Origin of the sequence: Actinomadura xylanilytica (assembly GCF_030283145.1) — a bacterium.
GTDB classification, from domain to species: Bacteria; Actinomycetota; Actinomycetes; order Streptosporangiales; family Streptosporangiaceae; genus Spirillospora; species Spirillospora xylanilytica.
In genome coordinates, this window is sequence record NZ_JASNWE010000004.1 from 857375 (window position 1) to 972717 (window position 115343).

General features: G+C 73.7%; 92 protein-coding genes and 1 pseudogene (2 of these 93 running past the window's edge). 36 read left to right on the forward strand and 57 right to left on the reverse strand.

Going from position 1 to position 115343, the window contains the following annotated elements; all coding sequences use genetic code 11:
* On the reverse strand, positions 1-287 hold the beginning of the coding sequence (locus tag QP090_RS27830; RefSeq protein ID WP_285942375.1) for a serine/threonine-protein kinase. Its footprint begins 1312 nt before the window's first position; 287 of the gene's 1599 nt are visible here — the first part of the coding sequence; it begins with the start codon at positions 285-287; its stop codon lies beyond the left edge, outside the window.
* A 292-nt stretch (positions 288-579) separates the two neighbouring features.
* On the opposite strand from QP090_RS27830, the gene QP090_RS27835 reads away from it, so the two are divergent.
* Entirely contained in the window at positions 580-1194 is a 615-nt protein-coding gene (locus QP090_RS27835; RefSeq protein ID WP_285942376.1) for a hypothetical protein, read from the forward strand.
* A 6-nt stretch (positions 1195-1200) separates the two neighbouring features.
* Here the strand turns inward: QP090_RS27835 and QP090_RS27840 are convergent, their stop codons facing one another.
* The 5 genes from QP090_RS27840 to QP090_RS27860 all read right to left on the reverse strand — a co-directional run bounded on the left by QP090_RS27840 (position 1201) and on the right by QP090_RS27860 (position 7054).
* Positions 1201-3159: an acetoacetate--CoA ligase gene (locus QP090_RS27840; protein ID WP_285942377.1), complete on the reverse strand. Its 1959-nt coding sequence runs from the start codon at positions 3157-3159 to the stop codon at positions 1201-1203.
* Between the two features lie 169 nt (positions 3160-3328).
* Complete coding sequence (locus tag QP090_RS27845; RefSeq protein ID WP_285942378.1) at positions 3329-4039, reverse strand: HAD family hydrolase; 711 nt, start codon at positions 4037-4039, stop codon at positions 3329-3331.
* A gap of 116 nt (positions 4040-4155) precedes the next feature.
* Entirely contained in the window at positions 4156-5793 is a 1638-nt protein-coding gene (gene pruA, locus QP090_RS27850; protein ID WP_285942380.1) for an L-glutamate gamma-semialdehyde dehydrogenase, read from the reverse strand.
* Between the two features lie 115 nt (positions 5794-5908).
* On the reverse strand, positions 5909-6406 hold the full coding sequence (locus QP090_RS27855; RefSeq protein ID WP_285942381.1) for a DUF6912 family protein: 498 nt from the start codon (positions 6404-6406) through the stop codon (positions 5909-5911).
* 12 nt (positions 6407-6418) lie between these two features.
* On the reverse strand, positions 6419-7054 hold the full coding sequence (locus QP090_RS27860; protein ID WP_285942383.1) for an HAD family hydrolase: 636 nt from the start codon (positions 7052-7054) through the stop codon (positions 6419-6421).
* A gap of 61 nt (positions 7055-7115) precedes the next feature.
* Between QP090_RS27860 and QP090_RS27865 the strand changes: the two genes are divergently transcribed.
* Positions 7116-8309 (forward strand): acyl-CoA dehydrogenase family protein, encoded by a 1194-nt coding sequence (locus QP090_RS27865; RefSeq protein ID WP_285942385.1) that lies wholly within the window; start codon positions 7116-7118, stop codon positions 8307-8309.
* 180 nt (positions 8310-8489) lie between these two features.
* Here the strand turns inward: QP090_RS27865 and QP090_RS27870 are convergent, their stop codons facing one another.
* Together QP090_RS27870 and QP090_RS27875 are read right to left on the reverse strand one after the other, a co-directional pair.
* The gene (locus QP090_RS27870) at positions 8490-9386 is read right to left on the reverse strand and encodes an N-acetylmuramic acid 6-phosphate etherase (protein WP_285942386.1); all 897 of its coding nucleotides are present in this window, start codon (positions 9384-9386) and stop codon (positions 8490-8492) included.
* The gene (locus tag QP090_RS27875) at positions 9383-10345 is read right to left on the reverse strand and encodes a MurR/RpiR family transcriptional regulator (protein ID WP_285942388.1); all 963 of its coding nucleotides are present in this window, start codon (positions 10343-10345) and stop codon (positions 9383-9385) included. Before QP090_RS27875 ends, QP090_RS27870 begins: the two co-directional genes overlap by 4 nt.
* 61 nt (positions 10346-10406) lie before the next feature.
* Between QP090_RS27875 and QP090_RS27880 the strand changes: the two genes are divergently transcribed.
* The 4 genes from QP090_RS27880 (at position 10407) to QP090_RS27895 (ending at position 16458) form a co-directional block, all read left to right on the forward strand.
* Positions 10407-11576 (forward strand): N-acetylglucosamine kinase, encoded by a 1170-nt coding sequence (locus tag QP090_RS27880; RefSeq protein ID WP_285942389.1) that lies wholly within the window; start codon positions 10407-10409, stop codon positions 11574-11576.
* A gap of 501 nt (positions 11577-12077) precedes the next feature.
* Complete coding sequence (locus tag QP090_RS27885; protein WP_285942391.1) at positions 12078-14156, forward strand: transglycosylase domain-containing protein; 2079 nt, start codon at positions 12078-12080, stop codon at positions 14154-14156.
* 153 nt (positions 14157-14309) lie between these two features.
* A complete protein-coding gene (locus QP090_RS27890) occupies positions 14310-15920 on the forward strand; it encodes a glycoside hydrolase family 3 protein (RefSeq protein ID WP_285942393.1) in 1611 nt (536 codons plus the stop codon).
* A 61-nt stretch (positions 15921-15981) separates the two neighbouring features.
* The gene (locus QP090_RS27895; protein WP_285942394.1) at positions 15982-16458 is read left to right on the forward strand and encodes a hypothetical protein; all 477 of its coding nucleotides are present in this window, start codon (positions 15982-15984) and stop codon (positions 16456-16458) included.
* A 21-nt stretch (positions 16459-16479) separates the two neighbouring features.
* Here the strand turns inward: QP090_RS27895 and ptsP are convergent, their stop codons facing one another.
* From ptsP to nagA, 6 genes and pseudogenes are all read right to left on the reverse strand, one after another.
* Positions 16480-18162: a phosphoenolpyruvate--protein phosphotransferase gene (gene ptsP, locus QP090_RS27900; protein ID WP_285942396.1), complete on the reverse strand. Its 1683-nt coding sequence runs from the start codon at positions 18160-18162 to the stop codon at positions 16480-16482.
* Positions 18155-18421 (reverse strand): HPr family phosphocarrier protein, encoded by a 267-nt coding sequence (locus tag QP090_RS27905; RefSeq protein ID WP_285942397.1) that lies wholly within the window; start codon positions 18419-18421, stop codon positions 18155-18157. The genes ptsP and QP090_RS27905 overlap by 8 nt, the downstream gene beginning before the upstream one ends.
* 137 nt (positions 18422-18558) lie before the next feature.
* Positions 18559-19008: a PTS sugar transporter subunit IIA gene (locus QP090_RS27910; RefSeq protein ID WP_285942807.1), complete on the reverse strand. Its 450-nt coding sequence runs from the start codon at positions 19006-19008 to the stop codon at positions 18559-18561.
* Between the two features lie 25 nt (positions 19009-19033).
* A pseudogene (locus QP090_RS27915) lies at positions 19034-19273 on the reverse strand (PTS sugar transporter subunit IIB); the annotation flags it as partial.
* Positions 19274-19301: 28 nt separating this feature from the next.
* Positions 19302-20330, reverse strand: coding sequence for an SIS domain-containing protein (locus QP090_RS27920; protein ID WP_285942808.1), 1029 nt, complete (start codon positions 20328-20330; stop codon positions 19302-19304).
* Between the two features lie 71 nt (positions 20331-20401).
* A complete protein-coding gene (gene nagA, locus QP090_RS27925; protein ID WP_285942399.1) occupies positions 20402-21562 on the reverse strand; it encodes an N-acetylglucosamine-6-phosphate deacetylase in 1161 nt (386 codons plus the stop codon).
* Between the two features lie 333 nt (positions 21563-21895).
* Between nagA and QP090_RS27930 the strand changes: the two genes are divergently transcribed.
* The 3 genes from QP090_RS27930 (at position 21896) to QP090_RS27940 (ending at position 25042) form a co-directional block, all read left to right on the forward strand.
* Positions 21896-22636, forward strand: coding sequence for a GntR family transcriptional regulator (locus tag QP090_RS27930; protein WP_285942401.1), 741 nt, complete (start codon positions 21896-21898; stop codon positions 22634-22636).
* 87 nt (positions 22637-22723) lie between these two features.
* Complete coding sequence (locus tag QP090_RS27935) at positions 22724-24226, forward strand: PTS transporter subunit EIIC (protein WP_285942403.1); 1503 nt, start codon at positions 22724-22726, stop codon at positions 24224-24226.
* A 237-nt stretch (positions 24227-24463) separates the two neighbouring features.
* Positions 24464-25042: an Rv3235 family protein gene (locus QP090_RS27940; protein WP_285942405.1), complete on the forward strand. Its 579-nt coding sequence runs from the start codon at positions 24464-24466 to the stop codon at positions 25040-25042.
* A 115-nt stretch (positions 25043-25157) separates the two neighbouring features.
* Here the strand turns inward: QP090_RS27940 and secA are convergent, their stop codons facing one another.
* Positions 25158-28067, reverse strand: coding sequence for a preprotein translocase subunit SecA (gene secA / locus QP090_RS27945; protein ID WP_285942406.1), 2910 nt, complete (start codon positions 28065-28067; stop codon positions 25158-25160).
* A 182-nt stretch (positions 28068-28249) separates the two neighbouring features.
* Between secA and QP090_RS27950 the strand changes: the two genes are divergently transcribed.
* Complete coding sequence (locus QP090_RS27950; RefSeq protein WP_285942408.1) at positions 28250-28588, forward strand: HGxxPAAW family protein; 339 nt, start codon at positions 28250-28252, stop codon at positions 28586-28588.
* A gap of 4 nt (positions 28589-28592) precedes the next feature.
* Here the strand turns inward: QP090_RS27950 and QP090_RS27955 are convergent, their stop codons facing one another.
* The 7 genes from QP090_RS27955 to mtrA all read right to left on the reverse strand — a co-directional run bounded on the left by QP090_RS27955 (position 28593) and on the right by mtrA (position 37391).
* Positions 28593-29771, reverse strand: coding sequence for a winged helix-turn-helix domain-containing protein (locus QP090_RS27955; RefSeq protein ID WP_285942409.1), 1179 nt, complete (start codon positions 29769-29771; stop codon positions 28593-28595).
* A gap of 245 nt (positions 29772-30016) precedes the next feature.
* Entirely contained in the window at positions 30017-30754 is a 738-nt protein-coding gene (locus QP090_RS27960) for a response regulator (protein WP_285942411.1), read from the reverse strand.
* 197 nt (positions 30755-30951) lie between these two features.
* Positions 30952-31608, reverse strand: a complete 657-nt coding sequence (hpf, locus tag QP090_RS27965) for a ribosome hibernation-promoting factor, HPF/YfiA family (protein ID WP_285942413.1) — start codon at positions 31606-31608, stop codon at positions 30952-30954.
* A gap of 771 nt (positions 31609-32379) precedes the next feature.
* Complete coding sequence (locus QP090_RS27970) at positions 32380-33105, reverse strand: ComF family protein (RefSeq protein ID WP_285942414.1); 726 nt, start codon at positions 33103-33105, stop codon at positions 32380-32382.
* Between the two features lie 69 nt (positions 33106-33174).
* Positions 33175-35031 (reverse strand): LpqB family beta-propeller domain-containing protein, encoded by a 1857-nt coding sequence (locus tag QP090_RS27975; RefSeq protein WP_285942415.1) that lies wholly within the window; start codon positions 35029-35031, stop codon positions 33175-33177.
* Entirely contained in the window at positions 35028-36659 is a 1632-nt protein-coding gene (gene mtrB / locus QP090_RS27980; protein ID WP_285942416.1) for an MtrAB system histidine kinase MtrB, read from the reverse strand. Before mtrB ends, QP090_RS27975 begins: the two co-directional genes overlap by 4 nt.
* A gap of 54 nt (positions 36660-36713) precedes the next feature.
* Positions 36714-37391: an MtrAB system response regulator MtrA gene (gene mtrA, locus QP090_RS27985; protein ID WP_285942417.1), complete on the reverse strand. Its 678-nt coding sequence runs from the start codon at positions 37389-37391 to the stop codon at positions 36714-36716.
* 453 nt (positions 37392-37844) lie between these two features.
* On the opposite strand from mtrA, the gene QP090_RS27990 reads away from it, so the two are divergent.
* The 5 genes from QP090_RS27990 to QP090_RS28010 all read left to right on the forward strand — a co-directional run bounded on the left by QP090_RS27990 (position 37845) and on the right by QP090_RS28010 (position 43305).
* Positions 37845-39005, forward strand: coding sequence for a hypothetical protein (locus tag QP090_RS27990; RefSeq protein WP_285942418.1), 1161 nt, complete (start codon positions 37845-37847; stop codon positions 39003-39005).
* Positions 39002-39703 (forward strand): DUF4129 domain-containing protein, encoded by a 702-nt coding sequence (locus tag QP090_RS27995; RefSeq protein ID WP_285942419.1) that lies wholly within the window; start codon positions 39002-39004, stop codon positions 39701-39703. Before QP090_RS27990 ends, QP090_RS27995 begins: the two co-directional genes overlap by 4 nt.
* Positions 39700-40914 (forward strand): DUF4350 domain-containing protein, encoded by a 1215-nt coding sequence (locus QP090_RS28000; RefSeq protein ID WP_285942421.1) that lies wholly within the window; start codon positions 39700-39702, stop codon positions 40912-40914. The genes QP090_RS27995 and QP090_RS28000 overlap by 4 nt, the downstream gene beginning before the upstream one ends.
* Positions 40915-41027: 113 nt before the next feature.
* Entirely contained in the window at positions 41028-41951 is a 924-nt protein-coding gene (locus tag QP090_RS28005) for an AAA family ATPase (RefSeq protein ID WP_285942809.1), read from the forward strand.
* A 61-nt stretch (positions 41952-42012) separates the two neighbouring features.
* On the forward strand, positions 42013-43305 hold the full coding sequence (locus QP090_RS28010) for a DUF58 domain-containing protein (protein ID WP_285942423.1): 1293 nt from the start codon (positions 42013-42015) through the stop codon (positions 43303-43305).
* 17 nt (positions 43306-43322) lie between these two features.
* Here QP090_RS28010 and QP090_RS28015 read toward each other — a convergent pair whose 3' ends face one another.
* Positions 43323-44318 carry a stage II sporulation protein M gene (locus QP090_RS28015; RefSeq protein WP_285942424.1) on the reverse strand — a complete coding sequence of 332 codons (996 nt, stop codon included), beginning with the start codon at positions 44316-44318 and terminating at the stop codon, positions 43323-43325.
* Between the two features lie 206 nt (positions 44319-44524).
* Here QP090_RS28015 and QP090_RS28020 point away from each other — a divergent pair, with 206 nt between their 5' ends.
* Both QP090_RS28020 and QP090_RS28025 read left to right on the forward strand, forming a co-directional pair.
* Complete coding sequence (locus QP090_RS28020) at positions 44525-45568, forward strand: RDD family protein (RefSeq protein WP_285942426.1); 1044 nt, start codon at positions 44525-44527, stop codon at positions 45566-45568.
* A gap of 126 nt (positions 45569-45694) precedes the next feature.
* Positions 45695-47146: a cellulase family glycosylhydrolase gene (locus QP090_RS28025; RefSeq protein WP_285942427.1), complete on the forward strand. Its 1452-nt coding sequence runs from the start codon at positions 45695-45697 to the stop codon at positions 47144-47146.
* A 7-nt stretch (positions 47147-47153) separates the two neighbouring features.
* Here the strand turns inward: QP090_RS28025 and QP090_RS28030 are convergent, their stop codons facing one another.
* From QP090_RS28030 to ahcY (QP090_RS28040), 3 genes are all read right to left on the reverse strand, one after another.
* Positions 47154-47732, reverse strand: a complete 579-nt coding sequence (locus QP090_RS28030) for a hypothetical protein (RefSeq protein WP_285942429.1) — start codon at positions 47730-47732, stop codon at positions 47154-47156.
* 25 nt (positions 47733-47757) lie between these two features.
* Complete coding sequence (ahcY, locus tag QP090_RS28035; protein ID WP_285942431.1) at positions 47758-49014, reverse strand: adenosylhomocysteinase; 1257 nt, start codon at positions 49012-49014, stop codon at positions 47758-47760.
* 75 nt (positions 49015-49089) lie between these two features.
* Positions 49090-50520, reverse strand: a complete 1431-nt coding sequence (gene ahcY, locus QP090_RS28040; RefSeq protein WP_285942432.1) for an adenosylhomocysteinase — start codon at positions 50518-50520, stop codon at positions 49090-49092.
* A gap of 188 nt (positions 50521-50708) precedes the next feature.
* Here ahcY (QP090_RS28040) and QP090_RS28045 point away from each other — a divergent pair, with 188 nt between their 5' ends.
* Together QP090_RS28045 and QP090_RS28050 are read left to right on the forward strand one after the other, a co-directional pair.
* Positions 50709-51047 (forward strand): MerR family DNA-binding transcriptional regulator, encoded by a 339-nt coding sequence (locus QP090_RS28045; RefSeq protein WP_285942435.1) that lies wholly within the window; start codon positions 50709-50711, stop codon positions 51045-51047.
* 114 nt (positions 51048-51161) lie between these two features.
* Entirely contained in the window at positions 51162-51545 is a 384-nt protein-coding gene (locus tag QP090_RS28050; protein WP_285942437.1) for a hypothetical protein, read from the forward strand.
* A gap of 75 nt (positions 51546-51620) precedes the next feature.
* Here the strand turns inward: QP090_RS28050 and QP090_RS28055 are convergent, their stop codons facing one another.
* The 7 genes from QP090_RS28055 to QP090_RS28085 all read right to left on the reverse strand — a co-directional run bounded on the left by QP090_RS28055 (position 51621) and on the right by QP090_RS28085 (position 58477).
* Positions 51621-52292, reverse strand: coding sequence for a response regulator (locus QP090_RS28055; protein WP_285942439.1), 672 nt, complete (start codon positions 52290-52292; stop codon positions 51621-51623).
* Positions 52293-52373: 81 nt separating this feature from the next.
* Entirely contained in the window at positions 52374-53987 is a 1614-nt protein-coding gene (locus QP090_RS28060; RefSeq protein ID WP_285942441.1) for a sensor histidine kinase, read from the reverse strand.
* A gap of 369 nt (positions 53988-54356) precedes the next feature.
* Complete coding sequence (locus tag QP090_RS28065) at positions 54357-55319, reverse strand: cation diffusion facilitator family transporter (protein ID WP_285942443.1); 963 nt, start codon at positions 55317-55319, stop codon at positions 54357-54359.
* The gene (locus QP090_RS28070; protein ID WP_285942445.1) at positions 55316-56470 is read right to left on the reverse strand and encodes an SIS domain-containing protein; all 1155 of its coding nucleotides are present in this window, start codon (positions 56468-56470) and stop codon (positions 55316-55318) included. Before QP090_RS28070 ends, QP090_RS28065 begins: the two co-directional genes overlap by 4 nt.
* 11 nt (positions 56471-56481) lie before the next feature.
* Positions 56482-56658, reverse strand: coding sequence for a Trm112 family protein (locus QP090_RS28075; protein WP_349666514.1), 177 nt, complete (start codon positions 56656-56658; stop codon positions 56482-56484).
* Positions 56659-56660: 2 nt separating this feature from the next.
* Positions 56661-58010 carry a phosphomannomutase/phosphoglucomutase gene (locus QP090_RS28080; protein ID WP_285942448.1) on the reverse strand — a complete coding sequence of 450 codons (1350 nt, stop codon included), beginning with the start codon at positions 58008-58010 and terminating at the stop codon, positions 56661-56663.
* Between the two features lie 86 nt (positions 58011-58096).
* Positions 58097-58477, reverse strand: coding sequence for a DUF3499 domain-containing protein (locus QP090_RS28085; protein ID WP_285942450.1), 381 nt, complete (start codon positions 58475-58477; stop codon positions 58097-58099).
* Positions 58478-58666: 189 nt separating this feature from the next.
* Between QP090_RS28085 and QP090_RS28090 the strand changes: the two genes are divergently transcribed.
* A complete protein-coding gene (locus QP090_RS28090) occupies positions 58667-59083 on the forward strand; it encodes a metallopeptidase family protein (protein WP_285942451.1) in 417 nt (138 codons plus the stop codon).
* A gap of 226 nt (positions 59084-59309) precedes the next feature.
* On the opposite strand, the gene QP090_RS28095 is transcribed toward QP090_RS28090, so the two are convergent.
* The 4 genes from QP090_RS28095 to QP090_RS28110 all read right to left on the reverse strand — a co-directional run bounded on the left by QP090_RS28095 (position 59310) and on the right by QP090_RS28110 (position 65775).
* A complete protein-coding gene (locus QP090_RS28095) occupies positions 59310-60767 on the reverse strand; it encodes a DUF5719 family protein (RefSeq protein ID WP_285942452.1) in 1458 nt (485 codons plus the stop codon).
* A 2-nt stretch (positions 60768-60769) separates the two neighbouring features.
* A complete protein-coding gene (locus QP090_RS28100; RefSeq protein WP_285942454.1) occupies positions 60770-64117 on the reverse strand; it encodes a glycosyltransferase family 2 protein in 3348 nt (1115 codons plus the stop codon).
* Positions 64118-64296: 179 nt separating this feature from the next.
* Positions 64297-64560 (reverse strand): WhiB family transcriptional regulator, encoded by a 264-nt coding sequence (locus QP090_RS28105; RefSeq protein WP_026403640.1) that lies wholly within the window; start codon positions 64558-64560, stop codon positions 64297-64299.
* Positions 64561-64773: 213 nt separating this feature from the next.
* Entirely contained in the window at positions 64774-65775 is a 1002-nt protein-coding gene (locus QP090_RS28110) for a hypothetical protein (RefSeq protein ID WP_285942461.1), read from the reverse strand.
* A 257-nt stretch (positions 65776-66032) separates the two neighbouring features.
* On the opposite strand from QP090_RS28110, the gene cofD reads away from it, so the two are divergent.
* Both cofD and QP090_RS28120 read left to right on the forward strand, forming a co-directional pair.
* Entirely contained in the window at positions 66033-67052 is a 1020-nt protein-coding gene (cofD, locus tag QP090_RS28115) for a 2-phospho-L-lactate transferase (RefSeq protein WP_285942463.1), read from the forward strand.
* Positions 67049-68335 carry a coenzyme F420-0:L-glutamate ligase gene (locus QP090_RS28120; RefSeq protein WP_285942464.1) on the forward strand — a complete coding sequence of 429 codons (1287 nt, stop codon included), beginning with the start codon at positions 67049-67051 and terminating at the stop codon, positions 68333-68335. The genes cofD and QP090_RS28120 overlap by 4 nt, the downstream gene beginning before the upstream one ends.
* A 70-nt stretch (positions 68336-68405) precedes the next feature.
* Here the strand turns inward: QP090_RS28120 and QP090_RS28125 are convergent, their stop codons facing one another.
* The 5 genes from QP090_RS28125 to QP090_RS28145 form a co-directional block, all read right to left on the reverse strand.
* A complete protein-coding gene (locus QP090_RS28125) occupies positions 68406-71000 on the reverse strand; it encodes a bifunctional FO biosynthesis protein CofGH (protein WP_285942466.1) in 2595 nt (864 codons plus the stop codon).
* A 140-nt stretch (positions 71001-71140) separates the two neighbouring features.
* A complete protein-coding gene (locus QP090_RS28130) occupies positions 71141-72115 on the reverse strand; it encodes a DNA-3-methyladenine glycosylase family protein (RefSeq protein WP_285942467.1) in 975 nt (324 codons plus the stop codon).
* 112 nt (positions 72116-72227) lie between these two features.
* On the reverse strand, positions 72228-73295 hold the full coding sequence (gene manB, locus QP090_RS28135; protein ID WP_285942468.1) for a mannose-1-phosphate guanylyltransferase: 1068 nt from the start codon (positions 73293-73295) through the stop codon (positions 72228-72230).
* A gap of 261 nt (positions 73296-73556) precedes the next feature.
* Positions 73557-74726, reverse strand: a complete 1170-nt coding sequence (locus tag QP090_RS28140) for a glycosyltransferase family 4 protein (protein ID WP_285942470.1) — start codon at positions 74724-74726, stop codon at positions 73557-73559.
* Between the two features lie 205 nt (positions 74727-74931).
* On the reverse strand, positions 74932-75639 hold the full coding sequence (locus tag QP090_RS28145; RefSeq protein ID WP_285942472.1) for a class I SAM-dependent methyltransferase: 708 nt from the start codon (positions 75637-75639) through the stop codon (positions 74932-74934).
* A 79-nt stretch (positions 75640-75718) separates the two neighbouring features.
* Between QP090_RS28145 and QP090_RS28150 the strand changes: the two genes are divergently transcribed.
* Both QP090_RS28150 and QP090_RS28155 read left to right on the forward strand, forming a co-directional pair.
* A complete protein-coding gene (locus QP090_RS28150) occupies positions 75719-76705 on the forward strand; it encodes a lysylphosphatidylglycerol synthase domain-containing protein (protein WP_285942473.1) in 987 nt (328 codons plus the stop codon).
* Positions 76706-77705: 1000 nt separating this feature from the next.
* Positions 77706-77981: a MerR family transcriptional regulator gene (locus QP090_RS28155; RefSeq protein ID WP_285942810.1), complete on the forward strand. Its 276-nt coding sequence runs from the start codon at positions 77706-77708 to the stop codon at positions 77979-77981.
* Between the two features lie 214 nt (positions 77982-78195).
* Here the strand turns inward: QP090_RS28155 and QP090_RS28160 are convergent, their stop codons facing one another.
* From QP090_RS28160 to QP090_RS28170, 3 genes are all read right to left on the reverse strand, one after another.
* Complete coding sequence (locus QP090_RS28160) at positions 78196-79362, reverse strand: glycosyltransferase family 4 protein (RefSeq protein WP_285942475.1); 1167 nt, start codon at positions 79360-79362, stop codon at positions 78196-78198.
* A complete protein-coding gene (locus QP090_RS28165) occupies positions 79359-80270 on the reverse strand; it encodes a glycosyltransferase family 2 protein (protein WP_285942476.1) in 912 nt (303 codons plus the stop codon). Before QP090_RS28165 ends, QP090_RS28160 begins: the two co-directional genes overlap by 4 nt.
* A 118-nt stretch (positions 80271-80388) precedes the next feature.
* Positions 80389-82533 (reverse strand): hypothetical protein, encoded by a 2145-nt coding sequence (locus tag QP090_RS28170; protein WP_285942477.1) that lies wholly within the window; start codon positions 82531-82533, stop codon positions 80389-80391.
* Positions 82534-82603: 70 nt separating this feature from the next.
* Between QP090_RS28170 and QP090_RS28175 the strand changes: the two genes are divergently transcribed.
* From QP090_RS28175 to QP090_RS28195, 5 genes are all read left to right on the forward strand, one after another.
* On the forward strand, positions 82604-83476 hold the full coding sequence (locus tag QP090_RS28175) for a TIGR03089 family protein (protein WP_285942478.1): 873 nt from the start codon (positions 82604-82606) through the stop codon (positions 83474-83476).
* 71 nt (positions 83477-83547) lie between these two features.
* Positions 83548-84966 carry an LCP family protein gene (locus QP090_RS28180; RefSeq protein ID WP_285942480.1) on the forward strand — a complete coding sequence of 473 codons (1419 nt, stop codon included), beginning with the start codon at positions 83548-83550 and terminating at the stop codon, positions 84964-84966.
* A 12-nt stretch (positions 84967-84978) separates the two neighbouring features.
* Entirely contained in the window at positions 84979-86412 is a 1434-nt protein-coding gene (locus QP090_RS28185; protein WP_285942482.1) for an acyltransferase family protein, read from the forward strand.
* Between the two features lie 113 nt (positions 86413-86525).
* Entirely contained in the window at positions 86526-90071 is a 3546-nt protein-coding gene (locus QP090_RS28190; RefSeq protein ID WP_285942484.1) for a bifunctional glycosyltransferase/CDP-glycerol:glycerophosphate glycerophosphotransferase, read from the forward strand.
* A gap of 201 nt (positions 90072-90272) precedes the next feature.
* Entirely contained in the window at positions 90273-91286 is a 1014-nt protein-coding gene (locus QP090_RS28195; RefSeq protein ID WP_285942485.1) for a CDP-alcohol phosphatidyltransferase family protein, read from the forward strand.
* A 69-nt stretch (positions 91287-91355) separates the two neighbouring features.
* Here the strand turns inward: QP090_RS28195 and QP090_RS28200 are convergent, their stop codons facing one another.
* From QP090_RS28200 to wecB, 5 genes are all read right to left on the reverse strand, one after another.
* The gene (locus QP090_RS28200; protein WP_349666519.1) at positions 91356-93455 is read right to left on the reverse strand and encodes a glycosyltransferase family 2 protein; all 2100 of its coding nucleotides are present in this window, start codon (positions 93453-93455) and stop codon (positions 91356-91358) included.
* Between the two features lie 38 nt (positions 93456-93493).
* Positions 93494-95059 (reverse strand): glycosyltransferase family 87 protein, encoded by a 1566-nt coding sequence (locus tag QP090_RS28205; protein WP_285942489.1) that lies wholly within the window; start codon positions 95057-95059, stop codon positions 93494-93496.
* 286 nt (positions 95060-95345) lie between these two features.
* Positions 95346-97607, reverse strand: coding sequence for a glycosyltransferase family protein (locus QP090_RS28210; protein ID WP_285942811.1), 2262 nt, complete (start codon positions 97605-97607; stop codon positions 95346-95348).
* Between the two features lie 50 nt (positions 97608-97657).
* Positions 97658-98341 carry a hypothetical protein gene (locus tag QP090_RS28215; protein WP_285942491.1) on the reverse strand — a complete coding sequence of 228 codons (684 nt, stop codon included), beginning with the start codon at positions 98339-98341 and terminating at the stop codon, positions 97658-97660.
* Positions 98331-99404, reverse strand: coding sequence for a non-hydrolyzing UDP-N-acetylglucosamine 2-epimerase (gene wecB / locus QP090_RS28220; RefSeq protein ID WP_285942812.1), 1074 nt, complete (start codon positions 99402-99404; stop codon positions 98331-98333). The genes QP090_RS28215 and wecB overlap by 11 nt, the downstream gene beginning before the upstream one ends.
* 54 nt (positions 99405-99458) lie before the next feature.
* Between wecB and QP090_RS28225 the strand changes: the two genes are divergently transcribed.
* From QP090_RS28225 to QP090_RS28235, 3 genes are all read left to right on the forward strand, one after another.
* On the forward strand, positions 99459-100898 hold the full coding sequence (locus QP090_RS28225; RefSeq protein WP_285942492.1) for a glycosyltransferase family 4 protein: 1440 nt from the start codon (positions 99459-99461) through the stop codon (positions 100896-100898).
* A gap of 26 nt (positions 100899-100924) precedes the next feature.
* Positions 100925-102187, forward strand: coding sequence for a nucleotide sugar dehydrogenase (locus QP090_RS28230; RefSeq protein ID WP_285942813.1), 1263 nt, complete (start codon positions 100925-100927; stop codon positions 102185-102187).
* A gap of 97 nt (positions 102188-102284) precedes the next feature.
* On the forward strand, positions 102285-103409 hold the full coding sequence (locus tag QP090_RS28235; protein ID WP_285942814.1) for a glycosyltransferase family 4 protein: 1125 nt from the start codon (positions 102285-102287) through the stop codon (positions 103407-103409).
* A gap of 25 nt (positions 103410-103434) precedes the next feature.
* On the opposite strand, the gene QP090_RS28240 is transcribed toward QP090_RS28235, so the two are convergent.
* A complete protein-coding gene (locus QP090_RS28240) occupies positions 103435-105354 on the reverse strand; it encodes an outer membrane protein assembly factor BamB family protein (protein WP_285942493.1) in 1920 nt (639 codons plus the stop codon).
* Between the two features lie 109 nt (positions 105355-105463).
* Between QP090_RS28240 and QP090_RS28245 the strand changes: the two genes are divergently transcribed.
* The 4 genes from QP090_RS28245 to QP090_RS28260 all read left to right on the forward strand — a co-directional run bounded on the left by QP090_RS28245 (position 105464) and on the right by QP090_RS28260 (position 110216).
* Complete coding sequence (locus QP090_RS28245; RefSeq protein ID WP_285942495.1) at positions 105464-106054, forward strand: HD domain-containing protein; 591 nt, start codon at positions 105464-105466, stop codon at positions 106052-106054.
* A 61-nt stretch (positions 106055-106115) separates the two neighbouring features.
* Positions 106116-106604, forward strand: coding sequence for an SRPBCC family protein (locus QP090_RS28250; protein ID WP_285942496.1), 489 nt, complete (start codon positions 106116-106118; stop codon positions 106602-106604).
* A 25-nt stretch (positions 106605-106629) separates the two neighbouring features.
* On the forward strand, positions 106630-107376 hold the full coding sequence (locus QP090_RS28255) for an acetoacetate decarboxylase family protein (protein WP_285942498.1): 747 nt from the start codon (positions 106630-106632) through the stop codon (positions 107374-107376).
* A gap of 152 nt (positions 107377-107528) precedes the next feature.
* Complete coding sequence (locus QP090_RS28260) at positions 107529-110216, forward strand: HelD family protein (RefSeq protein ID WP_285942499.1); 2688 nt, start codon at positions 107529-107531, stop codon at positions 110214-110216.
* Between the two features lie 55 nt (positions 110217-110271).
* Here the strand turns inward: QP090_RS28260 and QP090_RS28265 are convergent, their stop codons facing one another.
* The 6 genes from QP090_RS28265 to QP090_RS28290 all read right to left on the reverse strand — a co-directional run.
* Complete coding sequence (locus tag QP090_RS28265; RefSeq protein ID WP_329522332.1) at positions 110272-111153, reverse strand: glycosyltransferase family 2 protein; 882 nt, start codon at positions 111151-111153, stop codon at positions 110272-110274.
* On the reverse strand, positions 111150-112034 hold the full coding sequence (locus tag QP090_RS28270; RefSeq protein WP_285942501.1) for a CDP-alcohol phosphatidyltransferase family protein: 885 nt from the start codon (positions 112032-112034) through the stop codon (positions 111150-111152). Before QP090_RS28270 ends, QP090_RS28265 begins: the two co-directional genes overlap by 4 nt.
* Complete coding sequence (locus QP090_RS28275; RefSeq protein WP_285942816.1) at positions 112024-113079, reverse strand: iron-containing alcohol dehydrogenase family protein; 1056 nt, start codon at positions 113077-113079, stop codon at positions 112024-112026. Before QP090_RS28275 ends, QP090_RS28270 begins: the two co-directional genes overlap by 11 nt.
* A gap of 114 nt (positions 113080-113193) precedes the next feature.
* Positions 113194-113925: a phosphocholine cytidylyltransferase family protein gene (locus tag QP090_RS28280; RefSeq protein WP_285942502.1), complete on the reverse strand. Its 732-nt coding sequence runs from the start codon at positions 113923-113925 to the stop codon at positions 113194-113196.
* Positions 113922-114602 (reverse strand): DUF5941 domain-containing protein, encoded by a 681-nt coding sequence (locus QP090_RS28285; protein WP_285942503.1) that lies wholly within the window; start codon positions 114600-114602, stop codon positions 113922-113924. Before QP090_RS28285 ends, QP090_RS28280 begins: the two co-directional genes overlap by 4 nt.
* Positions 114599-115343 carry the 3' portion of a CDP-alcohol phosphatidyltransferase family protein gene (locus tag QP090_RS28290; protein WP_285942505.1) on the reverse strand. The gene runs 560 nt beyond the window's last position, so the window shows 745 of its 1305 coding nt (coding positions 561-1305); its start codon lies off the right edge, out of view — the gene reads right to left on this strand; it ends in the stop codon at positions 114599-114601. The genes QP090_RS28285 and QP090_RS28290 overlap by 4 nt, the downstream gene beginning before the upstream one ends.

Below are 115343 nucleotides of genomic sequence, written 5' to 3' on the forward strand. Positions count from 1 at the left end.
ACATACTCGCTGACGATGTAGGGCCGGTCGCCGGTCGCGTCGGCGTCGATCACCTGGGCGGTGCAGAACGGCGCGACCCGCTTGGCGACCTCCAGCTCGCGCAGGAACCGGGCGCGGGCCCGGTCGTCGGAGGTCAGCTCGGAGTGCAGGAGCTTGAGCGCGACCCGGCGGCCGTCCTCGGCCTCGCCGAGGAACACCGCGCCCTGGCCGCCCTCACCCACCCGTCCGATCAGGGCGTACGGCCCCAGCTGCTCCGGGTCACCGGGCCGCAGTGCCGCAACCTCCATGTGGGGAACCGTCCCTCTCTCGAATCGAACGGGCCGAACGGACCGCGGTCCGGGTCGGCACGGGCCGAAGCTCCGCTTGTGTGACGCCCGAGCCCCGGGGGAGGTTCACCCGTCCCTCCGACCGCACAGCGCGATCCGACCTGGGGCTTCCGCACGGTCACGGCTGGTTCGGATACACCTTAGTGGCGGGCGCCTCCGGTCTCGGCCGCGGTTTTCACCATGAACGACATCTCACCAGGTCGGCCGCCGTTCCGCCGAAGATTTCAGAACGTGCCCCTGCGAGAATGCCGGGATGACCGCGCTCGACGGACGCCGCGCCTACACCCGGGCCGACCTGATGGCCGCGCACGGCCTCGGCCGCAGCACGCTGGAGAAGTGGTACCGGGAACGGGACGCCAACGGGCACCCGGACGCGGCCGGCACGGTCGGGTCGCAGCTCGTCTGGGACGCTGAGGCATGGGACCGCTGGTACGCGTCCCGCGGTGCGGCGCCGGGGGTTCCGCCGGGGCTGGCGACCCGCGACGAGCTGGCCGCCCGGCACGGCCTGAGCCGGCACCGGCTCAAGCAACTCTGGGCCGGACGCGCCGCCAACGGCCACCCCGAGGTCGCCCACCGGTCGGGCAAGGCCCTCTACTGGGACGCGTCCGAATGGGACGCCTGGTACGCCGCCCTCGAAGAGGACGGCGACCGGGACGGCGACGACGGCGGCGATCCCGACGACCTGGTCACGCTCGCCGAGGTGGCCCGCATCCTCGGGCTGGCGCAGACGAGCGTCACCGTCTACCCCCGGCGGCCCCCCGCGGGCTGGCCCGAGCCGGCGCGCGAGGAGCCCCTCGGCGGCGGACGCGTCCGCCGCCTCTACCGGCGCCGCGACATCCTCGCCTACGCCGCCCGCCGCCGCCCCTGACCCCGCTCAGGGGACGAAGTGCTCGAGCACCTCGGGGTTGGCCATCGAGTCGCGGTTGGCGGCCTCGTCGACCGGCGTGCCGAGCAGGATCTTGCGGACCGGGACCTCCAGCTTCTTCCCCGACAGCGTGCGCGGGACGCCCGGCACCCGGTGGATCTCGTCCGGGACGTGCCGGGGCGACAGCGCCGAGCGGATCTCGCGCTTGAGCCGTCCGGTCAGGTCGTCGTCCAGCTCGGCGCCCTCGCCGAGCTGGACGTAGAGGATCAGCCGGCCCTCGCGGCCGAGCCGGCCGGTGTCGATGACCAGGCTGTCGGCGACCTCGTCGAACGCCTCGACCACCCGGTAGAAGTCGGAGGTGCCCATCCGGACGCCGCCGCGGTTGAGGGTGGAGTCGGAGCGGCCGTAGATGACCGCGCCGCCGTCCGGCCTGATCTTGATCCAGTCGCCGTGCCGCCACACGCCTGGGTAGGTGTCGAAGTAGGACTCGCGGTAGCGCTCGCCGCGCGGGTCGTCCCAGAACGACACCGGCATCGAGGGCATCGGCTCGGTGATGACCAGCTCGCCGACCTCGTCCAGCACGGGCTCGCCCGCGTCGTCGTAGGCCTCGACCTTGGCGCCGAGGCCGCGGCACTGGATCACGCCCGCGTACAGCGGCAGCAGCGGCGAGGGGCCGACGAAGCCGGTGCACAGGTCGGTGCCGCCGGAGAACGAGCCGAGCAGCAGGTCCGCGCCGACCGCGTCGTACACCCAGGCGAACCCCTCGGGCGGCAGCGGCGAGCCGGTGGAGCCGATGCCGCGCAGCGCCGACAGGTCGAACTCCGCGCCGGGGCGGCGGCCGTCCTTGACCGACGCCTGGATGTAGGGGGCGCCGACGCCCAGGTAGGTGACGCCGGTGTCGGCGGCCAGCTTCCACAGGTCGAGGGGCGCGCCGTCGTACATCACGACGGTGGAGCCGACCAGCAGGCCGCCGATGAGGTAGTTCCACATCATCCAGCCGGTGGTGGTGTACCAGCAGAACACGTCCTCGGGCCCGAGGTCCTGGTGGAAGGAGAGCGCCTTGAGGTGTTCGAGGACGACGCCGCCGTGGCCGTGCACGATCGGCTTGGGCAGGCCGGTGGTGCCCGAGGAGTACACGACCCACAGCGGGTGGTCGAACGGGACGTCCTCGAACTCCATCGCGTGGCCGGGCCGCGGCAGGTCGGCGTAGGCGACCCCGTGGCGCAGCCCGTCCGGACGCGCCGCCGGGTCGAGGTAGGGCACCAGGACGGTCGCGTTCAGCGTGGGGAGGGCGGCCTCGATCTCGGCGACGGCGGCGCGGCGGTCGAACCGGCGGCCGTTGTAGGCGTACCCGTCGACCGCGATCAGCACCTTGGGCTCGATCTGGGCGAACCGGTCGATCACCGAGGACGAGCCGAAGTCCGGGGAGCACGAGGACCAGATCGCGCCGAGCGAGGCGGCGGCCAGGAAGCAGATCAGCGCCTCGGGGATGTTGGGCAGGTACGCCGCCACCCGGTCGCCCCTCCCGACGCCCAGCGCGGCCAGGCCCGCGCGGACCTCGGCGACGTGCGCGGCCAGCTCGCGGTGCGTCAGCACCCGGTGCCCGCCCGCCTCGGACCGGAACACCACGGCGGCGTCGTCCGGGGTCCGCCCGGCGTGCCGCAGCGCGTTGGCGGCGTAGTTGACCGTCGCGCCCGGGAACCAGCGCAGCCCGTCGACCGGCATCGGCCCGCCCGACCGGACCGGGCCGTCGCCGCGCTCGCCGACCACGCCGAAGTAGCTCCAGATCGCGTCCCAGAACGCGTCGACCTCGGTCACCGACCAGCGCCACAGCTCGTCGTAGGACTCGGTCAGCACGCCCCGGTCCCACAGCCAGTGCGTGAAGTGCGTGACCCGTGCGTTCGCGACGACGTCCGCGGCGGGCTCCCACAGCGGTACGCCCTCGGAGATCTGCTGGTCACCGGACATGTGCACTTCCCTCCCGGAGGCCGCGGCGGGTCGCGCGGCCTCTCCCAATATCGGGCCCGCCCGGCGGCCCGCGCAAGCTCCGCGATCACGATCCGGGTCTCCGCCGAACCTTCCCATGACGGGCCTCCGTCAGACGGTCACGGCCGGGTGCGGAGGCTCGTCCGGGCGGTCACAGCCGGGTGAGGTCGGCGACGGCGGTGACCAGGGCGCGCGTGTCGGCCAGGGTCGCCAGGACGATGTCGGCGCCCGCCGCGCGGAGCTCGGCCTCGGTGGCGCTGCCGGTGGCGACCGCGATGATCGGGGATCCGGCGATGTGCGCGGCCTGGACGTCGCGCGGCGAGTCGGCGATGTAGACGGTCGTCGACTCGGGGAACGGCGTGCCGTGCCGCTCCGCCGCCCGGGTGCGGGCCAGCTCCAGCAGCGCCGCCTTGCTGTAGACGCCGTTCTCGTAGCCGCCGCCGTCGAGGTCGAGGTGCGCGGCCAGGCCCAGCTCGGTCAGTTTCAGCACCGCGTTCGGCCGGACCGACCCGGTCAGCACCGACTGCACCAGGCCCGGCACGCGCGACAGCGCCTCGACGGCCTCGCGGGCCCCGGCCAGCACCCGGCCGTGCGTCCGCAGGTCGCCGCGGCGGGCGGCGAACGCCTCGGCGAGCGCGGTCATGAACGCGGGCAGGTGGTCGTCGGTGGTGACCACGTCGTTGAACGCCAGCGTCTCGAAGATGAGCTCGGACTCGGTCCGGCCCGGGGTCGGCGGCAGCCGCACCAGCGGGCGCCCGGTGGTGCGCTGGAACGCCTCGGCGTAGGACTCCCTGGTGACCCGTCCGACGTCCACCAGCGTGTGATCGATGTTCCACAGCACCAGACGGTTCAGCGTCGACATCCCGTTCCCATGCGCGTCCGAGGGTGCCGTGCGACACCGGCTCCGCCCGCACCACAGCCGGTGCGGGCGAGCTTATCGTCGGCCCTGCCGGGCCCTTCCCGCAACCGTGCCGGGGGTCACGGCCGGGTGCCCATGTGGGGGTAGCGGTGGTCGGTGGCCGGGACGAACGTCTCCTTGATCGACCGGACGTTCACCCAGCGCATCAGGTTGAAGATCGAGCCGGCCTTGTCGTTGGTGCCGCTGGCCCGCGCCCCGCCGAACGGCTGCTGCCCGACGATCGCGCCGGTCGGCTTGTCGTTGACGTAGAAGTTGCCCGCCGCGAACCGCAGCCGCTCGGTCGCGTCCGCGATCACCGCCCGGTCCCGCGCGACGATCGCGCCGGTCAGCCCGTACGGCGCGACGCCCTCCATCTGGGCGAGCATCGCGTCGTAGTCGCCGTCGTCGTACACCAGGACGCCGAGGATCGGCCCGAAGTACTCGGTGGTGAAGATCTCGTCGTCCGGGTCGGAGCACTCCAGGACGGTCGGCCGGACGAAGTAGCCCACCGAGTCGTCCAGGTCGCCGCCGGCCAGGATCCGGACGGTGTCGAGCGCCGCGGCCCGCTCGATCGCGGTCCGGTGCTTGGCGAACGCCCGCTCGTCGATCACCGCGCCCATGAACGCCGACAGGTCGGTGCCGACGTTCCCCATGGTGAGCGCGTCGACCTCGGCGCACAGGTCGTCGCGGATCCGGTTCCAGAGCGAGCGGGGGACGTAGGCGCGGGACGCGGCCGAGCACTTCTGCCCCTGGTACTCGAACGCGCCCCGGATCAGCGCGGTCTTCAGCACCGCCGGGTCGGCGGAGGCGTGCGCGACCACGAAGTCCTTGCCGCCGGTCTCGCCGACCACCCTCGGGTAGCCGTGGTAGCCGCCGATGTTCTCGCCGACCGTCCGCCACAGGTGCTGGAAGGTGCCGGTCGAGCCGGTGAAGTGGATCCCGGCGAGGTCGGGCCGCGGCAGCGCCGCCTCCGACACCGCCCGCCCGTCCCCGGTGACCAGGTTGACCACGCCGGGCGGCAGCCCCGCCTCCTCCAGCACCCGCAGGGTGAAGTGCGCGGCGAGCTGCTGGGTCTGCGCCGGCTTCCACACCACCACGTTGCCCATCAGCGCGGGCGCGGTCGGCAGGTTCCCGGCGATCGCGGAGAAGTTGAACGGGGTGATCGCCAGGACGAAGCCCTCCAGCGGCCGGTACTCCATCCGGTTCCACACCCCGGGCGGGGAGCTGGGCTGCTGGGCGTGGATCCGGCGGGCGAAGTCGACGTTGAACCGCCAGAAGTCGATCAGCTCGCAGGCCGCGTCGATCTCCGCCTGCTGGATCGACTTGGACTGCCCGAGGATGGTGGCGGCGTTCACCGTGGACCGCCACGGTCCCGCCAGCAGGTCGGCCGCCCTGAGCAGGATCGCGGCCCGGTCGTCGAACGGCGTCGCCCGCCAGCCCGGGGCCGCCTCGCGGGCCGCGTCGATCGCGGCGCCCACGTCGGCGGCCGTCGCGTTCCCCATCCGGCCGAGCACGTGCCCGTGGTCGTGCGGCTCGACCAGGTCGATGGGCGCGCCCCCGCCGAGCCGCCGCTCGCCGCCGATCGTCATGGTCAGCTCGGTGTGCCCGCCGGCGAGCTCCCCGATCCGGGTCTCCAGCGCGGCCCGCTCGGCGCTGCCGGGCGCGTATCCCTTGGCCGGTTCGTTGTGCGGTTCGGGGACGGTGGTGACGGCGTCCATACGGTGCTCCCTGAGGTCCGACATCGTCGTCGATGCGCGGGAGGGGCCCGTCCGGCGACGCGGAGGTCACCCCCTCGATGTTCGAGACCTACCCGCGGGTGCGCGGGTGACGCCCTCAGACGGCCAGGTGAGCGAGTTCCTGGGTGGCGTACCAGAGCAGCTCATGGTCCTCGGCGCCGTCGATGAGGACGTGGGCGTCCTCGTCGCCCGCGCCCGCGGCGGCCAGCGCGAGCGCGGCGGCGCGCACGTCGTCGGAAGCGGCCTCGTCGTCCACGTGACCGGCCGCGATCCTCTTCCACGGCACCGCCGCGGTGATCTCGACCAGGGCCGGGGCGTCCTCGTCCCCCGCCGACCGGACGACCTGGTCGGGCATCTCGGCCGCGAGCACCACCCGCCGGGCCGGGGCCTCGCCGAGGGAGGCGGCGAGCAGGCGCAGGGAGGCCCGCGCGGCGGCGGTCATCGCCGCGTACTCCAGCTCCTCCTCGTCACCGCCCGCGTACCACTCGCGCAGGGCGGGGGTCACCGCGTACGCGGCGAGCGGGGCGGGACCGGCCTCGCGGGCGGTGCGGACGCCGGCGAGACCGGCGAGCGTGGACGGCAGGTAGACGCGCATCCCGCCATTGTCTCAGCGCAGCAGGCCGAGGTCGCGGAGCGTCCCGATGGTCGCGGCGGGGTCGGTGTGGTGGATCCCCTGGAGGCCGAAGGCCTCGGCGGCGGTGATGTTGTGCTCGATGTCGTCGATGAACACGCACTCCTCGGGGGCCAGCCCGATCAGCTCGACCGCGTGCCGGAAGATCCGCTCGTCCGGCTTGCGCATCCCGACCTCGCCGGAGATCACCACGGCGTCGAACAGGCCGGCGAACAGGTCGCGGGGGTAGTCGTTGCCCCAGGAGTTGGACAGCAGCGCGGTGCGCGTCCCCGCCGCGCGGGCCGCGCGCAGCGCCTCGTACATCGGCTCGACCGGATCGAACGCGCCGAACATGCGGCGGATCAGCCCCGCCGCGGCCACCGGCCCGCCGTCCACGGTGCGCAGCTCGGCGGCCAGCAGCCGCTCGAACTCGGCGGGTTCGAGCGACCCGTCCTCGAGCCCGTGGACCGGGTTGAGCCCCTCGCCGCTGTACGCCTGCTTCACCCAGGCGCGCATCACCGACCCGTACCGGACCAGGTCGATCCGGTCGGCCTCCAGCCACACGCCGACCGCGTCGTTCAGCGGGGAGGTCAGCACCCCGCCCCAATCGGTGATCACGCCCTTGATCGTCACGGTTCGATGGTAGGCGATCCCGGCACCGCGGACCGAACGGCGTTCTGCCAAACTGGCCGCCATGGACTTCGAACTGAGCCCGAAAGCACGGGACTACCAGGGAAGACTGCAGGAGTTCATGGACGGGCACGTGTACCCGGCCGAGCCGGTCTACACGGCCTGGCGGGCGGAGCACGACCCGCACGCCCTGCCGCCCGTCGTCGAGGACCTCAAGGCCGAGGCGCGGCGGCGCGGCCTGTGGAACCTCTTCCTGCCGGACGTCTCCGGGCTGTCCAACCTGGAGTACGCCACGCTGGCCGAGCTGACGGGCCGCTCCCCCGACCTGGCGCCCGAGGCGGTCAACTGCGCCGCCCCCGACACCGGGAACATGGAAGTCCTGCACATGTTCGGGACCGGCGCGCAGAAGGACCGCTGGCTCACCCCGCTGCTGAACGGCGAGATCCGCTCCTCGTTCGCGATGACCGAGCCGGAGGTGGCCTCCTCGGACGCCACCAACATCACCACCAGGATCGTCCGCGACGGCGACGAGTACGTGATCAACGGCCGCAAGTGGTGGATCACCGGCGCCGCCGACGAGCGCTGCAAGATCTTCATCGTGATGGGCAAGACCGACCCGGACGCCCCCGCGCACCGCCAGCAGTCCCAGGTCCTGGTCCCCCGCGACACCCCCGGCGTGACGGTGCTGCGCCACCTCCCCGTCTTCGGCTACCAGGACCAGCACGGCCACTCGGAGATCCTTTTCGAGGACGTCCGCGTCCCGGTGACCAACCTGATCGCCGCCGAGGGCGACGGCTTCATGATCGCCCAAGCCCGCCTGGGCCCCGGCCGCATCCACCACTGCATGCGCGCCCTGGGCATGGCCGAACGCGCCCTGGAGCTGATGTGCCGCCGCGCCGCCGACCGGGTCGCCTTCGGCCGCCCCCTGGCCGCCCAGGGCGTCGTCCGCGAGCAGATCGCCGAGTCCCGCATGGCGATCGAGCAGGCCCGCCTCCTCACCCTCAAGACCGCCTGGCTCATCGACCGCGACGGCGCGAGAGGCGCCCGCTCCGAGATCGCCGCCATCAAGGTGGTGGTCCCGAGGATCGCGCACGAGGTCCTGGACCGCGCCATCCAGATCCACGGCGGCGCCGGCGTCTCCGACGACACTCCCCTGGCCGCCATGTACGCCTGGGTCCGGGCCATGCGCATCTTCGACGGCCCGGACGAGGTCCACGTCCGCACCGTGGCCCGCCAGGAACTCCGCAAGTACGAATGACCCCCTCGAACGGAACCCCAACCCGCAGCGGGTTTGGGTGAACCTCAGCCCGCAGAGGGGGGTTAGGGGGGAACCCCCAAGCGGGGGCTTGGGGGGCGCGCCCCCCAACGGGCCGAACGTCCGCAGCGAAGCAAGGACGTTCGGCCCGCCCCGGGGGGTCTGGGGGGTCGCCCCCCCAGGTCAAGCAGAACGGAGTCTTTGGAGGGCTTCTCGGACGCCGCCGTCGGTTTCTTCGAGGACGATGGTCGCGCGGGCGGCGGGGACTTCGCCGAGAAGGGAAACCAGGGCGACCCGGGTGTTCCCTCCGGCTTCGGCGAGGGCGTGTTCGCAGGTGCGGGCGTCCATGCCGGTCGCCTCGGTGAGGATGCGCACCAGCCGGGCGCGCAGCTTGGCGTTGAGGGCGTTGACGCTGACCATCAGGTTGGAGTAGGTGCGGCCCATCCTGATCATCAGGGTGGTGGAGAACGAGTTGAGCACCAGCTTGGTGGCGGTGCCGGCCTTCATCCGGGTGGATCCGCTGATCACTTCGGGTCCGGTGGCGAGCCCGATGTGCACCTCCACCTCGTCCCGGTGCGGTGTGCGCGGGTTGCAGCTGATCAGCGCGGTGCGGGCCCCGGCGGCGGCGGAGGCGCGCAGGGCGCCCAGCACGTAGGGGGTCCGGCCGCTGGCGGCGATGCCGACGGCGATGTCGCCGGGCCGTACTTCGGCGGCGTCGGCGGCGCCGAGGTCGGTGTCGTCCTCGACGTCGGAGACGGCCTGCGAGAGCGCGCCGAAGCCGCCCGCCTGGTGGGCGACGACCCGGCCCCAGATGCCGAACGTGGGTGGCAGTTCGGCGGCGTCGAGCACCGCGAGCCGTCCCGAGGTGCCGGCCCCGAAGTAGTGCACCCGGCCGCCGGCGCGCAGCGAGTCGACGGCTAGGTCGACCAGGCGCGCGATCTCCGGCAGGACGGCCGCCACAACCGTCGGGACGGTGGCGTCCTCGCTGTTGATCCGGCGGAGTACTTCGATGGTGGGCAGCGTGTCGACGTCGAGGGTCCGCGGGTTGCGGCCCTCGGTGGGGAGCTCGCAGTCGATCACCGACGCCTCCGGTCGGGTCGCACGGTCCTGCCGCGGACCGCCTCGAAAGTGGCTTCCAGGGCCTTGCGGGTCGGCGCGTAGGTGCGCTGCGCGACGCCGACGAACACACAGTCGACCACGGTGAGCTGCGCGAGCCGGCTGGCGGTCGCGCCGGATCGGAAGGTGGTCTCCCGTGCCGCGGTGGTCAGGATGAGGTCGGCCACCTCGGCGATGGGCGACTTGGGGAAGTTGGTCAGGGCGACGGTCGTCACGCCGCGGCTCCTGGCCACTTCGAGGGCGTCGATGGTCTCGACGGTCGCGCCGGTGTGGGAGATGCCGATCGCCACGTCACCGTGGCCCAGCACCGCGGCGCTGGTCAGCATGATGTGGGCGTCCGACCAGGCCGAGCAGACCCGGCCGATGCGGTGCAGCTTCTGCTGGAAGTCGGCCGCCACGTGGGCGCTCGCGCCGACCCCGTAGACGTCGACGCGTTCGGCGGCGACGATGGCGTCGACGACCTGCTCCAGCATCTTGATGTCGAGCTGGGCCGCGGTCTCCTCCACGGCCCGCGCGTCGGCGAAGCACACCTTCTCCACGATCTGCTCGAGTGAGTCGTCGGGGCTGATGTCGCTGCCGATGACCCGTCCGCCGCTGGCGCTCTGCGCCCGGCCCGCCTCGGTGGCCAGGGTCAGCCGCAGTTCGGGGTAACCATGGAACCCGATCGCCCGACAGAACCTGATGACGGTGGTCTCGGAGGTGCCGCAGTTCTGGGCGAGTTCGGTGATGGTCGAGTTGGCGACCCCTTCGGGGTCGTCGATGACACGCTGGGCGACACGCCGCTCAGCGGGGGGCAGGGATGGCAGCAGCGAGCGCACCCGTACCACGGTGCTCAGCGGCGTCGGCTCCTTGGGCGCCGCGTCGTCCCTGGGCGCACCGGGCTCCCCTGTGCTCCCCGGATCGGGGCCGGTGGGTTTCCTCATGGAAGAAATTTTCTTACTTCGAGGATGTCACGTCAACGGTAGAAAAGGCTACGGTCGCCATGTGTTGACCCATTTGGCCGGTCCGTACGTGGTCGGTATTGACGCGGGTGGCACGAAGACCCGCTGTGTCGTACTGACGCTCGGGGGAGCCCTGGCCGGCACCGGCACCGGCCCCGGGGCCAACCCCAACTCTGGGGGTGACACCGCCGGGGCGCTGACCACCGCCCTGCGGGAGGCGCTCGGTGACTTGGATCGTTCCCATGTGCTCACCGGCGTGTTCGGGATCGCCGGCGCGGGCTCGGCGGGACGGCCCGCCGCGGTCGCGGGCGCGCGGCGGGCGTGGCACTCCGCCGGGCTGCACGGGGCCCCGGCGGTGGTGACCGACATCGCGGTGGCGTTCGCCGCCGGGACCAGCGAGCCCAAAGGCATCGTGGTGTTCTCCGGCACCGGCGCCGGCGCCGCGGTGATCAGTGACGGCGCCATCGTCCAGCGCGCCGACGGCTACGGCTGGCTGGTCGGCGACGAGGGCTCGGCGGTGTGGCTCGGACGGGAGGCGGTCCGGGCCGCGCTCGCCGCCTACGACGGGCGCGGCTCCCCCACCCTGCTCACCGAGTCGGTCCCCCGCGCGCTGCTCGGCGGCGCGGTCGTCGCCGAGATCGACACCGGACCGCGCCGGCACCGGCACCACCGGGCGCTGGCCTTGGCCGGCGCCCCTTCGCTGGCACCCGGCTCCCCCGTCCTCACGCCCGGCGTCCCGCCCCAGGGCGGCGGGACGGGCACCGCGGTGCTGATCCCGGGGGCGGCCCGCCCGCCCGCCGGGGAGTCACTGGACCGCGCGGCCCAGCACGAGCCGATCTCCGGGCCGCCGCCCAACCCGCAGCTCGCCCAGGCGATCATCAAGGAGGTGTACGGCCGGCCGCCCGCGGCGCTCGGCCGGCTCGGCCCGGTGGTCGCGGCGGCGGCGACCGCCGGCGACCCGGTGGCCCGGCGGATCACCGACGAGGCCGCCGAGTGGCTGCTCCGCGACGTCGACGCCGTCCGCCCGGCCCTCACCGACCCGTCCGCCCCGGTGGTCATGCACGGCTCGGTCCTGCGGGACGGGCCGGTCGCCGAGGCCGTCCGGACCGGGCTCAGCGACCGGTTCGCCACGCCCCCGCGCCGCGCGGGGGACGGCGCCGTGGGCGCGGCCGGACTGGCGCTGCGCCGTCTCGGCTTCCCCCTGCCCGACTGACGCCCCCTCCTCTCGACCGTTCCCCACCTCCCTGCCTCCCCGGCTTCGGCCGTTTCGGCCGTTTCGGTTGCGTTGACCCGGTCCATCGTGACTAAGGTGTGATCACGGTGGATCGAGAACCGTTGGACCGGCCCTCTGGGCCGCGCTCCGCCGGGACCACCGGCCACAGGCGTGGCATGTGCTGTTTCGACTGCGTTTCAACGCAGCATCGTCCGTCCAGCTTGGGCCCCCTCCCCTATCGGCGGGCCGATCAGGCGTCCCCGGGACTCCCATCGCTCCCCCCGGCACGCCCCAGCACACCCGGACGAAGACCGAGTCCGCACTCCACGTCTTCGAGGTCGCATGCACTCCGCCCCAGAGGCGGGCCGTCACAGGCCTGCCCGCTCCCGCCTGCCGCGCTTCGCTCGCGCCTCCCGTCTCATCCCCATGCCGCGCCGCCGGAAAAACCCGGACCGGCGGAAGAACCCGGCCCGGCGGCGGCGCCTCCGGCTCGTCCTCATCATGATCGTCGCAGTCGTCATGGCGGCGAGCGTGTGCGTGGGCGTCGCCTACGTGCGCACGCCGCTGCCGAACGAGCCGCAGGACGGCGTCACCGACCAGGGCTCGGCGGTCTACTACGGCGACGGCCGGACGCCCATCTTCCGGCTCGGCGCCAACCGCGAGATCGTCCGGCACGCGCAGATCCCCGCCCACGTCCGCTGGGCGGTGCTCGCCGCCGAGGACCGGGGCTTCTACGCGGGCCACGGGGTCTCCCCCACCGGAACCGTCCGCGCGCTGCTGAACAACGCCTCGGGCGGCGACGTCCAGGGCGGTTCGACGATCACGCAGCAGCTCGCCCGCAACTACTTCAAGGGGCTCAGCCGGGACCGCTCCGCGGGCCGCAAGTTCAAGGAGATCTTCATCTCGCTGAAGCTGGCCCGGCACCGCGACAAGGACGACATCCTCGACCTGTACCTGAACACCATCTTCTTCGGCCGGCAGACCTCCGGTGTCCAGGCCGCCGCCCGCGCCTACTTCGACAAGGACGTCTGGCAGCTCACCGTCGCGGAGGGCGCGGTGCTCGCCGCGATGATCCAGCAGCCGACCTACTTCAAGACCCGGGGCGGCGACGCGCCCGCCCGCGCGCTGCGGGCGCGCTGGCGGTACGTCCTGGACGGCATGGTGGCCATGGGCCGGCTGTCCCGGGACGAGGCCGCGCGGCAGCGGTTCCCCCGCACCCTGGACGAGTGGCGCGGGGTGGACGTGTCCGGCCAGTCGCTGCTGGTCAGGCAGCGGGTCCAGGAGGAGCTGCGGCAGCTCGGCATCCCGATGGACAGCGCGGTCAACGGCGGCCTGAAGATCTACACCGGGCTGGACCGGCGCTGGATGGGCTACGCCGAGCAGGCCATGCGCAAGGTCCGCGAGCCCGACTGGCCGACCGGCATCCGCGGCGGGCTGATCGCGGTCGACCCTCAGGACGGCGCGGTCAAGGCGTTCTACGGGGGCGACCCGGCGCGCAGCCAGTACGACGCGGTCTTCAACCCGGTGGCGCAGGCGGCGTCCACCTTCAAGCCGTACGTGCTGGCCGCCGCGCTGCGCCGCGGCTACAACGTCAGGTCGAGGGTGAACGGGCGGTCCCCGCAGAAGTTCGCCCCTGACGGCAGCATCACTCCGCAGACCGCGCCGGGCTACGAGGTCGACAACGACGAGGAGATCGGCTCGCTCGGGGTGATCGACCTGGTGAAGGCCACCGCGCTGTCGGTCAACACCGGGTACGTGAAGCTGGCGTTCGAGGCGGGCGTCGCGAACGTGCTGCGGACCGCGCAGGATCTCGGCGTCCCCGAGCCGGCGCTCCGCCCGTTCAAGGGCCAGGTCGGGATCGCGCTCGGCATCGCCAACGTCCCGGCGGTGAACCAGGCGGCCGGGTACGCGGCCTTCGCCAACGGCGGCACGGCCGTCACGCCGCACCTCATCACGAAGATCGTCGACAAACGCGGGCGGACGGTGCCGCTGCCCTGGACGAAGCCGGGCCGCCGGGTGCTCACCCAGGAGCAGGCCGCGCAGACGTCCTACGCGCTTCGTGCCACGGTCCGCGAGGGGACCGGGCGGCGGGCGGCGCTCAGCGATCGCGAGGCGGCCGGCAAGACCGGGACGACCGACCACAACCACGCGGCCTGGTTCGTCGGGTACGTTCCGCAACTCTCGGCCGCCGTGATGATGGCCAACACCGCCCAGAAGCCACTCAAGAACCTGCCCGGGTTCTCCGGCACGGTCGCCGGGGAGAACCTGCCGTCGAGCGTCTGGCACTCGTTCATGGAGAAGGTCACCCGCGACATGCCGCGGAAGGACTTCCCGACGCCCGGATTCAGCGGCGTCGCCGGCGACTGGGGCGCCCTCCCCACGCCTGGCGCGCCCACCCCGGACGGCCCCACGCCGGGTGCGTCCACGCCGGGCGCCCCCACGCCGGGCACGTCCAACCCGGGCGGCCCCGTCCTGGGTGCTCATCCCCCGGGCGAACTCGTCCCGGCTACTCCCAAGCCCCAGACCGGCCCCGGTCGCCAACGCGCGGCCACCTCGGAGCCCGGGTCCGACGGGCGGTGAAGGCGGTGCGGGACACCGCGGGTCGACATGACATCCGCGAACGGATACCGTCGCGAGATCAGATCACGGAGAAGTAACGGCGGCCCTGCCGGGGGACCGGGTCCGCCACGCGCCTCACGTCCGCTCGCGCTCGTCGCGGCGGCGGTCCTCGTCATGCCGCTGGCCGGGTGCGGAGGCGGTACCAAGGGCGGCAAGGGCGAGCCGGGCGCGACCGCCAAGGGCGGGTCGGCCGGCACCGCCGGCTCCCCGAGCCCGGCCGTGCCGAAGGGCGCGTGGATCCCGGGGTTCGTGGCCAAGATGAGCCCGGCGGAGAAGGTCGGCCAGCTGTTCGTCCCGACCTTCTCCAGCCGGGCCGACGCGATCTCGCTGGTCAAGCGGTACCACGTGGGCGGGCTGATCTACTTCCCGCGCAACATGCGCACGCCCGAGCAGACCGCCGCCCAGTCCAACGCGATCCAGAAGAGCTCGAAGGTCCCGCTGCTGCTCGGCGTGGACGAGGAGCAGGGCATCGTCTCGCGCACCCCGTTCATCACCCGCTTCCCCGGCAACATGGCGCTCGGCGCCACCCGCGACCCCGCCGCCGCGCGGGCCGCCGCGAAGGTGACCGGCGCCGAGCTGCGCGCCATCGGGATCAACCAGGACTACGCGCCGGTCGCCGACGTCAACCTCGATCCGGCCAATCCGGTGATCGGCGTGCGGTCGTTCGGCTCCGATCCCGGCCAGGTGTCGCAGCTGCTGCGCGGCGCGATCGCCGGATACCAGGACGCGGGCGTCGCCGCCACCGCCAAGCACTTCCCCGGGCACGGCGACACCGGCACCGACAGCCACACCGGGCTCCCGGTGATCCAGCACTCCCGGCGGACCTGGGAGCGGCTGGACGCGCCCCCGTTCAAGGCCGCGATCGCGGCCGGCGTCGACTCGATCATGTCGGCGCACATCGTGGTGCCCAAGCTGGACCGCTCCGGCGACCCGTCCACCCTGTCCAGAACCGTGCTGACCGGGCTGCTGCGCGGAAGCCTCGGCTACCAGGGCGTGATCATCACCGACTCGCTGGAGATGGCCGGCGCGCGGCGCAAGTACGGCGACGCCGCCACCCCGGTGCGGGCGATCAACGCGGGCGCCGACCAGCTCCTCATGCCGCCGAACCTGCCGCGCGCCCACCAGGCGGTGCTCGCCGCGGTGCGCAGCGGCACGATCCCCCAGAAGCGGCTGGACGAGGCCGTCGGGCGCGTCCTGCGGCTCAAGGAGGCGCGCGGCCTGTTCCGCGGCACCCGCGCCGACCCGGCCCGCGCGGCGGCGTCCGTCGGCACCGCCGCCCACAAGGCCACCGCCCGGATGGTCGCCGAGCGCGCCGTCACGCTCGTCCGCAACGACGGCGGCCTGCTCCCCTTCAAGGGCAGGAAGGTCTACGTCAGCGGCCCCAAGAGCGCGCGCCTGGCGGCCGAGCTCGGCCGCGCGGGCGTCCGCACCACCACCAGCCTGACGGCGGCGGACGCGGCAGTGCTGACCACGCTCGACGCCGGATCGGTGACCGCGGCCCGGGTCCGCGCCCTCGGGGCCAAGCCGGTGGTGGTCGCCGCCCTCGGCAGCCCCTACGACCTCGACGGCGCGGGCGCCGCCAAGGCTGCGCTGGCCACCTACTCTTCGGGCGCCGTCTCGGTCACGGCCCTCGCCGAGGTGCTGGCCGGACGGGTGAAGCCGACCGGGAGGCTGCCGGTGAACGCGGGCGGCGAGCGCGCCGGGCACGGCCTGAACTACGGGTGACCATGGACGGGCCGCCCGGATCCTGAGAAAATCGCGGCGCCTTCGTCCCCCGGGAGGTCCCGTGGTCCGCCCGTCCCTCGCCGTCCTCGCCCTCACCGCGTGCGGCGGCGAGGACAGGGCGACGATGCCGCCGCTCACCCCCGAGCCCGGGGACGCCCGGCCGCTCGCCCCGGCCGGCGCGCCGCCCGAGCAGAGCCGCGCCGCCCGCATGGTGCTCTACCGCTACCTGCGCGGCGTCGCCGCGGGCGACGCCAAGGTCTGCGCCTCGGTCACCCCCGCCTACGAGCGGGCGACCTTCGGGAAGCCCGGCGGCTGCGGCTCCGGCCTCGCCGCCGCCCGCGCCCGGCTCCGCGCCCAGGACCGGGCCGCCCTGCGCACCGTGACCGTTCCCACCGGGCAGGCGGGCCCCGGGCCGGACGACTTCACCGTCCGCTTCGAGGACCTGCGGTGGAAGGGCGAACCCGCCCGGCCCGGCGGCCTCCTCGCGGCCGGGTTCACCCTCCGCAAGACCGGCGCGCGCTGGCTCATCACCGTCTGACCGGCACGGCCGCGAGGCGCTCTACAGCCCGAGCGCGGCCAGGGCCGGCAGGCGGGTACGCGCGGCTTCGCGTGCCTCCTGCGGCGAGCGGGCCGCGCGGGCGGCCAGCGCGGCCTGACGGCAGTCCTCCAAGGTGTGCCGGGCCAGCGCCGCCCGGACGAGCGGCAGCGACGGCGCGCTCATCGACAGCGAGGTGACGCCGAGGCCGACCAGGACGCACGCCAGCGCGGGATCGCCCGCCGACTCCCCGCACACGCCGCAGGGAAGGCCCGCGTCCGCGGCACTGGCGACCAGGTCGAGCACGGCGGGCCGCCACGCGTCCTGGAACCCGGCCAGGCCGCCGAGCTGGCGGTCGGCGGCGCAGGCGTACTGGGTCAGGTCGTTGGTGCCGAGGCTGAAGAACTCCACCTCGGAGGCCAGGTCGCGGGCGCGCAGCGCCGCCGCCGGCACCTCGATCATCACGCCCGGGTGGTCGATGCCCGCCGCGCCGCAGGCCGCCGCGAAGAACGCGGCCTCCTCGGCGTCGGTGACCATCGGCGCCATGACCTGGAGCTTCGCGGTGGTACCGGACGCGGCGCGGGCCAGGGCGCCGAGCTGGGCGTCCAGGACGTCCGGGTGGCGGCGCAGCATCCGCAGCCCCCGCTCGCCGAGCGCCGGGTTGGGCTCCTCGCCGGGAGGCGGCAGGAACGCCAGCGGCTTGTCGGCGCCCGCGTCGAGCGCCCGGACCACCACGCGGCCCCGCGGGAACGCCTCGAGGACCGTGCGGTACGCCTCCTCCTGCTCGGTCTCCGTGGGCGGGGCCGACCGGTCGAGGAAGAGGAACTCGGTGCGGTAGAGCCCCACGCCCTCGGCGCCGTTGGCGAGCGCGGCGTCGAGGTCCTTGGGGCCGCCGATGTTGGCGAGCAGCGGCACCTTGTGGCCGTCGCGGGTGCCGCCCGGTCCGGTCGACTCGGCCAGCGCGGACGCCCGCGCCGCCGCCGCCGCGCGCGCCGCGCGGACCTCGGTGCCGGTCGGGTTCACCACCACCGTCCCGGCCGCCCCGTCGACGAGGACGGGTGTGCCGTCGGCGAGGCCCGTCGCGCCCGGCAGCGCCACCACCGCGGGGACGCCCATGGTGCGGGCGAGGATCGCGGTGTGGCTGGTCGGGCCGCCCTCCTCGGTCACGAACGCGGCCACCAGCGCCGGGTCGAGCACCGCGGTGTCGGCCGGCGCCAGATCGCGGGCGACCAGCACGAACGGCTCGTCCGACTCGGGGACGCCCGGCATCGGCAGCCCGAGCAGCCGCGCGACCGTCCGGTCGCGGATGTCGTCGAGGTCGGTGACGCGCGCCGCGAGGTACTCGCCGGCTCCGGCCAGCATCTCGCGGTAGACGCCGAACGACTCGTGGACCGCGCGGGCCGCCGCGACGCCCGTGTCGATCCGGGCGCCGACGCCGGCCGCGAGCTCGGGGTCGCCGGCCATCAGCGCCTGCGCGTTCAGCACGTCCCGGCCGTCCTCGTTGCCGAGCTCGGCCGCGCGCGCCCCGCGCGCCTCCAGGTCGGCGGCGACGGCGCCGAGCGCGTCCAGTGCGACGCGCCTCTCGGCCTCGGCGTCGCCGCCGTGGCGGGACCCGGCGGGCGGCTCGGGGACGGCGCCGGCGATGCCCCGGACGGGGCCGGCGCCGACCCCGGGGCTGACCCCGGCGCCGTGCAGGACCTCAGGCACTCTCGGGCTCCGTGAGCAGCGCCTCCAGCTCGTCCAGCAGCGCGTCGGCGCCCTCGCCCGCGGCGGAGATGACGATCTGCTCGCCGTGCCGGGCGTCCAGCCCGAGCACCGCCAGGATGCTCTTGGCGTTGACCGGGGCCTTGCCGGACTTGGCGACCGTGACCTCCATCGGGGCCCTGGCCGCGGTCTGCACGAACAGCGCGGCCGGCCGCGCGTGCAACCCCACCTTGGACTCGATCTTGACGTTGCGGTCGGTCACAGAACACTCCCTCGTTCTCGATCTGCTCCGGGCGCCCGCGGCGCGGGGCCGGCAGCACGTGCACTTCCTTCAGATCCGCCACCGGGCGGCCGGCCGCCGCCGGGGGGCGCGGCCTCGGACATCGCCGCCGGGCGGCGTCAGCGCCAGGTGAAGAGCTCGGCCCCCTTGCTCACCGCGCCGGACTCGACCACGTCCGAGAGCACGTCGGAACCCGCGTCCAGCGCCACCACCGCGCAGACCGGCGACCGGCCGCCCGCCTCGATCACCGCGGGGTCCCAGCCGATCAGCGGCTGGCCCGCGATGACCCGGTCGCCGGCGGCGGCGAACACCCGGAAGCCGGCGCCCTTGAGCTGGACGGTGTCGACGCCGAGGTGCACCAACACGCCGTGCTCCTCGGCGTCGACCACGACGAACGCGTGCGGATGCATTTTGACGATCTTGCCGGTGACCGGGGCGATCGCCCGGCCGGGCCCACGCTCGGGGTCGACCGCGGTGCCCGGCCCGACCATGGCCTTGGCGAACACCAGGTCGGGCACGCCGCCCAGGCCCACCGCCCGGCCGGCGACCGGCGACAGCACCCTCGTCACTCCCGTCATGATCCGACTCCCAGCCTCAGTCGAGGAGATCCTCGATGTCGGTGGCGATGGTGTCGGCCTCGGGCCCCACCACCACCTGGACCACCGTGCCGCTGCGCATCACGCCGTACGCCCCGGCGGCCTTGAGACCCGCCTCGTCGACCTTGCCCGGGTCCGCCACCTCGGTGCGCAGCCGCGTCGCGCACGGCTCGATCTCGACGATGTTCGCGGCGCCGCCCAGTGCCGCGACGATGGCCTCGGCCTTGTCCATGTCAGTCTCTTCCGTGTTCGCCGCGCCGACCGTGTCAGCTCGTCTGGGTGACCTTGTTGAGGCCGCGCGGGACGTCGGGGTCGACGCCCAGCCTGCGAGCCAGGTTCTCGACCAGGATCTGGCCGGGGACGATGAGGCCGAGCGGCGCGACCCACTCGGGCAGGTCCGGGCCCGGCAGCGCGGCCGAGCACGCCCCGGCGAGACCGGGGCCGCCGCCGATGCCGAACGCGCGGGCGCCCGCCCCCCGCACCCGCTCCGCCAGCGCCACCGTACCCGGCAGCGTGGGCCCGTCGCCCGCGGCGACCAGCAGCGCGGGGGTCCGCTCGTCCACGACGGCGATCGGGCCGTGCTGGAGGTCGGCGTACGACAGGCCCATGGCGTGCAGGTAGCACGCCTCCTTGATCTTGAGGGCGAGCTCCAGCGCGCTGCCGAACGCGATGCCGCGGCCGGACACGACCGCGCCGGGGACCCCGGCCAGCTCCTCGACCATCTCCGGCAGCGCCCCGGCCGCCTCGGTGACCCCGATCAGCCGCTCCACCTCGTCCGGCGCGCGGCGCAGGTCGTCCCGGTCGACGTCGGTGCCGAGCCCGAGCCCGAGCACCGCGACCGCGGCGAGCTGGGTGGTGTAGGTCTTGGTGGCCGGCACCGCCAGCTCGTCGCCCGCCTCGGTGATCAGCGCCACCTCGGCGGACTCGGCCAGCGGCGACCCGGCGCCGTTGGTGATCGCCACCGTGCGGGCGCCGCAGTCCTTGGCCCAGTCGAGCGTCTCGACGATCTCCTCGGTCTTGCCGGACTGGCTGATCGCGACCGCCAGCACCCCGGACAGGTCGAGCCTGCTCCGGTAGGTCGTGGCGATCGACGGCGCGGCGAGGGTGGCCAGCCGGCCGGCGTGCGACTCCACCAGGTACCGCCCGTACACCGCGGCGTTGTCGGACGACCCGCGCGCGATGAACAGCACCTGGCGGGTGCCGCGGGCGAGGAGCCCGACGTCGGACATGCGCGGCAGCAGTCCCCCGATCGTGCGGCGCAGCGCGTCCGGCTGCTCGCCGATCTCGGCCCGCATCCGCGAGCTCGGTGCCGCGGCCCCGGCCGGTGCCGGTCCTCCGGGCTGCGCCGGATCGTTCAGCGGCGTGGTCATGATCCCCCTCCGAAGACGTTCTGCCCGTTGATCCAGGTCGCATGCGCGCGGTGCCCCGGGCCGAGCCAGACCAGGTCGGCCGCGGCGCCCGGCGCGATCCGGCCGAGGTCGGGCCGGCCGATCAGGTCGGCGGGCACGCGGGTGGCGGCCTCGATCGCGGTCACCTGGTCGACGCCGATCCGGACCGCGTTGCCGACCGCGTCGTCCAGCCGCAGCCCCGACCCGGCGAGGGTGCCGTCGGCGCGCAGCGGCGGCCCCTCCGCCGGCATCGTGATCGGCTCGCCGCCCAGCTCGTAGCCGCCCGGCGGCATCCCCGCGGACGCGGCGGCGTCGGTGACGAGCACGACCCGTCCGGCGGCGGCGCGGAAGACCAGCTCGCAGACCGGCGCCGCGACATGGTGCAGGTCGACGATCAGGCCCGGGCTCAGCCGGGTGTCGACGAGCGCCTGCGCGGCGACCCCGGGGTCGCGGTGGTGCACGCCGGACTGCGCGTTGAAGATGTGGGTGACCTTGCGGGCCCCGGCGTCCGCCGCCGCCGCGACCTGCTCGGCGGTGGCGTCGCTGTGGCCGACGCTGACCAGTACGCCGTTCGCGGTGAGGGTGCGGATCGCGTCGAGCGCGCCGTCCCGCTCGGGGGCGAGGGTGACCAGCTTGACCAGCCCGGTCTCCAGCAGCGCGGCGATCGCGGCGGGCGTCGGGTCGGTCAGGTGCGCGGCGTTGTGCGCGCCCTTGCGCTTCTCCGCCAGGAACGGGCCCTCCAGGTGCACGCCGAGGACGCGCGACCCGGCGGGCAGGCCCGGCAGCAGGTCGCGGGCCCGGCGCAGCGCCTCGGCCTGGATCCGGACGGGAGCGGTGATGAAGGTGGGGAGGAACGAGGTCACGCCAGTCTCGGGCAGCCGGGACACGACCGTGTGCCAGCCGCGCGCGTCGGCGTCCACCATGTCGTGGCCGTAGTAGCCGTTCACCTGGAGGTCGACCAGGCCGGGCGCGAGCACGCCGTCCGGCAGGTCCACGTCCGGCCGCGCACCGGGATGGCCCTCGCCGACCTCGGCGATCAGGCCGTTCTCCACCCGGACGAAGCCCGGGCCCTGGAGCCGGGCGGGACCGCCCCCGGGCGAGGTGATCAGGCTGTTCGCGGTGATCAGCAGTGAGGCCATGGGACGCGCACCCTCCGTGACGCCGTATCCGCAGGTCGCCGGGTCGGCGACTGGTCTAGTCCGGACTAGACCAGTCTGCACCATACTGCACCGAACAGGAAGAGCGAAGACGCGGGCCTTCCCGCCGGGACCCGATCCCGCCCGGACGGCCGCCGGACCCTCGTCCCGACCTGTGGGTCCCCCTGCTCCAGAGGCGGCCCAGCAGGCGATCCGGCGTTACTCACCTGTGCATTGACACGCCTTCGACCCCTGTGGTCTAGTCCGGCCTAGACCAGTACGCGCACGACGATCCGGACACTCCGGCACCGGCCCCGGGCCATCGAGGACATCCACGTGACGACCATCGATCCGAACAGCCCCGTACCGAAGTACTTCCAGCTCCGTGCCATCCTGCTCGAACTGATCGAGAGCGCGGAACTGCCCGTCGACGCCCCGATCCCGTCCGAACGCGAGCTGTGCGCGCGGTACGAGCTGTCCCGCATGACCGTCCGGCAGGGCGTCGACCAGCTCGTCACCGAGGGCCGGCTCTACCGGGTGCCGGGCAAGGGCACCTTCGTCGCCCGCCCCAAGATCGAGATGCCGCTGCGGCTGGTCTCCTTCACCGAGGACATGCTCAGCCGCGGGCTGCGGCCCGGCGCGGTCGACCTCGACCGGCGCACCGTCGCCGCCGACACCCGCCTCGCCCGCGTCTTCGAGGTCGAGCCGGGCACCGCGATCCACCTGGTCGAGCGGCTGCGCACCGCCGACGGCGAGCCGATGGCGCTCGAACGCTCGCACATCCTGGCCTCGCTCGCCCCCGACCTGCTCGACCGGCGGCTCGCCGACCGCTCGCTGTACGGCGTACTGGAGGCCGTCTACGGGCTGGTGTTCGACGCCGGCGACCAGACCATCGACGCCGTCCTCGCCGACGCCGCCGACGCCCGGCACCTCCAGATCCCCCGCGGCAGCGCCGCGCTGCTGCTGCAACGCCGCTCCTACACCAGCGGCATCTGCGCCGAACTGGGCGTGTCGACCTACCGGGCCGACCGCTACCAGATCCACACCGCCCTCGGCGACCCCCCGCCGCACTCCTGACCGCCCGGAGCTCCGGCCGCTCCCGACCCTTCGGAGATCCCTCGACGCGCCCCCGACACCTTCGGTCACCGAGGAGGAACCCCCCACATGAGCTCGACCACCGCGACCGGTCCCGCCGCGCCGCGCCGCGGGTCCGCCGCCCTCGCCGTGCTCCAGCGCATCGGCCGCGCCCTCATGCTGCCGATCGCCGTCCTCCCCGCGGCCGGGCTGCTCCAGCGGCTGGGCCAGCCCGACGTGCTCGGCAACGCCCCCGGCGCGGACCACTGGATCAGCTTCTCCGGCGGCTCCTGGTACCCCAGCGCCGACCAGGTCGCGCAGGTGTTCGGCGGAGCCGGCGGCGCGCTGTTCGACTGGATGCCGCTGCTGTTCGCGGTGGGTGTCGCGGTGGGGTTCGCCAAGAAGTCGGACGGCTCGACCGGGCTCGCCGCGGTGGTCGGCTACATGGTCTTCCACTACGTCAGCATGAACGTGTTCTTCATCCGGTTCGACGACGACCTCAAGGCCAAGATCAGCAAGCGGCTCTTCGACCCGGCCCATCCCGGCACCCCCACCACCGTCCTGGACCTGGCCACGCAGAACCCCACCCGGGTCCTCGGCGGGATCGTGATCGGCATCGTCACCGCCCTGCTCTACCAGCGCTTCTACCGGATCAAGCTGCCCACCTGGCTGGCCTTCTTCGGGGGCCGCCGGTTCGTGCCGATCATCACCGCGGTCGCCTCGCTCGCGCTCGGCGTGGTCTTCGGCTTCGTCTGGCCGTTCCTCGGCACGTTGCTCACCGGCTTCGGCGGCTGGATGGCCGACAACAGCACCGTCGGCGCCGGCGTCTACGGCGTGATCAACCGGCTGCTGCTGCCGCTCGGCCTGCACCACATCCCCAACAACGTGGTCTGGACCCAGATCCCCGAGTGCACCGTGGGCGGCAAGAGCTACGCCGGCGACCTCAACTGCTATGCCAACGGCGCGGACGGCGCCGGCTGGTCGATGACCGGATTCTTCCCGGTCCTGATGTTCGCGCTGCCCGCCGCCGCGCTGGCCATCTGGCAGGCCGCGCCCAAGCACCGCCGTGCGGCCGTCGGCGGCATCATGCTGTCCGCCGCGCTCACCGCGTTCGTCACCGGCATCACCGAGCCGATCGAGTTCGCGTTCATCTTCGTCGCCCCCGTCCTGTTCGGCGTGCACGCGGTGCTGACCGGGATCTCGATGGCGGTCGCCGACGCGCTCGGGATGAAGCTCGGGTTCAGCTTCTCCGCCGGGGCCATCGACATGCTGATCAACGGGTCCCGGAGCAACACCAGGAACCTGGTGCCGCTGATCATCATGGGACTGGTCTACGCGGCGGTCTACTACCTGATGTTCAGCTTCCTGATCCGCAGGCTGAACATCCCCACCCCGGGCCGCGAACCCGATGGCGAGGAGTCGGTCGCCGCCGATCCCGTCACCGACCCGGAACTGGCCGCGGGCACGAAGGCCGGCGCCGAGACGAACGCCGAGACCGGTGCCGAGACGGGCGCCGAATCCCGGAGCATGGCCGGCACCGCGAACAAACGCAACAATTCCACCGATCCGCAGGACACCCCGAGCACCGGTTAGTGCCTGCCGATGACGCGTGAAAAATCGCACGCCGGGCCGGCGCATAGGAATGCGGTGTGACGTCGGGTATGTGTGCGGTGTGACGCCCAATTCGGCGCCGCTAAAGGGCGGGACAACGCAGAGCGCGCGTTACCGCTGCGTCCGCATCCGGTCCCCGGCGTATTTTCCCGGCCCTTCGCGCCTCCTGTTATCGGCGCCGCCGCCCACGGCGGCGCCGCCACGATGACTGGAGGCACCATGCCCAAGCGCACGACGAACCCGGCCGTCCGGATCGTCCCCTACACCGGCCGGTCCCGGGCGTCCGCCCGGACCACGCAGGACCCGGCCCGGAGCCCGTACGCCGCCGCCCACGAGGCGCATGGGACGGACGGGGCGCTGGCGCTCAGCAGACCCACCGTCCCGGCCGCCCGCCGGCCCAACCCCTTGCGCCTCGTCCGGCCCGACGAACGGGCGGAGACCGACCTGCGCGCCGTCGCCGAGGCGACCGTACGGCTCGTCGCCGAGGTGCTCGCCGGGATGCGGACGCCGCACCACCTCGCCCACCAGGCCCTCCCGGAGGTCTGCCGCGGCCTCGCCGGGCACCGGGCTCCGACGGCCCTCGGAGCCCGGATCGCCCCGCCCCAGGTGCTGACCACCTGGCTCCAGGAACCCGCCCCCGGCAGCGCCGAGACGGGCGCGGTACTCGTCCTGGACGGCCGCGTCCAGGCGCTCGCCCTCAGGCTGGAGCACCGGCGCGGCCGATGGCGGTGCACCGCCGTCGAGACCAGCGGTCCCGCACACCGGCGGCGACCGGCGCTCCCCACCGCGAGGCCGTGACGGGAGCCCGGCCGGCGCGAGAGGGCGGCGGCGTGCCCCCGGTCGTCAGGCCGTGAACGCGGAAGCGGCCTCCCGGGAACCGATCCCGGGAGGCCGCTTCGGCCCGGCGTGCGCCCTACTTGCCGCGCGGGTCGCCGTGGCAGCGCTTGAACTTCTTGCCCGAGCCGCAGGGGCACGGGTCGTTGCGGGACACGCCCGCGTACTCGTCCTCGGTCTCCTCACTGTGCAGCTCCACGCCGCCCTCACCGTCGACGGTGGGCGCCGAGTACTCCAGCTTCTTGGGCCGCTTTGGCTCGTCCAGGCCCTTGGCGTGGATCGTGGGGGCCTCGCCGCCGGCCGGGACCTCGTCGGCCTCGGTGTCGGCCTCAGCCTCGACCTCGGTGCCGGTGTCGGCCTCGGCCTCGGCCTCGGCCGTGTCGTCGTCGGAGGCGGTCTTGGAGAGCGCCACCGGGTTGGCCCCGACGGTGGGCGCGGCCTGCTGCTCGTCGACCTCGACCTCGAGGTTGAACAGGTAGCCGACCGACTCCTCCTTGATGCCGTCGAGCATCGCGTTGAACATGTCGTAGCCCTCGCGCTGGTACTCCACCAGCGGGTCGCGCTGCGCCATAGCCCGCAGGCCGATGCCCTCCTGGAGGTAGTCCATCTCGTACAGGTGCTCGCGCCACTTGCGGTCGAGCACCGACAGGACCACGCGCCGCTCCAGCTCGCGCACGACGTCGGCGCCGAGCTCCTCCTCGCGCGCCGCGTAGGCGGCCTTGGCGTCCTCGCGGATCTTCTCCGACAGCGTCTCGGCGTCGAGGCCGGAGATGTCGCCGCCGACCTCCTCGACCAGCTCCTCGACGGTCAGCTTGATCGGGTAGAGCTGCTTGAACGCCTTCCACAGCTTCTCGAGGTCCCACTCCTCGGCGAACCGCTCGGCGGTGGCGCCCGCGACGTAGCCCTGGACGACCTCGTCGATCATCAGGAGGACCTGCTCCTGGAGGTCGGCGCCCTCCAGCACCTGGCGGCGCTCACCGTAGATGACCTTGCGCTGCCGGTTGAGCACCTCGTCGTACTTCAGGACGTTCTTGCGCATCTCGAAGTTCTGCTGCTCGATCTGGCTCTGCGCCGACCGGATCGCCTTGGAGACGATGCCGGACTCGATCGGCACGTCGTCCGGGATGTTCAGCCGCGACATGATCGCCTCGACCCGGGCGGAGTTGAACAGCCGCATCAGGTCGTCCTCGAGGGACAGGTAGAACCGCGACTCGCCCGGGTCGCCCTGCCGGCCGGACCGGCCGCGGAGCTGGTTGTCGATCCGCCGCGACTCGTGCCGCTCGGTCGCCAGCACGTACAGCCCGCCCGCCTCGACGACCTGCTCGTGCTCGCCCTTGACGGCCTCCTTCGCCTTCTCCAGCGCCTCGGGCCAGGCCGCCTCGTACTCCTCGGGCGTCTCCAGCGGCGACAGGCCCCGCTGGTGCAGCTCCAGGTCGGCCCGGAAGTCGGGGTTGCCGCCGAGCATGATGTCGGTGCCGCGGCCGGCCATGTTGGTCGCCACGGTCACGCCGCCCTTGCGGCCGGCCTCGGCGACGATCTCCGACTCCTTCTCGTGCGCCTTGGCGTTCAGCACCTGATGCGGGATGCCGCGCCGCTTGAGCATCCTGGACAGCCGCTCGGACTTCTCCACCGACGTGGTGCCGACCAGGATCGGCTGGCCCTTCTCGTGGCGCTCGGAGATGTCCTCGACGACCGCCTCGAACTTGGCCTGCTCGGTCTTGTAGACGACGTCGGCGACGTCCTCTCGGACCATCGGCTTGTTCGTCGGGATCGGCACGACGCCGATCTTGTAGGTCTTGTTGAACTCGGCGGCCTCGGTGTCGGCGGTGCCGGTCATGCCCGAGAGCTTGTTGTAGAGGCGGAAGAAGTTCTGGAGGGTGATGGTGGCCAGGGTCTGGTTCTCGTCCTTGATCGCCACCTCCTCCTTCGCCTCGATCGCCTGGTGCATGCCCTCGTTGTAGCGGCGCCCGTGCAGGATGCGGCCGGTGAACTCGTCGACGATCAGGACCTCGCCGTTCATCACGACGTAGTCCTTGTCGAGCTTGTAGAGCTCCTTGGCCTTCAGCGCGTTGTTGAGGAAGCTGACCAGCGGCGTGTTGACCGAGTCGTAGAGGTTGTCGATGCCGAGCCAGTCCTCGACCTTCTCCACGCCGGACTCGGTGATGCCGACCGTGCGCTTCTTCTCGTTGACCTCGTAGTCGCCCGGCCCGTACTCGTCGACCTGGCCGGCGGTGCTGACCAGCTCGGCCCGCTTCAGCCGCGGGACGATCTTGGCGAACTCCGAGTACCACTTGGAGTTCTGCTCGGCCGGGCCCGAGATGATCAGCGGCGTCCGGGCCTCGTCGATCAGGATCGAGTCGACCTCGTCGACGATGGCGTAGTTGTGGCCGCGCTGGACGCACTCGTCCAGGCTCCAGGCCATGTTGTCGCGCAGGTAGTCGAACCCGAACTCGTTGTTGGTGCCATAGGTGATGTCGGCGTTGTAAGCGACCCGGCGCTCGTCCGGCGTCATCTGCGGGAGGATGACACCGATCTCGAGCCCGAGGAACTGGTGCACGCGGCCCATCCACTCGGCGTCGCGCTTGGCGAGGTAGTCGTTGACGGTGACGACGTGCACGCCCTCGCCGCTCAGGGCGTTGAGGTAGGCCGGGAGCACACAGGTGAGGGTCTTGCCCTCACCGGTCTTCATCTCGGCGATGTTCCCCAGGTGCAGTGCGGCGCCGCCCATGAGCTGGACGTCGTAGGGCCGCTGCCCGAGCACGCGCTTGGCCGCCTCGCGGACCGTGGCGAACGCCTCGGGCAGCAGGTCGTCCAGGGACTCGCCCTCGGCGATCCGCTCCCGGTACTTGTCGGTCAGCTCACGCAACTCGGCGTCGCTCATCTCGAGGAAGTCCTCCTCGATCGAGTTGACCTGATCCGCGAGCTTGTGGAGCTTGCGCTTGATCTTACCTTCGCCCGCACGAAGGATCTTATCGATGACTGGCGGCACTCTCGGAGGCTCCTTGCAGATCGTGGGTCACCGCTCCCGGCGGTACGCACACCACACGTACGATGCCCATCGTAGGCGAGACCCAGAATGGTCTAGGTCACCCCGCAGCGCAATCCACTGCGCGCCTGTTTGACCGGCCGGATCCAGCGGAAGGTCTCCCAGTGCAGCCGCGAGGAGGCGTCATGACCGAAGAATCGTACGGATCGCACGCCGGACGGCCCGGCTCCTGGCTCGCCGTCCTGATCATCTTCATCGGCTTCCTGCTCGGCGGGATCGCCCTGTGCATCGGCCCCCTGTGGATCGCGTTCTGGGTCGGGATCGCCGTGGTCGCCGTCGGCGTCCTGGTGAGCGGGCTGGTCCACCTCTTCTCCGACATCGTCCTGGACGCGCCCAGGGTCATTCCGGAGATCGTCGACTATTCGCTGTTCGGCAGCCACACCACCAAGCGGCGTGGCGGCCTGACCGGCGAGACCGCGCACAAGCCCATCGCGACCGACACGCAGGAGGCCCCGCACGGCTGAGCCGTCACCCGGCGGCCCGGACCACGGCGGCCACCTGCGCCCCGTCCAGCCCGGGGTCGAGCCGCTCGACGCGCACGTCGTCGCACCCGACCCACCCGGCCGCCCGCCACAGCGCGGCGCCGAGGGCCGCCGCCGACGCCTCGGTCCGCGCCCGCGTCCGCGTCGCCGACGGCTCGAACGACACCTGCCGCGCGACCAGCGTCGTGCCCTCCCGCGCCGGGTCGACCCGGCCGAGCAGCCGCCCGCCCGACAGCAGCGGCATCGCGAAGTAGCCGTGGACCCGCTTGGCCTTGGGCACATACGCCTCGAGCCGGTGATCGAAGCCGAACACCCGCGACGTCCGGGCCCGGTCCCAGACCAGCGAGTCGAACGGTGACAGCAGCGTCGTCACGTGCCGCCCCCGGGCCGGCTCGGCGAGTGCGGCCGGATCGGCCCACGCGGCGTGCCGCCAGCCCTCCACCCGCACCGGGACCAGGCCCGTCGCCCCGATCACGGCGTCGACCTGCTCGGCCTTGACCCGGTAGTAGTCGGCCAGGTCGGCGCGGGTCGCCACCCCCAGCGCCCGCCCCGCCCGCGCCACCAGCGCCTCCAGGCACGCCTCGTCGTCGGGCTCCTGGTCGAGCAGGGGCGCCGGCACCGCACGCTCGGCCAGGTCGTACACCCGCCGCCAGCCGACCCGCCGCGCGCACACGACCTCGCCGACGTCCAGCAGCCACTCGATGCCGATCTTGTGATCGCTCCAGTCCCACCAGTCGGCGCTCGCCTTCGCCCCGCCGAGCTCCTTGGTGGTGAGCGGCCCGTCGGCCCTCAGCCGCGCCAGGATCTCCTGGCAGACCCCCTCGGGCACCTTGTGCCACCGCCACCCGCGCCGCCGGAAGGCCCGCCGCCGGAACGCGAACAGCGGCCACTCGTCCATCGGCAGCACCGACGCCGCGTGCGCCCAGTACTCGAACGCGCCGCTCCCCCAGTAGGCCGCCTCCACCGCGTCGCGCCCGACTGCCCCGAGCCGTGCGTAGGGGACCAGCTCGTGCGAACGCGCCAGCACCGAGATCGTGTCGAGCTGGACGGCCCCCAGCCGCCTCAGCAGCCCCGTCACCCCGCCGGCGCCCCGCGCCCCCAGAAGCCCTTGTGCACGCAGCTGAAGCCGCCGCACCTCGTCCGCACTGAGCTCAGCCTCGATCACGCCGCGATGCTACGACACGACACCGACAAAAGGGGATAGCCGGTAGCGGCGGAGCGGGAGGGGGCTCTCCAGGTGGACGGCGTGCGAGGCGATGAGCGAGGGAGACAAGGGGACGCTAAGGACGCCGGAGGTGCTCGGGCGATGCGCAAGGCAGCAGAGCGCGGGCCGGACGGCCTGGGCGGGCCCTGTGCGGACGGGGACGCCGTGGGCCTGGAGGGCGGCGGTGGGGTGGCTGACGGGGCGGGTCAGGTGATCTCTAGGAGTTTCTCGCGGACCGCATAGACGACCGCCTCCATCCGGGAGTGGAGCTGGAGCTTCTCCAGGATGTTGCGGACGTGGTTCTTGACCGTGTTCTCGGAGATGAAGAGCTCGCGGGCGATCTCGCGGTTGCCGAGGCCGCGGGCGACCAGGCGGAGGACTTCCATCTCGCGTTCGGTGAGGCGGGGCGCGGGGACCTGCTGGGTGCGCTCCTCGCTGCGCTTGGCCAGGGAGGCGAACTCGGTGATGAGCTTGGACGCCATCGAGGGGCTGATCAGCGACTGGCCGCCGTGCACCGCGCGGACCGCCTGCGGGACCTCGTCGATGGAGATCTCCTTGAGCAGGTAGCCGCTGGCCCCGGCCTTGATCGCCTCGAAGAGGTCCTCCTCCTCGTCGCTGATGGTCAGCATCACGATCTTGGCGCTGGGGGCGGCGTCCTTGATGGCGGTGCAGGCCTCGATGCCGCTGCGGCGGGGCATCCGGATGTCCATCAGAACCACGTCGGGCAGCAGGTCGCCGGCCATCTCGACCGCCTCGTGGCCGTCGCCGCCCTCGCCGATGACCTCGATGTCGGTCTCGCCCTGGAGGACCATCTCCAGGCCGCGGCGGAAGAGCGCGTGGTCGTCGACGATCAGTACCCGGATGGGGTCGGCCGCGCCGGCCTCGGTCGCGTCGGCCTGACGGGGTACCGCCGCGGCGCCGCGAGCCTCGGGATTCTCGCTCACCTGAGTCGCGGCGTGGAGGAGACGCCGCTTCCCCCCTTCACTGTCAGTGATCTGGGTCTGCCGGAGGGTCCGGGCCCGGCCCGGAGACAGCCGCCGTGGTCGCGGTGGCCCCTCGGGCCACCGCGACCACGGCCTTGCTGGTAACGCCTTTCTAGATCATGACACGCTCTGGGCGGTGACGTGACGCAAGTACCACATCACTCTTCGACAAGACGGATGACGCCGTAGTCCCAGCCTCGCCGGCGGTAGACGACCGAGGGGTGGCCGTCGGCCTTGTCACGGAAGAGGAAGAAGTCGTGGCCGACCAGTTCCATCTCGAAGAGGGCCTGCTCGATGCCCATCGGCTCGGCCTTGTGGTACTTCTCGCGGACGACGACGGGGCCGTCGCCCTCCATCGGGATCGGGATCAGCTGCTCGTCCGCGGCCGGCATCGGATCGTAACGGCCGGTGCCCGCGGGTTCGGCGGCCCGGCCCGCGTCCGCGGGCACGGTCTCCAGGGGCTCGGGGAGCGGTTCCGCCGCGGCCGGCCTGGCCCGCGATCTGCCGCCATGGTGCGCCTTGCGCCGGTCGCCGTCGCGGCGCAGCCGGGACTCCAGCTTGTCGAGCGCCAGGTCGAGCGCTCCGTAGCGGTCGTCGGCGGCGGCCTCGGCCCGGATCACCGGGCCGCGCGACTGGATGGTCAGCTCGACCCGCTCACGCTGGTCGGCCAGCTTCGGATTGCGTTCCTCAGAGACCTCCACATCGACGCGGATGACCTTCTGGTTGAGCCGTTCGATCTTGGCCAGTTTGGCATCGACGTGCCGTCGGAACCTGTCGTTGACGTCGGTGTGCCGGCCCCTCACGGTGATGTCCACGCGGGACCCCCCTTCTGCCGGTTGCGATTCTCGCCCGGTCCGGGGCTCCTGATGGCCCCGGACGGACGCCACAGCTCGGTGGGTCGCACCCGCCCGGCCGACCTGGTCTTCGTCCCCACATCCGCCTGCTGAGGGGCTCGCGGCGCTTTCGCCACTACTGCCCTTCTCCCGGTCCGGGGAATATCGGATTCCCCGGTGAGGCAGGACTTACTTCTAAGGCGCACCGTGATCGGTCGACGAGAAGTCGCCTTACGTGGGCCGTTTCGCCTGCGCCTGGCATCGGCTAGCCGGATCGCCTGGCGTGCTCCTGACGAGCACGGCGATCCAACGCAACCACGGACCCGGGCGGGTGCCATGTCAGGAACGCTAACCCCTTACGCCGCGAATGTCAGGGGGGTGGAGCGAGGAAAAACTCACGGACCGTCATCGAGAGTGCTCGCAGCGCCGCTCCGGACCCCCTTTCCGGCTCGCCCGCAAGTCGTGCATCCCCGTGTCCGCAGGGCTTTCGCGGCTTTCGCCGGCACCCAGGTCATGCCGAGCGGGCGGAGCGGCATGTTGCAAAGATCTCTTCAACTGCCATGACGCCGCGTGACGGTTGATGAAGCAATCAATCCGACGTGCCACCACAAGTCGGACAGTTCTCAACTACGGATGGTAACCACCTACCGGGTCGGGGGCCGGAACGAAGATTGTCACCCGCTCGTTGCCACGGTGTGGCAGAACCACCGCCCCTCGACGCCGGGGAAGGGCGCCCGCCGGCCGCGCGAAGGCTCACCCGCCCCTGCGCAGCGGTGTGGCGGCCACCGTCGCGGCCCCCACGACCAGGGCCCCGGCCTGCCGCAGCGCCCGGGCGGCCTCGGCCAGCGAGGCCCCCGTAGTGATCACGTCGTCGACCACGATCACCCCGCGTCCGGCCACCGGGACGCGCGGCACGACCTCGAGCGCGCCGGCCAGGTTGGCCGCCCGCTCACCGGCCGTGAGCCCCGCCTGATCGGCCACGGGCCGCCGCTGCCGCAGCGCGCCGAGCCCTGTGGCGCGCAGGCCGCCCGCGCGCAGCACCCGGACCGCGACCGCCGCCATCCGGTGCGTGGGGTCATGCCCGCGCCGCCGTAGCGCCGCCCGCGCCGACGGAACCGGCACCAGCACCGGCCCCGGCGCCTGTTCCGGCGCCTGCTCCGGCGGATCGGGCCCCGGCACCGGTTCGGCCACCGCGGCCACGGTGGCCAGAACGGCCCGGCTGAGGGTGGCGCCCAGCGGGCGGGCGAGAGAGGTACGGCCGCGTTCCTTGTGCGCGGCGATGATCGCCCGAACCGGCCCGCCGTAGTCGGCCACCGTCCAGGTCTGCGGGAGGCCGGGGAGGCCGGGACCGAGGCGGACGGCGCGGGCGGGGACGGTCAGGGGCATGGCGCAGGCCGCGCACAGCAGGCCGGAGGCCAGGGCACAGCCCGCACATCGCTCCGGCAGGACCAGTTGGATCAGGCTCGTCGGCAGGCTCATGCCTCGACGATGCCGGGCGGCGGCGCCGGCCGGAAGGACCGCGGCGAACTGTGGATAACTCCCGGCGGCTCAGCGGGCGTAGGTCGGATCGGTCGCCGGGATGTCGCAGGCCCACTCGCTGAACTGGTCGCGCGGAGAGCGCTGCTTGCAGACCAGGTTGCGGTTCGAGGCGCGCGTGCCGATGAGGACGGGCGAGCCGGGGGCGGCGGTGATCGTGCGCGGCTCGCCCAGCGAGCCCACCCCGAGGGAGGTGATGGCGCTGCCGCTGACCGGCATCAGGTACGGCAGGGCCTGGGTGTCGGAGTCCTTCTGCCCGAGCACCGCCAGCGTGCCGTAGTCGCGCCAGACCAGGTCGCGCGCGCGCAGGAGCTCGGAGCTGACGGGCAGGAAGGACCCCACGTCGACGGCGCCGCGCGCGTCGCGGACGATCCGGCCGATCTGGACCTGCGGCTCCCCGTCGACGTCGACGATGACGGCGGCCCGAACGCCGTCGCGCGCGACGCGGAACGCCATGACCTCCCGTCCGCTCAGCCCCCAGTGCGAGACGCGCGCCGGAGGGCGCCCCCGCTGGCGGACCCACAGCCACGACTTGTCCTTGGCCGTCTCGACCGTCCACAGCAGGCCGTCACGTCCCCAGGAGGGCGGGGTGAAACGGCCGCCGCGACGCGAGGACGCCAAGAGGGGCTTCGGTGTGGGCGAGCCGGTGAGCGGGGCGGCCGTCAGCACCTGGTCGCCCTTGGAGGTGAGCCCCGCGACCTCTTGGTAGTCGGGCGCCACGGCCGGACGCGACAGCCGCCACGCGTTCCCCGTCGTGACGGGCTGCGGGACACGTCCGTCGAGGGTGCTGAGGAAGCCCGAGCCGCCGATGCCGTAAGCGCTCTGGGTGACCTGCTCCTCGTGGCCGTCGGGGGCGTTGACCTCCCACGCGCGGACGTCCTGGGTCACGTTCATGTCCTTCGGCGCGACCGCCTCGCCGCCGATCCGCAGCCTCCACCGCTTGATCTCGGAGAACTGCCGCAGGGTCCAGCTGAGCTGCGCGGACATCCGCTCCACACTGCCGGTGCCGGCCTCCTTGCTGAGATCGACGGTGGCGATGTCCTTGCTGATCTCCACGCCCTCGCCGCTCAGGTGGGTGCCGGGCGGGAAGGCGCTCTTGACCGCCCCGTACAGCCACGAGGTCGGGCCGTTCAGCAGGGCCCGGACGAGCTGGGACGGCAGGTCGCGCCGGTTGACCACCGGGAGGAAGATCCCGTTCGGGACGAGGGTGCGCTGGTCGGGCGCGAAGAAGTACAGGTTGACCGGGCGGAGGGCGCGCTCGACGTCGACCTGAGTGAGCAGCAGCCCGGCGCGCTCGTCGTCGGGCAGGCCGGTGACCCGCCACAGCCCCTGGGGCGTCCGGCCGAGCTGGAAGCTGACCTCGATGTGCTCGGCCGCGGCGCGGTACTGGCCGTCGGACGCGATCGTGCCGAGCTGGTCGCCGACGACCTTCACGACCGCCTGCGTGGCCGTCTGCTTGACGACCCTGGGCGCCTCGCGGTTCCGCATGACGGTGACGGAGGGCCTCAGGCCGGGGCGCCACGAGGTCTGGGCCGCCAGGAACTCCCGCGCCACCTTGTGGTCGTCGTCGAAACTCGCGGAGGCGGCGAGGAATCCGGACACGATCTCTTCCGGACCCCATTCCGGACGGGGCCGTACGGGGATCAGCCGGACGTAGGGGTCGTCGACCTGCTCGGCCCGTTCGACGGGCTTGCCGGACACCACACGGCCGCCGCCGGGCACGTTGGCGCATCCGGCGACGCAGAGGGTGAGGACCGCGAAGACCAGCAGGGCCGGCGGGATCCGGCGCGGCCCGGACGGGCCTCCGGGCCGCGGGGCGGGCGCCCGGCGCGGGGGGCCGAGGGTGTGGTCGGGGGTGCCCGCCGTCACTCGCCCGCCTCCAGCTCGGCGAAGAGGGGACGGGCGTCGCCCGCGCCCGGGGGCACCAGTGGGAGCGGCGAGCCGCGCAACTCGGCGCCCGCCACTCTGGGCAGGGACAGGCGGAACTGCGATCCGGCGCCCGGTTCGCCCCACGCCTGGAGCCAGCCGCCGTGCAGCTGGGCGTCCTCCCTGGAGATCGACAGGCCCAGCCCGGTCCCGCCGGTGGTGCGGGCCCGCGCCGGGTCGGCGCGCCAGAAGCGGTCGAACACCATCTGCCCCTCCCCCGGTTTCAGTCCCACCCCGTGGTCGCGGACCGCGACCGCGACCGCGTCGCGGTCGGCGGCGACCGACACCACGATGTCCTCACCCTCGCCGTGCTCGACGGCGTTGACCAGCAGGTTGCGCAGGATGCGCTCGACGCGGCGGCGGTCGACCTCGGCCATGCACGGCTCGCCGGGGAGCTGGAGCACGACCCTGCTGCCCTTGCGCTCGGCCAGGCCCTGGATGTCGCCGACCGTGCGCAGCACCAGGTCGCGCATGTCGAGCGACTCGGCGTCGAGGGTGGCCGCGCCGGCGTCGTGCCGGCTGATCTCCAGCAGGTCGCCGAGCAGCGACTCGAAGCGTTCGAGCTGGCTCTGGAGCAGCTCCGCCGAGCGGCGCACGGCCGGGTCGTCGAAGGTGTCGCGGTTCTCGTAGAGCATGTCGGCGGCGATCCGGATCGTGGTGAGGGGCGTGCGCAGCTCGTGCGAGACGTCCGACACGAACTGCCGCTGCACCTGCGACAGGTCCTCCAGCTCGCCGATCTTGTCTTGCAGGTTGGCGGCCATGTCGTTGAACGAGCGGGCCAGCCGGGCGAGGTCGTCCTCGCCGCGGACCCGCATGCGCTCCTCCAGCCGTCCGGCGGCGAGCCGCTGCGCGCCCTGCGCGGCGAGCCGGACGGGGATGACGACCTGCCGGGTGACGAGCGAGGCGATCGCCGCCAGCAGCAGCACCAGCACGACGCCGACGCCGGCCAGGGACCGGGCCACGTTCGTCAGCGTGCGCTGCTCCTGCTCCAGCGGGAAGAGGTAGTAGAGCTCGAACTGGGCGGTCTTGCCGCCCACGATGAGCCCGCGTTCGGACCTGCTCTCGCGTCCGACATAGGACAGCTTGCCGAACGTGTAGGAGCGCGATCCCGTCGGCGCGTGCCGCAGCTCCTCGCGCAGCCGCCTCGGGACGCTCTCCTCGCGCAGCTCGTTGGTGGCCCGTCCCCCGGAGAAGCGGTCGCTGGTGTCGCGGATGTAGACCTCGTACAGCCCGGACGGGCCGCTGCGCGCCTTGAGCCGGTTGACCACGGCGTCGAGCCGCCCGCCGCCGTCCTCGGGCGAGTTGCCGAGGTCGCGCTGCACCTGCGCGAGGCCCTCGTCGAGCTGGAGCCGCGCCGCCTTGACCTTGCCGTCCATCAGGGCGGACGACACCTGCTGCATGAGGAACACCCCCAGGATCGCGACCACGATCACCGAGATGCACAGCGTCCAGGTGACGATCCGCACCTGGATCGAGCGGCGCCACCGCTGGTAGCCGCGCCGCGACACCCCCCGGACGGCGCGCCTGAGCGTGCCGAGCCCCCGCCGCGCGAGCCGCTTCACGGCGTTCATCGCGGACGGGGGGCGCGGAGGCGGGGGCGGATGGTCATCGCCGAGCGGCCGGGATCAGGCCGGACCGGCCTTGTAGCCGACGCCGCGGACGGTGACGACGATCTCGGGCCGTTCCGGGTCCTTCTCGATCTTGGCGCGGAGCCGCTGCACGTGCACGTTGACCAGGCGGGTGTCGGCGGCGTGCCGGTACCCCCAGACCTGCTCGAGCAGCACCTCGCGGGTGAACACCTGGCGCGGCTTGCGGGCCAGCGCCACCAGCAGGTCGAACTCCAGCGGGGTGAGCGGGATGTGCTTGTCGCCGCGCTTGACCGAGTGGCCGGCGACGTCGATGGTGATGTCGCCGATCTGGAGGGTCTCGGGGGCGGGCTCGTCGGTGCGGCGGAGCCGGGCGCGGACCCGTGCGACCAGCTCCTTGGGCTTGAACGGCTTGACGATGTAGTCGTCGGCGCCCGACTCCAGGCCGAGCACCACGTCGACGGTGTCGCTCTTGGCCGTCAGCATGACGATCGGGATGCCGGATTCGGCGCGGATCTGCCGGCACACGTCGATGCCGTCGGCGCCCGGGAGCATCAGGTCGAGCAGCACGAGATCGGGCCGCGTCTCCCGGAACGCCTCAAGCGCCTTGTCGCCATCGTGGACGAACGACGGCTCGAAACCCTCGCCCCTCAGCACGATGCCGAGCATCTCGGCGAGCGCGAGGTCGTCGTCGACGACCAGTACACGTCCTCTCATGGCCCTCATCGTCACAAAGTCGGGGTTCGGTGGAGTGGGGTGAGACGGTCCTGCCCCACCTCGCCAGGGAGGGAAATGCCTTGGCGTGCAAGGTTACCCGCGTTTGCCTGGTACATGACTCCTCCCGGTGTCGGGCGAACGGGCGCCGGCCCGCCGCGCCGCTCGTCACGGTCTCGTTCAAATGCCGGATTGTAAACAGGCAACCGCGATTCATCTCCGAGATCGTCCGGCCGGCGGTGGCCGGCGGCGGACGGGGCGGGCCCGGAACGGGACCGGAACGGGACCGGAAACGGCCTTCGGCGCGGCCCCGGCGGCCGAATCGGCGTGCAGATCATCATGGACCGGGCCGGGAAAGGCAATTACGGCACCCCGCCCGTGACAGGATGACCTGACCGGGAATCCGGGGGTGCCCCGGAAAGCAGGCTGACGACTCATCACGCGGGGAGCGGAGAGATGCCGGGACCGGACGGCTGGGACGAGGGCGCGGACGGCGACGTCCCGTTCCGCCCCATGTCCATCTCGGAGATGCTGGACGGCGCGATCGCCGGGATCCGGCGCCGGCCCCGCATCACGCTGGGCCTGTCGGTGGCGGTCAGCACGGTGATCCAGGTGCTGGTCACGGTCGCGACCTACTACTTCATCGGCGACCAGGCCGACGGCGAGGTCACCCCGGGCGCGCTGCTGGAGTCGGTCGGCTCGCAGCTCATCCTCGGGGCGATCGGGCTGGCACTGTCGGCCTACGGGATCCTGCTGCTGTCGGGCCTGCTGGCGCCGCTGCTCGGGCGCGGGCTGCTCGGGACGCCGGTCCCGCCGCGGCAGGCGTGGCGGGACGTGCGCCCGCGGCTGGGCCGGCTGGTCGCGGTCGCCGCCCTGATCATGGTGGTGTCGCTGCTCGCGCTGCTGCTGCCGATCGTCCCGTTCCTGCTGCTCGTCGCGGCCGGGGCGCATCCGGCGCTCGACGTGCTGGCCGCCATCGCGGGCTTCCCGGTCGGCGTCGGGCTGATGGTGTGGCTCTACATGCTGCTGGTGCTGGCCGCGCCCGCCGTGGTGATGGAGCGGGAGACCGTCGGCGGGGCGTTCCGGCGGGCCCGCGCGCTGTCGCGGGGGCGCTGGCTGCGCACCTGCGGGACGCTGCTGCTCACCCTGCTGATCACTCTGTTCATGGGGTTCTTCGCGCTGCGGATCCCGTTCCTGATCGTCCAGCTCGTCTTCTTCGGGGACGCCTCGCACGGCACCGCGATGGTGCTCGGCCTGGCGGTCGACACGGTGGGACGCATCGTGAGCTGGTCGATCATGCTGCCGTTCGACGCCGGCGTGATCGCGCTGCTGTACGTCGACCGGCGGATGCGCCGCGAGGGCTTCGATCTCGAACTGCGCAGCCGCGGCCGGTCGGCCGCCGCGATCATCGCCGCCGCCTCCCCCGCCGCTTCCGCGCCCGCCGATTCCGCCGTGCCCGATTCCGCCCGGGCCACGGCCGGGCGGGGCAGGAGCGGCGACGATGACCCGGACGGCTTCTTCGACCTCTGGCGGCCCTACGCGGCGGCCCCCGGCGCGCTCGCGCCCGCGGCCGTCCCTCCGCCCTCGAACGCGCCGCGGACCGGGGTGACTTCATGATCACTGATCCGATCGGCCGGGACGACGCGCGCGAGCTGGCCCGCCGCGAGCTGGAGAAGTCGATCTACCAGCGGGACCGGCCGTCCTGGCTCGAACGGCAGTGGGACCAGTTCACCGACTGGCTGCGCGACCTGTTCGGCCGGGCGTCCGAGCCGACCGCGCACGGCGGCGGCTCCGGCGGCTGGATCTCGATCGTGATCATCATCGCGCTGCTGCTGGCGGTGATCGGGCTGGTGGTCTGGCTGATGCGGGGCCGCGGCAACCCGAGGTCGCGCGGCGAGGCGCTGCTCGACGAGCGGCCCTCCACCGCGCTCGACCACCGCGAGGCCGCCGAGCGGCACGCCGCCGGCGGGCAGTGGCCCGAGGCGATCCGCGAGCGGCTCCGGGCCATCGCGCGCGACCTCGAGGAGCGCGCCGTCCTGGCGCCGCGGCCCGGCCGGACGGCCGACGAGCTGGCGGCCGAGGCGGGCGCGGCGGTGCCGCAGCTCGCCGACGACCTGCGCGTGGGCGTCGAGATCTTCGACGAGGTCTGGTACGGCGACCGGCCCGGCAGCATGGAGGCCTACGCGCGCCTCAAGCAGCTCGACGAACGGCTCCAGGCCGCCCGGCCCAAGCCGCTGCGCTCCGACGGCGACCCCGCCCTCGCGGGGGCCGGGACGGGCCCGCACGACGGAGAGGACGGTGGCCCGCGTTGGTGATCCAGTCGCCGCCCCAGGGCGGCGCGGACGGCTCCGGTTCTCCCGCCCCGCCGGGACCGACCGCCGGGCAGGTCGCCTCGCGCCGGTTCCGGTCGGCGCGCGGGATCGTCCTGGTCCTGCTCGCCCTGGTGGCGATCGCGGTGATCCTCGCGGCGCTGCGCCCCTCGGTGACCCCGCAGGACCTCGACCCGACCTCGCCGACCGAGGGCGGCAGCCGGGCCCTCGCCGAGATCCTCAAGCAGAACGGGACGCGGCTGGACGTGGCGCGCAGGGCCGGCGACGCGGCCGGGCTGGCCTCGCCCGGCAGCGTCACCGTCGTCACCCGGCCCGAGCGGCTCACCGACGGCGACATCGACCGGCTCCGCGGGGCGCAGGGCGACCTGCTGCTCGTCCAGCCGAACCGGAGCGTCCTGCGAGAGCTGGCCCCCGGCGTGCACCGCGCGGGCACCAGCTTCGAGCGGACCGCCGACCTCGACTGCGCCCTGCCCGCCGCGCGCCTCGCCGGACCGGTCGCCTTCGGCGGCGCCGAGACCTACGCGACGTCCGGCGGCGACGGCGTCGTCACCTGCTACCGCGCGGACGACTACAGCCGGCTGGTCCAGGTGCGGGACGGCTCCCGCACCGTCACCGTGCTCGGCTCCCCCGAGCCGCTCACCAACGCGCACCTCACCGAGGAGGGCAACGCCGCCCTCGGCATGAACCTCGCCGGGGCGCGGTCCTCGGTGGTGTGGCTGATCCCCGACCTGCCCGAGGCCGGCGCGGGCGGCGACGCCACGCTGAGCGACCTGCTGCCGTTCGGGGTCAAGCTGTTCGTCCTCGAAGTGCTGGTCGCGGTGGCGCTGGTGGCGCTGTGGCGGGCCCGGCGGCTCGGGCCGGTGGTGGCCGAGGCGCTCCCCGTCGTCGTCCGCTCGGCTGAGACGGTGGAGGGCCGCGCCCGGCTGTACCGCGCGCACCACGCCAGGGGCCGGGCCGCCGACGCGCTGCGCGCCGGGGCCCGCGAGCGGCTCGTCCCCCTGCTGGGGCTCCCGCGCAGCACCGCGCAGGACTTCGCCTTCGCGCAGGAGATCGTCACCGGAGTCGCCCACCGCACGTCCTACGACGAGGCGGTGGTCGGCACCGCCCTGTACGGTCCTGAACCTGCGGACGACGCGCAACTCCTCGCGCTCACCGACATCCTCGACGTCCTGGAAAGGCAGGTACGGCAGTCGTGAACCACCCTGTTGAGCTCGGCAAGGACGGTGGCGGGTCCGCCGTCGACACCGGGCAGGCCAGCGGGCCGGCCGCCGAGGAGGCGCGGCACCGGGCCGAGACCGCCCGCGCGGCGCTGACCGCCCTGCGCGGCGAGGTCGCCAAGACGGTGGTCGGCCAGGACTCGGTGGTGACCGGCCTGGTCATCGCGCTGCTGTGCCGCGGCCACGTGCTGCTGGAGGGCGTGCCGGGCACCGCCAAGACGCTGCTGATCAAGACGCTGTCGCGCGCGCTGGACCTCGACTTCAAGCGGGTGCAGTTCACCCCCGACCTGATGCCCGGCGACGTCACCGGCTCCCTGGTGTACGACAACCGGACGTCGGAGTTCGAGTACCGCGAGGGCCCGGTCTTCACCAACCTGCTGCTCGCCGACGAGATCAACCGCACCCCGCCCAAGACCCAGGCGTCGCTGCTGGAGGCGATGGAGGAGCGGCAGGTGTCGGTCGAGGGCGACGCCCGCCCGCTGCCCGACCCGTTCATGGTGTGCGCCACCCAGAACCCGATCGAGTACGAGGGCACCTACCCGCTGCCCGAGGCGCAGCTCGACCGGTTCCTGGTGAAGCTGACCGTCCCGGTGCCGTCCCGCGACGAGGAGATCGCGATGCTTCAGCGGCACGCGGGCGGGTTCGACCCGCGCGACCTGTCGGCGGTCCGGCCGGTGGCGGGCCCCGAGGAGCTGGCCGCGGGCCGTGCCGCCGTGCGGGCCGTCCACCTCGACCCGAAGGTCGCCGCGTACGTCGTCGACCTGTGCCGCGCCACCCGGCAGTCGCCCTCGCTCCAGCTCGGGGTGTCGCCGCGCGGCGCCACCGCGCTGCTGGCCACGTCCCGGGCGTGGGCGTGGCTGTCGGGCCGCGACTACGTGACCCCCGACGACGTGAAGGCGCTGGCCCGGCCGACGCTGCGGCACCGCGTCCAGCTCCGGCCCGAGGCCGAACTGGAGGGCGCGACCGCCGACGGCGTGCTGGAGGGCATCCTGGCGCACGTCCCGGCGCCCCGCTGATGACCGCGCACCCGCCGCGGGCCGCCGCCGGGTCCGCCACCGCGCACCGGAGGGCCCGCCGATGGCGCTGACCGGACGGCTCGGGCTGCTGGCGGCGCTCGGCGCGCTCGTCCCGATCTTCCTGCCGAGCTGGTGGGCGCTGGCCGCGCTCTGGGCCGCGCTGGCCGCGGCCGTGGCGGCCGACCTGGCGCTCGCGGGCAACGTGCGGGCGCTGCGCTTCCACCGGTCCGGCGACGCCCGCGTCCGGCTCGGCGAGACCGCGTCGGTCACCCTGATCGTCGAGAACCTGGGGCGGCGCCGGGTCAAGGCCCGGCTGCGCGACGTGTGGCCGCCGAGCGCCGCCGCGACGCCCCGCGCCACCCGGGTGGACGTGCCCGCGGGCGAGCGGCGCCGGGTCGAGATGACGCTGGCCCCCACCCGGCGCGGCGACCGCGCCGCGGTGACGGTCGTGGTGCGGTCGGCCGGACCGCTCGGGCTGGCCGCCCGGCAGCTCTCCCGTCCCGCCCCGTGGACGGTGCGGGTGCTGCCCGCGTTCCCGTCCCGCCGCCATCTGCCCGCCAAGCTGGCCAAGCTGCGCGAGCTGACCGGCAACCACGTGGCGCTGATCCGCGGGCAGGGCACCGAGTTCGACTCGCTGCGCGAGTACGTCGACGGCGACGACGTCCGGTCCATCGACTGGCGGGCCACCGCGCGCCGCGCCGACGTCGTCGTGCGCACCTGGCGGCCCGAGCGCGACCGGCGCATCTACCTGGTGCTCGACACCGGCCGCACCTCGGCCGGACGCGTCGGCGACATCCCCAGGCTCGACTGCTCGATGGACGCCGCGATGCTGCTCGGCGCGCTGGCGTCGCGGGCCGGCGACCGGGTCGACCTGCTCGCCTACGACCGGCGGGTCCGCGCCCGTGTCGAGGGCGCCTCGCGCACCGACCTGCTGCCCTCGATGGTGCACGCGATGGCGCCGCTGGAGCCCGAGCTGATCGAGAGCGACGCGGCCGGGATGGTGTCGGCCCTGATGTCGCGGGTGCGGCAGCGCTGCCTGGTGGTGCTGCTGACCGAGCTCAACACCGCCGCGATCGAGGAGGGGCTGCTGCCGCTGCTGCCGCGGCTCACCGCCCGGCACCTGGTCATGATCGCCGCGGTGTCCGACCCGCGGGTCGGTGAGATGGCGGCCGGACGCGGCGACCTGGCCGCGGTGTACGACGCCGCGGCGGCCGAGCGCGCCCGCGGCGAGCGCCGCCGGCTCACCGCCGAGCTCCGCTCGTACGGCGTCGAGGTCGTGGACGCGCCTCCGGCGGAGATCGCGCCGGCCCTCGCCGACGCCTACCTGGCCCTCAAGGCCGCCGGCCGGCTCTGAGCCCCGCGCCGGGACGGTCAGCCGGCGACGGGGGCCTGGTCGGGACGGAGCTCGGCGTCACCGGTCTCGCCCTGCCGGACGGCGCGGCGGCCGAGCACGATCACGTACGCGAGGAACGCGACCTCCACGACCACGCCGATGCCGATCCGCAGCCAGGTGGTGTGCACCCAGCCGGTCACGAAGCCCTCGACCAGGCCGGAGACCAGCAGCACCCCGACCAGGCCGATGGCGATGCTCACCGCCGCGCGGCCCTCCTCGGCGAGCGCCTGACCGCGGCGGCGCCGTCCGGGGTCGATGACCGTCCAGCCGAGCTTGAGCCCGCCCGCGCAGGCGAGGTAGACGGCGGTCAGCTCCAGCAGCCCGTGCGGCAGGATCAGGCCGAAGAAGACGTCGCCCTTGCCGTAGGCGAACATCAGCCCGCCGGTCACCCCGAGGTTGATCTGGTTGGTCAGCAGCACCAGGACCGTGGGGATGCCGAGCAGGACGCCGAAGATCAGCGCGACGGCCGACACCCAGGCATTGTTGGTCCACACCTGGAACGCGAACGAGGCCGCGGAGTGCTCGGTGTAGTAGTTGGCGAAGTCCTCGTCGACCAGCCTGCGGATGTCGTAGGGGTCGCCCACGGCGGCCTGCGCGGCCGGGCTGTGCACCACCCAGATCGCCAGCGCCACCGCGACCAGGTTGCCGAGCACCACGATGCCGAGCCACCACCACCGCATCCGGTAGGCGGCGGCCGGGAACGACACGGTCGCGAACCTGCCGACGTCGCGCCAGAGCGGCGCCCGCGCGCCCGCCACGGCCGCCCGGCCGCGCGCCACGAGCGACGACAGGCGTCCGACGAGCATCGGGTCGGGCGAGCTGGAGCGCACCACCGACAGATGGGTGGCGGTCCGCTGGTAGAGCTCGACGAGCTCGTCGATCTCGGCGCCGGACAGCGAGCGGCCGGAGTTGATCAGCCCCTCCAGGCGCTGCCAATCGGCGTTGTGCGCGGCCACGTAGGCGTCGACGTCCACCCAGGGAGACTAACGCCTGGGACGGCGGTCCCGCGCGGCGTCGCCGTCCCCGCTTCGCCCCCCGCTACGCCGTCCCCGCGGCGCCGTCCCGCGGCGTCCCATCGGCGGTCCCGCGCGGCGCGGGGAGTGCGGCGGCGGCCGGTTGACTAACGCCTGAGCCCGCCGACCCGGCAAGATGGGGCACGCCCCGGCATAGGAGGATGGGAATGGCCGAACTCGTCACCGGCGAGGCCGTCGCGCTCGACATCCGGGTCGCGCGCCTGGCCAGCCGGGGCTGCGCCCTCCTGCTCGATCTGATGTTCCAGTTCACGTTCCTCAACATCGGGTTCTACGTGGCCGCGATCGCCTCGCTGGGCATCGACCCAGCGTGGGGCGTGGGCCTTTCGCTGCTGCTGGTGGTCGCGGTCGTGGTGGGCTACCCGTGCGCGTTCGAGACGCTGTCGCGCGGCCGGACGTTCGGCAAGATGGCGTTCGGCCTGCGGACGGTCGCCGACGACGGCGGGCCGATCCGGTTCCGCCAGGCGCTGGTCCGGGCGCTGGCCGGGTTCCTGGAGTTCTGGACGCTGTTCGGGGCGCCCGCACTGATCACCTCGCTGTGCAACGGTCGCGGCAAGCGGCTCGGCGACCTGTTCGCGGGCACCGTCGTCATCCAGGAGCGGGTGCCCAGCTCGGCGCTGTTCGGGCCGGTCGCGGTGATGCCGCCGCACCTGGCCGGCTGGGGCGGCGCGCTGGAGCTGTCGATGCTGTCCGACGAGCTGGCGATGACCGCCCGGCAGTACCTGGCGCGGTTCTGGGAGCTGCGGCCGGAGGTGCGCGACGCCCTCGGGCTCCGCATCGCCGGGCAGGTGGCCGCCGTGGTGAGCCCGCCCCCGCCGTACGGGGTGCGGCCCGAGATCGTGCTGTCGGCCGTCCTCGCCGAACGCCGCCGGCGCGAGGAATGGCGGCTCGCGCGGCACCGCGACCGCCGGATGCGGCGCGCGTGGCAGGCGGCCGGACGTCCCGCCGCCGCGCCCGCCCCGGCGATGGCGGTGGCCGGGCCCCCGCCGCCCGGTGCGGGCCGGCCGGGCCCTCCGGTTCCGCCCCCGTTCAGCACGCCGGACCCGGGGCAGCCCGCCTTCCTCCCGCCGCCCAACTACGGGGCGGGCCCGTACCAGCAGGCCCTGTCGCCCGGCCGGCCGGGCTATCCGCCGCCGCCGCCGTATCCCCCTCCGCCGCCCGGTCCGGCCGTCCAGCGGGACGGGCGTCCCTAGCCTGGACGTTCGCGTCCGGTTGTCAAGATCAGCCCGAAGATCGCGCGGTCGTTGTGCAGGTGTGCGCCTTCCGCCGGGCCCGGTCGCCTCCTAAAATCCGAGTAACTTTCACGTTCAGGAGGCGGCATGCGCATCCGTTCTGCCCTCGGCCGGATCACCACCGCCGCCGTCCTGGCCGGTGCCGGCACAGCGGCCGGCACCGCCGCCCCGGCGCTCGCCGAGCCCGCCGCCGCCCCGCGCGCCGCCGCGACGGCCCCGACGATCACCGACGACCGGGGCCGGACGGTGATCCTGCACGGGCTCAACACGGCCAGCAGCGCCAAGGGCCCGAGCGGGCTCCCGTGGATCAAGCGCGAGGACGTCGTCCGCGAGGCCCGCGACCTCGGCTCCAACTCGGTGCGCTACCTGATCCAATGGAAGAACGTCGAGCCCCGGCCCGGCGAGTATGACGAGGGCTACCTCGACGCGGTGGCCGCGCGGCTGGCCTGGTACCGCGAGCAGGGGATGCAGGTCGTCCTCGACATGCACCAGGACGTCTACGGCCCGGCGGCGTGCAAGGACTCGGGCAACGGCGCCCCCGCCTGGGCCACCTTCACCGACGGGCAGCCCTGCGAGCCGCAGGACCCGTGGATACTGACCTACGTCCAGCCCGCGATCCTGCGCGCCTACGACAACTTCTGGAACCACACCGGCAAGCACCCCGAGCTGATGCGGCACTACACCGCGATGTGGAAGCACGTCGCGCAGCGGTTCGCCAAGGACCCGGCGGTGCTCGGGTACGACCTGATGAACGAGCCGTTCGGCGGGACGCGGCAGTTCGGCTTCTTCGAGGGCCCGACGCTGACGCCGTTCTACCAGCGCACCCTGAACGCGATCCGCGAGGTCGACCGCGACAACTGGGTGCTGGTGGAGCCGCAGGCGCTCGGGCCGAACGACGGCACCGAGACCTCCCTCGGCGCGCTCACCGATCCGCGCACCGGCGCCTCCCGCGTCGCGTTCGCGCCGCACTTCTACCCGGCCGGCGTCGACATCGGCGGCTCCTACACCGGCGCGGGGAAGCTGCTGGCCCAGGCGCAGTTCGCGCTGTGGAAGCGGAACATGCCGGCGGCGGCGCGGCGGCTCGGGATGCCGATGTGGGTCGGCGAGGTCGGCGGCATGACCGTGCAGGCGCCGGGCGTGGACGAGTTCACCGGCGACTGGCTGTCGATGGCGGACGGATTGACGACCGGCTGGGCGTACTGGTCGAGCGACCCCGGGTCCGCCGGCCCGACCGACGAGAAGGGCGAGCTGACCTCCATCGGGCGGCTCCTGGCCCGTCCGTATCCGCGCGCGGTCGCGGGGACGCCCACGAAGATCTCCTACGCCTCGAAGACCCTCACGGTCGGCTGGCGGGACCGGGCCGGGGCGTCCGGGCCGACCGAGATCTGGCTTCCGGCCGCGGACTTCCCCGGCGCGCCGAAGGTCGTGTCGACCGACCCCGCCGGGAAGTGGCGCTCGCAGTGGGATGCGGACCGCCGGGTGCTGTCGGTCTGGGCCGCGCCGGGGACGCCCGAGCACACCGTCGAGGTCCGCCCCTGAGGGTCCGTCACGCGAGGGTGGGCGGGGACTCCAGGTCGGCGAGCTCAATGCCGGGGGCGTCGAGTACCACGTCCCCGGCGACGTGCACCGCGACCGCCTCGGCCGTGGCGAGGTCGGCGATCTCGTATCGCTCGACGGGCAGCGGCCCGCTGTCCGTCTCGTGCGCCGTGACGTCCGCCAGCCGCCAGCGCTCGGTCACGGTCAGCGCCGACAGGGCCGTCCCGTTCAGCCGGACGAGCCGGACGTCGGCCCGCTCCCCCTCGGACAGCCCCAGCGTCCGGGCCACCGCGACCAGGAACCCCGGCGACTCCCCCGCGAACGCGACCGCACGCGCACCGTGCTCGGTGGGGGCGTCCGTCCCGGCCCCGCGCACCCAGGCCAGCTCGTGCCCGGTGACGCCGCCGCGGATCCACCAGTGCGGCGCGACCACCTCGACGCGGATCTGCCGCCAGCGGGCGTCCACGACGAGGTCGACGCGGACGCCGTCCGACCGCTGCCCCACGTACCGCCAGCCCCCCGGGCCCGGCGCGCACTGGAAGCGCTCTTCGAGGCCATCACCCAGGTGGACGTACGTTCCGCGCGGCATCCCGCGACCCTAACGGCTCGCCCGCTCAGGAGCCGATCCGCCAGGAGTGCAGGTAGTCCTCCTGGTCACCGGTGAGGGTGTCGATGCCGATCGCCATGGAGGCGAGCTTGAGCCGCGCCACCTCGGTGTCGATGTCCTTCGGCACGTCGTGGACGGCCGGGCCGAGCGTGCCGTGCTCGGCGGCCAGCCAGGCGCAGGTGAGGGCCTGGTCGGCGAACGACATGTCCATCACCGCGGCCGGGTGCCCCTCGGCGGCGGCCAAGTTGACCAGCCGTCCCTCGGCCAGCAGGACCAGCCGGCGGCCGTCGGCGAGCACGTACTCGTCGGCCAGCGGGCGGACCCCCTCGTGCACCTCCACCGCCAGCGCGGCCAGGGCGCGGACGTCGATCTCGACGTCGAAGTGCCCGGAGTTGGCCAGGATCGCGCCGTCCTTCATCACGACCAGGTGCTCGGCGCCGATCACGTCGCGGTTGCCGGTGACGGTGATGAACACGTCGCCGGCGCGGGCGGCCTCGGCCATCGGCTGGACGGCGAAGCCCTGCAACGCCGCGTCCAGCGCCTTGACCGGGTCGATCTCGGTGACGACCACGCGGGCGCCGAGTCCGCGGGCCCGCTCGGCCAGGCCGCGCCCGCAGTAGCCGAAGCCCGCGATGACGATGGTCTTGCCGGCCAGCAGGGTGTTGGTGGCGCGGATGATGCCGTCGAGCGTCGACTGCCCGGTGCCGTACCGGTTGTCGAACATGTGCTTGGTGTCGGTGTCGTTGACCGCGACCACCGGGAACCGCAGCGCCCCCTCGCGCGCCATCTGGTGCAGCCGGATCACGCCGGTGGTGGTCTGCTCGCAGCCGGCCTTGACCGTCCCGATCAGGTCGGGACGGTCGCTGTGCAGCGTGTTGACCAGGTCGCAGCCGTCGTCCAGGACCAGGTCGGGCCCGGTCTCCAGGGCCCGGTGGATGTGCGCGTAGTAGCCCTCGCGGTCGGTGCCGGCGCGGGCGAACACCTCGGCCCCGTACTCCGCGACGAGGGCCGCGGCGGTGTCGTCCTGCGTGGACAGCGGGTTGGACGCGGCGAGCGCGACCCGCGCGCCGCCGGCCTGGAGGGTGCGGATCAGCCCGGCGGTCTCGGTGGTGACGTGCATGCACGCCGCGACCCTGAGCCCCTCCAGCGGACGCTCGGCGGCGAACCGCGCCCGGATCTGCCGCAGCACCGGCATGCTCCGGTCGGCCCACTCGATCCGCTTGACGCCCTCGTACGCCAGCGACGCGTCCGCGATGTCGCTCATCCACACCCTCCCTGACAGGCAAGCCGCCGCACGGCCGGTGATCCGGACGTGCGGCGGCTCGGAGGCTACCGGTGATCAGTAACGGTAGTGGTCCGGCTTGTACGGGCCCTCGACGTGGACGCCGATGTAGTCGGCCTGCTCCTTGGTCAGCTCGGTGAGCCGGACCCCGAGCGCGTCCAGGTGGAGGCGGGCGACCTTCTCGTCGAGGTGCTTCGGCAGCACGTACACGCCGACCGGGTACTCCTCGGTCTTGGTGAACAGCTCGATCTGCGCGATGACCTGGTTGGTGAAGGAGTTGGACATCACGAACGAGGGGTGGCCGGTGGCGCAGCCCAGGTTCATCAGCCGGCCCTCGGCCAGCACCAGGATGGAGTGCCCGTCCGGGAACCTCCACTCGGCGACCTGCGGCTTGATCTCGATCTTCTCGATGCCGTCGATCCTGGCCAGCCCGGCCATGTCGATCTCGTTGTCGAAGTGCCCGATGTTGGACACGATCGCCTGGTGCTTCATCTTCGCCATGTGGGCGGCGCTGATGATGTTGAAGTTGCCGGTGGTGGTGACGAAGATGTCGACGCTGCCGACCACGTCGTCGAGCCTGGCGACCTGGAAGCCGTCCATCGCGGCCTGGAGCGCGCAGATCGGGTCGACCTCGGTGACGATCACCCGGGCGCCCTGACCGCGGAGCGCGTCGGCACAGCCCTTGCCGACGTCGCCGTAGCCGGCGACGAGCGCGACCTTGCCGCCGATCAGCACGTCGGTGGCGCGGTTCAGCCCGTCGATCACGCTGTGCCGGCAGCCGTACTTGTTGTCGAACTTGGACTTGGTGACCGAGTCGTTGACGTTGATCGCCGGGAACGCGAGCGAGCCGCCCTTGAACATCTCGTACAGGCGGTGCACGCCGGTGGTGGTCTCCTCGGTGACGCCCTTGACCGCGGCGGCGACCTCGGTCCAGCGGCCGTTCCGCTCGGCGATCGTGCGGCGCAGGGTGGCCAGGACGACGCCCAGCTCCTCCGGGTCGTCGGCGGACCCGGCCGGGACGGCGCCGGCCTTCTCGTACTCGGCGCCCTTGTGGACCAGCATGGTGGCGTCGCCGCCGTCGTCGAGGATCATGTTGGGCGGGGTGCCGTCCGGCCACGCGAGGGCCTGGTCGGTGCACCACCAGTACTCCTCCAGCGTCTCGCCCTTCCAGGCGAACACCGGGACGCCCTTCGGGTCGGCGGCGGTGCCGTCGCGGCCGACGACGACCGCCGCGGCGGCGTGGTCCTGGGTGGAGAAGATGTTGCAGCTCACCCAGCGGACGTCGGCGCCGAGGTCGACCAGCGTCTCGATCAGCACGGCCGTCTGGATCGTCATGTGCAGCGAGCCCATGATCTTGGCTCCGCGCAGCGGCTGGGCGGCGGCGTACTCCTTGCGCACCGCCATCAGACCGGGCATCTCGTGCTCGGCGAGCCGGATCTCCCGGCGCCCGAAGTCGGCCAGGGAAAGGTCGGCGACCTTGTAGTCCATGCTGTGGGTGCTCCTTGGTCCGCGTGGGATCGTCGCCCTCCTCCCGCTCCCCGACCTCGGCGTCGCGGGAACGCGGTGCGGGTCGTGGGAGGGCGTGGGGCCGGTTCTGGTGGCGAGTCTAGGCCCGCCCCGCGCCACCGGGCACGGTCGGGGGCGACTTTCTGACACAGATTTGTCAGAATCACCTCATGCGCATCACGGAGGCCGCCCGGCGGCTCGGCACCTCGCCCCGCATGCTCCGCTACCGCGAGGCGCTGGGGCTGCTCCCGGCCACCGGCGCGGGTGCGGGCGGGCACCGGCGCTTCGGCGAGCCCGAGCTGCGCGCCGTCGCGCTGGCCCTCGCCCTGGAGAGGCGCTACGACATCGGCCCCGCCGAACTGGCGTTCGGCCTGCGCGTCCTGGCCGAGCCCGAAGTGCAGGCACGCGTCCGCGAGCTGGGCGAACGCATCGGCAGGGTCTCCGCGCCGCGGGCCCGCGCCCTCGACTTCGAGCAGGAGAAGGCCCTGCGCCTCCTGCGCCGCCGCTGACCGATTTCCACGATCGGCCGATCACGTTCAAGATCATTGCTAGCCTGCCGGACTCCGCCCGCCGTCCGCCGCGACGGGGACGGGGTTCCCGATGCCGCACAGTGAGGAGTACAGGTGAACGTGCGCAGGATGGTCGCCGCATTCGTGGTCGGACTGGCGATCATGGCCGGGGGCGGTCTGCTGATCATGCACGGCATGGGCATCGTCAACGGCAGCGAGGCCAAGTGCGGGAGCCGGGTCATGCAGGAGGGCGACGTCTGCCAAACGATTTCCGACAACGGCATCACCGAGCGCCAGTCGACCAACCAGTCGCGGGACCACCAGAAGACCCTGAACGACCGCGAGGGGATATTGTTCGCGGGCTTCGGCGCGGTCGTCTGCCTTCTCGGCCTGGGCTGCTGGAGCCTGCCGCTCTTCGCGGAACGCCGAGAGGCCCGCGCCCGCCGCGCCGCGCAGGCCCGTCCCGGGGCGCAGGCCCACGCGCAGCCGGGGCGCTGAGGCGGGCGGGCCGTGCCGGCTGACGCCGTGTGAGCCGGCTCCGTATCGGTCGACGCCGTATCGGTCGACGCCGCGTCAGCCGACGCCCTCGCCGGGGACGACGACGCCGGACTCGTAGGCGAGCATGACCGCCTGCGCCCGGTCGCGCAGGCCGAGCTTGGTGAACACCCGGGCCACGTGCGTCTTGACCGTGTGCTCGCTGACCACCAGCCGGCGCGCGATCTCGCCGTTGGACAGGCCGCCGGCGATCAGCACCAGCACCTCGTTCTCGCGCGCGGTCAGCGTGCCGAGCGCGGACGGCGCCTGCGGGCGGTTGCGGCGCTGCTTGGTGAACTCGCGGATCAGCCGCCCGGTGACCTGCGGGGCCAGCAGCGAGTCGCCGCGCGCGACCACCCGCACGGCCGAGACCAGCTCCTCGGCGGTGGCGTCCTTGAGCAGGAAACCGCTGGCGCCGACGGAGAGCGCCTCGTAGACGTACTCGTCCACGTCGAAGGTGGTCAGCACCAGGACCCTGACGTCTTCGGCGCCGGGCCTGGCCAGGATGTGCCGGGTCGCCTCGATGCCGTCCATGCCGGGCATCCGGATGTCCATGACGACCACGTCCGGCCGGTTCCGCTCGGCCAGCCGCACCGCCTCGCGGCCGTCGCCGGCCTCACCGACGACGGTGATGTCCTCCTGCGCGGCGAGCAGGGCGGCGAACCCGGCCCGGACGATGGTCTGGTCGTCGACGACCATCACCTTGATCACCGGCCGCCACCGCTCCGGCCGGCGGCGTCGCGGCGCCCTCCGGGGACCCGCGCCGGCGGGCGCGCGAGCCGCCCGCTGCGGTCATCGGCGGCCTGGTGGGGCCTCGGAACCGGGATCACGGGTGGGGTTCTCCTCCCTCGTCAGCGGAAGTTCGGCCTCCACCAGGAACCCGCCCTCGGTGGCCGGGCCGGCGGAGAACCGTCCGCCCAGCATCGTCGCACGTTCCCGCATCCCCACGAGCCCGTGCCCGCCGCCGGATCCGGCCGCGGGCGCGGCCTCCAAGCGGGTTCGGCCCGCCGGATCGGCCGCGCCGCCCCCGGGGTCCATGACCGCGGTGCGGGACGGGGTGCCGTCCCGGTTCATGACCATGGTCTGCGCGTCGGCGGCGCGGTCCCGGACCGTCACCGCCAGCCGGTCGGGCAGGTAGGTCAGGTCGACCCGCACCTCGGAGCCGGGGGCGTGCCGGCGCGCGTTCGTCAGCGCCTCCTGGACGATCCGGTACGCCGACAGCTCCACCGTCGTGGACAGGTCGCGCGGGTCGCCGTGCACCGCGAGGTCGACCCGCCCGCCCGCGCCGCGGTGCTGGTCGATCAGGTCGGGCAGCCGGTCCAGCCGGGGCTGCGGCGCGGTCGCCGACTCCGGCTCGGGCTGCGCGTCGGCGCGCAGCACGCTGAGCAGGCGGCGCATCTCGACCAGCGCCTCGCGGGCCGTCTTGGCGATCTCGGTGTACCCGGCGCGGGCCTCCGGCGAGAGGCTCTCCATCGTGTACGGGGCCGTCTCCGCCTGGACGGCGATCATCGAGACCGAGTGCGCGACCACGTCGTGCAGCTCGCGCGCGATGCGGGCGCGCTCGCGCATCACCGCCTGCTCGCGCTGCACGGCGGTGAGCCGGGTGAGGGTCTCGTTGTTGCGCTCGTGCGCCTCGGCCTGGGTGCGACCGGCGGTCTCCACCACGCGCCGCGCGTCGCCGAGGCCGATCGCGGCCAGCACCGCGACGGCCGTCGCGGGCCAGGGCACGTCGTCCATGGTGGAGGTGGCCAGGTAGACCACCGCGACCGTGGCGGCGGCGCCGACCGCCAGCGCCCCGGCCGACTGCCGCGGTAGCTGCCGGCCGAGCGCGTACAGCGTGTAGAGCGCGGCGAAGCTCGTGGTGAACAGCACCACCTGGCCGGTGAGCAGGCTCGCGGCGAACGCGCCGAGGACCACGGCGGCGACCGGCCGCAGGTACTCGCGGCGCCAGACCAGCGGCAGCGTCGCCGCCACCGCGAAGCCGCCCGCGAGGTTCAGCGGCGTGCCCGTCTGCGGCGCCAGCTCGGCCAGGGCGGCGATGGCCAGCGCCAGGCCGGTCAGCGGCGCGAAGTACCAGGACTCGACGACCTCGCGCCACATGTTGATCCAGCGGGGCAGCGGCGCGGTCGCGTCGGCGGGCGCCGCGCCGGGCGCACCGGCGGCTCCGGGGGGCGCCGGCCCGTCCGGCCCCGGTGCCTGGGGCGGACGGCCCGCACCGTACAGCTTGGCGCCGAGCCGGACCCCGAGCGGGCGCAGCAGCCGCCCGATCCCGGTGAGGATCCACAGGAGGAGCTGGCCGACGCCCGCGACGATCCGTCCGGACAGCCGCCACGCGTGGTGCGCTATCGCGGGGCCGAACCCGGCCGGATCCGGCCGGGACTGGTCGGGGTGGTCATCGCTGGTCACCCTCCCATACTGGCCCCTCCGGGGGGAGGATCACCTCACCGCAGGGAGCGACGCGCCTGACCGGTATCCCCCTGGAGGACGACCCGATTTCCCTCCTTACGGTGGACGCCGGGACAAGTCGGTCACACGTAATGTCTTCATCGTGACCGCTTCGGCAGCGCCGCCGACGTAGGGGGTTCGGCGGGGCTGCCGCGGTCACACCACCACCGCCCGGTTTCAGGGGTCCGGGCGGAGGCAGGGGAAGGCGCCCTTACCGGCCGACCGTGGCAGGTGCCTCTTCGAGGCGCTGCTGGTCTTGCCTGGGCTGGGGTCGACCGGCGTAGCGGCCGGCCGGTGAGGGGAGCCGCCTTCCGGGCCCGAGGCCGCCGCTCAGGCGGGCGTGGCCCCCTCGGAGTCCTCGGCCGGAACGGCCGGACGGTGGTCGGCCTCGTCGAGCGCGGGCTCCAGGTAGATCAGCCGGGCCTCGGGGAACTCGGCCCGGATCCTGGCCTCGGCGGCGTCGATGCCGCGCGCCACCTCGGCGGCGGTGTCGTCGTGGAACACCGCGATCTTGGCGGCGATCAGCATCTCCTCCGGGCCGACGTACTCGGTCCGGATGTGGATCACACGGTCGACCTGGTCGACCGACTCCAGCGCCTCGATGATCCGGGTCTCCTGCTCGGCGTCGGCGCCCTCGCCGATGAGCAGGCTCTTGGTCTCGATCGCCAGGATGACCGCGATGATCCCGAGCAGGGCGCCGATGCAGACCGTGCCGACGCCGTCCCAGACGCCGTCGCCGGTGACCACGGCCATCGTCACGCCGAGCAGCGCCAGGACCAGCCCGACCAGGGCGCCGAGGTCCTCCAGCAGCACGACCGGAAGCTCGGGGGCCTTGGCCCGCCGGACGAACTGCACCCACGACCTGCCGGCGCGGAGCTGGTTGGACTCCTTGATCGCGGTGCGGAAGGAGAAGCCCTCCAGCACGATCGCGATCACCAGCACGCCGAACGCCCACCCGGGCGACTCGACCTCGTGCGGGTCGAGCACCTTGTGGACGCCCTCGTACAGCGAGAAGGCGGAGCCGACGGTGAACAGCACCACCGCGACCACGAACGCGTAGAAGAAGCGCTCGCGGCCGTAGCCGAACGGGTGCCGCGGCGACCGCTCCCGCTCCGAGCGCTTGCGGCCGAGGAGCAGCAGCCCCTGGTTGCCGGAGTCGGCCACCGAGTGGATCGACTCGGCGAGCATCGACGAGGATCCGGTGAACACGAACGCGACGCCCTTGGCGACCGCGATCCCGAGGTTCGCGGCCAGCGCGGCGACGATCGCCTTGGTCCCGCCCTCTGCACTCATACAATCCTCGCTTTGAGCTCTTGGATGGCCGACACGGGCGTGGGGTCGACGCCCAGCGTGATGGCCAAGTAAACCGTGACGAAGTCCGCCATCGCGATCAAGGTGGCGATTCTTTCCAGCGGATGGTCGCCCTCGGCCACGAGCTCGGTGACCGGGACGCCCCGGGTGCGGGCCAGCTCGACCGAGACCTCGCGCCGCTTGCGCACCTGCGGATGCTCGTCGAGATCGCGCAGCACCACCAAATGGAGGCCGTGCTCGGCGTCGGCCTCCCGGTCGCGGAAGAAGTCGTCGGGATCGTCCGCGCCGCCGGACGCGCCGCCCGACGCCCGCGCGAAGTAGCCGTCGAAGGCGACCACCTGGTTGTGGTCGGCCTCGGGCAGCTCGCCGAAGACGCCCGGATACTTGGCGTTCTCGTTGAGCTGGCAGCAGAAGCGGTACGCCGCCGCGCCCGCCAGCGGCGACGAGCCCCACACCAGCGGCACGTCGCCGACCAGGTCGAGGGCCGTCCGCTTGGCCGGGTTGACGAACGGCTCGCTGCTCGGACGGCACCGGTGCGCGACGTCCTCCAGCCGCTCGGCGGTCGACTCCAGCACCGCGCCCGGGACGTCGGCGAGGCCGAGCGCGCGGGCGGCCAGCAGCAGCGGCACCGTCAGGCCCCACAGCGTCGCGCGCGGCTGGCCCGCGGCGCGGACCGGCACGAACAGCCCGCGACTCTGGAGGGCCAGGTCCTCCAGCGGCGAGCCGGCACCGCCCACGAACAGCAGCCGGCAGCCGCGCCGGGCGGCCTCGGCCGCCACCGCGAGGGTCTCCTCGGTTCCGCCCGAGCAGGACACCGCGACGACCAGGTCGGCGGCGCCCACCCAACCGGGCAGCCGGTAGCCGCGCACGGTGGTGATCGGGATCGGGCAGCCGACGCCGCAGATCGCGGCGAGCACGTCGCCGGAGATGGCCGACCCGCCCATGCCGGTGACCACGATCGCGCGCGGCCTGCCGTCCGCGGCGACGGCGTCGACGCCCGCCTCGGCGGCCAGCGCGCCCGCCTCGCGGATCTGCGCGGCGGACGAGGCGACCTGCCGCAGCATCCCGCCGGGGTCGGCGGCCTCGATCGCCGCCGCGTCGTCGAGCCGTGCCCGGTCGAGTCCCTCCGCCATGGGCCCCTCTCTCACGGAGCGGGGGTCCGGGCCTCGTCCACCAGCAGCACCGGGATGTCGTCCCGGACGGGGTAGGCGTAGCCGCAGGTGCCGGTGCAGACGAGCTCGCCCGCCGGGTCGTCGGGGCGCAGTGCGCCACCGCAGTTGGGGCAGGCGAGGATCTCCAGCAGCCAGGCGTCGAGCTTCATCGTCACTTCTCCCTCACGATCGCCAGGACCTCGTCGCGGATCCCCGCCATGGACTTCTCGTCGGCCGCCTCCGCGTTCAGGCGGAGCAGCGGCTCGGTGTTGGACGGCCGCAGGTTGAACCACCAGCCGTCGCCCCGCACGGTCAGCCCGTCGAGCTCGTCGGTGGACACGCCGGGCCGGCCGGCGAACGCGGCGCGGACCCGCGCGGTCGCGGCGGCCTGGTCGGCCACCTCGCTGTTGATCTCGCCCGAGGCCGGGTAGCGGTCGTACTCGGCCAGCAGCTTCGACAGCGGCGCGGCCTGCTCGCCGAGCGCGGCCAGCAGGTGCAGCGCGGCCAGCATCCCCGAGTCGGCGAACCAGAAGTCGCGGAAGTAGAAGTGCGCCGAGTGCTCGCCGCCGAACACCGCGCCCGTCTCGGCCATCGTCTGCTTGATGAACGAGTGCCCGACCCGGGTGCGGACCGGGGTGCCGCCGTGCTCGGCGACGATCTCCGGCACCGCGCGGGAGGTGATCAGGTTGTGCACGATGGACGAGCCGGGATGCTTGGCCAGCTCGCGCACCGCCACCAGCGCGGTGATCGCCGACGGCGAGACGATCTCGCCCCGCTCGTCCACCGCGAAGCACCGGTCGGCGTCGCCGTCGAAGGCCAGCCCGAGGTCGGCGCCGGTCTCGCGCACCTTGGCCTGGAGGTCGCGCAGGTTCGCGGGCTCGATCGGGTTGGCCTCGTGGTTGGGGAAGGTGCCGTCGAGCTCGAAGTAGAGCGGCACCAGCTCGACCGGCAGCCCCGCGAACACCGGCGGGACGGTGTGCCCGCCCATCCCGTTGCCCGCGTCGACCACGACCTTGAGCGGCCGGATCCCCGACAGGTCGACCAGCGTCTTGAGATGGTCGGCGTACCCGTCGAGCAGGTCGCGCCCGGAGACCGTGCCCGGGGCGCCGTCGTGCGCGGGCAGGCCCGCCTCGATCAGCGCGCGGATCTCGGTGAGCCCGGTGTCGCGGCCGACCGGCCGGGCGCCCGCGCGGCACAGCTTCATGCCGTTGTACCGCGCCGGGTTGTGGCTGGCGGTGAACATCGCGCCGGGCAGCCCGAGGCTGCCGCTGGCGTAGTAGAGCAGGTCGGTGGAGCCGAGCCCGGCCTCGATCACGTCCGCGCCCTGGGCCGTCGCGCCGCGTGCGAACGCCTTCGACAGCGGTACCGAGGAGGACCTCATGTCGTGGGCGGTGACGACCGCCGCCGCCCCGGTCACCCGGACGAAGGCGGCGCCCACCGCCTCGGCGGTCGCGGCGTCCAGCTCATCCGGGACGACACCCCGAATGTCGTACGCCTTGAAGATCTTGGCGAGGTCGCCCACTCCTGCTCCCTGTCGAAGTAGCGCTGCGAAACCCAGAGCCTACCGGGACGGGGACGGGGCCCGAGCGGGGCCGCGAGGAGGCGCGATCACTCGTAGCCGGGGGGCGCGCCGGTCGAGTCCGAGCGCAGCACCCGCAGGTGGCCGCGGCGGCCGACCTCGGTGCCCTGGCCGACCGGCTCCTGGCCGCTGCCGGGCGGGGGCTTGGCCGCCTCGCGGACCGCGTCGGCGAGCGCCTCGAGGTCGTCGGCGCTGGGCTCGCCCTCCTCCTCGACCGGGAGGCGGACCAGCTCCCAGCCCATCGGGGCGGTGAGCCGTTCGGAATGCTCGGCGCACAGGTCGTAGCAGTGCGGCTCGGCGTACGTGGCGAGGGGCCCCAGGACCGCGGTCGAGTCACGGTAGACGTACGTGAGCGTGAAAACTGCGGGCGCCTTGCAGGCGGTGCGGGAGCAGGTGCGGACGGGGCTCACGATGGCCGACGGTACCCCCCTCCCGCCGCCTCCGCCACCACCCGTGCGCACGTGTCGCCATTACCGCCGCAACACGCCCGAAATCGGCGGGCCTTTCAGGGCCGTTCCGGCCGCGGCGCGACGGGCCCGCACGCCGGGGGACGGGGCCCGCCGCGCCGGGAGAGGTAGCCTGGAGAGGTGCGTCCCCGTGTGGCAGGCGCGCGACGGCGCGATCGACATGGTCGCGGCGTCCGCGGCCCTCTGACACCCCCGCAGGCACCGGTAACCCGCAGCCGCGCGGAGCGTTTCGACGACCTCGTCCACGATGAGGTCGGGCGCCTCGGGCAGCGCTGGGGCCGGGAGCTCGCGCAGGTCGAGTTCGCCGTCGAGGAGGTCCCCGACGTCGAACCGGATTTCGACGGCCCGGTGCCGCTCGGGCTCACCAGCCCAGGCGCGGGCGGCCGGCCGGTGCGCATCGTGGTGTTCCGCCGTCCCGTCGAGGCCCGCGCCGTCGGCGAGCGCGAGGTCGCCCGGCTCGTCCGCGACCTGCTGGTCGAGGAGGTCGCCGACCTGCTCGGCCTCTCCCCCGAGTCCGTCGACCCCAGCTACGACACTCCCGACGACTGACCGCCCGCCACACGCCTCTCAGACGCCCCTGAGGGCTCTCGCGGCCGTCGGGGGCCCTGATCCAGCGAGAACCTGCCCCAAGCGCCTCAGCCGTCACGCGAGCGCGCTACCTGGCCGGTGAGGCGAAGCCGAAGGCGAGCCGAACCGGCCAGATCGCGAAGCGATGCCGCGCTCGCCCAAGCACGGTCGGCGTCCGAGCCGCCAGGCGAGGACACCGGGCCGGGCTTCAAAAGAGGAGCGCGGTCTGCGAGTCGCCCACCGCCGGGAGCCGCACCGTGCTGACCGCCGGTACGACCGGGACCACCGTGAACAGCGCGCCGTCGCCCTTCCCGGCCGACAGCGTCCGCGCCGCGTGGACGGGCCCCGAGCCCGCCTTCACCGTGATCATCGCGCCGAAGCCCTTCTCGCCGCCGCGCGGTGCGGCGATCTTCGTCTCCACCGTCCGGCCGGCCGGCACCGCCACGTCCTGCGGCGTGCCCGCCCCCTGCCCGCCGATCGCGGTGATCCGCACCGAGGCGGCCCCGGCGGGCGCGGTCAGCGTCAGCGCCGGGGCGAACCGGCCGTCGGCGACGACGGCCTGCTCGAACGGGGCGGTCGCCGTCCCGTAGGCGACGTCAGCGCCGCGCCGCGCCTCGAACCCCGCGACGATCGGTCGGTCCGACACCAGCCGCACCGCGGCGGGCTTGCCGGACAGCGCGTTCTCCAGGTCGACCGCCGACACCGTCTCGGCGGGCGCGTCCAGGATGTCCTGGCCGTGCGGGGCGAACGAGCCGCTCGGCGTGATCACCTGGACCCGGATCCGGGCGTCCTCCGCGCCGGGCACCCCGACCATGAGCCGCCGCGCGCCCTCACCGGACGGCACGCCCGGCACGATCACCGAGGTCGCGGGCACGGGCGAGACCGGCACCCGGTCGATGCCCTTCCCGGCGCCGATCCGCACCCGCAGCGACGCCGCGACCCGTCCGCCCGTGGCGTGCACGCGCAGCGCGAGGTCGCGCGCGGTGCCGACGATGTCGCCGAGTCCCTCGGCGGACTCGCCGAGGAGCACGGTCCGGGTCGTGTGCGGTTCGACGAGGGTGCCGCGCCCGTCCGGGGTGTCGAGCGGGCCCTCCCCCGACAGCGCGGTGACGTCGACGGAGGCGGGCTGCGCGTCGGCGTTGGTGAGCTGGAGTTCGAGCCGCTCGGCCGCGACCGGGCCGGGCCCGACGAACCACAGGTCGGTGCCCGGGGCGGCGCAGCGGGTCGCGGCCAGCCCCCGGTCCCTCCCCTTGGGCCAGTGCGTGGTCTGCTCGGCCTCCAGGCCCGCGGCGAGGGCGCCGTCGGCGCGGACGGCGAAGGAGTCCTTGGCGGTGGCCTGGTCCTTGCTCCACCCCTGCCCGAGCGCGACCAGCGCGCCGAGGGGCTCGCCGCCGCCGGTCGCGGTCACCTCCGCGCGGCCCGGCCCGCCGCGCGGCGCGGTTCCGGCGGGCGTGCCGGGGGTGGACTGGACGCTCAGCCTGCCCCCCTCGTGGCCGGGGCAGACCGCCAGCGCGGACGTCACGGGTACCCGCGCGCCCTGGCCCGTCGCGCCCGCGCGAGGGCCGGGACGGGACAGCGACGCCGCCCCGTACAGCGCCGCCAGCGCGACCAGGACCAGCGCGGCCGTGGCGTAGCGGAGTCCGAACAGCCGCAGGACTCTGTCCATGGTCAGGAACGCTCCTCGGCGGACGCGACCGGCGCCGCCGCCGCTTCCTCGCCGAGCCCCGGGGCGGCGGTCTCAGCGGCTGGGTCGGAGGCGACGGCGGGGTCGGCGGCGGGGTCGGCGGCTGGATCCTCGTGGCGGATCCGGTGCCGCCTCCTGAGCCCGCCGGTCCCGCGGTCGGCCCGGCGCGTCAGCGCCCCCGCGGCGGAACGGGCCCGGTGGCCGCGGCGGCGCCCGCCCGGGGCCGGCGGACCGTCCGCCTGGCCGCCCGGCAGCGCGAGCACGGCGACCAGCAGCACGGCGGCGCCCTGCACGACCAGCCAGGTGTGCCGCAGCCGCATGCCCCGCGTCAGCTCGAAGTCGCCGGCACTCGCGGGGATCTCATAGCCCTGCGCCCAGCCGTCCACCGTCCGGGCCTTGAGGGCGCGGCCGTTGTAGGACGCCCGCCACCCGCCATCGGCCGGTTCGGCCAGCAGCAGGGTGCGCGCGCCGCCGCCGGCCGGGATGCGCACCCGCGCGCCGATCCGTCCGGCGGGCAGCGGTGGACCGGCCGTGCCGTCGCCGTTCAGCAGCATGAGGCGTCCGGCGGGCGCCTGGAGCTGCCACACGCCGAACGATGGCGTGCGGCTGAGGCGGGTCAGTTCCGGAGACGCGTCCAGGACGGACGCGAGCGGATCGCGCGCCGGATGCGGAACCAGCACGTACTGGACGCCCATCCTGGTCAGCGCGGGGCCGTCGTCCTCGGCGCGGCCCCCGGCGAGCCCCGCGACCAGGCCGTCCATTCGGCTCCTGGCGGGCCCGGCCGTCCGGGTACCGGCCTCACCGAGCATCGGGCGGGTGCCGCGCAGCACGCTGTAGGAGACGCGGCCCGCGGGCTCCTGGCGCATCACCAGGGTGCGCGGCCCGGACGGCGCCCGGATGAACGAGGGGACGGCGTCGGCGTCGGCGTGCCCGAGCGGACCGCCCGCCCCCCCGGCGATCCAGGCCGCGGCGGCGAGCGGCGGGGCGGTGAGCGCCGCGAGGACCACCACGGCGCCGCCGGCCTTGTAGATCAGGTGGTTGCCCGCCAGGACCTCGGTCGCGCGCTGCACCGCCGCGGTCGCCGCGAGCAGCGCCCCGGCTCCGGCGAACACCAGCGCCACGCCCGGCCACGCGGGCGCCGCGTCGGCCCCGTCGCGGACGGTGACCGCGCTCATCAGGATCGCGGTGAGCAACCCGAAGATCGCCAGCATCCATCCGGCCAGCACCGCCGTGCGGCGGCTGCGCAGCGGCAGCGCGCACACCGCGACCAGCAGCAGCCCGTACAGCGTCCAGCGGGCGGGCGTGCCCGGCCCGCCCGGGTTCAGGGCGAGCAGCCCGGCGGCGGACGCGGCCGGGTCGGCGGCCCGGTGCAGGCCCGCCTCCAACAGGAACCGCGACGGATGCAGCAGGAGGCCCGGCACCCACGGCAGCAGGAGCAGCGGCGGCACGCCGAGCGCGATGGCCAGGTTCCGCCGGCCGTGACGGCGCGGCCCGTCGAACAGCACCCACGCCAGCGCGCCCGCGGCGAGCGCCAGCACATAGGTCAGCGGCACGAACGCCGTCGCGACCGCCAGCATCAGCGCGACCGCCCACGCGGCCCGTCCGGCCCGCCGGTCGCGCAGCGCCGCGCCCGCTGCGCCCGCCGCCCCGGCGGGCCTCGGCACCCCGTACATCCGGGCCACCTGGAGCGCGATCAGCGGCAGCAGCACGATCACCACGGCGGTGCCGAGCCGTCCGCCCGCGACGGCGCCGGTGGCCGCCGGCATCAGCGCGTAGACGGCCGCGAACCACGCCCGGACGACCGTGACGGGGATCCGCCGGCCGCTCACCTTCGCGCGCCGCCCGGTGCGGGGCGGCGCGAGGACCAGGACGCGGGACGCCCGGTAGGCGGTGAGGCCGGCCAGCGGGACGCTGCCGAGCAGCAGGACCGCCACGGCCAGCCAGGGCTTGCCGAGCAGCACCGTCGACAGCACCGCGAGCACCCCGACGTACGGGGGGCCGCCCTCGGCGGACCCGAGACCGGACGGATGCCAGCCCGACAGGTACTGCGCCCACAGGTCGCTCGCCCCGCCCCACGCCGGGACCAGCGCGCCGCCGCCGAGCCACTCGCCGGTGAGGACCAGCGAGCGCTCGGCAGCGAGCGTGACGGCGGTGAGCGCCAGCACGAGCACGACGCCGGGACGGGCCAGCGCCCGCCGGACCGGCCCGGGTTCGCCGGAGGCCGGTTCCTCGTCGGCCTCGCGCCGATCGCGCTCGTGCGCGGCGAGGAACTCCGACAGGGCCTCGAAGAGCCGGCGCAGCGCCACCCGGCGCGGCTGGAAGCGGCGAACGCTGCGGTAGACGCGCTTGCGCCCGCTCGCCCGCGCGGCCCGCACCCGGCGCAGCCGCCCCGGGTCGCGCAGGACGTCGCCGAGCGCGCCGAGCTCTTCCCGAGCGGCGCCCGGCTGCTTGATCACCAGCAGGTGCAGGGCGCGCAGCAGGGTGGCCCACAGGTTGCGGGCCAGCGCCCGGAGCATCGCCGGAAAGGGCAGGTTGCCCAGCAGTGTGTAGAGCGCGTTGCGGCGGTCGCGGCGGCGCGGATGCTCGGCGGACATGCCGATCTCGCGGACGCCCCGGCGGGACGCCTCGGCGTGGTGGACCACCGCGTCGCTGACCACGACCACCCGGTGCCCGGCGGCGTGCGCCCGCCAGCAGAAGTCGACGTCGTCGCGGAACAGCCCGAACTCGACGTCGAAGCCGCCGAGCCGGTCCCACACGTCGCGGCGCACCAGCATCCCGGCGCTGCCGACGGCGAGCACGTCGCGGACGCCGTCGTGCTGGCCCTGGTCGAGCTCGCGCCGGTCGAGGCCGGTCTCGCGGCGGCCCGCGCCGTCGATCGCCACGCCCAGCTCGCGCAGCATCCGCCGGTCGTCCCAGTCGCGGATCTTGGGGCCGAGCACGGCGGCATCGGGGTCGGTGCCCGCCATCCGCAGCAGCAGCGCGAGCGCGTCGTGCGCGGGGGCGGAGTCGTCGTGCAGCAGCCACACCCATTCGGTGCGGGGGTTGCCCGGGTCGTCGTCGGGGACGGGGGCGGTGGCCGGGGCCTGCCGCAGCGCCTCGGCGACGGCCTCGCCGTAGCCGGTGGTGCGGGGCAGCGTCAGCACGTTGCCGGCGCCGACGACCTCGGCGAGGACGGCGGGGCCGCGGTCCTGGCTCCCGTTGTCCACCGTGACGAGCCGCTGCACCGGGCGGGCCTGCGTCAGCAGGGCCTTCAGCGTGTCCGGCAGCCAGCGCGCGCCGTCGTGCGCGACGAGGACCGCCGTGACGACGTGGCGATCGAGGTTGGGCGACAAGGGTCCGCTCGGTCTGTGGGGAGACAATCAGCAGCCGTGCCGGCCTGGGGCCGACACGGCTGATAACTGTACGCGTGGCCGCCGGGGCCCGTCCTGAATCCCCCTAGATCCAGGACAGCGGCCCTCCGGCGGCACCGTCCCGCGCGGCCGGGGCGCCCGCGAGCGCGGGCACTACGCGCTCAGACGGCCTGACGCTTCAACTTGCGGCGTTCCCGCTCGGACAGTCCCCCCCAAATACCGAAACGCTCATCGTGCTGTAGCGCGTACTCCAAGCACTCCGTCCGTACCTCGCATGCCCGGCACACCTTCTTGGCCTCGCGAGTGGAGCCGCCCTTCTCCGGAAAAAACGCCTCCGGGTCCGTCTGCGCGCACAGCGCGCGCTCCTGCCAGCCCATCTCTTCGCCGTCTGTGCCGTGCGCCAGCGGGATCACTACCTCGCTCATAGCGCACCTCCTAGCCCGTGGAGCCCCCTGGTCAATGCCTTCCCTCGAGCTCCATCCCCCGAGAAGGCATAGAACTACACCCATGAAATTACACGCGTGTAGCGCCCGCCCCGTCAAGCGGAACGAGTTTCCGGGGTAACAAAGAGGGTTTTGTGGGGATCACTGTCATCGGCTTTGGTACGGAGATCAGCCGGAGATCAGATAATCACGGCATCACTGCGGGGGACGGTTGTCCCGGTACCAGTCGCCGCCCTCTTCCGGACGCTGCTCGCCGGACTGCTGCGGCTGCTGCCCGTACTGCTGCTGGCCGGGGTTCTGCGGGCCGGACTGCCCCGCGTCGCCGCCGCTGCCACCGTACGCGCGGGTCCACTCGCCCATCTCTTCGTTCTCTGCGGGCTGCTGCTGGTAGCCGCCGCTCTGCCCGTACTGCTGCTGCTCCTGGCCGTACTGCTGCTGCCCGGTCTGCTGGCCCTGCTGGCCCGCCTGCTGCTGGTACTCCTGCGGCTGAGCCTGCTGCTGGGCCTGCTGCTGGGCCTGCTGGTAGTCCTGGGGCTGCCCGTACTGCGGCTGCTGGCCGTAACCCTGCTGAGGCTGCTGCTCGTAGCCCGGCTGGGGCTGCTGCTCGTAGCCCGGCTGCTGCGCGGGCTGCTGGTACTGCTGGTAGGGCTGCTGCTGGCCGTACTGCGCCTGCTGGCCGCCGAACTGCTGCTGGCCCTGCTGGTAGCCGTAGTCGGGGTACCCCGGCGGCACCTGTCCGGGCTGGCCCTGCGGACGGGCGGGCTGCATGCCCTGGAAGACCGTGAAGACGAACCAGCCGGCCACACCGACGACCGCGAGCTTGGCCGCGCCGTACAGGAAGACGCTCAGCTTGGCCATCGCGCCGAGCTGCTCGGACGGCACCAGCATCGAGGTGAGCCAGCACACCACACCGAACAGCACGATCCCGGCGAGCACCCCGAGCGCGCCCATGGTGATCGTGCGGGCCTGCGGGCTCGGAGGACCGACCCAGGTCACCAGCAGCACCGCGAGGACGAGCAGCCCGACGACGGCGGTCTGGGTGAAGAAGCCGTTCACGGTCTCGGTGTAGGCGCGGAACTTGAACTCGTCGCCCCCGCCGAAGAGCTTGATGATGCCCGCGAACAATTGCAGTCCCGCAGAGGCCAGCAATACCCAGGCGGCCGGTTCGCGCAGGCGCTGGACGGCTTCCTTGTTCACAACGACATCTCCAGACAGTGGCAATCAGATTCCTGCGCAAAGCTTTGCACATCAAGACCCCCGACGTCTCCGCCCCCGCCCGTGATCTCGCCGCGGCCCCGTCGTGATCGGGCTTTGGACGGGTCCTGATCGGCCCCGGCCGGGCTCTGTGCGGCGTTCGTCCGGTCCCGCGCGGGCCCGCTTCCGGTCACGGCCCGCGGGGCCGGAGGGCGCACCGGCGTCGGAGGCGCCCCCTCCGGCGCCCTAGGCTGATCCGCATGAGGATCGTGGCGCTGGCGGGCGGCATCGGCGGGGCCCGCTTCCTGCGGGGGCTCCAGGCCGCCGCACCCGAGGCGGAGATCACCGTGATCGGGAACACCGGGGACGACATCTCCCTGTTCGGGCTGCGGGTCTGTCCCGACCTGGACACCGTGATGTACACGCTCGGCGGGGGCATCAACGAGGAGCAGGGCTGGGGCCGCACCGGCGAGACCTTCGCCGTCAAGGAGGAGCTCGGCGCCTACGGGGTCGGGCCGGACTGGTTCGGGCTCGGCGACCGCGACTTCGCCACCCACATCGTGCGCACCCAGATGCTGGCGGCGGGCTACCCGCTGTCGGCGGTGACCGCGGCGCTGTGCGACCGGTGGAAGCCGGGCGTGCGGCTGATCCCGATGACCGACGACCAGGTCGAGACGCACGTGGTGGTGGACGAGCCCGAGCGGGGCCGCCGCGCGATCCACTTCCAGGAGTGGTGGGTGCGGATGCGCGCCTCGGTCCCGGCCGAGTCGATCTCGGCGGTCGGGGCCGCCGACGCCTCGCCCGCGCCGGGGGTGCTGGCCGCGATCGAGGCCGCCGACGTGGTGCTGCTCCCGCCGTCCAACCCGGTGGTGAGCATCGGCACGATCCTGGCGGTCCCCGGCATCCGCGCGGCGGTCGCGGCCAAGACCGTGGTGGGCGTCTCCCCGATCATCGGCGGCGCGCCGGTCCGCGGGATGGCCGACGCGTGCCTCACCGCGATCGGCGTCGAGACCGACGCCCGCGCGGTGGCCGAGCACTACGGCCCCGGGCTGCTGGACGGCTGGCTGGTCGACGAGGCCGACGCCGGCGTGCGGGCCGAGGGCATCGAGGTGCGCTCCCGGCCGCTGCTGATGAGCGACCCCGACGCCACCGCCGCCATCGCCGCCGCCGCGCTCGACCTGGCCCGCGAGCTGGCCGCGCGCGACCGGCCGGGCGGCACCGCGGGCACAGGCGGCGCAGCGGACACGAGCGGACCGGACGGCACGGGGGACACGGCATGAACATGCAGGTCTTCGGCATCCCGGGGCTGCCCGAGGTGGCCGAGGGCGACGATCTCGCCGCCCTCGTCCCGGCCGATCTGATCGAGGACGGCGACGTGCTCGTCGTCACGTCCAAGATCGTCAGCAAGGCGGAGGGCCGGGTCCTGGTCGCGGACGACCGGGAGAAGGCGATCGAGGCCGAGACCGTGCGGGTCGTCGCGCGCCGTACCCACGCGCGCGGCGAGACCCGGATCGTGGAGACCCGGCAGGGCCTGGTGCTGGCGGCGGCGGGCGTCGACGCGTCCAACACCGCGCCGGGCACCGTGCTGCTGCTCCCCGAGGACTCCGACGCGTCCGCCCGCCGCGTCCGCGCCGGGCTGCGCGCCCGGCTCGGCGTCGACGTGGCCGTGATCGTGTCCGACACGCTCGGCCGGCCGTGGCGCAACGGGCTGACCGACGCGGCGATCGGGGTGGCCGGGCTGGCGCCGCTGAGCGACCTGCGCGGCCGGGACGACGCCTACGGGAACCGGCTGGAGGCGACCGTCACCGCGGTCGCCGACGAGATCGCGTCGGCGGCCGAGCTGGTCAAGGGCAAGCTCGACGGGGTGCCGATCGCGGTCGTGCGCGGCCTCGGCGAGCTGGTCGTCGCCGCGGACGGTCCGGGCGCCCGCGAGCTGATCCGCCCGCCCGACGAGGACATGTTCCGGTGGGGGTCGGCCGAGGTGCTGCACGCGCGGCGCACCATCCGGGAGTTCACCGCCGACCCCGTGGCGCCCGAGGCGGTGCGGCGCGCGGTCGCGGCGGCCATCACCGCGCCGGCGCCGCACCACACCACGCCGTGGCGCTTCGTCCTGGTCGAGTCCGAGGAGGCCCGCACGCGGCTGCTCGACGCGATGCGCGACGCCTGGGAGGCCGACCTGCGCCGCGACGGCTTCTCCGAAGAGTCGATCGCCAAGCGGCTCAAGCGCGGCGACGTGCTGCGCCGCGCCCCGTACCTGGTCGTGCCGTGCCTGGTGATGGACGGCTCGCACGACTACCCCGACGACCGCCGGGCCCGCGCCGAGCGCGAGATGTTCGTGGTGGCGGCGGGCGCCGGCGTCGAGAACCTGCTGGTCGCCCTCGCCGTCGAGGGCCTGGGGTCCTGCTGGGTGTCGAGCACGATGTTCTGCCGCGACGTGGTGCGCGAGGCGCTCGACCTGCCGGCCGGATGGGACCCGATGGGCACCGTCGGCGTCGGCCACCCGGCCGCGCCGCCGCGCGAGCGCCCGCCGCGCACCCCGGACGCGTTCATCGAGGTGCGCTGAGGGCCGCGGGTTCCTGAGCGGAGGACCGGCCGGTGCGCGAGCGCACCGGCCGGTCACGGTTCCGTCGCGGTCAGGTCCCGACGAGCGGCAGGTCGAGACGTCCGCCGTCCGGACGTCCGCCCGCGGCGCCGAAGTGCCCGACCCCGTCGGTGCGCCGGGCGGCCTCGATCCGCTCGGCGGGCACCTCGCCGTACATGGTGGTGCGCTGCCGGGCCGGGCGCCCGGCCCGCGCGGCGATCGCCTCCAGCTCGCTGATCGGCTTGAACGAGCCGTTCTCCGAGCCCGCCATCCGGCTGATGGTCTCCTCCATCAGCGTCCCGCCGAGGTCGTTGACGCCGCCTTGGAGGACCCGGGTGCACAGCTCGTCGCCGAGCTTCACCCAGGAGGTCTGGATGTTGGGGATCGCGCCGTGCAGCAGGATGCGCGACAGCGCGTGCACCGCGATGTTCTCCCGCACCGTCGGCCCCGGGCGGGCGAGCCCGGCCAGGTAGATCGGCGAGCTGTGGTGCACGAACGGCAGCAGCACGAACTCGCTGAACCCGCCGGTCCGCTCCTGGATCGACCGCAGCAGCTTCAGATGCCCGACCCAGTGCGAGGGCGTGTCGACGTGCCCGTACATCATCGTCGAGGTGGTCGGGATGCCGATCTCGTGCGCGGTGGTGACGACCTCGATCCACTGGTCGGTCGGCAGCTTGCCCTTGGTGAGCACCCACCGCACCTCGTCGTCGAGGATCTCGGCGGCGGTGCCGGGCAGCGAGTCGACGCCGGCGGCCTTGGCCTCCTGGAGCCACTCGCGGATCGACAGGTCGGTGCGGCTGGCGCCGTTGACGACCTCCATCGGGCTGTAGGAGTGCAGGTGGATGTCCGGCGCGCGGCGCTTCACCTCGCGGGCGAGGTCGAAGTAGGCGGTGCCGGGCAGGTCCGGGTGGATGCCGCCCTGCATGCAGATCTCGGTCGCGCCCGCCTGCCACGCCTCGTCCACCCGGTCGCCGACCTGCGACAGCGACAGCGTGTACGCGTCGGCGTCGGTGCGGCGCTGGGCGAACGCGCAGAACCGGCAGCCGGTGTAGCAGACGTTGGTGAAGTTGATGTTGCGGGTGACGACGTAGGTGACCTCGTCGCCGTTGGTGTCGCGGCGCAGGTCGTCGGCGAGCCCGGCGAGCGCGTCCAGTTCGGGGCCGTCGGCGTGCAGCAGGGCGAGCGCCTCGTCGTCCGACAGCCCGGCGGGGTCGCGCTCGGCGTGCGCGAGGGCCTCCTTGATGTCGGCGTCGAACCGCTGCGGCGCGCTCATCCGGTCCTTGAGCGCGTCCCAGTCGCCGTAGACCTCGTCGAAGTCCGCGCGCCGGTCGCCGGTGCGGCCGGAGGTGTCGATCTCGGTGTGCAGGTCGGTGCGGCCCGTCCCGCCGAACGCCTCGAAGCCGCCGTCGGGCTCCTGCCAGGGCCGTCCCTCCGGCACCGCGTCCTCGCGGGCGAGGCCGGTCGCCGGGTCGGCGAGCGCCGCGACGTGCCCCAGCACCCGCGGGTCGAGCCACGGCTCGCCGCGCTTGACGTACTCGGGGTAGACCGTCAGCCGCTCGCGCAGCGCGAACCCGAGCTCGGCGGTGCGCGCGGCCAGCTCGTCGATCTGCGGCCACGGGCGCTCGGGGTTGACGTGGTCGGGGGTGAGCGGGGAGACGCCGCCCCAGTCGTCGATGCCGGCGCGGAGCATCAGCGCGTACTGGTCCTCGACCAGGTTGGGCGGCGCCTGGACGCGGGCCTTCGGGCCGAGGACGAGCCGGGTCACCGCGATCGTCGCGGCCAGCTCCGCCAGCTCGGCGTCGGGGGTGTCGCGCATCTTGGTGTCGGGCTTGGCGCGGAAGTTCTGGACGATGACCTCCTGGATCGCCCCGTACTCCCGCATCGTGCCGCGGATCGCGAAGATCGCGTCGGCCCGCTCCGCGATCGTCTCGCCGATGCCGATGAGGATCCCGGTGGTGAACGGGACGTTGGTGCGGCCCGCGTCCTCCAGCACCCGCAGCCGCACGGCCGGGTCCTTGTCGGGCGACCCGAAGTGCGGGCCGCCCTTCTCGCTGAACAGCCGGGTCGCGGTCGTCTCCAGCATCATCCCCATCGACGGCGCGACGGGCTTGAGCCGCTGGAAGTCGCGCCAGTTCAGCACGCCGGGGTTGAGATGCGGGAGCAGCCCGGTCTCCTCCAGCACGCGGATCGCCATCGCGCGCACGTAGGAGAGGGTGTCGTCGTAGCCGTGGGCGTCCAGCCACTCGCGGGCCGGCTTCCAGCGGTCCTCGGGCCGGTCGCCCAGCGTGAACAGGGCCTCCTTGCAGCCCATCGCGGCGCCCTGCCGGGCGATCTCCAGCACCTCGTCCGGGCTGAGATACGGGGAGTCGACCCGGTGCGGCACGGTGGCGAACGTGCAGTAGCCGCAGCGGTCACGGCACAACCGGGTCAGCGGGATGAAGACCTTGCGGCTGTAGGTGATGACCCCGGGCCGCCCCGCGGCCTCCAGGCCGGCGTCCCGGGTGCGGGCCGCGTAGGTGAGCAGATCGTCGAGCTGCGCCCCGCGGGCGTGCAGCAGCGTGGTTGCCTCAGATCGGTCGAGTGTCTTGCCGTCGCGTGCCCGGGCCAAGGCCCTGCGGAGCGCGGACTCCGTCACACCAGCGTCCATGCAGGCACTCTATGCCAATCGTCATATTCGCGAGGCGGCGGCCACCCCCGGGTCGACGCGCATCCAGGGCAGCCCGGCGGGCCGCGCTTCTATTCCCGCGCGGGAACGCCGCCGGGAACGCCGCCGGGGAGGCCGTCCCGTCAGAACGAGCGATAGTCGCGGACCGGCAGACGCGGCCCGCGCCGCGGCGGACGCCTGCCGGTCGATTCCAGCAGCCGGGTGACCCGGTACCGGTGCCCGGCGTACGGCTCCAGGAGCTCCAGCATCCCGGCGTCGTCGACCTTCCGGCCGACCAGCGCCCAGCCCACCAGGCCGGGCAGGTTGTAGTCGCCGACGGAGACCGCGTCGGGATCGCCGGCGGCCCGCTGCCGGATCTCGGCCGCCGTCCACACCCCGATCCCCGGCAGCGTCCGGAGCCGCGCCTCGGCCGGATCGGCCTCCAGCCGCCCGGCGACCCGCGCCGCCCCGATGATCGTGCGGGCCCGGACCGCCTCCGCGCCCGACCGGTGCCACTCCCACGACGGGATCCGGATCCACACCGAGGGCGGCGGGGGCACCCGCATGCCGGGGGCGCCCGGGGCGGGCTCGCCGAACCGCCGCAGCAGGTACGCCCAGGCCCGATGCGCCTCGGTGGCCAGGACCTTCTGCTCCAGCACCGCCGGGACGAGCGCCTCGAAGACCCGCCCGGTGCGCCCGATCCGCAGCCCCGGCGCGCGCCGGGCCGCGTCCCGTACGACGTCGTGCCGGGCCTCCAGCCCCTCGGGGAGGTCGGCGGCACCCAGCAGGTCCGGAACCCCGTCGAGCAGCCACCCGGCGCCCGGTCCCCACGCGGACGCGATGATCGTGTCCCCGCTCGGCCGCACCCTGAGCGTGCCCGGCCCGTCAGGGGTGTGGGACGCACGCCAGACCGCGCCGTCCGCGGTGGTCCGGAACGCGGGATCGTCACGCCCGCGCCTGTGCACTCCCAGCACCCGCACTGGATCGACCGGCCAAGGCGCCCGCCACTCACGTACGCGCTCGGCCTCGATCTCGGCGCGGGCGACCCGCCCCGTGGCCGGCTCCCCCGCACCACCCCTTGAGGTGTCCGGCTCCCGCCACCTGGCCTGCGAACTCATCTCGTGATCTTCATCATGGTCGAGCACCAGTCTGCCATCGCCCAGCGCCTCGACATACGCGACATACGCCGGTCGACCGTCCCGCGAACAGCGCCTCCCCGGACCGCGACGGCTACTCGGGTGAAAAGCGGACCGCCGTCGCGGAGAGTTCGGCGTTGGGCCAGACACGCAGGCCGTTGAGCAACTCGTTCCCCGGGCCGACGGTCGCACCGTCGCCGACGACGCAATCCTCCAGCACCGCGCCCGAGCAGACCCGCGCGCCTTCGCCGACGACCGAGCGGACCACCCGGGCGCCGGGTTCGACCACGGAGCGATCGAAGAGCACGCTCGATTCGACCCGGGCCCCGGCTCCGATGGCGGCGCCCCGCCCGACCGCCGTACCGCCGCCCACCCGGGCCGTCGGCGCGACGGACGCCCCGTCCAGCAGCAGCGCGCCGTGCTCGTGCGGCGACACCACCGGGGACGGCATGGCCCCCAGCACGAGGTCGCAGACGCCCCGGACGAAGGTCGCGGGCGTTCCCACGTCGAGCCAGTAGGCCGCCTCGACGTACCCGCAGATCACCTCGCCCCCGGCCAGGAGTTCCGGAAAGGTCTCGTACTCGGCCGACACCGCCCGGCCGGCGGGGATGTGCTCGATCACCGAACGGCGGAAGACATAGCACCCGGCGTTGACCTGGTTCGTCGGCGGGTTCGGGGACTTCTCCACGAAGTCGACCACTCTGCCGTTCGGGGCCGTCGGCACCGAGCCGTAGCGCCGGGCGTCGTCGACGAGCGTCAGATGCAGGGTGACCGCGGCCTTGTCCTTCTCGTGCGCCGCGATCTGTGCGGAGATGTCGTGCCCGGACAGGATGTCGCCGTTCAGGATGAGAACCGGGCTGTCGCCGTCGCAGGTCAGGGCCGCCGACGCGTTGCGGATCGCACCGGCGGTGCCGAGCGGCTCGTCCTCGGTCACATAGACGATCTCCATGCCGAGCCGGGCGCCGTCGCCGAACGCCTCGGAGAACATCTCGGCGCGATAGGAGGTCGCGAACACGATCCGCGTCACACCCGCGTCGCGCGCCCGCGTGACCTGATGTTCCAGCAGTGGGACACCCGCCGCCGGAAGCAGCGGTTTGGGAGTCGAGATGGTCAGCGGGCGCAGCCGGGTGCCCTGGCCCCCGACCAGCAGGATGGCTTCCACTCGGGCCCCTTCCTCAGTCCAGCCGGACGCGCCCGGCTCTAGCAGTGCGAGCGAGCCTAGCGGGTGCGGAGCACGGCGCCCTCGGCGTGCCGGGCCCTGTCTCACAGTGCCTCGGCCGTCGCGCGAGCGCGTTACCTGGCCGGTGCGGCGAAGCCGAAGGCGAGCCGAACCGGCCAGATCGCGAAGCGATGTCGCGCTCGCCCAAGCACGGTCGGCGTCCGAGCCGCCAGGCGAGAACGCCGGGCCGGGCTTGGAAAAGCACTAGTGAGCGTGCGGCGCGGGCCCGTTCTGGTGGGCCGTGGCGTACTGCCCCACGGCCCTCTCGTAGGACGCCAGGTGCGCCTCGGCCGAGACCGTCCAACTGAACTGCTGCGAACGGACGCAGGCCGCGTCGCCGAGCCGCCGCCGCGCCGCCGGATCGTCGATCAGCGCGGACAGGGCCGCCGCGATGTGCTCGGGCTCGGGCTCGGTGTAGGCGACGGCGTCGCCGCCGACCTCGGGCAGCGGGCCCCGCCGGGTCGTCAGGACGGGTGCCCCGCAGGCCATCGCCTCCAGCACCGGCAGCCCGAAGCCCTCCCCGCGGCTCGGCAGCGCCACCACCAGCGCCCCGCCGAACAGGCCGGGCAGCGACTCCCACGACAGGTAGCCGGGCCGCACCACCCTGAGCTGCACCGGCACGGACGCCAGCGCCGCGTCGACGTCGTCGTCCCAGCCGCCGGCGCCGGCCAGCACCAGCGCGGGCGGATCGGCTCGCTCGGCGCACGCCCGCACCCAGCCGCGGATCAGCGCGGGCACGTTCTTGCGCGGCTCCAGCGCCCCCAGGTAGGCCAGGTACGGGCGGCCGTGCAGGCCGAGCCGGTCGGAGACCCGCTTGATCTCGGGCTCGTCCGGACGGTGGAACGCCTGGTGGTCGACGCCGTGGTAGGCGACGTCGATGTGCTCGGGATCGGCGCCGAGCAGCCGGACCAGCTCGTCACGGGTGGCCCGGGACGGCGCGATCAGGCGGGTGGCGCGGCGCGCGGCGGTGCGCGTCGCCGACTTGACGTAGGTGGTGCGGACCGGGTCGTACAGCTCGGGCTCGGTGAACAGCGTCACGTCGTGGATCGTCACCACCGTCGGCAACCCCGGCGCGACCGGGATCGTGTACGTCGGCAGATGGATCACGTCGGCGCCGACCTGCTCGGCGACGTACGGGAGCCCGGACTGCTCCCAGGACAGCCGGGCGGCGCGGTGCGCGAGCGCCGCCGGGCCGGCGACGATCCGCGCCCCCGGCGCGAGCGTCCCGTACCGCTCCTCGTCGGCGCGCTGGCAGACCACCGCCAGATCGGCGCCGAGCCCGTGCAGGGCCGACAGCAGGCCGTCGACGTACCGTCCCAGCCCGCCCCGGTCGGCGGGCACGGCGGTGGCGTCGAGCAGAATTCGAGGCGCCACGGATCCCCCTTAATCCCGGCTCAGCCGAAGCCGAAGTGGCGTAGATCACTCTTTATTCTCCGAGACTACGCCGCTCGGGCCCCGCGCGAGCATCAGGTCCGCCCGCCCGCGCGTTTCAGCCTGCCCACCGGGGGATTTCAGGTCGCCCGCCCGCGCGTTTCACGGCCGATCGGGAGACCGGCGGCGCGGGCGGATCCCGCGCGCGTCAGGCGCGCTTGCGCGCGTGGATCAGGACGATGCTGCCGCGCTCGTTGGGGGCGCTGCGGTCGGCCAGGGCGACCAGGGGCGTCAGCGGGGCCGCCGCGTTGAAGCCGACCTTGCCCCCGTACGCCGAGAGCGACAGGTAGAGCCGCTCGGTCGTGGCGGTCCTGAACTGGTACGAGTGCCGGACCAGGTCGAGGCCGCGCTCGTCCATCAGCGTGCGCAGCGTCTCGTGCGTGTAGGTGTGCTGCACGTGGTACTTGGCCTTGTGCGCGTCGCGCAGGCCCGGCCAGGCGTCGGCGCGGCTCAGCACGTCGGCGGACATGAAGATCTCGCCGCCCGGCTTGAGCACCCGCGCCATCTCGTCGAGCGAGGTGCCGCCGTCGTCGAAGTGCTCGATCGCGCAGACCGACAGGATCGCGTCGAACGAGCCGTCGCCGAACGGCAGCCGCAGCGCGTCGCACTCGACCAGCGCGGGCGCGTGCGCGAGCGTCCGGCCGTAGACCATCTTCTTGCGGGCCAGGTCGATCGAGACCGCGTCGGCGCCGCGGCGGTGGGCCCGCCCGGCCCAGTAGCCGTCGCCGCCCGCGACGTCGAGGACCCGCTTGCCGCGCAGGTTCCGGCCCATCCAGTCGAGCAGCGTCCCCGCCTCGCGGTACCGGCACACGTGCACCTGGTGCCCCATGAAGGCGACCACATCCGAGAGTTTCATCGCCGCCAACTCTAGAGGCGCCGGGTGGGTGCGGGCTCGCAAAGCGCGAGGGGGCCCGGCGTTCACCTAGTCTGGGCGGGTGAAATCCAAGGCCGTCGCGCTGCGGGCCGTGCGCATACTGCTGATCCTGCTCGCACTGGCCTTCTGCGCCTACAGCCTGGTGTCCTCGTGGGACGACGCCGTCCAGGCGTTCCAGCAGATGTCGTGGTTCACGCTGGTGGGCGCGTTCGCCGCCGGGTGCGCCGGGCTGTTCGCCTGGATGCTGGGCTGGCGGACCTTCCTGGCCGGGCTCGGCTCGCCGCTGCCACTGAAGGCCGCGTTCCGGATCCAGTACATCTCGCAGCTCGGCAAGTACGTGCCCGGCAAGGTGTGGGCGCTGGTGACCCAGGTCGAGCTGTCCAGCGAGTACAAGGTGTCGCGGGCGCGCAGCATCAGCGCCACGCTGCTCGCGGTGGCGACCTCGACCGCGTGCGGCCTGGCCGTCGCGGCGGTGACGCTGCCGCTGACCTCGGCGGCGGCCCGGGACCGCTACTGGTGGCTGTTCCCGCTGGCGCCGGTGCTGCTCGCGATGCTGCACCCGAAGATCGTGACGTGGTGCCTCGACACCGCGCTGAGGCTCGTCCGGCGGCCCCCGCTGGAGCACCGGGTGAGCCTGGGCGCGACGCTGGTGGCGGTCGGCTGGACGGTGCTCGGCTGGGCGCTGTTCGGCGTGCACCTCTGGCTGCTGTGCGGGGCGGCGGGCGGCAGCGGGGCCGGGCTCCCCTTCCTGGCCACCGGCGCGTACGCACTGGCGTTCGTGGCGGGCTTCCTGGCCTTCATCGCCCCGGGCGGGATCGGCGCGCGCGAGGCGGCGCTGGTGCTGGTGCTGTCCCCGGTGCTCCCGGCGGGCGCCCCCGCCGTGGTCGCGATCGCGTCCCGGGTGGCGCTGACCGTGGCCGACCTCGTGGGCGCGGGCATCGCGTTCCTGCTCGGCCGGACGGGCGGCGGCGGCCCCGGCGGACAAGATCTGCCCGGCGGAGATGTCGCGGGATCGGTTGCGGAGCGCGCCGTCGACCCGCTGCCATGAGGAGCGGATCGAGCCGCCGAGGACGACCCGGATCGAGCGAGTGCCGGGTTCGGCGGAGTCGATGTTCGAGCGGCGGTTCACCGAGAGGACCGTGGCGCGCTTGTCCGTCACCTCGATCGGCAACGCATGTGCCGCCGGATCCTTGAGCGCACCGGCCTGGACCGGCGCATCCACATCACCGCGACCATCGACGTCGCCATCACCCATCTCAGCCGCTGAAACCGTGCGCTGTACCGCCGCACGGTTTCGGGCCGCCGCGTCCCTGGCGCGGTCCGGGCGCAGGCAGCAGAGAACCACCTGAGGCGATCTCCGAAAAACTGCGTTGGTCGAAGTAGATATTCGCGGGAGTGTGGGGTAGTGTTCCTGTCATCGACGAAGAACAAGTCCATCAGACGCGGCAGAGGACGAACTGCCCGGTGAAGTGGATGGCGCAGGCCGGGCGTGCCGGGGTCAACGCAAGGCAAGGGACTCTGGCAGCCGGTCGGGCGCCCGGCGGTCAACGGGCCGCCGACAGCACCAAAGCAAGTGCAGGTGAAGGAAAGAACGCAGGTAGGGAAGACAAGGAAGGGGGTTCTCGGCGCCATCGGGATCGCCCGTCGCAGGCTCCAGTCACGCCGCGCGGGTACCGCAGCTCCACAGATTGGACGGTGGTCTACGGTCACGCATTCGCGATCCCCGCGCCCCCGCCCCAGGCGGTCGGCGCGGAAGACAACCGGCTCCAGCGCCGGATAGATGGTGTTGTACCTCGTGGCCCCGGCGCCCTTCTTGGCGCCGGGGCCTCATCACCGTTTCCCCCTGCCAGAACGTGCCCGGCATGTACGCACACGGCAGTACGGAAGGTTCCGTGACAGCACCCCGGCCGGCCAGGACCGGCACCGATCCGCAGCACCCTGACCCCCAGCACCCTGACCCGCGCCTCGCGCAGCCGGTCTCGGGGCACGACCAGCCCGAGGACACGCTGAACGACAAGCTCGACGACGAGGACTACCCGGCCTACAGCATGGGGCGCGCCGCCGAGATCCTCGGGGTCACCCCAGGGTTCCTGCGCGGCCTGGACGCCGCCAAGCTGTTCGTCCCGCAACGCTCGGCCGGCGGGCACCGCCGCTACTCCCGCTACCAGCTGCGCCTGGCCCAACGAGCCCGCGACATGATCGACCAGGGCACCGCCATGGAAGCGGCCTGCCGCATCATCATCCTCCAAGACCAGCTCGCCGAAGCCGACCGCATCAACACCCAACTCCAACACCGCCTCGACCGGGACCCCGAACAGGACTGATCCGCCATGGCCGGGGGTTCCGTTTGGCGATCCCTCATCGAGACAGCTCGTGGCGTGAACATCGGGACGGCCGACCTGCGGGAACGTCGTCTCCCGGATCCGGCGGACTACTACTGGCCCGGCCGCTCATCCGGCCGAGGCGGCAAGATCCGCTGCCGGCAGTGCAGGGCGCCACTGCGGATGTCCGACGGTGAACAGGTCCGGCGCGTGCTGCTCAAGATCGTCGCACCCCGGCTGTGACGGCGGGGCCGGAATCCGTGCCCGCGAGCAGGGTCTCCAGGTAGGTCGTCCAGACCGGGCCGTGGTCGACGCGGTCGACCGCGGCCCTCAGCCGTTCGGGCTCGCCCGGGGCGTAGAAGCGCGTCAGGGCCCCGGTGAGCGAGGCGACGTCGTCCGGCTCGCAGATCAGGCCGTCGACGCCGTCGCGGACCTGGCCGGCGAACCCGCCGACGCTGGTCGCGATGACGGGGACGCCGTGCTCGTAGGCCATCCAGACGTTCTGCGAGGCGGTGGCGGCGCGGTAGGGCAGGACGAGCGCGTCGGCGGCGGCGAACAGCTCCGGCACCTCGGCGGCGGGCACGTAGCCGGGCCGCAGCTCCACCCGTCCGGCGAGGCCGAGCTCGCCGATCAGCGCGCGGGTCTCGTCGAGCCCGCCCCAGAACTCGCCCGCGACGGTCAGCGAGACGTCCTCGGGGCCCGCCGCGAGAGCGCGCAGCAGCACGTCGAGGCCCTTGTACGGGCGGACCATCCCGAAGAACAGCAGCCGCCGCGCCGTCCCGCCGTCCCGCGCGGGACCAGGCGCGGGGGCGGACGCGGGCGCGGCGAGGCCGTCGGACCCGGCGGACGGGGCGGGACTCGGCAGGTGGGCGGGCATCTCGGCGACGCGCACCGGACGCGCCGTCAGCCCGCGGGCCAGGCCCGCCTGCTCGTCGGAGTGCACGAGGATGCCGTTCACCCGTCCGAGCAGGGCCTTCATCAGCGGCCTGTCGTAGGGCTTGCGCTCGTGCGGCAGCACGTTGTGGCAGAGCGCGACCACCGGGGCGCGGCGGCCGAGCCCGGCGAGGATGCCGAGGTAGGACGGGACCTGCACGGGGCTGAGGACGGCCAGCACGACCAGGTCGTAGGAGCCCAGCCCGCGGCCGGTGCGCCACCAGCCGTCCGGGCGGCGCCAGTCGAGCCGGTGCCGGGTGCCCGCGAACGGCTCGCCCTCCGGATCGGAGATCGTCTGCTGCCCGGGGTAGAGGAACCCGGGGTACTGCGCGCGCCACGACTCGATGACGACGGTGTGCCCGGCGGCGCCCAGCCGGTGCGCCAGCTCGGTGGTGTGGTGCGCGCCGCCCCCCTTGTAGGGGAACGCGGGACCGACGACGGCGATCCTCATGTGTCACCCCGCGAGCGGACGATCAGGTCGGCGAGCAGCGCCAGCGAGGCGATGATCAGCCCGGTGATGAAGAGCATCACGGTGTTGTTGGCGAAGTACCCGAAGCGCACGACCATGTCGAACACGCCCTTGACCAGGGCGATTCCGAGCAGCCACAGCGCCAGCGGCATCAGCACCTTGAGCGGGTTGAAGTACATCACCATCCGCAGCACCTGGAGGATGTACCGGTAGGCGTCCTTGGTGAAGTGGAACTTGGACGTGCCGGCCCGCTTGGCGTACTCGATCGGCTCGTACCGCACCGGGTGCTGGTTCGACAGGAACGCGATCGTGATCGTGGTGACGCAGGAGAACCCGGGCGGCAGCAGCCGCAGGTAGGGCAGCGACACCTCGCGGCGGAACGCGCGCAGCCCGGAGTTCAGGTCGGGGATCTTGGAGTTGGTGAGCCGCTCGGCCACCTTGCGGATGAACCACTTGGCCGGGACGCGCAGCGCCTTGTGCGTGCCCTCCTCGGACGTGCGGGCGCCGACCACCTGGTCGATCGACGGATCGGCGTCGAGGATCTCGACCAGCTCGGGGATCCGCTCGTTCGGATAGGACATGTCGGCGTCGGTCCACACCACAATATCGCCGCGGGCCTGCTGGGAGCCGATCCGCCGGACGGTGCCCGAGCCGCTGTTGTGCTGGAAGGCCATGATCCGCATCTGCGGGAAGCGCGGTTCGGCCTCGCGCAACCGGGCCAGCGTGGCGTCGCTCGAGGAGTCGTCGACGGCGAGCAGCTCGTAGGTCTTGCCGCTGTTGTCCATCGCCTTGCAGATGCGCTCGACCTCGTCGATGACGTGGTCCTGCTCGTTGTAGCAGGGCAGGACGATCGTCACGTGCACGCGTTCGGTAGTGGCCTCGGTACTCACGCAGCGCGAGAATACCCGCCTTGAAGACCCGGGGCGTCCCGTCCGGCCCTCCGGGTGCGCCTTTCGCGGCGCCGCGCGCCGGGCCGGGCGCGGGTCAGGGGCCAGGTCAGGACGCGGGTCAGGGGGCGGTGGGCCGGGAGATCCAGACGTTGACGCTCAGCCCCCAGCTCCCGCCGGGGGGCACGGTCAGCGTGCGGCCGTCCTGCCGGGTCTTCAGCCGTATCACCTGGGCGGCCGGGCCGTACGGGGCCACCTGCCCCGGCTCCGCGCCCATGATCACCGGCTCCCGGCCGGCCTCCTGGATCTTCCCGATCACCCGCAGCACGTCGGCCGGCTGGGCGGTCGCCGCCGTCCGGGCCGCGGGCAGCCCGCACATGCCGCGGATCACCTGGAGGAACCGGTCGGCGGTGGCGCGCTCGACCACCACGACCGACCCCCGGTCGCCCAGCCGCGCGCACATGCCGTCGACCGCCGCGACCTCGCCCTGGTCGACCTTGGAGACCAGGAACCCGCCGGACGTCAGCAGGACGGGCGCCACGAGCAGCACCACCGCGACGCCCACGGCCCAGCGGGTGGGGCGCGGCCCGTACCCGAGGCGGCGGACGCGGCGGAGCACCCAGGCCGTCCCCCACACGGTGAACAGCAGCAGCCCGGGGATGACGAGCCCGATCAGCCGCCGCGACGCCCACGGGTGGTCGGGGGTGATGCCCGGCCGCAGCAGCACCTGCGCCGTCGTCCAGACGACCACGGCGTACGGGAGCAGCCACTCGGGCGACCGGCCGCGCAGCAGCCGCCGCACGAGCAGCGCCGCGCCGAACGTGGCCAGCAGCAGCGCGGGCAGGCCGATGTACCAGATCACCCAGTAGAGGGACAGCTCCGTGTACTGCCGGGTGCCGTCGACCGGCAGGTGGCCGATCCGCTGCACCAGCTCGATGAAGTGCGCGTTGAGCAGGTCGTCGGGGTTGTCGGGGACCCGCCGCACGGTCTGCACCAGCGGCCGGACCGCGAAGCCCGCCATCACCAGCACGGTGAGGACGGCGGCGGCGCCCGGGAGCCGTCCCCTGGAGATCGCGGCACCCGCCCGCCGCAGCCGGGACCCGGTCGCGTCCCACTTCAGCAGCACGACCATGAGCACGGTGGCGGCGGCCAGCGCCGCCGTGATGAGCAGCAGCGGATCGAACGAGGCGTGCAGGTACCTCAGGTACGGCCGGGACAGCGTGAACCCCTCGGTGAGGCCCGCGCCCGCGCCGATCACGAGCCCGGCGGCCAGCGGGTACCCGGTCCGGCGCCCGCGTGCGACGAGCAGCCCGGCGAACACCAGGACCGGCAGGATGTCGCGCAGCCCGTCGACGCGGACCAGCACGATGAGCCCGAGCGCCAGGCCCGCCAGGAACGCCTTGGCCCGCGCCGAAGGGACCCGTCCGGACGCGCCGCCGGGCTCCCCGACGTCGTGCAGCAGGGCCAGGCCGCCGAGCAGCAGCACCAGCGCGGGCAGCTCGCTGAACGTCGAGCGCGACGCCCACAGCATCGGCAGCGTCAGCGCCAGCAGCAGCGCCCCGCCGGGAGCCCAGCGCGGCCCGACCAGCCGCGCGACCAGGCCCCCGAACGCCAGCACGGCGCACGCGCCCAGCAGCGGGGCCATCCACAGCACGCCGTGGGTGCCGCCGATCCAGCCGCCGAGCGCGAGCACCATCGGCAGCCCCGCCATGAACTGCGGGACGATCGCGCCGCCGTCCTGGTAGAAGGCCGGGCTGGCGTACTCCAGGACGCCGTCGCCGCCGCCGAACGCCTCGCGCATCTGCGGGATCGGCAGCGAGCCGTGATCGGCCAGCCAGATCGCGAACTGCGCGTACGAGGCGGGGTCGCGGCGCACGATGATCTGCTCGGAGCACATGACCACCTGGACCACCAGGAACCCGCCGGCGACCGCCAGCGTCCCGCCGGTGGACCACCACGACACGGCGCCGAGCCCGCCGCCGCTCTTCCCGCGGTCCCCGTCGCCGGGCCGATCGCCGGTCCCGGCGCCGCGCGGGGTGCCGCCGGCGCGCGGACGGGTGCGCAGGCCCTGCCACAGGGCCAGGGCCGCCACCGGCACGAACAGCGCGATCGTGGGGGCGGGGCGGAAGACCCCGGCCAGCAGCAGCGGCAGCGAGACCACCAGCCACGCCACGATCAGCAGCGCCGGGGCGACCGTGATCCGGGCGAGCAGCCGGCCCGCGCTCACCGCCTCGCCCCCGGGTCGTCCCTCACTCCGCTCATTCATCGATGCGGAGCGTAGCGGGGATGACGAGGCGGTGGCCTCCGGCCGGCCGGGCGGGCTCTACGCTCACCTCATGACCAAGCCCGATGGACCCGCCGGAACCGGCGGCCGTCCCGCGGCGGACCCCGCCGGCCTGCTGCGCGACCGGCTGGCGGCCGACCCGTCCCGCCCGCTGGTGACCTTCTACGACGACGCGTCCGGCGAACGGGTCGAGCTGTCGGCCAAGACCTTCGACAACTGGGTGGCCAAGACCGCCAACCTGCTGGTGGACGGTCTGGCCGCGGAGCCGGGCGGCCGGGCGGTGCTGGTGCTGCCGCCGCACTGGCAGAGCGCGGTGTGGCTGATGGCGTGCTGGGCGGCCGGTCTCGTGGCCGAGCCGGTCGATCCGGACGCGGTGCGGCCCGGATCCCGGACCGTTCCGGCCGGCCCCCTGGGGGCCTCCGCGCCGTACATCCTGGCGGCCTCGGAGGAGGTGCTGGGAGAGGTGGCCGGCGACCGGGACGCTGAGGAGGTCGTCGGGCTGTCGCTGCACGCGCTCGGCGGGCCGCTGAGCGAGGTCCCCGCCGGCGTCGTCGACTACGCGGTCGAAGTGCGCGCGTACGGCGACCGGTTCGCCGCGGACCCGTCCGTCACGCCTGACGCGCCCGCCCTTACTGTGACAAAGGTCACATCGAGTGCGGCGGAGCTGGTGGCCGCAGCCCGCCGGAGAGCGGAGAAATGGGAGCTTGACGCGCACGACCGAGTGCTGGTTGACATGTCGTACGCCACACTCGACGGGGTTCTGGCGGGCCTGCTCGCACCACTAACCTCGGGTGCTTCGGTCATAATCCAACGAAACTTTGACAAAGCGTCCCTAGATCGACGAGTGACCCTGGAGCATGTGACCGCGGTCGCGGGACTCCCCGGATGGAATGACGCATCCGGGTCCGTACGCCGCCTCGCCTGACCTAATCTCTCTTTGCTCTCGCCTTGACGCCCCGCCCCCTGGAAGTGGGCCAGCCCCCGGACACGGAGCCGATGAACAGCAACCCGATGTACATGGAGTACGTCGACGACGCCGATCCGCAGCCGGCGCCGCGTCGGCGCGGCTGGCGCATCCTCGGCTGGGTCTGCGTCGGGGTGTCCGCCGTCATGGTCGCCGGCTCGCTCACGATGTACGGCGTGTACCGGAGCGCCCTCGGCAACATCAACCACGAGGACACCAACGGCCTGGTCGGCCCCAACCGGCCCAAGAAGCTGAACAGCGCGATGAACATCCTGCTCCTCGGGTCCGACACCCGCGCGGGCGACAACGCCAAGTACGGCAAGTCCATGAAGAACGAACTGCCGCGCTCGGACACCATGATCCTGTTGCACCTGTCGCCGGGCGGGGGCCAGGCGATGGGCATCAGCTTCCCGCGCGACCTGATGGTCTCGATGCCGTCCTGCAAGACCTCACACGGGACGACCACGGCGGCGCAGTCGCGCGCCCAGATCAACTCGGCTTTCACGCTCGGCGGCGCGTCCTGCGTGGTCAAGACCATCGAGCATGTCACCGACATCAAGATCGACCACTTCATGCAGGTCGACTTCAACGGGTTCAAGGCCATCACGAACGCCGTCGGCGGTGTGCCGGTGTGCCTACCCAAGGACGTCAACGACCACAAGGCCAAGCTCAAGCTGAGCAGGGGCACGCACGAGATCAAGGGCGAGACGGCCCTGGCCTACGTCCGCAGCCGGTACGCACTCGGCAACGGCTCCGACACCGACCGGATCAAGCGCCAGCAGAAGTTCATGGGCGCGCTGGCCAACAAGGCGATGAGCGCGGGCGTGCTCACCAACCCCGGCAAGCTGCTGTCGCTGATGAACGCGACCACCAAGTCGCTCACCACCGACGAGGAGCTGACGCCGCCGGTGATGATGAAGATCGCGCAGGGCATGCAGGGGATGACCTCGGGCAAGCTGCGCTTCGTCACGGTGCCGTCCGGCGCCGACCCGCTCGACGTCAACCGGGTGGCGCTCAGCCCGGCCGCCCAGCCCTTCTTCAGCGCGGTCCGCAACGACAAGACCGTCCCGACCGAGCCCAAGGCGGGCGCCTCGAAGATCCCGCCGAGCCAGGTCCGGGTCCGGGTGTTCAACGCCAGCGGGATCGGCGGCCAGGCCGCCCGGGTCGCCGAGGACCTTCAGTCGCAGGGCTTCCACGTCGAGGTCGGCGGCAACGCCCCCACCTCCAAGGTCACTCGGGTGATGTACGGGGCGGGCGCCGACGAGCACTCCCAGACCCTCAACCGGCTCATCCCGAACGCGCCCCAGCCGACCGCGCGCACCGGCGGCAAGCCCGGCGTGGTCGACCTGATCGTGGGCTCCAACGGGATTAACCTCAAGAGTGCCAAGGCGGGGATCCCGACCCAGCAGGGCGAGATCCGGGCCGACGACGACATCTGTAAGGGGACCTGACCCGCGGCAGCCATGACGTACTCCAGCAGGCCCCCAGCGGCTCCCCAGCCCAGGCGACCGTGGTCGCCGGACCCCGGACAGGACCAGGATCCGGCCTCCGGGCCGCCGCCTGCTGGAACGCCCGCACCCGGAACGCCCGCCCTCGGCACGTCCCCCTTCGGGACGCCTGCCCTCGGCACACCGGCCCTAGGAACACCGGACCTCCACATACCGGCCCCCCACGCCCCGGCGCCGCGGGCGCCGGAGCCCCCCGGGGCGCCGCCCGTCGGCCCGCCGGGCGCGGGAGCCCCGGCCCCCGGCCCGCCGGTCGCCGGGACGCCGCCGAAGCCCCGCAAGGAACGCGACCCGTTCTTCGACAACGCCAAGTTCCTGGCGATCCTGCTGGTGGTGATGGGCCACTCGCTGGCCAACCTGCTGAACGTGCCGCTGGCCAGGGGCCTGTACCTGTTCATCTACATGTTCCACATGCCGCTGTTCATCGTGGTCACCGGCTACTTCTCTCGGAACTGGACGTTCTCCGGCGGCAAGGCCCGCAAGCTGATCACCAACGTCGGCGTGCCGTACGTGGTCTTCGAGATCGCCTACTCGCTGTACGACTGGCTGGCCGGCCGCAACGAGCTGGAGATCAGCCTCCTCAACCCCTACTTCCTCACCTGGTTCCTGTGCGCGCTGTTCATGTGGCGGCTGTCCACCCCGGTCTGGCAGCAGATCCGCTGGCCGCTCGCGGTCTCGCTGGTGTTCTCGCTGCTGTCGTACATGAGCGATCTCGGTGGCACCTTCGACGTCCACCGGGTGATCGGGCTGCTGCCGTTCTACGTGCTCGGCCTGATGCTCAAGCCCGACCACTTCGAGCTGCTGAAGAAGCCGGTGGCGCGGGCGCTCGGCGCGCTGGTGCTGCTCGGCGGGTTCGGCGCCGCCTGGGTGGCCAAGGACCGCATGTCGCGCGACTGGATCTACTGGAAGAGCCCGCACGAGGACCTCGGCGTCGGCAACGTCGTCGGGACCGGGATGCGGCTGGCGATGTTCGCGTGCGCGGTCGTGCTGGTCGCGGCGTTCCTGACCCAGGTGCCGAGGCGGCGCACCTGGTTCACCGGGCTCGGCGCGACCACGCTGTACGCCTACCTGCTGCACGGGTTCGTCACCCGGCTGCTCCAGTTCACCGGCTGGTGGGGCTCGGCGTGGATGCACACCGTGCCGGGCGTCCTCATCGTCATGGTGGGCGCGATCGTGGTGGGCACGCTGCTGTGCTCCAAGCCGGTGGTCACGGTGATGGGGTGGGCGCTCGAACCCAAGATGACCTTCGCGTTCACCGGGCTGCGCCGTCCTCAGCGCAACGTGACGGCCAAGCGGCCACCCAAGACGCGTCCCCGCCCGCCCCGCGACGGCGGCGGCGGAGAGGGAGACGGTGCGGAACAGGCGCCCCCCGTGGGGGCGCACAGAGCGTGACCGATCGGCCGGCCGGGTCCCGGACCGTCGGATAACCTGCAATCGACCGCCGTTCCTCCCCCCGAGCCTGCGATCGAGGATCGGCGGCGTCCATCACTGTCAGTGGGAGAAACGTGTCACCGCTCCTCAGCGTCGTTGTGCCGTTCTACAACGTCGAGGGTTATCTGGAAGCCTGTCTCGACTCCTTGCAGCAGCAGACGCTGCGCGACATCGAGATCATCATGGTCGATGACGGCTCCCCCGACGCGAGCGCGGCCATCGCCAAGGAGTTCGCCGACCGCGACGACCGGTTCCACCTGGTCGAGCAGGAGAACCAGGGCCTCGGCCCGGCGCGCAACACCGGCGCGATCCGCGCCACCGGCACCTACCTGGCGTTCGTGGACTCCGACGACGTCCTCCCCCGCTACGCCTACGAGCTGATGGTGGGGACGCTGGAGGAGACCGGCTCCGACCTGGCCTGCGGCGGCGTCCGGCGGCTCACCTCCGCGGGGCCGCGCAGCTCCCCGATGCACACCGAGATGTTCCTGGTCACCGACAAGCGGACGCACGTCTCCAAGCGGCCCGACCTGCTCGGCGACCGCACCGCGTGGAACAAGGTGTTCCGCAAGGCGTTCTTCGACAAGCACGGCTTCGCGTTCCCGCCGGGGCTGTACGAGGACGCGCCGGTGACGATCCCGGCGCACTTCCTGGCCTCCTCGGTGGACGTGCTCAGCGACACCGTCTACTACTGGCGCGAGCGCGAGGGCGAGTCCCAGTCGATCACCCAGCGGCGCACCGAGCCGGGCAACCTCGAGGACCGGGTGCGCACCACCCGGGCCGTCACCGCCTTCCTCAAGACCCGGTCGCCCGAGCTGTGGCGGGCCCAGCTCACCTCGGTGCTGTCGGGCGAGCTGCCCCTCTACATCGACATGGCCGGCGAGGGCGGCTCCCAGTACCAGGAGCGGCTGCGCGCGGAGGTCGGCGGCGTGGTCGCCGAGGCCGACGCCGCGATGCTGGCCGAGCTGACCGCGCTCAAGCGGCTCAAGTACCACTTCATCGGCAACGGGATGATCGACGCGCTGCTGGAGCTGATCACCTTCCAGCAGGCCGCCATCTTCACCGCCGACGTGGTCCGCAAGGGCGACCGCTGGTACGCCGCCTATCCCTACTTCGGCGACCCCGAGCGGTCCGTCCCCGACGACCTGTACGACGTCACCCGCGAGCTGACCATGCAGGGCCGCGCCGACTCGGCGCACTGGGACTACGACGGCATGCTGCACATCTCGGGGCACGCCTACATCACCCGGATCCCGATGACCGACCCGTCCGCGGACCCGGACGCGTGCGACATCCGGGTCTGGCTCCGGCACACCCGCAACGGCACGGTGGTCGAGCTGCCGTCGCGGCGCGCGCACCGGCCCGACGTGTCCGCCGACGCGCGCCGCGCCGCCGCCGACTACGACTGGGCCGGGTTCGAGGTCGTGATCGACCCGGCCGACCTGCGGGTCGGCCGCTACCGGTTCATGCGGTCCGCCAAGTCCCGGATGCTGCGGGCGCTGCGCTCGGCCAACTGGGAGCTGCACGCCGAGGTCACCGCGCCGGGCGGGCTCAAGGCCGCGGCGCCGCTGCGCGGGCCGCGGCGCAGCGACGTGCGCTGGGCCAACGCCTGGGACGCCGCCCCCGACGTGTGGATCCGGCCGGTCACCACCGCGAGCGACCGCTTCGTCATCCAGGTCAAGCAGCTCAACGCCCACATCACCGCCGCCGCCGTCAAGGACGGCACGCTCGTGCTCGACGGGCGGGTCGCCGACACCGCGGTGACCTCCGCCGAGCTGGTGCTGGCCCGGCGGCAGGGCATGGCCGAGACCCGGCACCCGGTCACCTTCTCCGCGGGCGGCCGGTTCAGCGCCGAGCTGCCCGTCGAGGCGCTGGTCTCGCGCGCGAGCGAGACCGCCGCGACCCTGCACACCTGGGTCACCGAGGGCCTCGACTGGGACGGCTCGCTCCAGGTCCCGGGGCAGGGCAAGCCGATCCGGCTGACCATCCACGACGACGTCGAGCTGCGGCACTCGCTCGGCGCCGACGAGATCGTGGTCACCCGTACCAAGTTCGGCAACCTGCGGATCGCCGAGCGGCCCCGCCGGCCCGCGGTGACCAGGGCCGAGTGGACGGACGACGGCCGGCTCGTCCTCAGCGGCGAGATCGCCGGCGACGAGCGCCCGGACCGCCTGCTCGTCCGGCTGCGCAGCGGCGGCGACACCCACGCGTTCCCGATGGCCTGGACCGAGGACGGCTTCACCGCCGAGCTGGCGCCCACCCGGGTGTCCCGCTTCGGCGAGGTGCTGCCGCTCTCGTCCGGCCACTGGGGCTTCTTCGCGCCGATGGCCGAGGGCGACGTCGCGGTCGCGGTGTCCCGCTCCTCGGTCGCCGGCCTGCCCGCGCCGCGGGTCGTCGGCCTGCACGAGTTCAAGCTCGCCACCTACCAGGCCGACGCGCTGCGGCTGGAGGCGCGTCCCGCGCAGGATGACGAGGAGCGCGGCGTCTACGGGCTCAAGCGCACCGCGCAGCGCGACTACCCGGCCTACCTGAACGAGCCGCTGCGCGACATGGCGATGTTCGAGAGCTTCCGCGGCCGGCAGTACTCCGACAGCCCCCGCGCGATCTACGAGGAGCTGGCCCGGCGGCGTCCCGACCTGGAGTGCGTCTGGGTCACCAAGGACGGCCAGTTCCAGCCGCCGGACGGCGTCCGGACCGTGCTGTACGGCGGTCGCGAGCACTTCAGGACGCTCGCGCAGGCCCGCTACCTGGTCGGCAACGACCCGATGCCCGAGTGGCTGGACAAGCGCGAGGGCCAGTTCTACGCGCAGACCTGGCACGGCACCCCGCTCAAGCGCATCGGCTACGACATCGAGCGGCCGAAGTTCAAGAACGCCCAGGACTACATGCGGCGGTTCAGCGCCGACGTCGCGCAGTGGGACGTGCTGGTCTCGCCCAACCCGTTCAGCACCCCGATCATGCGGCGCGCGTTCCGCTACGAGGGCGAGATCCTGGAGTCCGGCTACCCGCGCAACGACCTGCTCGCGCGCGGGAACGCCGCCCGCGCCACCCGGGTCCGGAAACTGCTCGGCATCCCCGAGGGCCGGAAGGTCGTGCTGTACGCGCCGACCTGGCGCGACGACCAGGCCCGGTCCGGCGGCTACCGCATGGAGCTCCAACTCGACCTCGACGCGGCCCGCGCGGCCCTCGGCGGCGACCACGTGCTGCTGGTCCGCGGCCACTTCAACCTGGGCGGCGGGGTGGAGGGCACCGACGGCGAGTTCGCCATCGACGTCAGCCGCTACCCCGACATCGCCGACCTGTACCTGATCTCCGATCTCATGGTCACCGACTACTCGTCGGTGATGTTCGACTACGCGGTGACCGGGCGCCCCCAGCTCTTCTTCACCTACGACCTGGAGCGCTACCGCGACCATCTGCGCGGCTTCTACTTCGACTTCGAGGCCGAGGCGCCCGGCCCGCTGTGCGGCACCTCGGCGGAGCTGATCGAGGCGATCGGCGCGGCCGAGGCCGCCGTGCCCGTCTACGCCGACCGGTACCGCGCGTTCCAGGAGAAGTTCTGCGCCTGGGACGACGGCGGAGCCGCGGCCCGGGTCGTCGACCGGATGCTCCGCGACGGTTAGTCCGGGACCGCCCGGGAAGTCACGACTCGGAGACGGCCGGAGGACCGCATCGCGGCAGCCGCTAGCATCATGGACGGTCTTCGAGTGACCCGGGCATGCGGTTCTGGGGCGAGCGCATGCCTCGTTCCAGTAATTCGATCTTGAGGTTCGCGCGCGGCGCGGCCGGGGAAGCCTCTCTTCACGATGAAAGGACACACCTCCATGGCGAATTTCACGCTCGAGGACGTTCGGCAACGGACGTACAAGGCGCGTGACGCATGGTGGACGGTACTGCTGGTCGATCCGCTCGCCTCCCGGATGGTCCGGTTCACGGCCAACCGGACCAACGTGACGCCGAACCAGCTCACCGTCGGCGCCTTGTTCCTCGGACTGGGCGCCGGCGCCTGCTTCGCGGTGGCCTCCTGGCCCTGGCTGCTGATCGGGGCCCTGCTCTACCACCTGTCGTTCACCCTCGACTGCATGGACGGCAAGATCGCCCGGTTGAAGGGCACCGGTTCGATCTTCGGTGCCTGGCTGGACTACATCTTCGACCGGGTGCGGGTGCTGGCCTGCGCGATCGCGCTGATGGGCGGGCAGTACGCGGCCACCGGCAACGTCGCCTACATCTGGACCACCGTCGCGGTCGTCTTCCTCGACATGCTGCGCTACATGGACGCCCTTGAGATCTACAAGGTGCGTTCGCAGATGCGCAGCAAGCTGACCGCGGCCCGCAACGAGGCCGGCGAGCTGGAACTGGCCGTCCGCGAGACCAGCGGCGGCCTCCACGGCGGCGAGGCGGTCGGCGAGGACCTGCGGTCGGCCGAGGGCGCCCTCGGCCCCGACCCCGAGGCCGACATGGAGGAGCAGGTTCTGGGCGACAACCCCAACCACACGCTCCAGCAGGGCTTCAACCAGCAGTTCCCGTGGTACTCCCGGGTCCGCGACGCGCTGCTGCGCGGCCGGATCCGCCCGCACCTGATCAGCGGCATCGAGTTCCAGATGGGCGTGTTCATCGTCGCGCCGATCGCCGCCGCGATCATCTCCGGCGCGGTCATCCCGGTGGTGGTGCTCTCCGGCATCGGGATGCTGGCCTTCGAATTCGTGATCATCTACAAGTTCTGGCTGTCCAGCCGCGACTACAGCCGCAACCTGGCCAAGCTGGAGGCCAAGATCGGGAGCCTGCGCGAACAGCTTCCCGCCGAGCAGCACGAGGCCACGGTCGGCAGCGCCGGCTGACCGTCCGCCCGCCCGCCTCAGGACCCCCGGAGCTCCCCGCTCCGGGGGTCCTCGCTTGTGCGCGGGCGGTCAGGAGCGACCGCGGCGCAGCAGCCGCATCAGCCGCGAGGTGCCGCCGACGACCTCGACCGAGAGGTTCCCCCGAGCCGTCCGGAAGGGGCGCGGCCCCCGGCCGGCGCCCCCGCCGGGATCGGCCACGGCGGGCGCCCGGAACGTGCCCGTGGCCGATCCGACGGTGACCTCGTAGTGGACGTCCCACTTGCCGCGCCCGGCGCCGCCCAGGTCGATCTCGCCGGAGATCCAGAACCGGCCCGCCTCGCCGGCCGCCCCGGTGCGGCGATCGGCGGCGAGGTCGGCGGTGCGGGTCTCGTCGGACTCGCGGTGCCGCAGCACCGCCCTGACCGCCGGGGCGTCGGCGCCGTCCGGCAGCGCGGTCTCCAGCTCGGCCGAGAGCCGCAGCCTCGCCGGCGCGGTCACGGCGGTCTCCGACTCGGTCACGGGGCCGGCCAGCCCGGCGAGCCCGCCCGCGTGCAGGGCCAGGGCGCCCACGCCCTTGGTGAGGTAGGGCGTGACCACCGGGCTGCCCGCACGCACCCGCGCGACCCGGGCGCCCGGCTCGCCGACGCCCGACCCCGGCGCGGGGACGAGGCGGCCCTCGTGCACCCGGCCCTGCGCGTGCACGACGGCGAAGGTGTCCCAGCGGCCGGGCGGGAGCGGGCCGCCGCCCGCCACCGCGCCGAAGTCGATCTCGGCGAGCAGCGGGGTGCGGCCCCGCCCGTCGGTCTCGCCGGCCTTGCGGAACGGGACGCGGTACTCGCGGCGGCCGTCCCGCTCGCGCAGGACGAGCTCCTCGTCCTGCGCGACGCCGTCGGCCCGCTCGACGAACGCGTGGCCGCGCACCGCCAGCCGGCCGGCCCGCCACTCGACGCCGCTGACCCCGCGCCGCCAGCTCAGCGGCCCGTTCACCTGGTAGACGGCGTCGGGGACGTCCAGCGCCGGGTCGCGGAAACCGGGGTAGGCCATGTAGGCGCGGTCGCCGTCCAGCACGATCGGCGGCGGTTCCTCGGTGTGCACCCGCGCCGCCTCGTCGACCAGGTCGTCGAGGCCGTGCCGCAGGGCGTGGTCGAGCAGCCGCATGTACGGGGACAGCGCCCCCATGATCTCGGGGTTGCCGAAGGCGGCGATCAGGTCGCGCGCCGCCGAGCGGGTCGCGCGCCGCTCGTCCGCGGAGAACCGGGGGTAGCGCGGGTCGAACCGGGAGAACACCTCGATCGCGAAGTGCCGGCGCAGCAGCCGGTCGCGGACCTCGCCGGGCGCGGTGCGCTCGGCGACGAAGGCCATCAGGCCCTTGATCTCGGGGAAGTACGCCGCCGCCGGGGCGCCGCCGGCCTGGAGGGCGCTGCCGCCGTCCTCGCGGTCGACCCAGTAGTAGCAGTCGTAGTCGGCCAGCACCGAGACGCCCTTGGCCTCGAAGTAGGCGCGCACCGCGAAGATCTGGTCCTCGCCGGACAGGACCTTCTCGGGGAAGCGGATCCGGTGGCGGTCGAGCAGCGACCGCCGGTAGAGCTTGAGCGCGGTGATGCTGCCGTAGAGGTTGGGCACCGCGTCGAAGATCGTGGTGAACTCCACCGTCGTCCGGAAGAGGTGCGGGTTGATCTTGCGGCCGATCCCGACGTACTTGGGCACCACCACGTCGGTGCCGTGCTCGTCGGCCAGCGCGCAGCAGCGCTCCAGCGCCTCCGGGCCGAAGTAGTCGTCGGCGTCGAGGAAGAACACGTACTCGCCGGTGGCCCGCTCGATGCCCACGTTGCGGGGCCGCCCGGGGCCGCCGGAGGCCGCCTGGTGGACGACCTCGAACCCCGGGCGCCCGGCGGCCAGGCGGTCGAGCTCCTCGCCGCTGCCGTCGGTGGACCCGTCGTCCACCGCGATGATCTCGATCTGGTCGGCGGGCAGCGTCTGGTCGAAGACGGACTGGAAGGTCCGTCTCAGCGTGCTCCGGCTGTTGTGCACGGGCACGATGACGCTGACCTTCGGGCTCCCCATGCGACTCCACTTCCCACCGATGGCGGCGTTACGCGCCGCTCCCCCGATCCCGCGGACACGGGAACCTGAACGTTCGCTGGAAATGACGCCCCAACCCGAACAGAGGTTGCCCGAGTGACCAGAAATGTTCGGTACGCCGCCATCATTCTATGAATGCGGGCGCCTCACCGGACGGTCTCTCCGGCATCCGCGGGCTCCTCTCCGCTCGCGTCAGCGGGCGATACAGCCCCGTTCTCGGCCATCTCCGGCATCTCGCCGGCCGCCGCCGAGCCGGCGGCCGGGACGGCCGCCTCGGCCCGGGTGCGGGTACGGGCGCCGGGGATGATCGCGAGCGCGGCGGCCAGGCAGGCGAACGGGATCGCCGGCGGGATGTAGCGGTAGTCGAAGTCGGCGGTGGCCGCCGGGATGACCACCAGGGCGGCGCCGAGCGACCAGGGCAGCAGCACCGAGCCGCCCCAGCCCGAGCGGGGCCGGAGCCGGACCAGCACGCCGAGCAGGCCGGCGCCGAGCAGCACGCCGAGCACCGGGCCGGGCGTGTACCGGCGCCCCTGGTAGTCGCGGATCCACTCGGCGTACGGGGCCACGACGCGGACGCGTCCGCCGCCGTACCGCTCGGCCAGCAGCGCCTGCTCGTCCGACCACGCCTCCCCCGCCGGGAAGCGGAGGTTCTCCTCGGTCCACGGGGTCGGGTACGGGTCGCGGCCCGGCTCGAACGCGCGCAGGGTGTCGTGCACGACCACGTTCAGGTAGTCGCCCGGCTGCGCCTTGATCGCCATATCGGCGAACTCGCCCGCCATCGTGTTGGCCTGGTCGCCGTAGATGCCGCCCGGGATCGTCTTGAACGGCGAGTCGGGACCCCACAGCGCGTCGAAGGCGGGCGCCACCCGCAGATCGGTCCGCGGCAGCTTCGGGCACATGACTTGGAGCTCCGGCGGCGGCTTGATCTTGGCGCAGTCGGCGAACCCGACGGTCCGCCCGTACAGCCAGACCTTGTCGGCCTTGCTCAGCGCGAACGCGCCGTGGTGCCGTTCGAACCAGGTCATGTACGCCGCGAACGGCACCGCAAACGTCACCCCCGCCGCGACCAGCGCGGCGAGCGTGCGCTTCCAGCCGGACCAGCGCAGCAGCATCGCCACCGCGATCACCGCGAGGAACGGCAGCCCGGCCAGCCGGGTCAGCGCGGCGCAGGAGATGATCAGCCCGGCCAGTGCACCGGTCCACCAGCTCACCCGCCGCCGCCACAACACCACCGTGACGGCCGCGACCAGCAGGAAGGTGAACAGGCTGTCGGCGAGCAGCATGTGCTCGGCCTGGACCAGGTTGCCGTCGTACAGCACCGGGACGGACGCGGGGGCGGCGAGCAGGCCGGGCAGCCAGATCCGGCGGCTCCAGGCGGCGCGGGCGTGCCGCCAGACCAGGGCGTAGACCATGACCCCGGCGGCGGCGCCGAGCCCGGCCTGGACGGCGGCCACGAGGGTGAGGTCGTGGAACGGTTCGAGCCCCCGGAGGAAGACCGAGTAGCCGCTCGGCCGCCCGATGTGCGGCGAGAAGTCGACCGCCGAGCCCAGGTAGCCGTAGGAGTCGCCGCTCCACAGCGGCATCGGGTAGCCGCGCAGCGCGGTGACCCGGACCGCGATCGCGCCCGCCAGCACGACAGCGAAGAGCAGGTGCGCCACGGCGAACCGTCCGGTGCCGAGCACCGCCCGGCGGAGGGGTCCGCGGCGGGGCACGGGCTCGCGCGCGGAGGGGACGTCGGTTCGGGGTGACTCCGGGCCGCTCACGGCGGCGGCTATCGGCGGCACGTCCGTCCCGTCATTCGATCATCGGACGCGTACGGGAGTGGGTACGGGCTCACGGCCGGAAGCCTATCGAGACCGGCGCCGTCCGCGGACCCGCCGGGCGTCCGGATCCGGCGGCGGGCAGGGCGATCCGGGGCCCCGCCAGGCTCCCCCACCGGGGCCCTGCCGGCGGGTTCGCGGGCCCGGTGCGGGCGCGCCGCGGACCGGGCCCGCGGATTCAGATGATCTCCGCCGGGCGGGCCGGGGCCGCGGCGAGCAGCCCGGTCCACTGGCGGCAGACCTCCTCCAGCCCGTACGCGGCGCGGACCTGCTCGCGGGCGAGCCGGCGCTCGTCCTCCCAGCGTCCGCCCGCGACGGTGGAGGCGATCGAGGCGGCCATCGCCGCCGGGTCCGGGTGGATCCAGCGCGGGTCGTAGATGGTGTCGGCGCCCGGCCAGCCGAGCAGCGCCGGCACCGCGCCGGCGGCCATGCCCTCGGCCGGCGCGAGGTGGAAGCTCTCGTCGTCGCTGGTGGACAGGACGAAGCCGATCCGCCGCAGCCACGACGCCACGTCGCGGCCGTAGGAGTCGAACACCACCCCGCCCGACAGCAGCGGCGAGCGGCGGATCCGGCGGAACACCCGCTCGTAGTGCTCGCGCTCGTCGTCGCGCTGCCAGATCCACCAGTACTCCCACGGGAGCTTGGACTTGACGAACAGGGTGAAGCGCGGGTCGTCGCGGCGCAGCTCCTCCAGCACGTCCAGCGCCAGGTCCAGCCGCTTGCGGGACGGCGCGATGCCGATCATGCCGAGGTGGTGCCGGGCCCCGGCGAGCTTGGGCCGGTCGAGCTGGTCGTCGTCCACCCAGTTGGGCACCACGGTGACCTTGCCGGCCGGCCAGCCGGTGATGTCCCGGGTGAGGCCCGCGTAGTGCGGGCTGACGCAGACGACCTGGTCGACGGCGTCGATGTCGAGGTGCTTCGGCCAGCCCGCGTACAGCTCGAAGCGGTGCAGCCGGACGACGAGGCGCTGCCCGGGGCGCTTGTTGCGGGCGTACCAGAGCGCGTTCGGACCGCACCACTCGCAGACGACCACGTCGGCCCAGTCGGCCAGCTCGCGGCTGCGGTCCGGGTCGTGCACCTTGAGCGCCGCCCAGTGGTCGACGCGCACCTCCATGTCGGGCCGGGACCGCAGGTAGTCGAGCAGCCGGGTGAAGAACTTCAGGTCGTGCCCGGCCACCCCGATCCGCAGCAGGCGCCGCTCGGCGACCGCGAGCGGCGCGAGCGGCGGTTCGGCGGGCGGCGCGGTCGAGAGCACCTCCGGGGCCGTCGCGGCGGCCCGCGCGCGGGCGGCGTAGCGGGCGGTGGCGTCCAGGACGGCGTCCGACGGCTCGGGGAACGCCTGGGCGAGGTGGCGGGTGAGGCGCCCGGCGGCGGCGTCCAGGGTGAAGTCCGCCGCGGCGGTGCGGCACCGGCCGGCCGCGAGGGTGTACACGTCGGGGTTCTTGCCGATGAGGGTCAGCGCGTCCACCACGTCGGACTCGGACGCCGCGAACAGCGGGTAGTCGGCGCCGAGCAGCCGCTCGTGCATCGGCGTCCGGTTGAGCACCACCGGCACGCCGAGCGTCCCGCACTCCAGGACCTTGGTGGACAGCTCCAGGCTGGCGTCCATCTCCGGGTGCCGCCAGGACAGCCCGACGTCGCCCGCCGCGGTCAGCCGCATCGCCCCGGCGCGCGGATGCCCGCCGTGCCAGACCACGCCCTGCCCGGTCTCCAGCGCGGTGCGCATCCGGGCCGCGAACGCCGGGTCGGCCGGGTCGTCGTGGATCTTGTCACCGACCATGTGCAGCTCGGCGTCCACGCCGCGCATCCCGAGCAGGCGGGGCAGCGAGGTCATCTCGTAGGTGTTCCAGCGCGGCGCGAACTTGCCGGTGTAGACCAGCCGCAGCGCCCGCCCGTCCGGCGGGCCGTCGGGGCGCGGTTCGAGACCGTCCGGCAGCACCACCACGGGCGGGAACAGCACGCTCTTGCCCGCCGTCGCCGGGACCGCGCTCTCCAGGAAGCCGCGCAGCTCCTCGGTCTGGCACAGCAGCAGCCGGGACGCGTCGGCGATGCGCCGCAGCTCGCCCTTGGCCGCGCCCTCGAACGCGCCCGCCGCCTGCGGGACGTCGGTCAGGTACGTCCAGAGGCGCCCGGCGAGCGGGGACGCGGCCAGCTTCGCGGCGAGCCGCCGCCCCCGGACGACGACCAGGTCGAAGGGGTCGTCGCCGTCGACCCGCGCGAGGATCTGCGCGGCCGTCCGCGGGGCCATCGCCTGAGCGGCGTCGACCAGCCTCTCGGCGTGCGGGCTGCGGACGGTGACCCCGGGCAGGGCTCGCAGCGGATCGACCAGCCGGCCGGTACGGACCGGGGCCTTGAGGACCAGGGTCACCGCGCAGCCGGCGCGGGCCAGCGCCTGCACCATGCCCTGGACCCAGATCGCCGAGCCGTCGATCAGATTCATGTCGACGTCGCCGTAGACGAGGGCGCGTGGTCGCACAGGATGTCCTTCCGTCAACGGGTCTGGACGAGGTGGGTGAGGTGGGCGGGGGTGGTCGCGGTCGCGTCCCATTCCAGGACGGCCAGGGTCGGCGGCGGCGCCTCGCCCCACAGCACCAGCGGCAGGCCGCGGTCGCGGGCCAGCTCGCGCACGTTGTGCAGGGCGCGGTCGCGGTCGTACATGCCGGGAGTGCCGAGGTAGGCCCACGGGCCGCCGGGCTCGCCCGCCGCCGCGTCGACGACGAGCGCGTCGACGTCGGCGGTGCCGAGCGCGGTCGCCGCGTCGTGCGGGTAGAGCGCGACCACCCTGGCGTGCCCGCCGAGCGCGGCGGCGGTGCCGCGGGCGAGCACCCCGGCGATGACCAGGCCCTCGTAGGGGGCGGCGACCAGGAGCCGGTCCTCGGGCCGGTCGACGGGGTCGAGCCGGATCCGCTCGCCGTCGCCGCCGCCGCTGGACGCGGCCGTCGGGACGTGCCGCTTGCGCCACAGCCGGTACAGCTCGCGCGGGAGCCGCACGCCGCGCCGGCGCGGGCTGCGGGCGGCGCCGGCGACGAGCCGGCCGAACTGGAGCGTGGTCGAGGTCTCCAGGGCGTCGAGCCGGCGTTCCAGCTCCTCCACCCGGGACTCGCGCTCGCGCAGCGCGGCGCGGAGCCGCGCCGCCTGCCGGCCGGCCTTGGCCGTCGAAGATCTATCGTTCACCGAGGAACTCCATGATCACTTCTGCGATCCGCGGGCCGGCCTGGCCGTCCCACAGTGGCGGGCGGAGGTCCGCGCCGGGCGGCGGGGACTTCAGTGCCTTGCGGGCCTCCGGGACGAGCTCCTCGAAGGCGACCAGGCGGTTGGTGCCGTGCGTGATGGTGATGGGCCGCTCGGTGTTGGGCCGGACGGTCAGGCACGGCACCCCGAGGACGGTGGTCTCCTCCTGGAGGCCGCCGGAGTCGGTGACGACGGCCGCGGCGCCCCGGACGGCCGCGATGAAGTCGATGTAGCCGAGCGGGTCCAGCACGTGCACCCGCGGGTGGTCGTCCAGCCCGGCGGCGAGCAGGGTGGCGCGCCCGCGCGGGTGCACCGGGATGACCACGTCGGCGAGGTCGGCGACGCCGTGCAGGTGCCCGACGAGCGCGGCGGCCGTGTCCGGCGCGTCGACGTTCGCGGGCCGGTGCAGGGTGGCCAGCACGTACCGCTCGGGCAGCCCGTGCGCCGCGCGGACCGCGCCGGTGTCGAAGGACCCCAGGTTGCGCAGCAGCGTGTCGATCATCGGGTTGCCGACCAGGTGCGCCCGCGCCACCGGGACGCCCTCGTTCGCCAGATGGCCGACCGCCTCGGGGCTGGTGACCAGGCACAGGTCGGAGAGCTGGTCGGTGAGCCGCCGGTTGACCTCCTCGGGCATGGTCATGTCGAAGCTGCGCAGCCCGGCCTCCACATGGGCGACCGGGATGCGCATCTTGGCCGCGACCAGGGCGGCGGCGATCGTCGAGTTCACGTCGCCGTACACGATGACGAGCTCGGGTGAACGGCTCGTGAACTCGGCCTCCAGCCCGGTGAGCAGCGCGGCCGTCTGCGCGGCGTGGCTGCCCGAACCGACGCCGAGGTTGACGTCGGGCTCGGGCAGCCCCAGCTCGGTGAAGAAGATCTCCGACATCCGCTCGTCGTAGTGCTGGCCGGTGTGGATGACGGCCTGCTCGGCCCCTCGGGCCGCCAGCGCGTCGAGGACCGGCGCGGCCTTGACGAAGTTCGGCCGCGCCCCCAGAACATGCACGATGGGCGCCACGTGTTTTTCCCTTCTGTTCATCGGGGTCGCCTAGGCTTGCCCGCCGTGCTGAAAAGATGCGTCTACCTGCCCGGACTCGCCTGGAGACAGCTCCGCGACGACCCGTCCCGGGCTCCCCGGCTGGCCGTCCGGCTGCTGGCCCGCGCCGCACCCGGACGCGCGGGCGCGCGTCTCGGGCGCTCGCGGCTGGCGGTGCCGAGGCCCCGCGCCGAAGCCCGTGAGACCCGCGACCTGCGCGCCCTCCTCACCCATACCCATCCGTCCCGGCCCGCTCCCCCCGCTCCTTCCGGCACCGGAGTGCTCCAGTTCGTGACGAACGCGCTGCCAGTGACCAACGCGGGCTACACCATCCGGACGCATCGGATCGCACTCGCGCAGCGGGAACTCGGGTTCGACACCCAGGTGGTGACCCGTCTCGGCTACCCGCTCAGCCAGGGCGTCGGCGACGAGCGGCCCCGGGTGGAGGTGGACGGCGTCCCTTACCACCGGCTGCTTCCGTGGTTCCCGGCGAAGGATCCGGTGCGGGCGGTCGAGCGCGGCGCCGACCTGGCCGGGCGCCTCATCGAGGAGCTGCGGCCCTCGGTGCTGCACGCGGTCAGCAACCACCTGAACGCGGCGGTCGCGCTGGAGGCGGGACGCCGGCACGGCCTGCCGGTCGTGTACGAGGTGCGGGGATTCTTGGAGGATTCCTGGCTGTCGCGTGACCCGTCCCATTCGGAGGGCGACCCGTTCTACCGGCTCACCCGCGAGCTGGAGACGCGGCGGATGGCCGAGGCCGACGCGGTGGTCACCCTCGGCGAGGCGATGCGCGCCGAGATCGTCTCGCGCGGCATCGACGGCGCCAAGGTCTTCACCGTCCCGAACGGGGTCGACGAGACGTTCCTGGAGCCGCTGCCGGACGCGGCCGGGCTGCGCGCCCGCCTCGGCATCGCCGCCGACGCGCCGGTGGTCGGTTTGACCTCCTCGTTCTATGGATACGAGGGAATAGACACATTGATCGACGCCGCCGCGCTGCTCCGTGAGCGCGGCACGCCGGTCACGCTGCTGCTGGTCGGCGACGGGCCCGAGCGCGGGGCCCTGGAACGTCGGGCCGCCGCGCACGGCGTGCACGCCGTGTTCACCGGCCGGGTGCCGATGGGGTCGGTTCGTCATTACCACGCGGTCCTCGATATGTTCGCGGTCCCGAGGCGTTCGGACCGGGTCTGCCAATTGGTCACCCCACTCAAACCGATCGAGGCGATGGCCGGGGGAATCCCAGTAATAGCAAGTGATGTCAAAGCTCTGCGGGAAATACTGGAACCGGACGTAACCGGAACGTTAACAGTTCCCGAAGACCCGGAATCTTGGGCGATTTGTCTGGCCGAAATCATTTACAGTCCAGATCAGCGCCGAAAAATCGGACAGGCGGCCCGGGAATGGGTCAGGACGGAACGCACCTGGCGTGCCGTCGCGGCCCGCTACCGGAGGGCGTACGCCATGAGGTGAACTCGCGAGGGGAGCGGGGCGTGGATCTGGATCTTGTGGTCATCGGACTCGGCTACGTCGGGCTGCCGCTGGTGCGGGAGGCGGCCGGGGCGGGGCTGCGGGTCGGCGGGCTCGACCGCGACCCGCGGGTCGTCGCCGGACTGGCGGCCGGGCGCTCGCACATCGGCGACGTCTCGGCCGGCGAGGCCGCGGCCCTGCTGGAGGCCGGCTTCCTCCCGAGCGCGGGCGAGGAGGTGCTGGACGGCGCCCGCACCGTGGTCATCTGCGTGCCGACGCCGCTGTCGGCCGAGGGCGGCCCGGACCTGACCGCCGTCCGCGGCGCCGCCGAGACGGTCGCCCGACACCTGGCGCCCGGCACGCTGGTGGTCCTGGAGTCGACCACCTACCCGGGCACCACCGACGAGGTCGTCCGGCCCATCCTGGAGACCTCCGGGCTGACCGCCGGCGAGGACTTCCACCTGGCCTTCTCGCCGGAGCGGATCGACCCGGGCAACCCCGTCTACGGGGTGCGCAACACCCCGAAGATCGTCGGCGGGCTGACCCCGGCGTGCGCGACGGCCGCGGCGGCCTTCTACGGCAAGTTCGTCGAGCAGGTCGTCCAGGCCCGCGGCACCCGCGAGGCCGAGATGGCCAAGCTCCTGGAGAACACCTACCGGCATGTCAACATCGCGCTGGTCAACGAGATGGCGGTGTTCTGCAACGAACTCGGCATCGACCTGTGGGACGCGATCGACTGCGCCGCGACCAAGCCGTTCGGCTTCCAGGCGTTCCGGCCGGGCCCGGGGGTCGGCGGGCACTGCATCCCGATCGACCCCAACTACCTGTCGTACAAGGTGCGCTCGCTCGGCTACCCGTTCCGGTTCGTCGAGCTGGCCCAGGAGATCAACGACCGGATGCCCCGGTACGTGGTGGAACGCGCCCAGCAACTGCTCAACCGCGAGGGCCGCGCCCTCAAGGACGCCAAGGTGCTGCTGCTCGGGGTGACCTACAAGGCCGACATCGCCGACCAGCGCGAGTCGCCGGCCCGGCCGGTGGCGCGCCGACTCGTCCGGCTGGGCGCCGACCTGGCCTTCCACGACCCGTTCGTGGACGCGTGGCGGGTCGAGGACACCGAGGTGCGCAACGCCGGGGACGACCTGGTGGCGGCGCTGAAGGAGGCCGACCTGGCGATCGTGCTGGCCGGCCACGCCGAGTACGACGCCGACACGCTCGCGCGGCACGCCCGGCTGCTGTTCGACACCCGGGGACGCACCCGCGACGTCCAGCGTCCCACGGTGGAGTTGCTATGAGGTCCGTCCGCCGGACACTCGCCATTCATCGGCAATTTTCCTGGGCCGCCGAGAATCGGTTGTGGACGACTATCGACACACTCTCGGAGTGAGTGGAATGCGTGTCTGCGTTTGCACGGTGGTACACCATCCAGAGGATGCGCGAATCCTGCACCGGCAGATTCGCGCGCTGCTCGACGCGGGCCACGAGGTCACCTATATCGCGCCCTTCAGGGCCTGTAATGTGACGCCCTGGCGGAACATCAGCCCGGTCGACATTCCGCGCGCCACCGGCCGGCGCCGGCTGCGGGCGCTGCGCGCCGCGCACCGGGCGCTGATCGAGCACTCGGCCTACGCCGACCTGGTCCTGCTGCACGATCCCGAACTGCTGGTCGGGCTGCCGCGCCCGGTGCGGCGGCGGACCGTCGTGTGGGACGTGCACGAGGACACCGCCGCCGCGCTCGGCGCCAAGGGCTGGCTGCCGGGCCCCGTCCGGCCCGTCCTCCGGCCCGCCGTGCGGCGGTTGGAGAACCGCAGCGAGCGGCGGCACCGGCTGCTGCTCGCCGAGGAGGGCTACCGGGGCCGGTTCTCCGGGGAGCACCCGGTCGTCCCCAACACCACCTATGTCGCCGACCTGCCGCCGAGCCCGCCGGACGACCGCCGCGCCGTCTACGTCGGGCACCTGTCCGCGGCCCGCGGCGCGTTCGACATGATCGAGACGGCCCGGCTGGTCGCCGCCGAGGGCGTCATGGTCGAGCTGATCGGCGCCGCCGACCCGCAGGTCCGCCCGGCGCTGCGCGATGCGCAGCGCGAGGGGATCCTGCGCTGGTACGGGTTCGTGCCGAACGACCGGGCGCTGCGCATCGCCGAGGGCGCGATGGCCGGGCTGGCGCTGCTGCACGACGTGCCGAACTACCGCCACTCGATGCCGACCAAGGTGGTGGAATACATGGCCCGCGGCATCCCGGTGATCACCACCCCGAACCCGCCCGCGGTGGACATCGTCACCCCGGCCGGCTGCGGGCTGATCGTCCCGTTCGGCGACCCGGCCGCCGCCGCCGAGGCCGTCCGGCGGCTGCGCGCCGACCCCGGGCTGCGCGCCGACTTCGGCAAGCGCGGCTACGAGGCCGCCCGCGAGCAGTTCCACTGGCCGGTGCACGCCGAACGGTTCGTCGCGCACCTGGAGACCTGGGCCGGGCGGTCCACCGCCACCGCCGCCGCCCCCTCCGTCCTCACCACCTGACCCTGAGCCGGCACGCACCCGCGGATCAGGTGGGCGGACGGTGCAGGTGGGTCGCCACCGCGCGGGCCAGCCGCGCCGCCGCGCCCGTCGGACGGCCGGCGTCGACCACCACGATGTAGCGGTCGACCCGCAGCGCGATCGTTCCCGCCGTCGGCCCGATCTCGTACGCCTCGTCGCCGCCGAGGTCGGTGCGCCGCCGCGCCTGCGCCTGGGTGGCCTGGAGCGCGTCCAGCAGCCCGGACGCGGACGCCCCGGCGGGCGCGACCCAGCGGATCGACACCCTCACGCCGCGCGCGGCGGGCTCGGGCTCGGCGTCCGTCGGTTCCCGGTCGCCCTTGATCCCGTCCTGGTCGCCGCGGATCTCCTCGTGGTCGCGCTCGTCCGGGTCGGCGCCCTCCGCACCGGTCTCCCCGGTCGGCGGCTCCCGCTTCTTGGGCTCATAGGCGCAGGTCACCGGGTGCGGCAGCCGCACCCCGCCGATGCTCCCCCGCTCCGGCCGGGTGACGTGGTCGGCCAGCCGCACCGTCGCGAGATCGGCCTTCTTCAGCAGCCCGCAGGCGTCGGGCCAGTCGGCCCCGGCCACCCCGCCGAGCTCGGCCGGCCCGGGACCGGACGGCCCGCCGCGCAGCGCGACCAGCCGCGCCGCCCCGTCCGGACGCGGCGCCGCCTCCGGCACCGCCGCGTACAGCAGCCCGCCCGCGGCGGCCAGCCACGGCCGCACCCCGCCGAGGTCGGGATCGAGCGCGAACGGCGCGGGCGTGGTGCGGACGCCGCCGCCGGACTCGACGATGTCGACCCCGGCGGGCAGCAGCCCCCTGGCGAGCCGGGGCCGCAGCGCGTAGACCCGGTCGCCCGCGCGGGCCAGCGCCGCATACGGCGGCGCCGCGCGCTCCCACACCCGGCGGCCCGAGGACACCCGCACCGCCTCCATCCGGCCCTGGTCGCCGCGCGCGCCTTCCGGGCGGTACGCGACGATCAGCAGGTCCCCCACCAGCACGCCCGGGCACATCGCGTCGCCGCACAGGTCGTCGCCGTTCCACACGGCGAACGGGGAGCCGTCCCGGTCGTAGGCGCGCAGGGCCGTGTCGTCGGACACCAGCGTGACGCCGTCCAGCATCGACACCTCGGGCGACTCCCCGGACCCGAGGGACCGGTCCCAGCGGACCCGGCCCGTCGCCGGATCGACCGCCAGCAGCCTGCTCCGGCCGCCGCAGTCCAGCGCCAGCGCCGACAGGGACTCCAGGCCGTCGGACGGATGCGCGGCGCCCTCGAACAGGCGGCACCCCGCGGGCAGCCGCCTGCTCCACAGCCGCGCCCCGGTCGCGGCCGACCGCCCGTTCAGCTCGTGGCGCGCGTCGTCGGTGGTGAGCGTCACGCCCGCGCCGGCGGGCCATTGCAGTGTGGTCCGGGAGGCAGCGGCGGGATGCTCGCCGGTCCGCCGCCACAGCACCCCGCCCGACAGCGCGTCCAGCCCGACGAACTGCCGGTCGCCGCGGTGCCCGTCGCGTTCGAAGTAGGCGGTCAGCCGGGAGCGGGTGGCGGACCAGCCGAGCATCGTCCACCCGGTGCGGCGGTAGGACCAGCGCGTCCCGCCGGTACGGGCGTCGCGCACCTCCAGGCCCCGGCCGGACGCGGTCACCACCTGCCCCTGCGCGACCGTGTAGGCGACGCTGTCGTACCCGGCGACCGGGCCGTGGTGCGTCCGCGCGGTCCGCTCCCAGCTCACCGCCAGCGGGCCCGGCGGCGGCCCGACCGCGCCCTGCGGCACGACCGGCTGCGCGGTCACCGTGTGCCGGACCTGCCACCACTCCGCGTTCAGCACGAACCGGTCGATCAGCACGGCGCAGAGCGCGACCGTCAGCGCCCCGGAGACGAGGCCGAGCGCGAGTCTGCCCCTGTCGAGCGGTCTCGCTCCGGAACCCGGCCGTTGCAGGCTCCTGACCACGCCCCGCCTCCCTCCGGTACCCCGTCTCGTACTGTTCTGCGAGAAACGACTCCCACCATGCCCTGTGCCGCGCGCCCGCGCGACACGGCCGGGAAGAACGGAGGAACCCGTGGAGGTCTTCACCTCATGGCGCACCTGGGACGACGCCGCCGCCGACCTGGCCGCGCTCCCGGTCGACCTGCCCGAACTCCGCAGGGCCGCGACCGCTGCCCAACGCTGGCACGGCGACCAGCGGCGCCCCACCGGCGTCCCCTACACCGAGCACCTGCTGGAGGCCCTGGAGGTGCTGGTCCGGGGTGCCGGCGTGACGGACCCGGCGGTGCTGGCCGCCGTGCTCCTGCACGACACCGTGGAGGACACCGGCGCGACCGTCCCGGAGGTGGAGGCCGAGTTCGGGCCGGAGGTGGCCGAGCTCGTCGACTGGGTCACCAAGCCCCCGGCGGCGGGCCCGGGACGGCAGGCCAAGCGCGCGGCCACCTCGGCGTACCTGCGGCGGCTCCGCGACGCCCCGCGCGCCGCGGTCCTGGTCAAGCTGGCCGACAGGGTGAGCAACGTGCAACGCCTCGACCAGATGCCGCCCGACTTCCAGCGCCGCTACTACGCCGAGACCGTCACCTACATCCTGCCGCTCGCCGCGGACGAGCCCTGGTTCGCGCAGTGGTACGCGGCATGGCGCGGGCACTTCGCGCACCTGCGCTGACCCCCGCGGGCCGTCCGGCCCCAGGGGGGTGCCCCGGCCGCGGATGAGGCATGATCTGGCCATGGACAGCGTGCGCGAATGGGTGGTCGAGGAGAGCGTCGTCATCGCGGCCGGGCCGAAGGCCGTGTACGAGGCGGTCGCCGACGTGCGCCGGACGCGCGAGTGGAGTCCCGAGGTCTTCGCCGTCTGGGTGCGCGGACGGAGCGTCCGGCCCGGCCTGAAGTTCGTCGGCTTCAACCGGCGCGGCCCGTGGGTGTGGTTCACCGACTGCCGGGTGACGGCGGCGGTGCCCGGCGAGGTGTTCGCGTTCCGGGTGTCGAGCTTCGGGATGGCCGTCGCGCTGTGGGGGTACCGCCTCGAAGGCGTCGGCGACGGCTCCACCCGGCTCACCGAGTACTGGGAGGACCTGCGCCGCGACAACCGCGGCTCCGCGTTCGTCTCGCTGCTCGGCAGGCTCTTCACCGGGGTCCCCGCCGAACGGCGCGCACCCGTCAACCGGGAGGGCATGCGGGTCACGCTGGACCGGATCCGATCGGCACTATCCCGATAAACGAGAACCTGTTCTACTAAGGCGTGTGACTCCTGCCGCCGAAGCCCACCTGATCCAGGGCGAGCGCGTCGTCCTGCCCGTGCGGATCCGCGACGCCGCCGTCGCCTCCGCCATGTACACGGTCCCCGCGGCCTCGGCCCAGGCCGTCATCGCCTACTCCGGGCTCGAGATCGCCGAGACGCTGCCGGGCTGGGCGATCTGCTCGCTGGCCTTCGTCCGCTACGCCGACGGCGACCTCGGCCCGTACCACGAGTTCGCCGTCGCGTTCCTGGTCCGGCCGCCCGGCGCGGCCCGCCCGTCCGGCCTGCTGGACCGGGTGCGCGGCCTGGCGGGCATCGGCGCCTTCATCCACTGGCTGCCGGTCGACCAGAAGTTCACCCTGGAGGCCGGACGGTCGATCTGGGGCTTCCCCAAGGAGCTCGCCGACATCCCGATGGACCTGAGCGGACGGATCAACCGGTGCGCCGTCCGGTTCGGCGGCCGTACCGCGATCGAGCTGGCCGTCCGGCCCGGCGTCCCGATGCCCGGCGGCGCCGGGGCCCCCAAGGTCGACGCCTACTCCTGCATGGACGGGATCACCCGCCGCACGCCCTGGACGGTCGCCCCGTCCGGCGTCCGGCTCCGTCCCGGCGGCGCCCGGCTCCGCCTCGGCGACCATCCGGTGGCCGCCGAGCTGCGCGGGCTCGGCCTCGACCGCGCCCGCGCGCTCAGCTCCAGCACGGTCGGGCACCTCCGGATGACCTTCGAGGGGGCCGAGGAGATGCCCGGATGAAGCGGACGGCCCTGGTGACCGGTGCCGCGGCCGGAGAGGGCGGCCACTCCACGCTGTACCTCGGCGGGACCGCATAAGCTGTCTCATTCGCCCCGTCCCGGGGCGCGGCGGGGTCGCCCCCCGGTGGAGCACAGTCGCGAGGAGCAGCCTGCATGTCGTCCCCGGTCACCGGCCGGCCGTCGAGTCCCGCACGCACGGTCAAGGACAAGGAGATCGCCGCCGAGCAGCGCTACGTCGACGTGGCGTACGCGCGCCTGGAGGAGATGCGCGCGGACGCCCAGGCCATGATCCGCGAGGGCTACCGGCAGTCCCAGGCCGGCACCAAGGCTTCGCTGGTCGACCGCGACGCGATGGTGCACCAGGCGGCGCTGCGCGCCCAGGCGCTGGACGTGGCCGACGACGGCCTGGTGTTCGGCCGGCTCGACCTGGCCCGCCCCGAGTCCCCGGACGGCGACGACGACGCCGGGTACGGAGCCGGGAACGGCACCGGGAGCGGAGCCGAGGAGGGCGGCCGTCCCGGGCATCTGGAGAACGGCCGCGAGGTCCGCTACGTCGGCCGCGTCGGCGTCCGCACCCGCGACCACGACTCCCTGGTGATCGACTGGCGGGCGCCCGCCGCCGAGGACTTCTACCGCGCCACACCCGAGGACCCGCGCGGCGTGATCCGGCGCCGGGTGCTGCACTCGCGCGGGCACGCGGTGGTCGACCTGGAGGACGACCTGCTCGACCCGGGCGCGTCCGACGGGCTGACCGTGATCGGCGACGGCGCGTTCCTGGCCTCGCTGGCGCGCACCCGCGAGGGCGCGATGCGCGACATCGTGGCGACCATCCAGCGCGAGCAGGACGAGGTGATCCGCGCCCCGGCCGACGGCACCGTCCTGGTCCGCGGCGCCCCCGGCACCGGCAAGACGGCGGTGGCGCTGCACCGAGTGGCCTACCTGCTGTTCCGGCACCGGCGCCGGTTCGGCTCGCGCGGCGTGCTGGTCGTCGGGCCCAACCGCCGCTTCACCGCCTACATCGAACGGGTGCTGCCCTCGCTCGGCGAGGGCTCGGCGACGCTGCGGTCCCTCGGCGACCTGGTCGACGGCGCCACCGCCACCACGCACGACCCGCCCGAACTCGCCCGCCTCAAGGGCGCGGACGCCATGACGCGGGTGCTGCGCCGCGCGGTGGCCGATCGTCCGTCCGGCGCGCCGGACGAGCTGCGCGTGGTGTTCCGCGGCGTGGTCGTCCGGCTCGACCGGGCCCGCCTCGACAAGATCGCCGCCGAGGTGCACCGGCGCAGCCGGGGCGCCGTGAACGCGGCGCGCGGCCGAGCCGCCGAGGCCCTGCTCGACGCCCTGTGGGACCGCTTCGGCGACCTCGGCGGCCCCGACGCGGCCGAGTCCGCGGCCGACGGGAACGCCGGCCTGTGGAGCGCCATCCTCGCCGCCGACGGCCTGGCGCCCCTCGACGAGACCGAGCCCCACCGCAGCGGCACCAAGAACGGCGGCGGCGGCCGGAACGGGAGCGGGAACGGCGACGGCAGGCGCGGCCAGTTCGACGCCCGCGTCCGCGAGCAGCGGACGTTCACCGACTTCCTGGTCGCCTGGTGGCCGATCCGCCGCCCGATCGACGTGCTGCGCTCGCTCGGCGACCCCGAGCGGCTGCGCCGCGCGGCGGGCCGCGAGCTCGACCGCGGCGCGACGGCGCTGCTCGCCGCGTCCTGGACGGCCGCGCTCGCCGCCAGCCCCGGCGGCGCCGCGCCCCGCGCCCTGACCTACCAGGACATCGCGCTGCTCGACGAGATCGACGCGCTGCTCGGACCGCCGCCCCGCGCGTCCCGCCGCAGGGCGCCCGCCGACGGCGACCCCTACGTCGTCGACGGCGTCAACATCCTCACCGGCGAGGAGGTGGCCGACGAGTCCTGGGAGCCCGAGATGCAGGAGCTCACCACCTCCATCGAGCGGGTCGAGCGGTCCCGCCGGGTCGACGACGGCGTCGTCGAGGACCGTCCCGAGTACGCGCACATCGTGGTGGACGAGGCGCAGGACCTGTCCCCCATGCAGTGGCGGATGCTCGGCCGCCGCGGCCGGCAGGCGAGCTGGACCGTCGTCGAGGACCCCGCGCAGAGCGCCTGGGAGGACCTGCCCGCCGCCCGCGAGGCGATGGAGGCCGCGCTCGGCGACGCCGGGCAGCCCGCCGGACGGGGCGGCTCGCGGCGCGACCGGTCCCGGCGGCGGAAGGCGCCCGCCCCGCGCCGCGCCCGGCACGAGTACGAGCTGACCACCAACTACCGCAACTCCACCGAGATCGCGGCGGTGTCGGCCCGGGTGCTGGAGCTGGCGCTGCCCGACGCCCGGCCGGCCCGCGCGGTCCGCGACTCCGGCCTCGACCCGGTCGTCGGGGTGGTCCCCGCGACCGGGCTCGCGGCGGCGGCCCGCGACGCCGTCGACGCACTCCTCGACCAGGTCGAGGGCACCATCGGCGTCATCGTCCCGCTGCCCCGCGCGACCGCCGCCGCGCCCACCGGCGCCGCGCCCGCCGAGGACGACGGCCAGACCGCGCTGTCCTTCGGTGCGGACGACGCGGCCGGCCCGGCCCCGTCCGGCCCCGGCTGGACGCCCGCCGACCGCGAGCGGCTCGGCGCCGGGCTGCCCGAGCGGGTGCAGGTGCTGGACGTGCTGGAGGCCAAGGGCCTGGAGTTCGACGCCGCCGTGATCGTGGCGCCCGAGACCGTCGCCGCCCAGTCGCCGCGCGGCCTCCGGGTGCTGTACGTCGCGGTGTCGCGGGCCACCCAGCGGCTCACCGTGCTGACCGCCGACCCCGGCTGGCGCCGCACTCTGCTCGGCGAGACCTGACGAGCGCCCGCCGTCCCGCCGCGCGCGGCCAGGGCCGGGGCGGCGGGGCGGACGGTCAGATGATCGGGGGGCGCCCGGTGCGGGTCATCCGCCAGGCCGTCCGCCACGAGATCGGCCGGCGCGGCCCGGCGGGCTTGCGCCAGCCCTCCACGAAGCCCTTGAACCACGGCTTGAGGGCGCTCGGCCGGCGCTCGCGCAGCAGCGTCATGCCCACCCACACCGCCAGGTACGGCAGCGCGAGCAGCCACGGCAGGTTGCGCCGGGCCAGCCACACGCGGTTGCGCGCGTTGTAGCGGTAGAACATGTCGTGCCGCGTCGGCAGCACCGCCGGGTGGAACATCACGGCGGACGCGTCGTACACGATGCGGTAGCCGGCGTTCAGCACCTGCCAGGCGAGGTCGGTCTCCTCGTGCGCGTAGAAGAAGTCCTCGGGCAGCCCGCCCGCGGCGTCGAACGCGGCGCGGCGGACCGCGCAGGCGCCGCCGAGGAAGGTGGTGACGTCGGACGAGCGCTCGGGGTCGCCCGCGCGCAGCCGCGGCACGTGCCGCCGCTCGCCGCGTCCGCCCTCGGGGTCGCGGACGCGGAACGACACCACGCCGAGCCCGGGGTCGGCGCTGAACCGGTCGCGCAGGTGGATGCCGAGCCGGGTCGAGCGGTACCAGCCGTCGTCGTCCAGGAAGAGGACCACGTCGCCGCAGGACGCCTCGACGCCCCGGTTGCGCCCGGCGGGGATGCCGACGTTCTGCGGGAGCGTGAGGGTCTTGACCCGCTCGTCGTCGAACGGCGCCTGGCCGGCCCGGTCGCCGACCGGGTCGACGCCGTTGCCGACCAGGACGACCTCGACGTCCACGTGCTCCTGCTCCAGGGCGCTGCGCACCGAGCGGGAGAGCTCCTCGGGACGGTTGCCCATCGTGAGCACCACAACGCTGATCTTCACTTCAGTCTCCGGGAGGCCAGGATGCTGACCAGGTGCAGCAGCGTCTGCACGACCGCGACCGCCGCGACCGCGACCGCGAGGACGCGCATCGCCGCCGGGGTCTCGGTGCCGAGCACCACGTCGAGCACCGCCGCCCCCAGGATCAGCAGGGACAGCTCGACCGCGCCGATGATCCGGTGGAAGCGCAGCATGGACGCCGCCTGCCGGGCCAGCGCGATGCCGGTGGAGCGGGGCCGCAGCGCGCGGTCGCCGCCGACCGGGTCGGACGGCAGGCCGGACTTGGCGCGGGCCACCACCACGTTGTCGGTCTCGGCCTTGATCAGCGCGGCGCCGAGCGCGGCGACCAGGCCGAGCTCGGCGTAGCCGCCGTTGGTCCAGCCGCCCTGCGCGGCGAAACCGAGCCCGATGAGCAGCGACACCTCCGACAGGTAGTGGCCGATGCGGTCGAGGAACACGCCCGCCACCGAGGTCTGCCGCAGGTAGCGGGCGACCTCGCCGTCGACGCAGTCGAGCAGCAGGTAGAGCTGGATCAGCACCGCGCCGCCGAGCGCCGTCCACAGCGCGGCGGTGCCCGTCGCGGGCAGCGAGACCACCAGCCCGGCCAGCACGCCGCTGGCCATCATCAGGTAGGTGAGCTGGTTCGGGCTCAGCCCGACGCGCAGGAAGATCCAGTCGAAGTACGGCGACAGGTCGCGCATGTAGAGCCGGCCGGCCCAGTGCTCCTCGTTGCGCCGGTCCTTGAGGCCGGGCGGCTGCCCGTACCGCCGGATGTCGGCGATCGTGGCGGCCGTGCGCGGAGGGCGCGGGTCGTCGCCGGACGGGGCCGCGCCGTGCGCCGAGCCGTCCTCCGGACGGCCGGACCCGGGGAGCTCAGTCTCCATGGGCCTGGACATACTGTTCCACCGCCTTGCGGGTCGCGCCCTGGTCGAGGCCGAGGTGTTCCAAGATCGTATAGCGGCCGGGCCGGGTCTGCGGGGCGAACTGGACGGCCTCGGCGAACTGCTCGACGCTCAGCCCGACGTCGCCGGGGAAGCGCGGCAGGCCGTGCCGGCCGAGGCAGGCGAGGATCTCGGCCAGCCGCTCATCGCCCACCCCGAGGTGGGTGGCGCGCAGGTGGTAGCAGAACGCCGTGCCGATCCCGGCCAGCTCGCCGTGGTTGGCGGTGCCGGGGAAGAGCTGGTCGATCGCGTGCAGGATCTCGTGGTCGCCGCCGCTGGCCGGACGGGAGTCGCCCGCGAACGACATCGCCATCCCCGACAGCACCAGCCCCTCGGCCAGCACGGTCAGGAACCGGTCGGACCCGATCGAGCCGGGCTGGTACAGCAGGGCCTCGGCGGCGGTGCGCGCCACGGTGAGCGCCAGCCGGTCGATCCGCTCGCCGACCGCGTCGGCGGCCAGCAGCCAGTCGTCCACCGCGGAGAAGTTGCTGACCACGTCGCCGATTCCGGCCCGGACGAGCCGTTCGGGGGCGGCCCGCACGTAGTCGAGGTCGACGACCATCGCCAGCGGCATGACCACGCCGAACGAGCCCTTGCCCTTCTCGTGGGTGAGGGAGGCGACCGGGGAGCAGATCCCGTCGTGCGACAGGTTGGTGGCGACCGAGACCATCGGGATGCCCGACAGCGTCGCCGCGTACTTGGTCGCGTCGATCGTCCGGCCGCCGCCGATGCCGATCACCGCCTCGTACGACCCGGCGCGCAGCTTGGACCCGAGGCTGACCGCGGCGTCGACGGTGCCGCCCTCGACGTGGAACACCTCGCAGGCGGCCAGTGAGCCGCGCACGTGCTCGGCGATCTGGTCGCCCTGGCCGGGCCCCACCGCGATGGCCACCCGGCCCTCGGTGGCGATCCGCCGGTCGGCGAGCAGTTCGCCGAGGGCCGCGATCGCCCCGCGCCGCACATCGATGGACAGCGGTGCGGTCAGCATTCGCGTCAGCAGGGGCATGTGCCTCCTCGCTCGGATCTTCGGTCGGCTCGGAACACCCCGGCCACCACGCCGGGGGGCGCCGGGAAGTGGGGGCCCGGCGCCGCGGCCCGCGGGTCAGTAGCCCTTGGCGATCCGGCGGGCCTTCTCCAGGTCCTCGTGGTTGTCGACCTCGACCCAGGAGACCTCGCCGATCGGCGCGACCGCGATCGTGCCGCCGCGGTTGACCAGCTCCTGGTAGCCGTCCTCGTAGTAGAGGTCCGGATCGCGCTCCCACGTCGCCTTGAGCGCGCCCGCCAGCGGCTCGGCCGCGGCGGGCTCGATCAGCGTGGCGCCGATGTACTCGCCGGCCGCGGTGGCCGGGTCCATCAGCTTGGTGATGGTCTGGATGTGCCCCGCGCCGTCGAGGGTGACCTTCATCTCCTCGTCGGCCAGCGTCTTCACGTTGTCCACGGCCAGGAGGATGTCGGCGCCGCGGCCCGCCAAGAGGGTCTTCTCGACGCTCACCGGATGCACCGTGTCGCCGTTGACCATGAGGACGCCCTTGGAGAAGTGCTCGCGCGCCAGCCACATGGAGTAGGCGTTGTTCCACTCCTCGGCCTTGTCGTTGTGCACGAGGGTGAGGGACACGCCGTAGCGGTCCTCCAGGGCGGCCTTGCGCTCCTCGACCGCGCCGGCCTGGTAGCCGACGACGATGACCACGTCCGTCAGCCCGACCTCGGCCAGGTTGCCCAGCGCGATGTCCAGGATCGTGGTCTCCCCGTCGACGGGGACCAGCGCCTTGGGCAACGTGTCGGTGTAGGGCCGCAGCCTCCGGCCCGCGCCCGCCGCCAGCACCATGCCGATCATGCTTCCACTTCCTCCAGGTCGACCATCACGCCGCTGTCGCGACCGGTCCGCGCCCACGTCATGACGCTCTCGCCCGCGAACAACACGCCAAGGTAGACGGCGAGCGCCGCGTACGCGAACGGAAGGAGCCCGGAGAGGCCCGTGAAGGCCACAATGAGCATCCGGCCCTCCCAGCCGAGCCCGGCGCGGAAAATCCACTCGGGCGGCCGGAGTCCCTGGCGGGTGCGGTACACGGTGTCGTAGTGGTGGAACGCCAGAACCGCGACCAGCACGTAGACGAGCGGTGCCGATACTCCCTGCGCGAACCCCAATACGGTGAGGCAACCATACTCGATCCCGCGGATTATGGGCGGTACGAGGCAATCCATCCGGCCGTCGTGCGGATGGGTCGAGGCGGGCCCGGTCAGCAGCAGCACCACCACCGGGGCGAACAGCGCCGGGCCGCGCACGTCGCCCACCCCGGCGGAGAGCAGCACCACGGTGACGACCAGCGCGATCGTCGCGCCGGGCAGCGGCGGGAGCTGTCCCCGCGCCAGCCGGCCCAGCGCCCGGCAGATCGGGCCGTCGTCACGGTAGATCTGCAACCGTTCCGGCGGCGCCAGCGGCGCGGGCCGCGGCCGGGCCGGCCGCGACGGCGCGGAAGGGCGCGGTGCGGGCTCGCGGGTCAGCGACGTCATCGGGCGACCGCCCGCGCGATCCGTCCAACCAGGCTGTACAGCGCGGCGACCGATCCCCACGCCAGCAGCGCGGCGAAGGTCATCCGGGCATTGCCCAGCGCCGCGGTGACCGAGATCAGCGCGAACCGCTCGCCGATCGGCAGCGTCAGGAGCCGCTGCGCCCAGCCCGCCCGGCCGTCCAGCGGCGGCGGCGCGGGCGCGCTCTCCAGGCCGGAGGAGTCGACCATGTACCGGACGGTCTGGAGCGCCATCGCCGCCACCGCCAGCCCCCACACGCTCCCGGCGTGGACGGAGGAGTCCGGCGGGGCAGCGGCCGCCCCGACCGCCAGCCCCGCGTACACCGCGTACTCCTTGGCCCGGTCGCCGATCGCGTCCATCCAGGCGCCGAGCGGGCTGACCATCCGGCGGTAGCGGGCGAGCTGCCCGTCGACGCAGTCGAGGACAAACGCGAGGTAGAACAGCACCGCCCCGACCACCATCCCGGTACGGGTGCCGGCCGCGAACCACAGCGCCGCCAGCAGCCCGACTGCCAGGGAGATCAACGTCACCGTGTTGGGCGTCAGCCCCTCGCGCGCCGCCCAGCGGGTGACGGCCTGCGCGCGGCCGGCCGTGCGGGTGCCGACCGGGCCGCCGCCGGGATTGATCGCGGCGTCCATCCGGATCCGGTCCTCGTCGACGGACCCGGCCTCGGCGAGCGCGGCCAGCGCCGCGTCCTCGGTGCCGGCCCGCACGCACACGAGC

Bases quoted from the DNA above. Each gene is read 5' to 3' on its own strand.
- QP090_RS27835 (WP_285942376.1), top strand. From the start codon at position 580: ATGACCGCGCTCGACGGACGCCGCGCCTACACCCGGGCCGACCTGATG.
- QP090_RS27840 (WP_285942377.1), bottom strand. From the start codon at position 3,159: ATGTCCGGTGACCAGCAGATCTCCGAGGGCGTACCGCTGTGGGAGCCC.
- QP090_RS27845 (WP_285942378.1), bottom strand. From the start codon at position 4,039: ATGTCGACGCTGAACCGTCTGGTGCTGTGGAACATCGATCACACGCTG.
- pruA (WP_285942380.1), bottom strand. From the start codon at position 5,793: ATGGACGCCGTCACCACCGTCCCCGAACCGCACAACGAACCGGCCAAG.
- QP090_RS27855 (WP_285942381.1), bottom strand. From the start codon at position 6,406: ATGCGCGTCTACCTGCCGTCCACGCTCGCCGGTCTCGCCGGCGTCCGC.
- QP090_RS27865 (WP_285942385.1), top strand. From the start codon at position 7,116: ATGGACTTCGAACTGAGCCCGAAAGCACGGGACTACCAGGGAAGACTG.
- QP090_RS27875 (WP_285942388.1), bottom strand. From the start codon at position 10,345: ATGAGGAAACCCACCGGCCCCGATCCGGGGAGCACAGGGGAGCCCGGT.
- QP090_RS27885 (WP_285942391.1), top strand. From the start codon at position 12,078: ATGATCGTCGCAGTCGTCATGGCGGCGAGCGTGTGCGTGGGCGTCGCC.
- QP090_RS27890 (WP_285942393.1), top strand. From the start codon at position 14,310: ATGCCGCTGGCCGGGTGCGGAGGCGGTACCAAGGGCGGCAAGGGCGAG.
- QP090_RS27920 (WP_285942808.1), bottom strand. From the start codon at position 20,330: ATGCGGGCCGAGATCGGCGAGCAGCCGGACGCGCTGCGCCGCACGATC.
- nagA (WP_285942399.1), bottom strand. From the start codon at position 21,562: ATGGCCTCACTGCTGATCACCGCGAACAGCCTGATCACCTCGCCCGGG.
- QP090_RS27935 (WP_285942403.1), top strand. From the start codon at position 22,724: ATGAGCTCGACCACCGCGACCGGTCCCGCCGCGCCGCGCCGCGGGTCC.
- QP090_RS27940 (WP_285942405.1), top strand. From the start codon at position 24,464: ATGCCCAAGCGCACGACGAACCCGGCCGTCCGGATCGTCCCCTACACC.
- QP090_RS27950 (WP_285942408.1), top strand. From the start codon at position 28,250: ATGACCGAAGAATCGTACGGATCGCACGCCGGACGGCCCGGCTCCTGG.
- QP090_RS27970 (WP_285942414.1), bottom strand. From the start codon at position 33,105: ATGAGCCTGCCGACGAGCCTGATCCAACTGGTCCTGCCGGAGCGATGT.
- mtrB (WP_285942416.1), bottom strand. From the start codon at position 36,659: ATGAACGCCGTGAAGCGGCTCGCGCGGCGGGGGCTCGGCACGCTCAGG.
- mtrA (WP_285942417.1), bottom strand. From the start codon at position 37,391: ATGAGAGGACGTGTACTGGTCGTCGACGACGACCTCGCGCTCGCCGAG.
- QP090_RS27990 (WP_285942418.1), top strand. From the start codon at position 37,845: ATGCCGGGACCGGACGGCTGGGACGAGGGCGCGGACGGCGACGTCCCG.
- QP090_RS27995 (WP_285942419.1), top strand. From the start codon at position 39,002: ATGATCACTGATCCGATCGGCCGGGACGACGCGCGCGAGCTGGCCCGC.
- QP090_RS28010 (WP_285942423.1), top strand. From the start codon at position 42,013: ATGGCGCTGACCGGACGGCTCGGGCTGCTGGCGGCGCTCGGCGCGCTC.
- QP090_RS28020 (WP_285942426.1), top strand. From the start codon at position 44,525: ATGGCCGAACTCGTCACCGGCGAGGCCGTCGCGCTCGACATCCGGGTC.
- QP090_RS28025 (WP_285942427.1), top strand. From the start codon at position 45,695: ATGCGCATCCGTTCTGCCCTCGGCCGGATCACCACCGCCGCCGTCCTG.
- QP090_RS28030 (WP_285942429.1), bottom strand. From the start codon at position 47,732: ATGCCGCGCGGAACGTACGTCCACCTGGGTGATGGCCTCGAAGAGCGC.
- ahcY (WP_285942431.1), bottom strand. From the start codon at position 49,014: ATGAGCGACATCGCGGACGCGTCGCTGGCGTACGAGGGCGTCAAGCGG.
- ahcY (WP_285942432.1), bottom strand. From the start codon at position 50,520: ATGGACTACAAGGTCGCCGACCTTTCCCTGGCCGACTTCGGGCGCCGG.
- QP090_RS28045 (WP_285942435.1), top strand. From the start codon at position 50,709: ATGCGCATCACGGAGGCCGCCCGGCGGCTCGGCACCTCGCCCCGCATG.
- QP090_RS28065 (WP_285942443.1), bottom strand. From the start codon at position 55,319: ATGAGTGCAGAGGGCGGGACCAAGGCGATCGTCGCCGCGCTGGCCGCG.
- QP090_RS28070 (WP_285942445.1), bottom strand. From the start codon at position 56,470: ATGGCGGAGGGACTCGACCGGGCACGGCTCGACGACGCGGCGGCGATC.
- QP090_RS28075 (WP_349666514.1), bottom strand. From the start codon at position 56,658: ATGAAGCTCGACGCCTGGCTGCTGGAGATCCTCGCCTGCCCCAACTGC.
- QP090_RS28095 (WP_285942452.1), bottom strand. From the start codon at position 60,767: ATGGACAGAGTCCTGCGGCTGTTCGGACTCCGCTACGCCACGGCCGCG.
- QP090_RS28105 (WP_026403640.1), bottom strand. From the start codon at position 64,560: ATGAGCGAGGTAGTGATCCCGCTGGCGCACGGCACAGACGGCGAAGAG.
- cofD (WP_285942463.1), top strand. From the start codon at position 66,033: ATGAGGATCGTGGCGCTGGCGGGCGGCATCGGCGGGGCCCGCTTCCTG.
- QP090_RS28120 (WP_285942464.1), top strand. From the start codon at position 67,049: ATGAACATGCAGGTCTTCGGCATCCCGGGGCTGCCCGAGGTGGCCGAG.
- QP090_RS28125 (WP_285942466.1), bottom strand. From the start codon at position 71,000: ATGGACGCTGGTGTGACGGAGTCCGCGCTCCGCAGGGCCTTGGCCCGG.
- QP090_RS28130 (WP_285942467.1), bottom strand. From the start codon at position 72,115: ATGAGTTCGCAGGCCAGGTGGCGGGAGCCGGACACCTCAAGGGGTGGT.
- QP090_RS28145 (WP_285942472.1), bottom strand. From the start codon at position 75,639: ATGAAACTCTCGGATGTGGTCGCCTTCATGGGGCACCAGGTGCACGTG.
- QP090_RS28155 (WP_285942810.1), top strand. From the start codon at position 77,706: ATGGGGCGCGCCGCCGAGATCCTCGGGGTCACCCCAGGGTTCCTGCGC.
- QP090_RS28160 (WP_285942475.1), bottom strand. From the start codon at position 79,362: ATGAGGATCGCCGTCGTCGGTCCCGCGTTCCCCTACAAGGGGGGCGGC.
- QP090_RS28170 (WP_285942477.1), bottom strand. From the start codon at position 82,533: ATGAATGAGCGGAGTGAGGGACGACCCGGGGGCGAGGCGGTGAGCGCG.
- QP090_RS28175 (WP_285942478.1), top strand. From the start codon at position 82,604: ATGACCAAGCCCGATGGACCCGCCGGAACCGGCGGCCGTCCCGCGGCG.
- QP090_RS28180 (WP_285942480.1), top strand. From the start codon at position 83,548: ATGAACAGCAACCCGATGTACATGGAGTACGTCGACGACGCCGATCCG.
- QP090_RS28185 (WP_285942482.1), top strand. From the start codon at position 84,979: ATGACGTACTCCAGCAGGCCCCCAGCGGCTCCCCAGCCCAGGCGACCG.
- QP090_RS28195 (WP_285942485.1), top strand. From the start codon at position 90,273: ATGGCGAATTTCACGCTCGAGGACGTTCGGCAACGGACGTACAAGGCG.
- QP090_RS28210 (WP_285942811.1), bottom strand. From the start codon at position 97,607: ATGAATCTGATCGACGGCTCGGCGATCTGGGTCCAGGGCATGGTGCAG.
- QP090_RS28235 (WP_285942814.1), top strand. From the start codon at position 102,285: ATGCGTGTCTGCGTTTGCACGGTGGTACACCATCCAGAGGATGCGCGA.
- QP090_RS28250 (WP_285942496.1), top strand. From the start codon at position 106,116: ATGGACAGCGTGCGCGAATGGGTGGTCGAGGAGAGCGTCGTCATCGCG.
- QP090_RS28260 (WP_285942499.1), top strand. From the start codon at position 107,529: ATGTCGTCCCCGGTCACCGGCCGGCCGTCGAGTCCCGCACGCACGGTC.
- QP090_RS28270 (WP_285942501.1), bottom strand. From the start codon at position 112,034: ATGGAGACTGAGCTCCCCGGGTCCGGCCGTCCGGAGGACGGCTCGGCG.
- QP090_RS28275 (WP_285942816.1), bottom strand. From the start codon at position 113,079: ATGCTGACCGCACCGCTGTCCATCGATGTGCGGCGCGGGGCGATCGCG.
- QP090_RS28280 (WP_285942502.1), bottom strand. From the start codon at position 113,925: ATGATCGGCATGGTGCTGGCGGCGGGCGCGGGCCGGAGGCTGCGGCCC.
- QP090_RS28285 (WP_285942503.1), bottom strand. From the start codon at position 114,602: ATGACGTCGCTGACCCGCGAGCCCGCACCGCGCCCTTCCGCGCCGTCG.